Here is a 115,343-nt window from a genome sequence, read left to right as displayed (position 1 = left end):
CGATTCATACCCTGCACGACTTTGACGGACTCATCACTATAGACTTGACGCGATTTGGTATTGCCTTTAAGCGTTTGACCTGTGACTTCAATAGGTTCAATATCCGACGATCCACTCGCTTTGTCTTCACTAACTAAGGTAAAACCACCAGACAAAAGCAGCTCTCCTGTTTGTTGGTTGATCGTAGCACTACCTGCTTGAATTTGATAACGCTGTTCATCAGATGGCTCCCAGTTCATGGTAATACCCGACATCTCATCTTGATTGGTCACTGGATTATGCGTAAGTGAATCGGCATTTAACTCGTATTCGGTCTCACCCTCTTCATTGGTTTGTACCGCTTTTATATCAGTCGCTTCATAATCCACCTCAGAAGCTTCTATGTTTACTGGCGGTGTGATCTTACCTTGTTGTTGAAAGAACCAACCAGCAATACCAGCAATAATTAAGGCTAAGACAACTAGGACACGAGTATTCACGATAAATCATCCTGCGCTGGTACTTTATCAAGCGTATAGTGCGAAATAAAGTCTTGATACTGTCCATGACCTTTTAAGATCAGGTCACACACTTCACGTACTGCCCCCATCCCGCCAGTGCGCGTCGTTACCATATCACTGCGATTGATAACCTCAGCATGCGCATTAGGTACTGTCGCTGCAAAGCCGACGGTTTGCATGGCTTTAATATCAGGCAAATCATCACCCATATAAGCGCAGTCGGCAGCCGTAATATTGAGCGCTGGATCTAAGGTAGAGAGTAGCTCATTCAAAGCGATAAGCTTATCATCACGACCTTGCACCACATAATCGATGCCAGTTTCTGCTGCACGCTTATTGACCATAGGGCTACTACGGCCAGTAATAATAGCAGTTAAAATACCATAGCGTGCCAAAGACTTAATACCGACCCCATCTTGTACCGAAAACGCTTTAGTCTCAATACCATTAGCATCATAGATAATCTGACCGTTTGACAAGATACCATCAACGTCCAAGACCAACATTTTGACCTGTCCTGCTCTTTCGATTAAGTCTTGCATAATTTATCTCTTATAAAGTCTTATTGTTTAAATGTGAAACCTATTTAGTCTAAGCGCTTATTTCACACCTGCTTGTAGCAAATCATGCACAGTAATGATGGCTTCTAAATGCTCTTTTTCATCTATCACTAGTAGTTGACTGATTGCATTTTCATTCATGACACTTAAGGCATCAGATGCACGCATCGACTTACTTACTTGGCGTGGATTAGTGCTCATCACGTCTTGTATGGGTGTTGCAAGATCAATGCGTTTTTCCAAACCACGGCGCAAATCCCCATCTGTGAACACACCGACAACTTTTTGCTCATCGTCGATTACAACAGTCATGCCCAAACGGCCTGCAGACATCGTAAATAATGCATCTTGTAATGGCGCTTTTTGATTAACAAGCGGCAAATTATCTACATTACTATGCATCAAATCCTCTACTCGTGTTAATAGCTGTCGACCAAGCGCACCTGCTGGATGCGATAAGGCAAAATCTTCTGAAGTAAAATTACGCGCATGTACCAAAGCCACTGCTAAAGCATCTCCTAACGCTAAAGTTGCCGTCGTACTAGAAGTAGGTGCCAGATTAAGCGGGCAAGCTTCTTGTGACTTGCCAAGGGTCAATATAATATCGGCTGCGCGTGGCAACATACCGCGCTTGTCTCGGCTAATACTTATCAGCGGAATACCTAAACGCTTAACCACTGGCAATAGGGTCTTGATTTCATCCGACTCTCCAGAATTAGAGATAGCCAGTAACACATCACCCTTTACCAGCATTCCTAAGTCGCCATGACCTGCCTCACCAGGATGCATAAAAAATGCTGGCGTACCAGTAGAAGCAAACGTCGCTGCTATCTTGCGCCCGATCAGACCTGACTTACCCATACCAGTCACGACTACCCGACCTTTGCAGGCCAAAATGATCTTGCAAGCTTGCACAAACCTATCGTCTATCTGTTCAGTTAATAACGCCAACGCGGCTATCTCAGTTTGAATAGCGTCAATGGCAGTGGTCATAAATTGGTCGTCAGTAAGATTGTTTGTACAGTTACTCATGGTTTGACTCGGTAATTATCATTAATAATATATTTTACTATATTAGGAGCCATTTTAATAATATGACTTAGAACGGTACAATGTAATCTTGATTAAAAAAACATATCAACTATATTGTTTAAAGAATATTCAGACATCTTATCGGCTGCCCCGTTCAAATGCTTGATAGCCTTACACTTAATAGTCTTACAATAGTGAAGTTGTTGATAAAAAAAAGACCCACTCAATAGCAGATCTTTTTATTAAAATAGACTTCAACAATATACGCTCATAAATAGCATCAATTAGTTGTTGTTATCGTCATCAAAATCATTGTTGGGCTTTTCGTTGAATCCTGTGTTTTCTGCTGGTGTCTCAAATCCGCGGTCTTGACCAAAACCACCGCGCTCAAAACTACGGTCTTGACTTTGACCTAGACCACCACGTTCAAACCCGCGATCTTGTCCTTGACCAAAGCCGCCACGATTAAAACCACTACGATTAGAGGCAAAGCCACGTTCTTCAAAGCCGCCACCTGCGCCTGTATTGCTACCTCTTTCAAACCCACTGTTACTACTGCCACCTTGGTAGCCGTTAGTACCTTGAGTCTGCATACCACTACTTGATGATGCAGTAGTACTAGCGCCTCGTGGATTACGTGCTGGAACTACAGTTGAGATGGCATGCTTATAAACCATTTGACTAACTGTATTCTTTAATAAAACGACATATTGGTCAAATGATTCAATTTGGCCTTGTAATTTAATACCATTTACCAAAAAAATAGACACTGGAATACGATCTTTACGTAATGAGTTTAGGAACGGATCTTGTAATGTTTGTCCTTTTGACATAAAAACTCTCCCGAATATTATATAATTATATTATAAGTGCTTGTTTAATTATAATCGTTAGAAAAAGATACAGTAGTAAGTTTTACTAATAAAACGTATCTAAATGAGCACCGATTTTTCTTTGTTAATTATACTTTGTTTAACTATTATATTATTGTAAATAAATGATTATTTGCTCTTATAACGATAGTAACAATCATAGTTGGCAAAGCATACTGTAAATGTTAGATTAACAAATTATAACAGCTGTCTCAGCCAAATTTTGAAACTTATTGTGATTCGTTCTTATAATCTGCAAATATTTATAACTTGTTTTTACGATTATTAAAACCTGTTAGAACGTAATACCATAAGCTTCTTGTCTATCATTATTAATAGATGACAAATGATCGTTCAGAGCAGATATTCTCTAGCTTGCGTCATAGATTCGTAGGATGATATGACAATTTCGTTGTTATTATGCAAATCATTATTTACGTTCGATAATTGAGCCAACTTACGTAGCCAAGTATATTGGCGTTTAGCCAGTTGTCTTGTAGCATATAATGCCTTATTTTGCATTTGATAACAAGCAAGCGCCTCGGTTTGACTATCAAGGGTTGACGACTGTGATTGCAGCGCCCTTTGTGGTTTTATTTTATGTTTGCTTGGGTCTTCAAATCTACCAAAAACCTCTTCAAACTGCGTCTTATCAAGATGTGGCTGCTCAAATACTGGATGATTAATATGTGTCAGGTACTCTAAAACTTGCCGATAGCCAACGCAGCGCATAGATGGCAAATTAGGTGTCAACGGATATTGTTCAAGCAAACCAAGTACTTCATCTATCAGTCCTTCACGCCACATAATCTCTAAACGCTGTTCGATACGCGTATGCAGCCAAGGACGATCTGGCATTACTGTAAGTGCATGCCACTGCTGATGTGGATTGTTTGCTATTGCCTGCTTAGGTTTGCATTGCCAGTCGCTTATAGCAATGTCAGTTTGTAGATATACTTCTATGGCTCGCGTAATACGCTGGGTATCAGTTGCATGAAGGCGCTGATGACTAATAGGATCGACTTTACTAAGATAGTCAAACAACGCTTGTAAGCCTTCTGTCTGTCGCCACTGCTCTACACGAGCGCGAACGCTGTCCTCACTATCTGGTACTGGAGATAGCCCGTCGAGTAGCGCCATGTAATACATCATAGTGCCACCGACCAACAGCGGTATTTTGCCATTTTTGTGACAGCTATCAATCAAATGAGCGACATCATTGACGAATTCAGCGACGCTATAGCTTTGCATAGGGTCGATAATATCGACTAGATGATGCGGGTAACGTGTAAGCTCAATCGCCGTAGGTTTGGCCGTACCGATGTTCATATCACGATATATGAGCGCTGAGTCTACTGAAATTAGCTCATAACGACCAGTATCATACAACTCATAAGCCAATGCAGTCTTGCCACTGGCGGTCGGCGCCATTAAGCAAACCACGCTATTATCCGTCAATTTATGGGAGATGCTACTAGATGACAGTTGCATAGAATTGCCTTTATGGATGATTAAAATAGTCAGATTAAAGGCTAACTGTTTAGACGCCTGTTATCTATCTTTTATAATTAGAGTGGAGCTATGATTAAATTGAAGCGTGGTTTATCCAGTTAAAGATGACAACATGATCGAAACCAACTGATCGCGGTCAATATTTATGATTGCCTCATCCACCAGTATTTCTTCCATATCTGCTATAAAAACCACCAAATCTTGCGCAGACATCTGAGTGCTTATAGTTGCAAGCTGTTGGTTAATATATATTGGACTATCCGGCAACTGCCTTCTTTTAAAAGCCTCATTATCCAGTATATGTGACTCAAACAATACTCGCATCTTTGATTGCCAATCCTCTGCACTGATTAACAGACACTGGCTTTTATTATAAAATAATAGCCAAGGCAGCGACTTATTATTGATGGCTTCAATGTCTGAAAACTTACTTATCCCACTATCCACACGATGAATAATGTCTAAGCAAACTGGTAGAGATTTGGTTGCTATATTTGAGCCAGTTAAGTGCTTAACACTATCATCTAAAGACATATTTAAAGCATTGATACGCGACTCTGAATGCTCATCAATGTAAGACTTTTTTGTATGAGAGTCTGGTCTACAAATAGAAAACGGCTTACTTTTTGATGTCTGGTACGGTTGTTTAGGCGCTTGTACTTGCCTGCTTTGTTCTAAATCGTTGGTAGCAGAGGGGTTAAATGACAAATCATCAAGTGATTTAGTTATCGCAGTTTTCGTTTCTGGCGCTCGCTTCTCATAACTGTCAGCTGGCTCCATTGTTTGCGTTGTGATAACAGTTTTTAGCTTCAAACGAACCGCATGGCTTAAATGTGCCATGATATTATTAAGTGGACTGATTTTGATACGCTGTTTAGATGGATGGACATTGACATTGAGCCACTGAATTGGCAAATCAAAATAAAGCGCGTAACCGACACTAATAGCGCCCGCTTTGTGCGCAAGTTGACGTAACTGATTATTAACGATTGGCTCTTTTACCAAACGTCCATTTACATATAGTAGTTTTGGCAAGGTATCCTGCGAATCAGTACTAGGCCATAACCAACCACTAATACTTGCCTGCTGACCTGAGTAATTGTTATCAATAGGCCCCATAGGCTGCTGCACTAGACTGGATAAATCGACCACTACTTCTAGCGCATTAGGCGTTAATAACGCCCCTGTTGCTTGTTCAAGGCGTGATAATGGCAGACGATTAGGATTCTCATTACTGCTATTAATAGACTTTGCAGACAGCGACAGTCGCTTCTTATTATCATGAAATAATGTGAGCGCTACATCAGCACGTGCCAAAGCGACTTCACGCACAATCGTCTCAATATGACCAAACTCAGTTGCAATAGACTTCAGATTACCACGGCGTGCTGGTACATTAAAGTATATGTCTTTGACAGTGACCGTCGTCCCGCGTTTATGTACGATTGGTATCAGTTTTGGAATGTCTTCTAATACGCCTGCAACCTGTAGCTGTCGGCCAATACCGCTATCATCATGACTGCTGGTTAAAGTCATACGAGAAACAGCTGCTGTCGCAGCCAACGCCTCCCCGCGAAAGCCCAACGTCGTAATACCATGCAAATTAGCCACATCCGCAACTTTACTGGTCGCATGACGAGTAATGGCCATGACCATATCATCAGGATGAATGCCAACGCCATCATCCATCACCTCTATCATACCCATACCACCTTGAGTAATATGTACTTCAATATGGTAGGCACCAGCATCAATTGCATTTTCTAGTAATTCTTTGACCACTGCTGCTGGACGTGTTACGACCTCACCCGCTGCCAATTGGTTGATGAGCAATGGCGATAGTTTTTTGATACGTGTATTAGGATAATTATCTGGCATTAATGAATATCATATTTTATGGATCGCAAACATACTTTATCAAACTAAACTTTTAGTAATGACAAATCTAGCCCTTGCGCTTGCCCTACCTTTGATAATCGTATCTCAACTTGACGGGTCTCATCAACGCTTTGAGTAATGTCAATAAACAACGTAGGCGGTGGTAAATAATTATCAGCGCGACTTGGCCATTCGATGATTACTAGCGCATTTTTGTCCTCAAGATACTCATCAAAACCAATAAGAGACAACTCTTCAGGATCTTGTATACGGTATAAATCAGTATGGTAGACCGGCTTAGTCGTACCGTCACCCTGCTCAATACTATAAGGCTCAACTAAAGTATACGTCGGGCTTTTTACTGCGCCCTTATGTCCTAATGCTTGCAACCAATAGCGTGTCAATGTGGTCTTGCCTGCGCCCAAATCGCCCGCCAACCAGATACTACCTGAGGGTAGTAAATCCGCAAGCTGCTCAGCCAAACGCTCAGTATCGGCTTCTGAGTATAGGGTTAGTATTCGCAATTGTTTATCAGTAAAAGAGGTATCATTATGGTTAGACATCAGACTGTACCCGTTTGTTGTTCGTGAACCTGCATGGTGACCGACGGATTGACAAAACGCTCACCGCGAATCAATTTGGCATACAGCTCAGGATCGTGCCACTCAGCGCTTACTTGCTCACTAAACTCGAAATCCTCTAGCTTAAGCTTACCCATTTGCTCATTGTTTACATCATCAGCAAAGCATTGCGCATAGCCTGTGGCAGTCTCATGGGCTATAACTGAGTAAACTTTAACGTCCGCCTCACCATTTTGCATTTGGGTTTGTTTTAAAATCTCATCAGCCCAAAAAAAGATAACGCGCGAAAACTGCTCTGCAGATGGTGATACTGGCAAACTTATCCAGCGTGCGCTGAATTTTTTGCAAGCAGCGATATATTCAGGATCGTCTTTGCTCCAAAAACAAATGGCATGATCAAAACTATCAATAATGTCTTTGATGGAAGATTTTAGCAGTCCAAAATCATAGACCATCTGCCCATGATCCAAACGCTTGGCTTCAAGAATGAGCTCAATCTGATAACTGTGACCATGAATAGAGTGCTTGCAGCGCTCAGAGCTACAGTTACGCACAATATGAGCGTTTTCAAATTTGAATAGTTTACGTATACGCATAATAATTTTGACCAAAACAATAGGCACTGTTGTGCTAAATATTAACAATATAGAAGTTTGCCTGACTTAATCATTGGCTTATTGCTTATTATAGCAAATCAATATGTATCCGTAAGTAAGCACTTATTAACGTCTTTACTCATAAAACCCCTCACCTACTGACGCGGGGCGAACATAATAATCGCCATCCCTAATAATGCAATCGCAGAGCCTAGTATATCCCATGTAGTTGGACGAATACCGTTGACAGTCCACAACCATAAAATTGCCACTGAAACATACACCCCGCCGTAAGCGGCATAAACACGGCCTACCGCAGTTGGGTGCAACGTCAGCAACCACACAAAGGCTGCCAAACTAAATATCCCAGGGACAAGAAGCCAAACCGATCTGCCTTCTCGTAACCACAAATAAGGCAGATAACAGCCGGCAATCTCTGCAAGTGCGGTTAAAAAGAAAAGACCAACAGTCTTTAATTCAGACAAAACTATTACTCCTCGACTGTGATAAATCCCATTAAACAATGCACAGTAGGTTTAATCGACGATGAATAGCTTAGCGCCTGTCTGCGTTGACGAGCGGTGGGCAATCGTATCATCCGCCACTTGATAAGTCATTCCTGATGTTAAGGTAAAAGTACGACCATCCTTTAGTTCGGTATTTAGCTCTCCTTCAATACAGAATAAAATATGCCCTTTATAGCACCAATGATCAGCAAGGTAGCCCGCAGAATACTCAACCATATGCACATTGATATTGTTAAATTCACATGTTTTCCAGTATCCTGTACCAGTCTCGCCTTTAACTTCTACTGCTTCTATTTCTGTCCAGTCGGTAACCCCAAACGGTATGCTCTTCATTTCCATGACATCATCTCCCTGATTTGTTTGTCCATTCGTTAATAATGAAACATTCTACTTACCATATCTCATATCCAACGCCGTACCTTCTTTAGATACGCTTGATATGCTTTGCCAAATTTTTGCTGCATCACGCGCTCTTCTGGAATAATCTGAAAGCGCGTCATATACAGCACAAAAATAAGAATGACAAAAAAAACCAAAAGATGTGCCAAATACAGCGCCCAAGCTAATAGCACCAGCGTCAACCCTAAGTACATCGGATTGCGTGTATACTGATAAATGCCACCGGTAACAAGGTTTGTGGCATTATTTGGTTTGTGCGGATTGACCGTGGTTTGCGCCTTTTTAAACTCGTTTACACCCATAATGCCAATACCGATACCAGTGAGCGTCAACCCGCCTGCCAGCCACTTTGCGCCTGGTATAACGGTTTGCAGCGTTTTCGACATGCCGTACATTGCCGCCCCTGTTACAAGCACTTGTGCGACTGGAGGTATTTTTAGCTCTAAAAATTTCATCATCAGCCCTCAATAAACCGTTTGGACACCAACAGATCAAGCATCAATTAGCCAACCCTTTTGTACTGCTAGACTTAATTGCTGCGTCATCCATGTATGAATTTTAGGAAAATCAGTGGCTATAAAAGCATGTGCACCAGCCACTTGTGAGCGCTTGACATCAGACTCGCGCCACGTTTTGCCCTCGCTATTGATGTTATGTAAAAACGGCAGCAGTCTATCGACCACTTTTAATAGCTTGGTCTCAGGGCTTGTGCCTGTTTCTTGCTCCTCCCAAAGCGTGGACAATTCAGTCACCGCATTGCCCTCATGCGCCTCCAACCGCTTGACCCCCTCGCGCTCCGCGTTATGCGCGTTCCCTCTTTTGGTGTCATATAAAAAGGTGTCGCCGGCGTCAATTTCGCCCAAATCATGGATTAAAGCCAGCTTTAGCAGTTTTTCTTCTGACACATCAAGCTTAAAGCTTCTAGCAATCGTCCAGCATGCCATTGCTAAATGCCATGAATGCTCAGCGGAGTTTTCAACGCGCAATCCACCATCAAGATAGGTGCGCCGATTGATAAGCTTTAGCGCGTCAAGCTCTAATAGATAGTTGGTAATGTCGGTTAGGTTACTTGACAACAGTGTCTCCTTAAAACATAACTTTTTAGACAGTAAACAGGTATTAGAGATTAAATAATACCCATCAAAGTGTGCTTGGTTGTGATTACAATTATTTGTTCATACAATAGGCGCTTTTGTATCGTTAAACAATAGCTAATAAAGCTAAATAAGACCAAGTAGATAAACTATGAGACAAATATTGATGTTGTTATTCGTCGCATTAGGCGGAATGTCGCTTGCGATTGAAGCGGCGATATTAGGGCCATTAGGTAAGCAGATTGGGCGATTATCCGCATCGCTATCGATATTTATCATCGGCGTCATCGTGTTTAGTCTTGTCATGCTTATTCGCAAGCGTAGTCGTATTATGGCACTAACGCGTCAGCCATTATGGTTACTCACAGGCGGCGTTATCGGTTTTATTTATACTATTGTATTGACCATCACCACGCCATTGGTGGGCGTCGGTACAACGATGGTAGGTATCTTATGCGGGCAGATTACCGCAAGTCTTGCTATTGATCATTTTGGCATATTGGGTAGCGTGCGCCGTCAAATTGATGGCTATCGTATCGGTGCGCTGGTATTGATACTTATAGCACTGGTGCTAATCTATTAAGGGGCGATGATGTTACTCACCTTTGCTTTTCCATTGTTGCTCTTAGGCGGTATGGCGATCGCTGTGCAGTCAACTATCAATGGGTCACTAAGCCTACATACCGATGTGGTTACGACAGCGTGGCTGACTAATGTGGTGGCCTCTGTTATCTTACTGATGCTTATACTGCTATTTGAGCCACTAGATATACAGAAAATACTTAGCGTGCCTATCTGGCAATATACCGGCGCGCTGTTTGGTAATTTTTGTATGGTGGCGATCGTGATTGCCGTGCCGCGCATCGGTACGGCGGCGACGATTGTGGGCGTCATCGCAGGACAAATCATGATGGGGCTGATCATCGATCACTTTGGCTGGTTTGGTAATGGCCAGTTACCACTTGATATGAAGCGCTTGGCGGCGGTAGGACTCTTGGCAGGGGCGCTGTACTTGATTTATTTGAGTGATAAAAGGCGGGTTACAGTTTAGGTGATTAGATCGCTTATTGAATGTTGATGGTGCCTTTTTGCTCATAGATGGATGTATAGAAGAATAATAAAATACTGGCGCAAATGCAGAAGGCGTGTTTAAAAGCATACGTTGGAATTTTTAGTCTTTATATTAGGTGACTTACGACATTAAACCGTTAATTAAAATCAATAAAATGTTGGGTCTTGTGCCTCGACTCCAACCTACCCATGTAAAATAATAAGGTTATAAAGCGCATTTGGTGCACCAATATCTCGTAGTTTGGGTGGCGCTTGTAACACCCAACCTACGAGATAAGCGTTTAACCTCGGCTGTTATTCTGAAACAGGCGTCATCTCAGTATCGACAGGCATGCTCAAAAATGTCAGATATGCTTGATACTGCTCGAGCACATCATCGATGACTTGCTGGCGGGTGAGCCCCATGAGGTCATAACCACCAGAGCCGGTTTGGGTGCTCACCTCAAGCCGATAATAGATGTCGCTGTCAGAGGCCAGCTTGCCGCTAAAGGTGGGCGCTGGGGTCTCAACCATAAACACTTGATAATAAAAATCGTCGGTGGCAGCGGTCGATAAGCGCAGCAAGGGCCCGCTCATCGCATCAAGAGGCGCGGTTAGGCTGTGGTCGGCGTTGATGCGCTCAGCGACATAGCCTTGGCGACGAAACTCATCAGCGACATCATCTAGTGCCGGGCGGACGGTACGCTCAAGGAACCTGATGGCTTCACGTCTAGAAGGATAAGTAAGCATCTGCCCCAAGCGCTGCGTCCATGAGCGCTCCGGAACGTGACCGCCACTCGGCGCGATAGAGGGGCGACGCAGTACGGTGCCTTCGCGCTCGGCCTGCTCTATCTTAAGCGCTTTAAAAAACGAAAACATCACCAAATAGACGATAACGGTCACAGGTAGCGCAAATATGAGCGTTGCGTATTCCATGGTGATCACGCCGCCTGCGATCAGCATAGAAATGGTCAAAATAGCCGTCAATACCGCCCAAAAGATACGCAGCCACTTAGGGCCATCCTCGCTAGGATCAGGGATGGAGGCGGAGAAGTTGGACATCACCATCGCCCCTGAGTTGGCACTGGTGATATAAAACAGCAAGCCTGAGAGCGTCGCTAGTATCACTAAAAAGGTCGCCCCAGGGAACATTTCAAGCAAAGCATACCAGCCGCGCTCAGGACTCTCAATCGCCAGCTGAGCGAAGGCTGTATTGCCTTGTAATACCTCATAAAGTGCTGAATTACCAAAGAATGAAACGATGATGAAGTCACACAGCACAGGTACGGTGATGGCAGCAATCACAAACTCTCGTAGCGTGCGGCCACGTGATATTCGTGCCAAAAATACCCCAACAAAGGGCCCCCACGCCAGCCAAAACGCCCAAAAAAACAGCGTCCAACTGCCCATCCACTCGCTACTGCCCGGCACGTAAGCTAAGGTTTTGAACATGCGCGCAGGCAAAGTGACAAAGAACTGTCCTAAGTTTTCGACCAGTGCATTTAACAAAAACGCCGTCTGACCTGCGATTAAGATAAACGCCATCATCGCCACCGCGCTCCACAGGTTTAATTCTGATATCCAGCGGATACCGCGATCAACCCCTGAGGTGGTCGCCAAAATGGTTAAGACAACCGCGCCGATCACCAGCGCAATCTGCAAGCTCAAGCCCTCGTTTAGGCCAAAAATCTTCGAGAACCCGACGTTTAATAGCACCACCCCGATGCCCATCGTGGTTGCCACACCAAACACCGTACCCACCAGCGCCAAAATACTGATACCATGACCGATAGGGCCGTTGACACGCTTGCCGAATAAAGGATATAGCGCCGCCCTGATTGATAGTGGCATGCCCCAGCGATAGGCAAAGTAGCCCATCGCCATACCAAGCAGCGCATAAACGGACCAGCCAGCAATACCATAATGAAACATCGTCCAGACGACCGCGTTTTGCATCGAATCGGCAGTCGCGCCGCTACCGGACGGCGGGGTTAGATACTGCACCACAGGCCCAGTCACTGAGAAAAACAAGAGGTCAATACCAACGCCTGCAGCAAACAGCATCGCCGCCCACGTACCCAGCTTATACTGTGGCCGTGAGTCATCCGGCCCAAGCCGCACACTGCCCGCCTTAGACAACGCCACCCACAAAACAAAACCGATCACTATCACCATCGTAATCACGTAATACCACCCAAGATTGGTGGCGATCCAATCGACGACGGTCTTCATCGTGGTACTGGCAGCCATCGGCATGATAATGGCCCAAATGGAGAAAGCTGCAATCACAACTGATGAGATTATGAGCACGCTCCAATTCACATGCGCTTCGGTGTCTTGCGACAACGCTTGGGCGCCCTTTTTTAGATCGCTACGCGATATGGGCATGTCCTCATCCAAATGAGGCTTAGATCGACGCTCTGAGCCACCAAATTGCTTGCGCTCAAAGGGGGTTTGCGCTGTTTTGTCACCTGTATCGGATGGGCCGGACGTCGACGAATCCTGGGTAGGCTTATCGTCTGTAGGATGCGAACTCATAATAACGGTCTCATTAGGATGGTTTATATTGATGTGCCAAAGGCGCAAATTTTAGCACAGCCTCACGGTTTCGCTATGGGTTGGTGGTGGGCGATTTGTTAGCGTAGCGGGTTTTAGGGCGTCTGACAGCGGACGTGCTGGTATTGCCACTGCATGGGCCCCGCCTTTTTGGCCACTAAAATATCACGCGCTGACAAAAACAAAATCCCATCACTGTCCTTCATGCCCTTATCATCATTGATACAAGCATGATGGGTATAAAAATCAATATGGATCGCAAACGCTTGTATCATCTGATCGCTGTATTTTGAGATATTGCCAGCAGCGATGACACTCAGGCCGACGATGACCACAAAAGCGGCGCCCGCGTATAGTTTTTTGGCCAGTATCTTTGTAGCCAGTTTTTGCCGGTCGCTGTTTTGCGCCCCATCCTTTTGCCTCACATAAAAATACAGGCCAATGGCCAACAGATAAGTGGCAAGCAAAATCATAACGGCGTATCTAAAAAAGACAATGGCGGTCAATACCGTCGTGGTCAGCGCAAGGTTGCTCGGATCGACCAAAAAGATACGATTGATAGCCCCAATCGCCCACAAATACGAGCGCGCGCTGATGAGCGCAACGAGCAAATACAAAACGATTTGCCCCCAAACGCTGGACTTTAGATACAGATAGACGATGTTTTTAATCGACATCATAATCAGCATGATAAAGAGGACAGCTGATATGCTAAGGATTAGCCCATAAGACACGATGAGCGGCAAGTGCAGCAAAAAGCTGGCAATCAAAGCGCCAGCCAGCACGATTAATATGGCCGCAAACCTAGCAAACAGGCGCGTGGTGGCAATCAGCCAGGTACGGATTGCGTCTAAGCTTATGGGTGTGATAGGCGGCGCGTTATCGCTCATGGCTATCGTCCTTGACTGCTATGTTTGGTCGTCAAAGCAATCATAGTATATTTTGACAAGCTTAGGGCAACATCGCAGGGTCAATAATGGCATGCAAATCTGTGTTGGCTACATGTTGCCACGCGTCTTCTGTGGGATGCGGCAGGCGTGCGATGATGTTTGGTGACTGATCCGTGGTTGCGACAAAGCTATCTATAAAGCCTGATGCCGTCTGACCGCAAGGGATAATGGCCACGTTAGGGTTTTGCCTCAGTACCGACGTGAGACGCTGCGAAAAGTCTGTAAAAACGGCGGTATTTGCCAATGTTATTGAGACGTCTGGTTGATGATGCGGTGCAAAATACTGTTTGAGAGTGGCAAGATTATCGACTTGTGATTGCGCGTTATCGGGCAGACCACATGGATAAGCATCAGCGTTCATGGGAAAATGTGAGCAATTTAAAATACCCAGCGGCGCGTAGTTTAAGGCTTTGATGTTGCAGCCTACGGGCACATCTGGGTTAAAGGATGGTACGTAGCCTTTGCGGGTTAACAAGCGCGTCAGCTCAAGCGCCGACTCGCCTGCCGCTGGATGATTATGGATAATTTCATTGACATATGGCGACTCTAAAACCATCAAGACCTTTAATTTCTCAGCATTGATAATTAAATCACCAACTTCGTATTGAGTAAGGGACATTACCAATCCTCTTTATTATATTGGCAGAGCTATTAAAGTTATTAAAACTAAAAAAACACCATATCAAACGCTAACTTGATATGGTGTCAGTGCTCATAAATAATTCAATTTCAAATATCGAACTCTAATGCTCTATCACCATTGGCGTCTTGAATACGGGTTGGCAAACCAATCTTATTCAATAGATTGATAAAAGGCTTAGCATCGAGCTCTTCGACATTGACCATCTTGCCCGCGTCCCATTCGCCAGTGGCAACCAGCATGGCAGCCGCGACAGGTGGCACGCCTGCGGTATAAGAAATACCTTGGCTACCGACTTCATTGTAGGCATCCTTATGGTCTGAGACATTATAAATAAACACCTCAGTATCGACGCCATTTATCTGGCCTTTGACCTTGTCACCGATGCAAGTCTTGCCGGTATAGTTTGGGGCAAGCGAGCTTGGGTCTGGTAGTACCGCTTTGACCACTTTTAGCGGAATTACTTCTTGTCCTTCGGCGGTCGTTACTGGCTGCTCAGACAATAGACCTAGGTTTTGGAGCACAGTAAAGACATTGATATAGTGCTCGCCAAAGCCCATCCAAAAACGAATGTTTGGCACATCTAGGTTGGCTGATAAAGAATGAATCTCGTCATGACCACTTAAGTAGCTGTTTTGCTCACCGACCACAGGTAGATCATCGGTACGCTTAACTTCAAACATCTTGTTAGACTGCCACTTGCTATCCTGCCAAGAGTAAACTGTACCGGTAAACTCACGGAAATTAATCTCAGGGTCGAAATTGGTGGCAAAGTACTTGCCGTGGCTGCCCGCATTGATGTCGATAATGTCGATATCGGTGACCGAACCTGCATCCATCATGTCATAGCCAAGACGCGCATAAGCGTTGACCACACCCGGATCAAACCCTGCACCCAAGATCGCTGTGACGTTGTTGTCCGCACAGCGCTGTTTACGCTTCCACTCATAGTTGTCATACCATGGCGGCGTCTCACAAATCTTACGCGGATCTTCATGTATAGCTGTGTCAATATAAGCCACGCCCGTCTCAATACAAGCCTCTAATACGGTCATATTGATAAATGCTGAACCAACATTAATGACGATTTGTACGCCTGTGTCTTGTATTAGCTGCACAAGCGCTTGGCTGTCCATGGCATCGACTTGATGGGTATGCAAGACTGCCGCTTGCTTAAAGCTACCTTTGTCTTTGACGCTTTGAGCGATAGTATCGCACTTATCTTTGGTACGTGAAGCAATGTGAATCTCGCCCAGCACATCATTATGCATCGCACACTTATGCGCAGCCACTTGCGCGACACCACCTGCACCAATGATAAGCACATTTTTTTTACTAGATTTGGTTTGATTTGTGTTCAATGAACAATCCTCCTTTGTGTCCCTGTCGATACCATTGATATTGGCTATGCAAAACAGAAACGAGTGAATGATATGCGTGAATTAAAAAGGAAGACCGAGGAAAACCCACGCACCCGTCGAACAAACCGCCCTTTTTGTTTGTAGGCGCTTTGTTCGACGCGATTATAACAATTTTTATCCCACTATCGACAAAAATAATGTAGAAAAAACCAATGAATTTAAAGTTTAAACCCTTACCCTTAAGTCTTTGTTTTTGATAATTTAACTTTAACAACGAAGCCTTATATAGTCAATCCGATATAAAAACGATACAGTGAGATGAAAAGTTGTTTTTCGCAGCATCTGTCTGCGTAGGCACAGCAAGCAAGAAAAACAACTTTTCATTGAGCAGCTTGATAGCCATGTATCTGATTTATTTGGATTCAAATATACTAAGACAAGCTGGCTTTGTAATCTTGATAATCAAATTCGCGCTGCACATCAATACTGCCATCTAGACGTCGAATCACAATCGCTGGCATATTAACACCATTAAACCAGTTTTTCTTAACCATGGTATAGCCTGCCGCATTACCAAAGCTTATGGTATCGCCAATTTTTAACGGTTTTGCCAATTGATATTCACCAAAAATATCCCCTGCCAAGCAAGAGCGTCCGTAGATAATAGTATTGTCAGCAGCGTCTTGTTGTACTTGTTCGACAGGCATCACCTCCACTGACTCTGCATTGACAGAAGTGATTGGCGCAGACTCACGATAAATCAGCAAATCAAGCATATGCGCCTCGATAGAGGCATCGACGACGGCGAGATTTTTGTCATTGTGCATGGTGTCCAGCACTGTCGTGACCAGCGTGCCAGCGCCATGGATACTCGCCTCGCCCGGCTCAAGATAGACTTGTACGCCGTATTTTTCACTAAAGCCTTTTAATCTGTCGGCTAATTTTTCTAGCGGATAATCAGGCGCAATAAAATGAATACCGCCGCCCAAACTCACCCACTCAAGTTGCGCTAAAATATCACCAAATCTATCTTCGATATCAGCTAAGCTTTCGCTAAACGCCTCAAAGCTATCATTCTCGCAGTTGTTATGAATCATGACGCCTGTGATATCGCTCAGTACCGCCTTGATTTTATCCTTATCATGCTCGCCCAAGCGGCTAAAAGGACGAGCAGGATCTGCGATAATAAAAGACGAGTTGCTGGTCTTTGGGTTGAGACGTAGCCCGACAGGTATGTTTTTTGTATGCGCCTTATCTTTAAAGGCATGCAACTGCGGAATGGAGTTAAAAATAATCTTGTCCGCGTAGTTTAATACCTCATCGATTTCGTCCGCGCTGTAAGCCACGCTATAGGCATGAGTTTCTTTTTTGCCGTCTCTACTTTCTTCGCTGTTATTACCAAAAGTTTCATAGCCTAACCGTACTTCATTGAGCGAAGACGAGGTCGTACCATGCAAAAAGGGAGTCATCACATCGAACACGCCCCACGTGGCAAAGCACTTAAGCGCAAGCAATGCTTTTGCGCCTGATAACTCACATAGCCGTGCAATAATCTGCATATTGGTAATGATTGCCGCTTCATCGAGCAAATAATAAGGCGTTGACGGTGTTAACAAATGGCTGGTTTTTATGGGGTTGTTAGAATGCATAAGAGGTTACCTAATAGCGGCTGTCGGCATCATGACAGATATAAATATTTGCGTTATAGTAGACTAAATCCATCACAATTAGAATATCTTATGTCACTATCAACTGATTATTCCACCTCTACCAGCTCAGCTAATTTATCGCAACTTGATCTAGAACATATTAATTTAGAATATCTTGACGCTGATGCACGTGCGGTCTTAGATTTTTGGTTCGATAAAGATAACGAGCAGTATTGGTTCGAACAAAACAATAACTTTGATAAACAGATAAAAGAGAAATTTGACGATATTTGGCAAGCAGCCCAGCAAGGCGAATGCGTGACGTGGCGTATTGCAGACGCGCCAGCAGACAATAATAGCTCAATCACTGCTTTGGCAGGACGATTGGCAGAGATTATCGTGTTAGATCAGTTTTCGCGCAATCTGTGTCGCAAGCAGGCAGACGCTTTTGCACAAGATGGAATGGCTTTGGTGTTGGCACAAGAAGCTATTAAACAACCACATTTTGACACACTACCAACGTTATGGCGCAAATTTATCATCATGCCGTTTATGCATTCTGAATCGGCGATGATTCATGAACGCTATCTGCCACTGTTTGAGCAATTAGACGACTCTGAAACATTGGATTTTGAGCATCGTCATAAAGACATTATCGACCAGTTTGGTCGTTTTCCCCATCGTAACGGGGTATTAGACCGAGAGTCCACTGATGCTGAAGAAGAGTTTTTACAACAGCCGAACTCGTCGTTTTAAAGCTTTTCACTTTATAAAAGAAGGGCTGAATCAGTAATTCGATTCAGCCCTTCTTTTATGAGGTATATATAATACTTATATGAACCGCTTAGCTAGTAGTTAACCTCACCTGTAGTAAAGGTGATTTTCTTAGTCTCTTGGGTCTTATTGTCCACTAAGACATCAAAACTGACTTGATATTCACTATCACCATAAAGCCCGCAGTTCTTACCTTTCCTCCGCCCTTTTTCACAACTTTTTAGACTATCAGTAAGGGGTAAAATAAAAGCTTCATTTTTTGGCAACTCATAAGCGGTTCTCTTATGAGGGTCGTTACTATAGTCCAATAAATCAACTGGTACATCTATATTACGTTTGACGTCGCGAAACTTAATGTTGCTCACTTTAATGCTCTTCGCTGATGGCATATTGATATAGATAGGCTGGCCAATAGGGTCAGTACCTAGGTTACGGCCTGTCCCTGCGACTGGGCTTGGAAATTCATTGTAAAGCGCTGTATTGGTATCTACTACGTCAGTACAAGGATAAGTAAACAGCCCATTAACCGTACGATTTTCTGTTTTTTTATCGGCTGATGAGGCGTTGACAAGGACATAACCTTGGCTTTTGTCAGCAGCTTTGCCATAAGGTTTGTAAGCTATCATACCTGAGCCTGTTTGGCTAAGGTTAGGCGTTACCAGTAGACGCATATGATAAGGGGCCGCCAATAAAGATTTTGTCATTGAATGTGCTGCATAATCTGGTGAGGCAACTTTACCAGCTGAGCTGTAGTAGGTAACTCTCGAGATATTTTCCACGACGCCATAAGCCAAATTTGAATACCTCGCTTTAAGCAGACGATCTTTAAAGCTAGTACCTGTAAAGAACGGATTATTTTTTCCTGTCCAATTCCTTATGTCTGAAATATCTTCTTCACCATGAGCATTAAAAACCGTTGGTCTGCTATTTGAGAACACATGCTGGATATACTGCGCATGTTGCGTGGCTATTTTGGTTAGCTCATCGTTATCTGCCATTCCGCCAAGCGCACAAGCCTGTCTTTGTGAGCTTAGTAGATTTGATCCTACTTGCGCAGCCCCCTTATGGCTCTTGCTTTCAACGCCTCTCATATCAACTTCAGTCTTTAATACAGGCTTTGTATTTGTCGTATTAGTATCTGATGGCGTTGGAGTAGTAGGTTCTGATGTTTCAGGAGAGGTGGTAGGCTTTGAGGGTGTATAAGTGTCGTTAGGTACTGTTGGGCTTACAGTTTCAGACGAGTTAGAAGTGTCTGGACTACTACTCGAACCTGTATCAGCGCTCTTGTCACTGCCACTGTCACTACCGCCACCACCACCGCCACAAGCCGTTAAAAGAAGCGCTGAGGAGAGAGCCATGACAAGGCTTTTCTTTGAGGTAATAAAATTCATCGTTTATCCTATATCGTAAAATGAGCATATTGGGTGACCATAATCAGAATGAGCAATAAGTATGCCAATTGAAGATAAATAGAACCGTTTATGACCATAAAAAAACCGTCTGTAGTAGACGGTTTGATAAAACGTGAGTTTTATAAGTGCTTAAAGACACAACTTGAAGGATGGTTTTAAGGGACATTTTAGGAATAGTACAATGCTTTGCTTAGGCTATTTTCTTTTGCCTAGCTTAATTAAGACACACAGGAATCAATGAAGTAAATAGCCCTTTTATGGTTACTCTATCTTTCATTATTTAATGCTTTTCTTATCGGCGCAAAGCTACGACGATGCTCTGGCAATGGGCCATAAAGGTCCACAGCTTCCATATGAGCACGAGTAGGATAACCTTTATGTTTGGCAATACCGTATTGTGGATACAATGAATCTAGCTGATACATAGCTTGATCGCGGCTCACCTTTGCTAAGATACTGGCAGCTGCAATACTAGTGTGCCGTGCATCTCCCTTTACCCAAGCTTGGCAATCAATACTGGACTCAGATATACCAAGCGTTGCAAGTGTCAGATAATCCAGATCTGGACAGCGATTTCCATCGAATAATACTTGGGCTTGCAGCTTACAAGATGTACTACTCATAGTGTCTGCATAATGCGTTGCCACTGCTGTCAGTAAGGCTTCTGTACATAAGCGCATACCGAGCATAGTCGCTTGCAGTATATTGAGCTGATCAATGACCGCAGCTGGGATCTCAGCGATAACATAACCCAAAGCATGTTGCTGCACCAAAGGATAGAGCTTATCGCGCTTTTTTTCGCTTAACTTTTTGGAGTCCGTCAATATCGATAGAGGGGTATTTAGCAATGGCTGATTTTCTATCAGATCTGACCATATGCGCGGCAAAATTGCGCCAGCAACATTCACACTACCAAGCAAAGGCCCCCGCCCTGCTTCATCAATACCAATCTGTAGCGGCATCATTTCTGTTTCATGACCTGTAGTTGCAATCATCTGACATAAATCGTCAGTAAGCTTTACGTGACCATGCAAACGAACTGGAGCGACTAAGTCTATAAATTGTCCTTTGATATCTATAAGCACAATATCGCTTTTGATATGGATAATATGATTATCTAAACTGGTTTTGTGACTCATAAACAGCCTACTTCTTGTATATATTTTTATTGATTGCTATTAATAGCCATCTCTTTGCTGCTTTTGACTATCTTGAGCAAACCATTGCATAATGACACTATTGGCCGGTTCATGGTTGCTTTGCTGCTGTAAGGTTCGCTTGGTATCGATCAAAGCCTGTAGCTGCTCGGCATAGGCGCGAGGCTGCAATAGTTTTGTGACTGTCCGGCAAATGTTTTCTCCGTTTGCTTGCTCTTGTATCAGCTCAGGCACGATGGCTTTTGCTGCCAATATATTGGGCAATGCGACATAAGGCACTTTTACCAAACGTTTGGCAATTTGATAAGTCAGCTGGTTTAATTGGTAGATGACGACCATGGGACGCTCAAGGAGCATGGCTTCAAGTGTCGCTGTACCTGACGCTAGCATAACAATATCAGAGGCCGCCATGGCTTGTTGACTAAAGGTTGGCTGACTTTGGTCATAGACTACGACGATGGCTGCACGCAACTGCTCTGAGCGCTGATCAATCACATCTTGCACGATATATTGATGGTTTTGATCAACAGTCGGTATGATAAAACACAACTTAGGATCGACCAACAATAACTTTTGAATACCCTCTAACATCAGTGGCAAAATCGCTGTTATCTCGCCGCGTCTCGACCCTGGCATCACACAAATCAGCTGACTTACCTCATCAAAACGTTCAACGAAGAACTGCTGTAAACCATCATTTTGCCAAACCAACTCACTACGCAGATGATTGGTTGGTGTATCTACCAAGTCTTGGTTTAAGGTTCGCAGTAGCGGATGACCGACGCATACGGCAGGATGATTGTGGCGCTCATACACTGTCAGCTCAAATGGAAACAAGCACAGCACCAAGTCGGTCGCTGCTTTGATACCATGTATACGCGACTCACGCCATGCCCAAATTGATGGGCTGACATACTGCACGCAGAACACCCCTTTTGGTTTGAGCTTCTTTGCAACCCTTAGATTAAAATCAGGCGCATCAATACCGACAAACCAGTCTATATGCGCAGTTTGAAAGGCAGATAGCAACTCACGGCGGGCTTTAAGCAAGTCAGATAATTGCGACAAAACCTCTACCAATCCCATCACTGCTAGACGCGCTAATGGAAAAATACTATGTAGCCCTTGCGCTTGCATTTTTGCACCGCCAACCCCGACCCATACGATATCATCACGCAGATTATTCATTTGCTGCATAAAGTCTGCGCCCAGACTATCGCCAGATACTTCACCTGCTACAATACCAATCACAAACGGTTTATGGGGTGGATGCTGTTCATCCTTTACCATACCAAACGGGTCGGCAGACGCTTGGGTACCTTGAAAAGGTGAGGCAGAATCAATCATGACAAACTCTCAATATTAACAACGCAAAGACAAATGACGAACCATTTAAAATATATCGACGCTTAGGCTAAACATATAATAATCATACGCTTAAAATCCGATAGACATGATGTATGTTAATCGACCTACTAAGCACGTTTATATATAGAGTGCATAAAAACATAGCCTATAACTACGCTATATAGAGGAAAAATATGCCCTACATCCTATAATAATAGGCAAGTATAACAAAATTTTGGTTTTAACATTCCAGTTATCAGTCAATTAACTCGCCGACTGCCCTTGCCAACCCGCTATTTTGACCGCATAATGAATATCCCTATATATTAGCTATATGAAGTAGAATTATGACAACAACAGCTACCCACAACGCAGATATTGATGACGTGAATATTGAACAACTCATCCCCTTGATTACTCCCGCTGAGTTAAAAGCTGAGCTACCTCTTTCAAACGAAGCTTATGAAACTGTTTCAAAGGGTCGTCATACTATTCAAGACATCTTAGATGGCAAAGATAAGCGCTTATTTGTGGTTATCGGACCTTGCTCTATTCACGATATCAAAGCGGCACACGAATACGCTGATCGCCTAGCCGTATTGGCAAAAGAAGTCGAAGATACTATTTTTGTCGTGATGCGTGTCTATTTTGAAAAGCCGCGTACCACTGTCGGCTGGAAAGGCATGATTAACGATCCTGATATGAACGACAGTTTCGATATCGAAAAAGGCCTGCGTACTGCTCGCAAACTCTTGCTTGATTTAAATGAGAAGGGTTTGCCTTGTGCCACTGAAGCTTTGGATCCAAATACGCCACAGTACATGCAAGATCTGATCAGCTGGTCAGCGATTGGCGCACGTACGACAGAGAGTCAAACACATCGCGAGATGAGCTCAGGATTATCATGCCCAGTAGGCTTCAAAAACGGTACTGATGGCGGCATGACAGTCGCTGTGAATGCTATGCAAGCAGTAAAAGAAGGTCATAGCTTCCTAGGTCTGTCATCAGATGGACAGGTCTCTATCATTAAGTCTAAAGGCAACTCTTATGCACACGTCGTACTGCGTGGCGGTAATGGTAAGCCCAACTACGATGAGACGGCAGTTGCTCAAGCTGAAAATGAGCTGGCAAAAGGTAAAACCAACAGCAAGATTATGATTGATTCAAGTCATGCAAATTCAGGCAAAGACCCATATTTACAGCCTATGGTCATTCAAAATGTCGCAGAGCAAATTCAAAAAGGCAACAAGTCTATCATTGGCATGATGATTGAAAGTCATCTAAAAGGTGGCAACCAAAAACTGACAGCGGACTTAAGTCAACTTGAGTATGGCAAATCTATCACTGATGGGTGTCTTGATTGGGATAGTACCGTCACTGCTATACATAATCTACGCGATATGGTTAAAGACATTTTGCCCAATCGTTAATTGTTGACCATCGATTGCCTAAATGGTTATCAAAAAAGAAAAATCCCATCTATTCGTAGGTGGGTTTTTTATTGTCTAACTAAATTGAAATTATAGGCTTTTTCTTACTATGCGATAAATGAGCTTTAGATGGTGAGGGAATACAATCAATGCTACATAATGTCAAAAGGCTAAACTAATATTTTAGTTTAGCCTTTTATTTTGATTGTTAAAGCAAATTATTAGTCCGCCTTTGCACTCAATACGCTATCTAAGCTCTCAAGTACATGCTTAGAAGATACCTTTTTCTGCAAGCTGATAAGCTGCTCATGCGCCATTTGACGACGCGGCTCGACCAAAGTATACCAACGTGCGAGCACTTGCAATAAGCGCGAGGCCAAGACAGGATTAGACTCATCCAGTCTTTGAATAACATCAGTATAAATCCTGAGGCCCTCTGATGTCCAAAGTACGGTCGGCTGGGAAGCAAAAGCACTAATGACTGAGCGTACACGATTGGGCGTATTCCAATCGAAATCTGCATGAGTCAGCAGATCGTTAATCTTATCCGTATTCACATTGTCAGCAGCGGCTTGCACACTGAACCACAAATCAATCACTAAATCATCTGCTTGAAAGCGATTATAAAAATCTGCCAAATACTTATCAGCATTTGCGACCTGATGGTTGACCATCGCCTTTAAAGCACCAAAGCGTTCGGTCATACAGCTGGCATTATCGTACTGCTGCTGCGCCCATTCAGCTGCTCCTGTAACTTTGGCAGTCAATGCCATATCTAATACCACGTTACGCAATGCACGCATCCCGCGAGCCTCAGAGCTATCTTCATAAGACTGTAGCGGTAGTTGTTCATATAGCGTTGTCCACTGCGGCGATAGCGACTCTGCTACTTGGCGATACAAGCCTTCACGCTGCTCTTTAATCAATACTGGATCATAGTCTTTGTGGATAGCAGAGGCCAGCTCTTGCGCGGATGGAATATCAAGCAAGCGCGCAGCCAACATGGCATCATCGGTCGCCAACGTTGGCAATGTCTGTGCCAATGCTTGCAGATACACTTCCGGATTGCTTTTAGTGCCCTGACCTTGCAGTAAAATACGATTGACGAGCATTTGCGTCACTTGCCAGCGGTTGAAACCGTTGGTCTCATGCGTGAGCAAAAATGCCAAGTCCTCATCTTGATAATCATAATTGAGCTGTACTGGGGCACTAAAATCACGGAGCAATGACACCACAGGCTCGCTAGTAATATTATCGAAGCTAAAAGTTTGCTCAGCCTGATCTAATAGCAACATACGCTCGCCAACTATGTCACCAGACGCTTTATCGAATAGTGCTGTCGCGACTGGAATTGGTAAAGGCTTAGGCGCTTCAAATCCGTTCACATGGCGCGTTTGCTGACTTAAAGTAATGGTCAGCGTTTGCGTCTCACGATCATAGGCTTGATGACCAGATAGCATTGGTGTACCTGGTTGACGGTACCAATCAATAAAGTTCTCAATTTTATCGTCAGTGATACTTAAGGCTGATAAAAAGTCCTCAACTGTGACGGCCTGGCCATCGTAACGACGGAAATATTCGTCAGTGCCTTTACGAAAATTGTCTGACCCCAATGTATTAGCCAGCATGCGTACAATTTCAGCGCCTTTTTCATAGACAGTCGTGGTATAAAAGTTATTGATCTCAACAAAGCTCTCAGGACGTACGGGATGCGCCAATGGTCCTGCATCTTCCGTGAACTGATGCGCGCGCAATGTTGCTACGTCATCGATACGCTGTACTGCACTTGACTGCTGATCCGCCGAAAACGATTGATCACGGTAGACGGTAAAGCCTTCTTTTAGGCACAATTGAAACCAGTCGCGGCAGGTAATACGGTTGCCTGTCCAATTGTGAAAGTATTCGTGAGCGATAACGGCTTTGACATTGAAGCTACGCGCATCGGTCGTGGTCTCAGGGCTAGATAATACACAGGCAGTATTAAAGATGTTTAGGCCCTTATTCTCCATTGCACCCATATTAAACTGACTGACCGCGACTATCATATAACGATCCAAGTCATAGGCCCGGCCATAATTGACCTCATCCCATGCCATGGCGTCTTTTAATGCTTGCATACCGACATGGCATTTGTCAATATCGCTAGACTTAGCGTACACTTCCAGCAGGACTTCACGGCCTTCACTGGTCGTATAATGATCGGTAAGCACATCTAAATCGGCGGCAACACAGGCAAACAGATAACTTGGCTTATTGGTCGGATCATGCCAAATAGCATAGTGACGGTCTGGCGCCTCTACAACGTCCCCTTGCTCAACCAAATTACCATTGGCAAGCAGTGTTGGATAGCGTTTATTCGCTTCAACGCGCGTAGTAAATATTGCCAACACATCGGGACGATCTGGATAAAAAGTAATCTTGCGAAAGCCTTCTGGCTCACACTGAGTGACGAACATGGTATCACTGCCAGTGCCTGCCATATACAAACCTTCGAGTGCCGTATTGGTTTGCGGATGAATACGAACCTGCAACTCTAATGTTAAGTTATTAGGCGCATCGCTAATCGTAAGTTTGCCATCTGCTTGGCTATACTGCTCAGAGCTTAGCGGCTCACCGTCAACCATAATAGTAACAAGCTCAACGTCTTCACCGTACAGCACTAAATCACCTGCCGCTTGACGGTTCATGACCAGCCTACTATCGACCGTTGCATGATCGTCAAATATCTTTATATCTAAATCTACAGTATCCACATCAAAACTTGGCAATTGATAGTCTGTCAGGTGGATTTTTCTAGGGGCATGTGGTGGTACATCAGGCATATCAGGATTGATGATTTGCGCATCGGTTTCAGAGACAGACATAAAGATTCCTATTATTTAAGATGGTTACATTTTAGGTAATGGTTGTCAGTATAGTGAGCATGGCTATCGAATAAAACTATAGGATAAATTGCATCCTATATTTACAAAGTATTGTAATTGCATCAGTATTGTATAGCAGTTAATTATACTGCTAGATTGGCTTAATCTACGAAATTTCAAGCGTAAAACAGTTTTAAGATCAGTCGCCAAACTTTATGTTTATCCTTTATAATAAAACTCATCTATTTATCTGCTGGCACTACTTCATGACTGACCTCTCGGCAAACACACCTGAACTTGATATGACGGCTCTTACAATATTGCGCGAATATATCGAGGTGCTGTTACCCACCCTTGCAGATTCGAATGATAAAAAAACAGATGAAGACAGACAAAAGACGTCTCAATTGTTATGGATAGCTGAAGATCAAAAAATGATAGCTGAGTTGAGGACGCAGTTGAGTCTGAACGACGATGAGACCGACACTTTATTTCATTTAACTACATTGCCAGCACTAAATACACAGCAGCTATCACAGCGCTATCAGCTGGCCTGCTTTTGGCTACCCAATCTATCATCAGACATATTGAAAGCCTCTATTCCTTTGCTCATGCGCTACCGCGACCTCTACGCTGCTCACCTACTTATCGTCCTTGATAGTACTTTAGATCTACGAGCTTACGGATTTACGCCCCTTAACCTTTTAGGTGACACTCGCTTGCCTAACTCATCTTCAAACTTACCAGCATCGTTAATGCTATGGCAATTTAATTTGTATGATTATAAAAAGCTGCCAAATTGGTTGAATGCCGACTATTGGGCCAACCCTGATAACTGGGATAAGCATCGCTGGTAATAGCGTCGTAGTAGCATAAATTGTCAAATTACTGATTCTCACCAAAAATTGCCAAAAGCGTATTGTAATAGTTGACAAATTTTGACATGATTTACGGTAATGTTATTTACATAACGTAACATTGATTTTTCTATGGGCATTTATGCCTAAGCTTTATGGTAAGTATTAAAAAAAACAATTCTATCAAAATTTTAGGAGTTTATTATGTCAGTTTATTTTAGCTCAGTAACTAGCAGCCGTTTTGCAAAAATCGCTACCCTTGCTCTATTGTCAGGCACTGTTGCCCTAACAACTGGTTGTGCCACCAAGCGCGCTACTTCAGAAGTCGTTGTGGCTCCTTTAGGTATCCCAGGTGGTCAAGCTGGTTATACTGGCGCTGTGGTCGTAGACAATTCAAGTGCTATCGTAACTGGCGCAGAAAACTTACAAGCGGTGGTATATTTCGATTTTGATAGCAGCGAGATCACCCCACAAGCTGCCAGTGTACTAAACCAACATGCAAGTTTGCTTAGCTCAAATCCTGCCGCTGGTGTTGTGATTGCAGGTCATACTGATGAGCGTGGTAGCCGTGAGTACAATATGGCACTTGGCGAGCGCCGCGCGCAAGCAGCTCGTAACTACCTTGCAGCTCAAGGTATTAGCGTTAACAACATTCGCGTCATCAGCTATGGCGAAGAGCGTCCTGCTGCTACTGGTACTACCGAACAAGCCTACGCACAGAACCGCCGTGCTGAGCTTTCTTACTAATATCTAGTAGACACAATTATTATATTTTTACTAAAAAATGTTCTAATATCAAAAGCTCAACAAGAGTGACATTGTTGGGCTTTTATATTAACTTTGGCAAACGCTTTGTTTCTTAAATACCTGATCTATAAGTTATGCACATTCCGCATCTTTATGACACTCAATATACGCAGCTCAGTCCCACGACGTGGTGCGCAACCGCTTATGTGAGCGCCCCTATGAGTCTACGCTTGTGGAATGAGCTACCTTGGTTGTCAATAGCCAATACTTTACATGCCTCTTCTATCAACTTCTCCACTCTTGAATGGCAATACCGTCTACCTACTCATGGTTCATCCGTACAAAAAAACGCCCAAAGACAACGTCGACAGCAACGCATGGGCGTACGACGATTACTGCAAGAGCTTCTCACCACATTAGAAATCGATGATACGTTAAACGAAGCCCAGTTTCCCTATCGTCTTAATAGTAGTAGTTACTATGTGTGCTTTAGCCATTCAAGTACTGGCAGTGCCAATAATAGCAATGACAATCCAAATGCTAGCGTTGCAGTGGTCATTAGCCATCAACGTATGGTCGGTATTGACATAGAGACCAACCAAGTTGCTTGGCACGTAGCCCAGCGTTTTTATCATCCTAACGAAATCACCCTACTACAAGCGTTACCATTAGATCAGCGTGATACCGTGGTCAAATTACTTTGGCAAATAAAAGAGAGCTTTATCAAGATCAACCATCATACCCTTGCACAAGGGCTGGGGATGAACTACCAGTATCTCATCTCTGACATCGCCACTAACCTTGAACAAGATAAGTCGCTTGCCACTCTGACCGACAATCAGCCACTTCCTTATCAGATCGTTATTTTGTTTTCTTATCAAACGGTAATAATATTTTGAGATTCTAAATATTGATATGCTATCAAGATTTTCACATTATATTAATCCAAACATTTTATTACAGACAAAAAAACGACCCTTTTTAGGGTCGTTTTTTATACACTTACTTTTCTTCTCACAACAATACTGAGACTGTCATCAGATTAGAAGCGGTAAGTGGCACCAACTTTAACAATTGGGAACCATTCTAACCAATCTTTATCTTCTAGCTCGCGTTCAGCGATGTTAGCAACTTCACTACCTTTGATAGATTGAGTGTTGCCTTGTGCATCTGTGTAATTAACATCGGCATCTGGGTTAGTTGAACGAACAGTAGCGTCCGTTTTACCCATATATGCTGCACCGACTTCACCAAATACACCCCAGTTATTACCGATATTTGGACGGAAACCAATAGTACCATATGGAGCAAGCTTGTTACGATGCTCTAAACTACCTTCTAAGTTACCAGTTTGAGCAGCATTATACTGAATGCCATCAAGTTTGAAGAAATCACCTTCAGCATTAGCAGTTACATCAATATCGTTATCAGGGACGATAACACCAGCGCCCATTGTGAACCAGTTACCAGCAGGACGTAGTTGTACGCCTAGGTATGGGTTGCTAAAGTCAGCATCCACATCATAGTTGACATCATCAGCATCGAAATCACCGCCAAAAAGGTCAGCAACATCACCACCTGCCCAACCAGCTTGTAGTTCAGTCTTGTCGTTGATGCTCCATGCTACGTTAGCACCATAACCTAAAGTACCAACTTCAGCGCTTACAGCAGCTGGATTGATAGCTGTATTAAATAGAGTTTTAGTACCACCGAAGATAGCGCCAGTGGTGTTACGGATGATACCCGCGTCGTTGTTATAAGCGGCAGGAGCTGGTTCAGCTTCATAAGCAACTGGCTCAGCTTCGTACGCTACTGGCTCAGCTTCATAAGCAACAGCTACCGGCTCAGCTTCATATACAACAGCATCTGCAGTTGCAGCTTGAGTATCATCTACAACGATTACAGGCTCAGCGGCTAAAGCAGCAGATGACGCTAGAACAGCGGCAGAAATTGCAGTTAGTTTAATAAGTTTCATGTTTGTTCTCCTAAAGATATGAAATAACTAGCCCCAAAAAAACGATTATTTCTTTTGTATTTTAAACAACCGTTTTTGTTGAGCAGATTAAAACAATTTTGGCTTTAAAAGTCACCCCTGAATAGAGGCATTTTATTTGCCATTATGTAAAGATTGCATAGAAATTGTAATAATTGCTACACGAACCTGTAAAAAATCGCTTTACCGTTACAAGATACGCTCAAAGTAATTAAAAGTATGTATACATACCCTCTAAATACTAAAAGCTTGTGCAACAGTGCTGCAAAGTATGTAAACATAATGTCTTACTCGATCAATTAATACAATAATGGTTATATAGTTTATTACTTCTGTTTGTTGTGATTTGTCAGATGATGTATCTACAGTTGCTCTCAAAAAAAGTTTGTGATACCTGTGAGATTTATTGCGTGTTTTCTTTTATAATATTAATCATAGCGTTTGTCCTATGATATTTGCCATAAGTCGTTAGTGTGTCTAATCGTGCGATACATCATGTTATTTACCACTTATTATTAAGCTACCTATATGCCTAAAGTGTCTTCAATTACGCGTGTATTAGAGATTATAGAAAAGATATCCTATGCACCCAAACCTATCTCTCCGCTTGAGCTTTCTCAAGAGCTTGATATACCGAAACCGACGATTCATCGCTTGATTCAAAACTTGGTTGATGAAGGGTTTGTGGCTGTTGATATTGGCGGCGGTATCATTCCTGGTAAGCGGGTGCGCAACTTAAGCGTAGCATTATGGCAACAGCGTCAGTTCTTTAATGAGCGTGAAGTTATTTTGCAAAAACTGGTCGAGGATATTCAAGAAACTTGCGGTATTGGCATTCCTTATCATATGAACATGGTCTATACCAATCGTGTGACAACCACACTGCCCCTACAAATATACTTGCCCGTCGGCGCCAAGTCTCCTATGTGGTGTACGGCCACTGGCAAACTTTATTTAAGCCAGCTGTCGGCTTCAAGCCGTCGTAAAATGCTGAGCAATCTGACGTTAAATAAATTCACTAAGAACACCATCATAGATATCGATGCTTTAAACACTGAGCTTGATCGTATCGCTAAAATGGGAGTCGGCGTAGATAACGAAGAATTTATCTCAGAGATGGTGGCAGTCTCAGTACCCATCCTAGACAAAAAATCGCGGTATTTGGCCTCCTTGTATGTGCATGCGCCTACTGTGCGAGTGTCTCTCGATGAGCTACTCGAACATGTGCCACGATTACAGACAGCAGCGCAGGATATACAAGCCTTGGTTTATGAATTACAAAGTTAGCTTTTATGTCTTGCATAAAAAAGGTCTTCACTATAATGATAATGAAGACCTTTTTTGTGCGCTAATATATCGATAAGCGATATATTGTCTTAAAACGCCTAGATAGACTTAAGACAATACTGAATGATCATGATAGGCCATAATACTAGAAAAGTCTCTATCGCCATTATCGCGTGCATGCGCTTCGTAAAGCTCTGTGGCCTTAGCGCCCATCGGCGTCTCAACCTCAGTATCCTTTGCAGTTTGCATGGCAAGATCAAGATCTTTTTGCATAAGCTTGCTCATAAATCCTCCTTTATAGCCATTGCTAGAAGGAACATTTTCTAGCACTTTTGGATAAGGGTTATAGACTTCGAGCGTCCAGTTGCGCCCTGAGCTTTGCAGCATGATATCTGATAATACTTTGGGATCTAAGCCATTTTTGACCCCTAAATTGATCGCTTCTGCCGTCCCTGCCATGAGTATTCCTAAGAGCATATTGTTGCAAATTTTGGCAACTTGTCCAGCGCCATGCTCGCCTGCATGAAAAATATTTTTGCCCATGACGGCCAGTATCGGCTCAGCTTTGGCAAACGCTTCAACGCTGCCGCCAACGATAAAAGTCAAACTACCAGCGATGGCGCCGCCCGTACCGCCAGAGACCGGGGCATCCAAAAAGTCTACCCCAAGCTTACTTGCTGCCTCTGCCACCAATCTTGCGTCAGCTGCAGCGATGGTACTGCTATCGATGACCAACGTACCTTTGGGTAACTCTGCAAGCAAACCGTTGGTTCCATCTTCGCCTAGATAGACAGAATGCACGTGCTTACCAGCGGGTAGCATGCTGATGACAACTTGTGCATTGCTCGCAGCGCTCTTAGGGCTATCTGCGATGCTAGCACCTGCTTGCTCTAGACGCTGAGTGGCGTCTGCTGACAAATCATAGACTGATAGCGTATAACCAGCTTTTAACAAGTTTTCTGCCATTGGGGCGCCCATATTTCCAAGTCCAATAAAGGCAATATTTGGCTTATCAGTGTTATTGTCAGACATAGTGGCATTATTTGATTCTTTATTATTCAACTCTGTATCCTTTGTACCCATCTCATCGCTCCTTGATGATTGCTTATTGTTTACATATATATGTAGAAGACAGTGCTATACATAGTTTTGCGTTTTTTAATTTATACCTGATTCTTATAATGAGTCTAAAAGCTCTTAGCGCACAAGCTGGCTAGCCAAGGCCTTATCACCCAACCAATCGCCCAAAGGATGCTCACCTTTAGCATAAGGATTTACAAAATGCTGATGTATGTATTCTTGTCCTTTAGTGCTGAGACAGTCTGCTAATGAGCGTGACCAGTGAGGCGTGCGGTCTTTATCAATCAACAATGCGCGTACGCCCTCTTTAAAGTCAGGATTGGCCGCGCAATGTACTGCCACATTGGTCTCTAAATACAAAACTTGTTCTATCGATAAGTCCGTAACTTTATGATAAAGCGCATAAGTCAAAGCGACGGTCACAGGGCAGCCTTGACGATAAGTAGTCACTGCGCGCTGCGTCCAGCTGTCACTAGCAAAGTCTTCATCTAATTTTGCGAGCGCTTCATCGCTTTGTAGCATCGCATCGATATCTCCCAGTCCGCCACTGTTCATCAACTGCTGGATAGGTTGCCAGTACGTCGCCAGTTTACTAGCAGGTAATTTAGCACCTGATTGCGCAGCTAATGCACGGCTAGCAATACTATGAGCGCTGTGCTGATGACATTTATCAGTGTTATCAGCTGCTGCTTGCCAATCACTCTGTTTTAAACTTTGTATAATGGCGTCATAATCACTACTGGCAACGGCATACTCTGCAAGATTGGCTAATAGCGCGTCGTTGCCATTACACATCGCACCTGTCAATCCTAAGAACAACCCTGTCTTCGCTGGCATACGTTGCAAAAACCAACTACCAGAAGCATCAGGGAACAATCCAATGGTGACTTCTGGCATGGCAAATCGGGTGCGCTCAGTCACCATTCGATGACTACAACCAGCCATTAGCCCCATACCACCGCCCATGATAATACCGTCACCCCAGAGTATTAATGGTTTAGAATAAAAATGCATCTGCCGATATAAGCGATACTCATGGCTAAAAAACTCAGTTGCATAAGGATTGGGTAAAGGCGCGCTGGTAGACATACTGTCATACAGCTTACGAATATCACCGCCAGCACAAAATGCCTTATCGCCCGCTCCTTTTAATATAAGCGCCACTACCTGATCGTCACTTTCCCACTGCTCTAACTGCTGGGCTAGTAACTGACACATCTCAACGCTAAGCGCATTGAGAGCTTTGGGTGTGTTGAGTGTCATGATGCCAATCAGGTGACCACAGTCTGTCGACTCTGTCTCAAATAATACGGGCGCGTCTTGAGTACTTGTCTCTTCGGCTTTTTGATTATTAATATTATCCGTCGCTGTCATAAAATCGACCTATCAAGTTTAAAAACAAGAATATTAGAATAAAAATGAATTTATTGTGTTTATTTATTCTGCCAAGTGGGTTTGCGCTTTTCCAAAAAGGCTTGCACGCCTTCACGCTGATCATTGGTATCAAATAATTTAACAAAAGCTTCACGCTCATGAATCAGGTTTTGTGCAGGTGGGGTATTTCTTGCAGCTTGAATAAGCTGTTTAGAATAACTGACGGCAACGGGTGACTGCTTCGCAACTTTCTTTGCCAAGGCTTGTGCTACTTGCAACCCTTCGCCTTTAGCCGCGACCTCCTCAACCAAACCAATTCGCAGTGCAGTATCAGCATCAATACGCTCACCGCACAATATCATACGTTTCGCCCAACCTTCACCAACAAGTAAAGGCAGGTTTTGTGTACCACCCGCACATGGCAGAAGTCCCACGCCGGTCTCTGGTAAGGCCATCTGTGCATGTTCTTCTGCGATGCGAATATCACAGGCCAGCGCACACTCAAGTCCGCCACCCATCGCATAGCCATTGATGACAGCGATACTAACGCCGCGATAAGCCGATAAAGCCTCAAACGCTTCACCAAAGGCAATCGCCATGCTAATCGCACGACCTTTATCGCCGTCTGAGAAATTATTTAAGTCCGCACCAGCTGAAAAGAACTTTTCACCATCACCATGAATGATTAAGGCATACACATCGTCATTGGCATTGAGATCAGTGACCAGCTGCTTAAGAGCAGGCAAGCTGTCCATTGTCCACGTATGAGCAGGTGGGTTATTTAAGGTGACGGTAGCGGTGTGTCCGTCGATAGATAGGTTAAGATTGGTATAATCCGTCATAAATAGTCCCTTATTTTTATACAATTACTAAAAACCTAATACCAAGATTAGCGCAACTGGCTCAGCGCCTCATCCTGCATAAGCTGACGCGAGACAATCACCCGCATGATCTCATTGGTGCCTTCTAATATTTGATGGACACGCAAGTCCCGTACATGGCGCTCAAGCGGATACTCATTGAGATAACCATAACCCCCATGTAGCTGCAAAGCTTGATTGGCAACTTCAAAACAAAGATCAGTGGAGAGGCGTTTTGCCATCGCACAGTAGGTAGAGGCTTGTCCATCACCGTTGTCGACTTTATTGGCCGCCAGATACAGCATTTGCCGTGCGGTAATGGTTTGGGTGAGCATATCAGCAAGCTTAAACTGTACCGACTGTAAGCTGGCGATTGGGCTACCAAACTGACTACGCTCTTGTACGTAATTGGTCGCGGTCTCTAGCGCTGATTGCGCGGTACCAACGGCACAAATACCGATATTGATACGGCCGCCATCCAAACCCTTCATCGCAATACGAAAGCCCTGCCCTTCTGCACCGATTAGGTTTTCTGCTGGCACTTTGACATCTTTAAAACTGATAGCACGCGTTGGCTGCGCTTTCCAACCCATTTTATGCTCGTTTTTGCCGTACTCAATACCAGCACTGTCCGCGTCTACAACAAAAGCTGAAACCCCTTTTGGCCCAGCATCACCTGTACGTGCCATAACTACTAACACATCGGTCGAGCCTGCACCTGAGATAAAAGTTTTTTCGCCATTTAGCACATAATAGTCGCCTTGCTTATCGGCTTTGGTACGTAATGACGCGGCATCAGAACCAGCATTGGGTTCTGTTAAGCAGTAGCTGCCAAGCCACTCACCGCTGACCATCTTTGGCAAATACTTTTTACATAGTGCATCGCTGCCATACTCACCGATCATCCAACCTGCCATATTATGAATACTCATATAGGCAGCAACTGAAGTATCGCCCCAGGCCAGCTCTTCGAATACCATAGCAGAGTCTAAACGAGGTAGCCCTAAGCCATCATAATCTGGATTGGTATATAGTCCTAAAAAACCAAGCTCTCCTGACTTTTTAATCACATCAACTGGGAAATGCGAGGTACGGTCCCATTCAGCGGCATTCGGCTTGAGCTCTTTTTGCGCAAACTGCCGAGCGGTTTGGCGAAAGGCGATTTGATCATCCGTTAATGAAAAGTCCATAGGGTCATCCTTGTGCATGCATTGCAAATATGGTGAATTAGGTTTTATATCGTTGTCATTCATACAGTATAACAGCGACGTCGTGACAATCGTAAAACTGTGCTTAAACTATGCTTAAATAGTAAAAAACATACCAAACAAGATTAACACGACACCGCAAATACAAGGAATAAACGATTAAATTGAAATAGTAGTATTCACCCCGCGGCTCGCTTCATCGTCAAACCAGCGCGCCGTAACGGTTTTGGTTTGAGTATAGAACTGTACCGCTTGCTTACCATAAGGGCCAAGATCGCCAAGCTTACTGGCACGTGATCCTGAGAATGAGAACATCGGTAATGGCACAGGAATCGGCAAGTTAATACCAATTTGCCCGACCTGAATATCTTGCTGGAATTTATGCGCCGCTGCGCCTGATTGGGTAAAGATAGCCGTACCGTTACCATGCGGATTGGCATTAAGTATTTCAATCGCTTCATCAAGGCTGGCTGCACGCATGATACAAAGGACAGGACCAAAGATTTCTTCTTTGTAGATTTGCATATCACTTGTGACGTTATCAAAGATAGTAGGCCCTACAAAGTTGCCTTTCTCATAGCCCTCGACAGCAATACCGCGACCATCAAGTAATAAGCTCGCGCCTTCTTCTACCCCTGTATCAATCAAATGCTCGACGCGGGCTTTTGCAGCCGGAGAAATCAGTGGACCTAAGTCCTTATCATGCTTACCTGCTGATACCACAAGATTCTCAGCCTTGGCTTTAATATCGTCAATCCACTCACCAGCTGCACCGACCAATACCACAACAGACAGCGCCATACAGCGTTGACCAGCCGCACCAAATGCCGCGCCCGCTAGCTGATTGAGGGTTTGCTCTTTATTGGCGTCAGGTAGGATAACGCCATGGTTTTTGGCACCCATCATACATTGGGCACGTTTACCAGACTTGCTGGCGCGCTCGTAGACATGCTTACCAACGGCGGTCGAGCCGACAAATGAAACAGCTTTGATATCTGGATGATCACAAATGGCATCAACCGTCGCTTTGCCGCCGTGTACCACATTTAGTACCCCTTCAGGTACGCCAGCTTCGACAGCCAGCTCTACCAAACGCATGGTCACCATTGGGTCTTGCTCGGACGGCTTTAAGATAAAGGTATTGCCCGTAGCAATCGCCATTGGGAACATCCATAGCGGAATCATCGCTGGGAAGTTAAACGGGGTAATACCAGCGCAAACGCCTAGTGGCTGCCAAACACTATAAGTGTCAACGCCTGAGGCAACGTTTTCAACGAAATCACCAATCTGCAAATTAGCAATGCCTGCTGCATGCTCGACCACTTCTAAACCACGAAACACATCTCCGCGGGCATCAGCAATGGTTTTGCCTTGTTCAGCAGTTAAGGTTTCTGCCAGCTCATCCATATGCTCACGTATCAGCTGTTGATACTTTAGAAAAATACGCGCACGCGTGGTAATTGGCGTTTTGCGCCATGTTTGAAAAGCCGTCTGGGCGGCGGCGACTGCTTGATTGATTTCATCGTCAGTGGTTTGTGGGACTTTGGCAATGACTTCTTGTGTGGCTGGATCAGTAATATCAAGCCATTCATTGGTCGTTGATTTGAGAAATTGGCCATTGATGAGCTGCTGAACATGATGCATAAGATATCCTTATCTTGTTTTTAAGACTGCTGCTAGACGCGTCTGGAATTATTAAAAGTACTAAGCTTAAAAGTATTAGGCGCAATAGTTTACTATTGACGTCGTTTTATTTTAAAATGATTTATTTCGTATCGTTATTGACTATAACAATAAATCAATTTTAGGGTCAAGTGCTTTGTTGAAATTTTGGTAACGTTAACTCTCTTCGTTGATAGATTAGCTGAGTCAATAAAAAAAGCCCATGATGACTCATGAGCTTTTACGCGATTTTAAAATAGTGACTCACAACTAGCGAATACAAATTATCCTTTCATTTCAATCAATAGTCTTTCATAGACTGTTTAATGGCATCGATCGCGGTTGGATTGTCAAGCGTTGACATATCGCCAGTAGGCTTGTTCTCTGCCAGTGCGCGAATAGCGCGGCGTAGGATTTTGCCAGAGCGAGTCTTTGGTAAGGCTTGCGGGAAATAAATCGCGGCAGGTCTTGCGATACCACCAAGGGATTTTACCACTGCACCGATAACTTGCTGCTCAATGCGGAAACGGTTTTCGGTCGTTGCAACTTGCTCATGATCTTTTAGCACACAAAAGGCAATCGGCAACTCCCCTTTTAGCTCATCTTGTATGCCCACGACCGCACACTCGGCCATCTCTGGATGGGTGCTGATCGCCTCTTCAATTTCTTGGGTACCGATACGGTGACCGGCGACATTGATGACATCATCGGTGCGTCCTAAGATATAAAAATAGCCATCTTCGTCAGTTACCGCATAGTCTGAGGTTGAGTACTGCTTGCCATCGAATAGACCAAAGTAGCTACTCATAAAGCGCTCATCGTTGCGCCATACAGTGGTGAGACAACCTGGTGGCAATGGCGCGCTAATCGCTAGCAATCCTTTCTCACCTGCACCGCACGGCTCGCCTGTCTCTTCGTTGAGGACGCGGGCATCATAGCCATACATGGGATAGCCAGGTGAGCCTTGTTTGTGCGGTTTGTGATCAAACTTGGGCGTATTGCTCAAAATTGGCCAGCCAGACTCTGTTTGCCAATAATGATCTAAAATTGGCACACCTAAATGCTTGGTCAGCCAATTGGCCGTTGATTCGTCAAGGGGCTCACCTGCTAAAAAGAAAGACTTAACGCTTGAGACATCATAGCGGGTCATCCAAGTCTCATCTTGCTTTTTGAGCATACGCACACCCGTCGGTGCGGTAAATAAGATATTAACCTTATTGGCCTCTACAATTCGCCACCAGATACCGGGGTTTGGACGATGCGGTAAGCCTTCATACATCACGCTGGTCATGCCAGCCAGCAATGGCGCATAGATAGTATAAGAGTGCCCAACTGCCCAGCCAATGTCCGAGATCGCCCAAAAGGTCTCGCCCGCCTTCCCATCGTAGATATAGTCCATTGAGGTAGTCAGGGCAACTGCATGACCGCCCGTATCACGTTGCACGCCTTTTGGCGTACCAGTCGTCCCAGAGGTATAAAGCAGATAAGAGGGCGTATTTGACTCAAGCCAAACCGGCTCGACCACAGCACCGGATTCACAGCTGATGCGGCGCTCGGTTGCATAATCTACATCGATGTCTTGTGGTTTAAATGGCAACACCCCGCGGTTGACTACCAGCACATGCTCAGGTTTTATGCTTGCTTGCTCAACCCCCTGATTGACAAGGTTTTTATAATTGACTACTTTACCACCGCGTAGGCCCGCATCGACAGTGATGACCATTTTGGCCTCAGCATCATCCATACGAATGGCAAGGTTATGCGCCGCAAAGCCACCAAAGACGACCGAATGCACCGCACCGATACGAGCACAGGCAAGCATGGCATAGGCTGCCTCCAAAATCATGGGCATATAAATAACGACGCGGTCGCCCTTCTCGATACCATGACGCTGTAGCACGTCCGCAAAGTAATTGACTTCTTTATAAAGATCATTATAGGTTAAGCGACGCTTGGTATAGTCCGTATAAAACTCAACGTTGTTTCCCAAGTTCTTAAAGGCATCAACGACTGCTGGATAAGTCTCTATCAATTCTTGATTGATCTCGGATGAGAGCCAAATGAAAGCATCTTGCTCTGCTCGTTCGGGGATATGACGATCTACGCAGTTATAGCAAAGATTGGTCTCACCGCCGACATACCACTTAGCAAACGGTAGATTACTGTCATCAAGAATTTGCTCAGGCTCTTTATGCCAGTAGATACGCTTGGCTTGCTCTGCCCAAAACTGCTCTCGATCATTGATCGAGTCACTATAAATATCAGCAAAAGTAGAATCTTGCACAGAGATATCGGTATTATTAGAGGTTTGGTTAGAATCTAAATTGGTAGCTTGCTCGCTCATAATGGCTATCCTTAGCGTAAACGAAATGTGAGGCAACACGACTATATATGCTATATGAAATAGCTAATGAAGTTGGAAGAGTCGCTGTATATATTATAAGTGCAATATAGCAAATTTATATGACTGCTTAAGTATGGTTGCCCTGGCTTTCCCTGCCAGAAACAAAAAACCGATACCTATAAAAACAATACATAGTGTATCGGTTTGATAAGTATCGGTTTAAAATGTAGCAGAGCTAGTAATAAAGGTCAACTGTTTAGCGCATAAACTGCGATGTGATTACAGTTAATATCAATTAAACCTGTGTCTGATTGGCATACATCTCTCGCATCACTTTTTTATCATGCTTACCAACAGAGGTTTTAGGCAGCTCATCAACGAATTTAAACTCGCTTGGTACACCATATTTAGGGATAATACCTTTACTGACTGCTTGCTCTGCAACTGCAATAATATCATCAGCACTAGTGTCTTGCTTGTTGGGCTTTAAGACTACTAACGCCAATGGGCGTTCTCCCCACTGCTTATCACGGACACCGATGACTGACACGTCGGCCACTGCTGGATGCAATGATAAAATGGTCTCAATCTCCAATGATGAGATCCACTCTCCACCAGATTTGATGACATCTTTGAGACGATCAGTTATTTTAATATAACCATCAGGTTTGACGTAAGCGATGTCTTGGGTATGCATGTAGCCATTTTCCCACAGCTCCTTGCCTGCGTCATTGTTTTTGAGATAGCTTTGAGTCAACCAAGGTGCCCGTAATACCAGCTCACCCGTATTTTCTTTACCAACACCTACTGGCTTATTATCTGTGCTCCAGACTTGTGCATCGACCATCAATACTGGCTTACCCGTCATACAGCGACGATTAATATCTTCTTCCTCAGTCATTTCAGGTTCATTGAGGCTAAAGTCAGTTAAGCTAATCAATGGTGCGGTCTCTGACATTCCGTAACCTGTATATACCTCAATGTCTTGTGCCAATGCGGATTTGGCTAAACCTTCTGTTAACCTTGAACCACCAATGATCATTTTTAGCCCATTAAAGCTGACGTCCCGATCTTGCGCTTCTTTGAGTACCATCTGTAATATTGTTGGTACGCAGTGGGTAATACTGACCTCTTCATTAATGATTAGATCTAACAAAGTATCGGGCGCATAACGTCCTGGATAAACTTGCTTTAAACCAATCATCGTGGCCGTAAACGGAAAGCCCCAGGCATGGACATGGAACATCGGCGTCATCGGCATATAAACATCACCGTAGCTGACGCCTTGCTTATTGGGCAGCATACCAAGTGACGCAGCTTCCGCTAAGCTATGTAATACCAATTGGCGATGACTAAAGAACACACCTTTTGGATCACCCGTCGTCCCTGAAGTATAGAAGGTTGTGGCTATCGTGTTTTCATCGAAATCTGGAAAATCAAACTCACTATCAGCCGCTGCTAATAACGCTTCATACTCACCTGTTACGCGACTTTGATTACCACCAAAGACACCTTCATGCGACACGCCATTGTCATCTAGCCAAATAATATGCTCAATACTTGAGTTTTCAAACTGATAGTCTTTAACCAAAGGCGCAAATTCCGAATTGAGCATCAATACTTTAGGCTTGGCATGATTAATGGTATAAAGAATTTTTTCTGGGGACAGACGGATATTGACCGTCTGCAAAATATATTGCGACATAGGTACTGCAAAATAAGACTCAAGATAGCGATGACTATCCCAGTCCATGACCGCTACCACATCACCTCCATCGAGATTTAAATCTGCTAAGACATTGGCTAAACGGTTAATGCGGGTAAATAAATCCTTATAAGTTAAGCGCTTTTTGTCCGCATATATAATCTCTTGATCCAATGAGACGGTCTTGGCACGGTTTAGTAGTTGTTTAATAAGTAATGGAAATTCATAGGCTGATGGTGCGCTATCATAGATATTTGACATAGATGTGACTTCCTTGTTTGTCGTTATCGTGAACGTTTTATTACTATAAATAATTGAATGCGGTCGTGTTTATACTTTTTAGAAACAGACTACTATCTGGATAAAAGCTTATTTTATTTGAGGTATCTACTTTTTAAAAAGCTGCTTTTTAGCCGATTACTTATTGATAGTAAGAAAAAACCCATACTATGTAAAGCGTGCACACGTAAGCAGGACGATACTCAGCATTCGAGAATAGTAATTCCACTGCCTACCACAATATGTTAGCCAAGACTTGTTTTAAGCAGTGCGAGGCTCATGCAGTACGAGGTTTGGTTTTAACCATACCAAAGCTTGCTATGAGTAATGCAAGAATCTGCAAGGCTAACAACAGCCATACTGTCATTGACCATTCACCACGCGCATAAACAATACCGCATAGCCAGGCTCCTATCGTACCACCTGCATAATAGCTCATATAATATAAGCCAGAAGCCAAGCTGCGCCCTTTTTTGACATTGACTGCGATATAACTGATGGTCGCAGCTTGGGTGATAAAGACTCCGGACGACATAACAGCAAGTCCAATAACAATACCCCACAGCGGTGATACTAAGGTCAATAGCACCCCTATCATAGACACTATCACAGCAACTCGCACCGTTCGTGCTGCGCCAAATCGGCGTAATAAGGTAGTCGATAATGGGGTAATGACCACGCCTATTAGGTACACAGCAAAGATATTGGCAAGCTGTCCAGTACTTAGCTCATATGGAGTCTTGGCCAGATGCAAATTGATAAAGGTAAAGCAGCCTACCAAAGAGAACAACACACACGCGCCAAGTAAGCAAGCTGTCACTACGTAGCGATTGGTCAGATGCTCACCTAATGTCTGCATGGCTGAGCGAAAGTTTGGATTGGCCTCAAACTGGCGTGATGAAGGCAACATTTTACCTACCCATAATGCACCGACCAATGTCATCGCGGCCATCACATAATAGCCGTGACGCCAGCCTATAAGCTCATGCAAATGCCCAAGCAAGAACCGTCCCAGAAAACCGCCAAGCACTGAACCTGAGACATAAAATGACATCAGCTCGGTGACTGCTCGCCCTTCAAACTCCTCACCAATATAGGCAATCGTCACTACCGTAATACCAGGTACTGACAAGCCTTGCATAAACCGCCACAGACCCATCCAGCCAATATCTGGGCTTTGAGCTATAAGCGCTGTCGGTATCGCCAAAAACAACAAAGCTCCGACGATAAAAGACTTGCGCCCTACAGCATCAGATAACATGCCTAAAAATGGCGACATAATAGCAATCGCCATCACTGTCGCGCCAACAACCATACCTGCTTGTACTTCGGTGGCAGCGAAGTCCACCATCAGTACAGGTAAGACTGCTTGAATAGAATATACTTGCAAAAAAGCAAACATCCCAATCAAACCAACGGTTAGCTTCAACACCCAAGACGGCGGACTGGGCTGCGAAGTAGATGGTATGACTGATGAGAGCGCTGAGACAGTTTGATTGGCGCTGTCATGTGACGCGTTGTTCGTTGAGGCGTTATCTGGTATGTGATTCACAAAGTTGCTGACTATGTTATACGCGCATGATATCGGCGTGGGTGGTAGGAACAGGCTATAAATATACAAAAGCCTAAACTTATAGTCATTATGACAAGCGCATCATGGTATCACACTGGCAGTTAAGCTTAAGATGCAAAATGTTATATAATTTTGGTCCTTAAACAGGAGCAATCTTGCATTCTAAATATACCACTATTCACTATCTATCGCATTGCTGAACCATTTAATACACTACGAATGATTCTATCCACTCTTAAAACACAAAAAAAGCCGCTCAAGGCGACTTATATTGCTCAGCACTTTGACTTTAGTACCCTGGAACATCTGTAACTTTGACATTGCTTTTTTTATCTAAAAGCAAATTGACAGGCTTATTTAACGATGTCCGGACAGCTGGAGCTTTAGATTTAGCCGAAGATTTATCAGCTGTTGTGCGCACATTATTAACAACCGTGCCAGATGATAATTTAATAGCAAACGTTAGGTTTCGATCATCAATAACAACATCGTTAAAAGACGAATTTCTAAGTAATAGCTCGCGACCGCTAGCAATTGCCATGGCTCTGTTTTGATGATAGGTTCTTTCAAAGTGAATGTTACTAAACTCTTTCAATTTTCCATCAGCCTTGAGGCGTACATAAGCAGATCCGGTAGCTGTACCAGACTTAATAAAGTCACAGTCTTTAAAGTACACACCCAAATCATTTGAATTGCCTATATTGGTGTCTTGAAAGATAACTTGATTGTTACCGTAACGCGTGCCAGCATTTTCAAAGACCACGTCTGTGAATTTAATATCACGGTATTTATCGTTGATATTATTGGGTTCACAATCAAATAAATATATACCGCTTCTTAGTTTACCTTGTCCGGCAGAGAATTTATTATCCAAACGCATTTTACCGCGTATAAACTTAAAGCCTTGGCCTGAAATAATAGATACTGGATTACGAGCGGTAGAATCGCACAAAAAATCCTGAGCTTCAAAATCAATTTGTCCATTATATTTAAGATAGATACCATCATAACGTGCGCCACTGGTCTTAAAGTTTTTGAGCCGAGCGCCGCGCTCTTGAATACGAATACAGTGCAGTGCTTTGGTGTTTTTGTGCGTGCCATTTCTGTTAGAGGTAAGCTCATCTCGTAATGTTTGACCACGTATATCAAATCCATCTAGGACGAAGTTTACTCCGCCTGCCTGTACGTCAACGACAGTAGAAGGTGTTTTTGCCCGTAAAATGGTATTACCCTCACTAAATAGCTCGATATTCGGACTATCAATTACCAAACTACAAGGATAGTCGCCATTGGGAAATATAATCCGAGCACCGCCGATAGACTTAGCGTGGTCTATTGCCGCTTGCGGAGAGCGATAATCTTTGACATATATCTTTTTAAGGGTCGAGTCTGATGATGTAGGCATTTGTCTGTCTATATTCGTTTAGGTAGATGCTTTATACCAATTGCTGGTACATACTGTCAAGCGCTGCTAACCAAATGTTTCGATACATACTTTTTATCTTCTTTTAAAATTGTTTATTATTATGAGAACTTGTTTATGCGCTACTTTAGCTACTTAACTGGCTTTAATTTAAACTATCTATACATTCCACATCCCTTCTATAACAGACTTTAGCAGCCCTTAAGTTCATAATCTCTAAAAATAATGTAGGAACAGTTAAGCTAGCAGCTGTTTTGATAAACCATTACATCAATCTTTAAGCAATAAGAGGTAATAAAGATGGCAGACAAAATTTATAATCTAGGTGCAGGGTTTTGGAACATACGCGGATCTTTTCGTTTAGGCGGTGTACTTGATATAGGTACCCAATGCTCGCTCGTACAGTTAGAATCGGGCAAATTTGTCTTTTTGGACAGCTACGAGCTGACTGGTGATGTGCGAGATCAAGTCATGGCCTTGACCAACGATGGCCAGGATGTCGAAGCTGTGTTGAATCTTCATCCTTTTCATACCGTACATTGTGAGCAGATGGCAAAAGATTTTCCGCAAGCCGAATTTTATGGTAGCCGTCGCCACCACAAACAAGTACCCCAAATACCATGGGCAGACGATTTAGTAGAGAGTGATGCAGTAGCCGAACGTTATCCGGAGCTCAAATTTTCTTTATCTCAAGGTATCTACTATATCTCCCCTAACGAAAAAATCCATGCAGGCTCGTTATTGGCCTATCATCCTGCCAGCAGAAGCTTACATGTAGATGATACTTTTATGAGCCCACCGGCAAAGGTGCTTGAGGCTGTACTACCCGAGCTGCTCTTGCATCCTACAACCAAACAAGCGCTTAAAGATGAACCAGATGCTGGCAAGCAATACTGTGATTGGGCGACCAAGATTGCACATCAATGGCGCGATACTCACAATTTCTGTGCGGCCCACTCAAGCTTGATCACATTTGAGGTTGGTGGGTTTGAAAAGGCATTATTAAAAGCGATTGAAAAAGCACGCCCTAAGCTTGAAAAGGCTTAACTTTTTAAGCTTTAACAGACATACTCTATCATTTTGACCATAAAAAGGACTGTAATATGAATCATCATTATTTAGCGACTGCTATTTTGGCGGTAAGCACATTAGGAGTTACTGCTTGTACTGCCAATCATCAAGCCTCAAAAGAGCAGCATACTGATACCAGTGTGACCGTAGTGACACCGCAAGATAATGGTAGTGTCCATCATCCTAAGTGGTCGTATGAGGGCAGTACAGGTCCCGAGTATTGGGGCGATGTCGAAGGCGCTAGTGCTTGTAAAATTGGTCAACAGCAATCCCCTATCGATATCAAGGAAGTGACTGCCAGTAGCACAGCTGCGCCAAGCATTGACTACCGTCAATCGACCAATGTTCGTATCCATGACAATGGACATACGATCGTTTATACGCCAACGACCGAAGACAACGCTATTGTCTTAAATGATGAACGCTACGTGCTCAAGCAGTTTCATTATCATACCCCAAGCGAGCATCAATTCGGTGGTCAGAATTATCCAGGTGAGATCCATTTTGTACACGCTAACAGCGAAGGCAATCTTGCTGTAGTGGGTATCATGTTGCAGATTGGACAGACCAATGATGTGCTACGGGTATTATTAAATGGTACTGAGCTGACCACTCAAAACGATGAGGAATACACGGCTAATGGCATAGACTTGTCTGCTTTAGCACCTGTCATGCCTACCTTTTATCATTATAGTGGTTCGCTGACGACGCCGCCATGTTCAGAAGAAGTACAATGGTATGTTAGTCAAAAGCCTTTAACCCTTGCTAATGATCAGTTTGCGATTATGTCTGATCTATACGAAGGTAATAACCGTCCTATTCAGCCACAAGGCTCGCGTAAGGTAGAGCAGCTCGCTCATTAATTTTAATCAGTAATTGCAAATTAAATCATTTACTGCTTGGAAAATGATACATTCGAATATTTAAGATTTAGGCTCAAAATCAGTAACACTAGATCGCTGGTTTTGAGCTTTTTTATTGATTTTATGAAAATAAAAATTGCTTCAACTCATTTTTATTATCAATCACATCTGCCAAAGTGTATTTTTCAAGAACGGCAATAAACGCTGTTAGTGCCTCAAAAAACACGCCTTTAAGCTGACACGCTGGCGTGATCACACAACCGATGGGTTTACTGCCTTCTTCGCTGATAAAAGTAATCGGTAATCCTTCTGCACGAGGCTTTTGATTATCACTATCTCCGGTTGTAGCAAAGCACTCGACCAAATCAAAATCAGGCTCTATTTGTTTAATCAATACACCCAAATTGATATCCTTTGGCGCATAAGCCAGCCGAATACCACCATTTTTGCCACGCACACTTTCTATATAACCAAGCTGACCTAGCTGATGAATAATTTTGGTCAAATGACTTTTAGAAATATGATAGCTGTCTGCAATGTCACTAATATTTGCTAGCGTCTCAGGCTCTGGCCTCACTGCCAAATAAATTAACGAGCGCAGTGCATAATCACTATAATTGGTCAGTCGCATGTATTTGCGCTCCTATTTAATTAAAATTGCTTAAAAATTTATCCATTCAAACTTAATGACCAAATCTCATCACTCGACCTTTATTATCCAAATAAACCGTCGGGTCTAGGACGTGCAAGCATCGGCAGATAGCTGATGCAAAATAGCACAAAGCAGGCAATCCATGCGCCTTGAGCGATCATAATCCATAACAGATAATGACTCATATCAGCGAGCGGTAATAGCACACGGCTCATAAATACCAGCACCATCAAGATATACATGATATTTACAGTCTTAGGTGGCTGATGAATACTGCGTCCTGTATGTCCAAGCGATACTCGCGTCATCATTGCAACTGTCATCATGCCAACACCTGCAATCGCTAACCCATGCATAGCAATACTGTGAGCGTAACCCAACCATGGCTGCAGTGCATAGAGCAAAAAACTTAAGCACATACCTATAAATGCAATATATAACGACCATAACAAGGGCTTTTGCCAAATACCGCGGTGATACCAACCAACTAGGCGTACAATGTTGACCACTGCTACCCCAAACGCGGTAATACTAAGCAAGTACGGATTAGGATAAAACACATCAACGATAAAAAACGCCAAAAAGAACAATAGGCTGGCGATATCTTGCGTTTTACTATTGCGTAGACTGACGGTTTTTTTGACACCTGCCGCATTAGGCAGACTAAGACCACGTTCAATAAAGAATGGTACAACCCGCCTGCCAATCGTTAATACCAAACCGATAATCAAGTAAAAGCCCAAGTAAATACCAACTTTGGTCGTACTCATATCGGCATTGACAATGCCCCAATAACATAAGCCGTTGCCCAACGTTAATAAAGCCAGCTTTGCTAATATACCCATCTGCTTATATTGCTTAACTTGCAATACTGCTCGAAAGATAACAAAAGCCATCGAGCCGACGAACAATAAATCAAATACTGCTGCTACATATAACAACGATATACTGCCACTTGCAATCGTCATTCCAAGCCCAAAAGCAAGCCAGCTAAGCCGTGCCAAGAGCCAGCAAACAAAGATAGCCAGTAGCTTGTAGCCGTGTGGCATCATCACCCCTGTCCATGTCTTGACCGCAGTCAGCAAAAACCCTGCCACCACTGCCAAGGCATAACCATAAATCATCTCGTGACCATGCCAATATAGCGGATTCAAAACCTGTGCATCAATATCAGTATGACCGGTAAACACAAATGACCACAGCACCATCATCACTATGGCAAATATCGCTGCTGCACTAAAAAATATGCGAAAGCTTAAATTAAGAATAGGATGCGGAGAGCTCGGCGGCTTGCTAGGTAAATTGATGGATTGCATGACTGTCTTCTTAGGATTAATGAAACAACGAATAACACTTAACATTCATTTTAGATGAATGTTAAGTGTTATTCAATGGATGTTAGTATCCTATAAGACAACTTTTACAATTGCACAGCTGAAATTATGAGGGCTAAAACCACTATCACCGTGACATACTTTCTCACTTTAAAATAAACATGACTTATAATCTGTGCTTGTTGAAGATTATAATCAATAATCAATAGTCCAATAAAACCAACAACCAATAGCCTAATAAAACCAACAGTTGATAAGCTTAAAAAGCCCAACCATAGACCAAGCGCAATGATATTACTAAATATAGGAATCTTAATCGCCCATGTGTTGTCATCAGCTAAAGCAAGATGATTGCCCCAGTGTGCCCCTGCCATGAACGATGCAATTACTAGCCCATAGACAGAAAGAACATGCGCGGTGGTCCCTAATATTCGTATGGCATCAATGCCCATCGTAATAAAGATAGCGCAGGCGATGAATGGAATAGTACCGGCAAAGGTTAAATAAGGACTTGGTTTTTTCATAATTTTATATTCATTGTATTTGTATTTGTATTATCGAAATTGTCTCGTATTGACGTTGTCTTGTACTAAGAGATTTCATTTAAAACTTACCCGCTATTTTAACTTACCTTATTACTTTGTTGCCTTGCTGCCTTGCCATTTATTAATAAAATCGCCTTGTGGATCGTATTGTTGAGTTTGTTTGTCAAGATTAAATTGTCGACACCCTCTAGGATCTGCGCCTACCCCTGCTAGGTACTGCCAGTTGCCCCAGTTGCTAGCCACATCATAATCAATAAGGTACTGCTCAAAATGGGTCGCACCATAACGCCAGTCAACACCCAGTTCATGAATCAAGCAGCTGGCGACCAATTGCCTACCACGATTTGACATATAACCAGTCGCTTTTAGCTGCTTCATACAGGCATTCACGATAGGATAAGCGGTCTCTCCATTTTGCCATTGTTGCAAACGCTTTTTATGATATTGAGTCGATGGTTTATATGCGCCAATACCCTGAAATAAAAAGAGCTTTTGCTGATGTATGTTGGCGTACCAATAAAAATATTCACGCCACAATAACTCAAACCATATCCAATACGTTGACTCGTTAGCAATCGTGTCGCGTTCATAATGACGTAGTCGATTGAGTAGCGTCTTCACAGATAGCGAACCATTGGCCAGCCATGCCGAAAACTTCGTAGAATGTGTCCACGTATCGAGTGCATTACGAGTTATTTTATAGCTGCTGGGTGCGTCAGACTCAAAGTAGGCGTTTAAATGAGCCACTGCCTGCCCCTCTCCGCCGACAAAGTTGGAGTCTAACTGTATAGATTTATCAGCTATTTTGATGCTCAAAGCGTAATTGTTACTGTTTAATGCTTGAGGGAGTGGCGGTAGTTTGTTAGGTGTTTGAAAGGTGACAAGATCGTCTTCAGCCTCCAATAAATTGTTATCTGTTTCAACTTTTTTACGAAATTGTGTAAAACTTTTAGGCAAATCGTCTGTAGGCAACTGATTAAATAACGTGGCCGTTGATAATACATGCCAACGTACCTTTGGGTATTTGTCCTGCAAAACATCATATGCTTGGTTTTGTGCGTAGTCTGCTGTGGCACTGATACAAATATCAGTGACCTGTTGTGCTTCGATGAGCTGACACAGTTGTTTAAACGTATCCAACTCTTTAGGGTGATTGTCTGGTTTTAGATAAAGCAAGCGATTACCAAGGCGCGCTAATGACTGATTTAGATCGATCAGACTTTCTTGTAAGAACTGCTGACGAGCAAAACCCATTTCATCGAAACAATAAGCTGGTCCCCAGTTACTTTTCGTCAAACTGGCAGCCAAAAACGAGACGTAAACGAGGATTAGGGTTCCATCTTCGTGGCTACTGGCCAATTGTGCCGCTGTTATCAATGTCTCATTATCATGTACTCGTATGTCATTATGAAATAACATCAATACAGTTTTTTTATTCAAAGTTTGACTGGACATATCGTTAACTCTCAAAACGTGAGCGTACTCAGTTGATTACCAAAAGTAAAACTTAAAAATACCACAGTCCTTAACATTTAGCACCGTTATTGTACTTACGAGCATTGACTCTCGGTGGCCTGCCTGCTTAAATGAGTCACTTCTAGGAGAATACTATGACTGAAGAAAACGCACCGCAAGAGAAACGTAAAATCGTCAATAAGTTTTTGATGATCCTTACAAAAGAGCAGCCGCAAATGTATTATGCGACGACAACCGAGATCTCTCGTAGCATTCATACGATGATAAAAGAACACACCAACCGCTTATCAGTAGAAGAACAAGCGCTCGTTAGAAATATGACTGTTGAAGAAATCGGAGCGCTATTGGGTTTTCATTCTCATTAGCACTGCTATTAATAGAACAACTGATGCTTGGATACAAGACTCACGCAAAAAAGACCGCCATTAGAGCGGTCTTTTTTATGTATCTTCATTCAATCGGCTGCCATTAAAATGGATACTGACGCGGTTCGTTTTGCATTGATATCCAATGCGTTCTGGTAAACTCTTCAAGTATCCACTCTCCATTAAAACGGCCAATACCTGAGTTTTTCTCACCGCCAAATGGTACGTTGCTCTCATCGTTCACTGAGATATCATTGATGTGGGTCATGCCAGCTCTGATACCACGAGCGAAACGCAGGCCTTTTTGCATGTCTGAGGTAAACACCGCACTAGACAAACCATACATAGAAGCGTTGGCAATCGATAATGCATCGTCCTCATCTTTAGCACGAATAATGCCAACCAATGGTCCAAACACCTCATTGCATGACAAGTCCATCTCACGAGTCACTTCGGTAAAGACATGCGGCGGCACGACCTGACCTTTAATCTCACCGCTTAAAACCATGTTGGCACCTTCTTCTTGTGCTTTAGCGATTTTTTCTTGTAGTGATGTAACTTGTTTTTCATTAATAATTGGACCGACTGCCGTGTCCTGTTTACTTGGATCACCAACGTTTAAAGTCTTAACGTGCGCTAAGAAACGCTCTACGAAGTCGTCATAAATACTATCTTCAACGATAATACGATTGATAGCGATACAGATCTGACCTTGATGCAAAAACTTACCAAAAGCAGCGGCTTTAACTGCTTGTTCGATGTCAGCATCTTTTAATACCACAAACGGACTGTTCCCGCCCAGCTCAAGCGCGACTTGTTTGAGATAGTCACCACCATTGGCCAGCTCACCAATGTGCTTGCCGACTGAGGTCGAACCAGTAAAGGATACAAAGCTTGGAATATCATGCGTGACGATGGCATCACCAATCTCACTACCAGCACCAACGACGACGTTGAGTAATCCTTTTGGCAGACCGGCTTCTTCAAATATTTTGGCGAGCAATAAACCACCCGTAACAGGCGTGTCACTGGCAGGCTTAAGTACGACCGCGTTGCCAAGGGCTAGTGCAGGTGCGATAGAACGCTGAGTGAGATGTAACGGGAAGTTCCATGGGCTAATAACCGCGACGACTCCAATTGGCTCACGGTAGACAAAGTTTTCTTTGCCTGGCGTATTCGATGGACGAATTTCACCGTGGACACGATTGGGAAAAGTAGCAGCTTCAAGCGTAATCGCACGCGCACTACCGAACTCGACCATTGCTTTGATACGCGTACTGCCCGACTCTCTAATGAGCCAATCGACTATTTCATCTTGACGTTGATCTAAAATATTCACGACGTTATACATTAAACTGGCACGCTCAGCGGGTGTCTTTTGCGCCCATTCTTTTTGTGCCGCATTTGCTGCTTGATAAGCTTCATCAAGCTGCTTGCTGGTGGCCTGTTTAATCTCGACCAGCGTATCGTTATTATATGGATTGACATCAGTATTGACGCTGTCATCTTGCCCGCTTTGCCATTCCCCTGCAATGTATTGCAGATGAAAGTCGCTATACGCGTTATTATTACTATTAGTATTATTGGTTGTCATATCTACTATCCTTGATTAGTTGTAATCATTATTAATGTAGTGCTAGTTGAAATTATTGTTTATAAAAACATGTTGTGCAAATTAGATAAGAGCCTACTAGAAGGCCAAACTATCTATAACATATAAGCGATTAATACATAAGTGATAAACCTATTGGTTTAAACGCTAAGCTTGCTAGACGACTGGTCTAATGTTAACATAGAAGACAGTTAAAACAAGACTGCTTTAGCTTTAAACATTGTTGATAAAACGTAACTTCTATAAAATCATACTTATGTAATATAGCACTACATGACACTATGCAATGTTTTTAAGCGTTATGATCCGATGTCTTCTTTCAACATTCTTATACCAATATAATTATAAAATTAAAAAACATTGCTCCAAGGAGAACATAGCTCTTATGTCCATTACTAAAACGTCTACATCATCAGACATTGCTCCGTCAGATATCACCCCATTAGATACAAGGGCCCATCTACTAGCGATAGGCTATCAACTTATCGCTCAAAAAGGCTTCACTGCTGTCGGTATCAAGCAGATACTAGATACGGCAGGCGTCCCTAAAGGTTCTTTTTATCATTACTTTGCATCAAAAGAAGCGTTTGGTGAAGCCATTATTAATCATTACTTTACCAAGTATAAGAACCGCCTTGAGACTATTGGCGCGCAAGATATTAGTGCTCAGCAAAAAATTTATGATTATTTCCAAAGCTGGTATGACACGCAACAAAACGGCTGTGACCATGAAAAGTGCTTGGTTGTTAAGCTTAGTGCTGAGGTTGCCGATATGTCAGAGCCTATGCGTAAAGTGCTTTATGCTGGTTACCAGCAGACCATTAGCTGGCTTGCCGAACAGATTAAAGCTGGTTGGGCGGACAACTCTGTACCAAAACTGGATAATATAGCTGCAGAGAGTATGGCGAAGCGTTGGTACTTTGCTTGGCTTGGCGCCAGCTTGATCGCTAAAATCAGCCAAACCAATACCCCACTTGCCGAAGTATGGCAAATGACGACCACTGAGATGGGCCGCTAATAGAGGCTCTTTGCCTTTGTACGTACCTAGCTCTTTTCTATAGTTAACTTCGATTTTATAAAAGTATTGTTAAAACTTACTTTCTTTTAGATATGTTCCTTTGTTTGTCACCAGTCATCTAACCCCAACTAAGCCACTCTCAAAATAATCTAAGTAACGCTTCACAATAGATGAACTATCAGGCTTGGACCTTGAGTTCTACACAGATATTTTCGCTTTCTTATTTTCATATTCGATTTTATACAAATTATAGATATACGAGAGTTTTGTAAACAATACTAGACGACCGGTCTAATTAATGTACAATGCCCACATAACAAAAACGAATCAGACGATTGCTCAATTTTTTGCAAACCATCTATTCAGTTAATACTCAATAAATTTTAGGAATCTTATGAATAACTTTCAATATTACAACCCAGTACGCATCGTTTTTGGTGAAGGTCAAATCGAACAATTATCAGATTTAGTACCTAATGATGCAAAAGTACTGATTACTTATGGTGGCGGTTCAGCTGAACGCACAGGTACCCTAGATGAAGTCAGAAAAGCGTTAGCAACGAACGGAAATCGCGAAGTCTTTGAGTTTGGCGGTATTGAGCCAAACCCAGAGTTCAATACGTTGCTTAAAGCGGCTGATATGGTCAATGAACATAACATTGACTTCCTATTAGCCGTTGGTGGTGGTTCAGTCATTGATGGCAGTAAGTTTGTCGCATTAGTCTCCTCACTTACCGAGGATGACAATGCAGACCGCACTGTCTCACGTGAAAAAGCCTGGGATGCACTGCTCAGTGGTTGTGCAAATATAGACACTGCCATCGATTTGGGTGCTGTACTGACTATCCCAGCGACGGGTTCTGAGATGAACAATGGCGGCGTGGTCAATCATAGCGAGCGTCAAGCAAAGCTACCTTTTCGCAGTCCATTAGTCTTCCCTAAATTCTCAATCTTAGATCCGACTAAAACCCTCACTTTGCCTGAGCGTCAGGTTATGAATGGTGTTGCGGATGCCTTTGTCCACGTGATGGAGCAATATCTGACTTATCCAGTCAATGCAAAAGTGCAAGATGCCTTTGCTGAGAGCTTACTTAAAATTTTGATTGAAGAAGGCGCAGCGGTCAAAGCAGATCCAGAAAACTTAGAAACTCGTAAAAACATCATGTGGACAGCTACCATGGCGCTTAATGGCCTCATTGGTACTGGCGTACCACAGGACTGGACCACGCATATGGTTGGTCATGAGCTGACGTCATTACATAGCATTGATCATGCTCGTACCCTTACTATTTTATTGCCATCAGTACTGCGTGAGCTTAAAGAAAGCAAAAAAGACAAACTTCTTCAATATGCACGTAACGTTTGGGCCATTGATAGCAACAGTGATACAAAACAAGACGACGACAGCATCATCGAGACTGCTATCGTTAAGACTGAGAACTTCTTCCGTAGCCTTGGCCTACCAGTTAGCTTGGCAGATGAAAAGCTTGATGAGTCAGCGATTGACCCTATTATCAAGCAGCTTGAAGCGCATAACATGGTAAAACTGGGCGAACATGGTAACAATGATTTAGAAGTATCACGTCGTATCTTAGAGCGTTCGTTAACCAGTGCCGCTTAAAAACTTTAAACCAATAAATAAAAAGGATTATTAAAATGAGCTTTGATAAACAGCAAAACCAAGAAACAAACCGTCAAATTAAATTGGCCAGTCGCCCTCACGGCGAACCAAAATCTGAAAACTTTGACATGACAACCAGCGATATCCCAACGCCAAACGACAATGAGATGCTGCTACGTACCGTTTACCTATCATTGGACCCATACATGCGTGGACGTATGAGTGATGCCAAAAGCTATGCTGACCCATTAGAGGTTGGTGATGTCATTATGGGTGCAACCGTTGCTCAAGTCGTTGAATCTAACCTTGATAAATTTGCCGTCGGTGATTTGGTGGTTGCAAACGCAGGCTGGCAGGATTACAGCGTCAGTGATGGCGAGGGTGTGCTGAAACTAGACAAAGATATGCCAAACCCCTCTTATGGTTTAGGCGTACTCGGTATGCCAGGCTTTACTGGTTACATGGGTTTGACGGATATTGGTAAACCACAAAAAGGGGAGACGCTGGTCGTTGCTGCTGCAACTGGCCCCGTTGGTGCAACGGTTGGTCAAGTGGGTAATCAATATGGTACCCGTACCGTTGGTATTGCTGGTGGTAAAGACAAGTGTGATTTTGCCGTTAATGAGCTTGGCTTTGATGTCTGTATTGACCATAAAGCGGACGACTTTGCCGAGCAGTTAAAAGCCGCTTGCCCAGATGGTATCGATATCTATTATGAAAACGTCGGTGGTAAAGTATTTGACGCGGTCATGCCGTTATTAAATGCTCATGCCCGTATCCCAGTCTGTGGCCTAGTCTCACAATACAACGCGACTGAACTGCCTGATGGTAAAGATCGTTTGGGCGTATTAATGGGCAATGTGTTGAGCCGTCGTCTTACTATTAAAGGCTTTATCATCTTTGAAGAGTATGGCGATCACTTCCCAGAGTTTCTCAAAACGATGAGCAAATGGGTAGAGTCAGGCGAAGTGAAGACCAAAGAATACATCGCTGAAGGCTTAGACGATGCGCCAAATGCCTTTGTTCGTATGTTAAATGGCGACAACTTTGGTAAAACAGTGGTCAAAGTAGCGGATGTAAAATAGCTTTTGTTAATTGACTGATGTTCAATAGACGGTTAAATAACAGACAGTTAAATAACGACTTAACAACACAATTTGTTAAGACAACTACTGAAAATGACGTCTGAACCATGAATACTGTTACATGGATATGGCTAGCAGTCATCGTTAATACATCTACTGATTAAGTATGATTGTTTAGACACGACTGCTAACCATCAACCAATTAAAAATAAATTTAATAAAAAAGGACAACTATGAATATTTTAATGGTACTAACCTCACACGACGAATTGGGCGATACCGGTAAAAAAACGGGTTTTTGGCTGGAAGAATTTGCCGCCCCTTATTATGCTTTTCTTGATGCTGGCGCTAATGTAACCCTCGCCTCTCCTGCTGGCGGTCAGCCACCACTTGACCCTAGTAGTGATACTGAAGACGCGCAAACCAAAGACACCAAGCGTTTTAAAGAAGACAGCGATGCGCAAAAGCATCTTGCCAATACCAAAAAACTGGCTGATATGAAGGCAGAAGATTTTGACTCCGTATTTTATCCTGGTGGTCATGGTCCACTGTGGGATTTGGCAGTCGATAAAAACTCTATCAATTTGATTGAAACCTTTGTCAAGCAAGATAAGCCTGTTGCTTTTGTTTGTCACTCTCCCGCCGCACTCAAAAACGTCAAGGTCGACGGCGAGTACTTAGTAAAAGGCAAAACCGTTACTGGCTTTACCAACTCAGAAGAAGATGCCGTTGGCCTTACCGATGTAGTGCCATTCTTAGTAGAAGATGCGCTAAAAGCCAATGGCGGTAACTATGAAAAAGCCGCTGATTGGGAGTCATTTGTGGTCGAAGATGGTTTATTGATAACTGGTCAAAACCCAGCTTCATCAGAAGAAGCAGCTAAAAGATTAATGACCAAGCTCAAAGGTTAGCGCTTAAAAGCTAACGCTAAGAGATTGGTAGCATTGACTTTGCATACAATAAACCACATGAAGAGACTAACATCATGATTCGCTTACATCATCTTAATCAATCACGCTCGTTACGTACGCTTTGGCTCTTAGAAGAGCTTGGCGAACCCTATGAGATTGTCAGCTATCAACGTAATGCCAATACCAATTTGGCACCAGATAGCCTCAAAGCAGTACACCCATTGGGTAAGTCGCCCGTTATTGAAATAGATGGGGTGATGTACGCAGAATCGGGGGCGATCACACAACTATTAATTGAGCGATTTGCACCTGATAGTTTGCGCCCTGCCATAGACAGCAGTGACTATGGGCATTATCTACAGTGGATAGATTTTGCTGAAAGCTCGCTCATGGTGCCTTTATTGCTGGAATTGTTTGTTAACAAGGCTGGCGTCAATGACAATGATTTTTTGAATGGCTACATCGGTGCAGAAAAACACAAGCTGCTTAGCTATTTAAACGATGAAGTAAAAGATAAATCCTTTATCGTTGGCAACAAGTTAAGCGGTGCAGACTTTATGCTATCGTTTGATTTGATTATGCTTGCTAAGCGCAAACAGTTAGAGGACTACCCTCATATTAAGCAATATGCCTTACAGCTTGCTAATATTGATAGCTATCAAAGCGCCATGCGTCTTGAAGCCGAGCATGACCAATCAAGCTCATTATAGAATCATTTAAGTAATACTTGAAACTGACCGTTATTCTGATGACTCTATATAGATTATTACTTAATCATCTCGACAGCACCTTAAATACCATATGCCGAATATGATAAAATAGCTCAAGTGTGTCTTGAGCTATTTTTTTGTCCTATGATTGATCATCGTCAGTCAATACTTGCAAGGCTGTAGTTTATAAACGGCTTACAAGCTATGATAAGACTTTATTCATCCATGCCTATTACCTCTATCCTTGAGTACTGAATATGAGTGCTGAATACCAATTTAAGCCCCATGAACAGCCGTTTATGTTGGGCTCTCCTGCTACCCCTGATCATCCTACACGTCGCAAGGTACTCTACTTACTCATCGGTATCTTTATCGGTCTAACCGCCAGTTTTCAAAACGGCTTATTGGTCGCTAACCTTACTCAAATTCAAGGTGACATGGGCTTAACCCCTGTTGAAGGCGGCTGGATATCTGTCGCTTATAACATGACCAATGCTTGCATTACTGTCTTGCTTTATAAAATACGTCAGCAGTTTGGTATGTCGTTGTTTAGCAAAATTACCTTATTCTTTTTATTATCAGCGACTAGTATGCAGTGGTTGGTTAGTAGCAACCTATTATCTGGTGCGACTAGCATTAGTATTGAGCCTTACTATTTAGAACTTATCGCGCGTGGCTTTAGTGGGGTGGTAGCTAGTGCGATGACAGTATTGTCTATTTTTTATTGTCTACAAGGCATGCCTACTGCGCGGCGTATTAGTGGACTGATTTTAGGGTTTGGTCTGGTGCAGTTCGGTATTCCGCTATCACGTATTATCTCACCTTATTTAGCGATTGATGGTCAACTTGAAAATTTGTTTTTGTTTGAGTTTGGCCTTGCACTGATATGTTTTGGGCTTATTAATATTCTTGAGCTACCACCTGGTAATACTGAAAAGGTATTTGAAAAGCTTGATATCCTGAGCTTTGCCTTTTTTGCCACAGGTCTTGCCGCATTATCTGTGTTCTTGGTGCAAGGACGGATTTTATGGTGGACGACACCTTGGTTAAGTTATCCACTAATCATTTCAGTAGCCACGATAGCTATTGCTTTATGGATTGAAACTCACCGCAAGAGTCCTATGCTACAAGTGCGCTGGATGCGTAGCCGTACTATCATCGCCTTTATGATAACAGGCGCTGTGATGCGTATTTTGCTATCAGAACAAAACGTTGGTGCAGCAGGACTACTGGCCAATTTGGGTTATGGCAATGATCAGCTGGTTGTTTTTTATGCAGTGATATTGGTTGCTAGCGTACTAGCATTAGTGCTGAGTATTTTTAAAACCAATGCAATGGATTTACGTCGCCCAGTTATTTTCTCTGTTGCCCTAATTGCTATTGGTGCTTGGCTAGATACAGGCGTATCCCTAAACTCTGCGCCACATATGTTTTATCTCAGTCAGTTTATGATCGCTTTTGCTGCGGTATATTTTATGGGGCCTATGGTCTTTGAGGGTATGTTTCGTGCAATTGCCAACGGTCCAGCTTACATTATTAGCTTTTCAGTCATCTTTGGAATTTCCCAAACCGTAGGAGGCTTAGCAGGCGCAGCAGGCATTCAAGCCTTTACGACCATTCGCACTCAAATGCACTATGCCGATATGGTCAGCTCAATGAATGCAGTCAATACTGCTACGCTGCCACAAATGCTGCAAGGCATTCAGCGTCAAGCAACGGTCGCCGCTTATGATGATTTGTTCTTTTTGATGGCAGTGAGCGCCACTATCGCGACCCTATACTTATTGATGGTTTATTTTTATTATCGTTATCATAAGCGCAATCCGCTTGGCAAGGAGCTGGCCGCATTGGCAGAGATGATGGGCAAGAAATAGCGATTAGTGTGAATTTTATTGGGTATTCTACCTCTACTCTTATCTTATGATTATTTTTTAAAGTTACTTACTATGTTTAATAAATTCCTTGGGAGTGCATCATGAATGACAAAAAACCTTATGGCTCTAATGATGCACGCACGCCTAACAAAGCGTCTGAACAACAAATCGCTACGCCTGTGGACTCGTCAGCCGAGACTCGCAACATACCTGAGCCTGCAACTACCAAGCTTGAGACATCTGAGCACCAAACAACCGCTGTCTTAAATAAACCTGAAGATTCCAATGATAAGATAAATACAGATGGCGTAACCGTTGAAACGGGAAATGACACACCGATGCCGCCCACTGAACCTATTCCTGCACCTACAGGCTGGTCACCAAAAAAGAAATCACTATTTAATTTGGTTTTGCTTGTTGGGTTGATTGTTATTGGTATAGCGTTGATCCTATATGCGTGGAAACTGCCACCTTTCACACCAACGCTGCAGCAGACCGACAACGCCTTTGTTAAGGGCCAAACCACTATTATTAGCCCACAAGTCTCAGGCTATGTGACAGAAGTTGCCGTACAAGATTTTGAAAATGTGCAAGCAGGCGATCTGCTCGTCAAGATCGACGATCGTGCCTTTCAGCAGCAGCTGGAACAAGCGCAGGCGAACATCGAAATAGCAGACACCGATCGCTCAAGCAATGTGCAAGATACGCAGTCAAGTCAGGCGCAAGTCGAAGCACGAGAAGCTGACTTATATAGTGCCAAAGTCAGTGTTAATAGCGCACGTGAAGATGTCAAACGCTATGAAGGACTTGATGCAATTGGCGCTGTGTCAAAGGCAGAGGTTGCCCATACCAAAGCTCAGCTGGCTCAAGCACAGGCGAGCGTACAGCAAGCTGAGGCCAATTTACAAGTAGCGCTTGAAGCCAGTAAAAAAACCAGTGGCAGTCGCTCCTCACTTGATGCCAACATTAAAAACGCGGCAGCTGGTGTCAAGCAAGCACAAATCAATCTAGAAAATACGATTATTACCGCGCCTGAATCGGGGCAATTGAGCCAAGTTAGCGTTAAGACTGGACAATACGTTAGTGCTGGTACACAGCTGATGTATATTGTTCCAAAAGGCGTCTGGGTTATTGCCAACTTTAAAGAAACTCAAGTTGCAAATATGACTGTCGGTGAGCCTGCTACTGTTCATGTCGATGCTTTAGGCGGTACCGAATTTTACGGTCATGTCAGTAACATCTCACCGGCAACAGGAAGCGAATTTAGCGTAGGTGCCTCTAACCCTGCTACTGGTAACTACATTAAGATTGCGCAGCGCATTCCGGTACGTATTGACTTAGATCAAGACCAAGCAGCGCTGGTACAGTTACGTCCTGGCATGTCAGTATCAGCAAGTGTTGATACCAAAGAATAGCACTATGCAGTGTGCGATGTAACATAAAAGGCCATGCTATAGCTTGTGTTAACACAGACTATAGCATGGCCTTTTATGGCTACATTCTTATTATTAACGATATATCAGATTATGGCAGTAAGCGCTTGGTAGACCAGCTAGCGTCGTTTTTATTCACATTATTGCTATTACTGTCACGAGTATAGACAATACGGTCATGCATGCGACTGGCACGTCCCTGCCAAAACTCTATCTCATGAATAGTAATCTCATAACCACCCCAAAATTCTGGCGTTGGTACTTGACTGTTTTCTGGATAGTCGTTTTGCAGCGCCTCAAACGTTTGTTCCATCACTTCACGATTGGCCACTTCACCGCTTTGTGGTTGACTGACCCATGCGCCTACTTGGCTATCATGCGGACGCTTTTGAAAGTAAGCGGCAGATTTATCAGCATCTATTTTAGCAATGCTACCACTAATACGAATTTGACGCTCAAGCTCATGCCAAAAGAACAGTACCTCAGCATTGGGGTTCTCGCTGATATCTTGACCTTTGGCGCTTTCGTAATTGGTATAAAACACAATACCAGTATCGGTAATCTCGCGCATAAGGACGATACGAACGCTCGGTTTTTGGTCTGTACCGCAAGTTGCTAGGCTCATAGCGTATGGCTCTTGTACTTGCTGCGCTATCGCCTCATCCATCCAAGTTTTTAGCAGCTCAAACGGCGATGCTGGTATTGATTGCTGATCAAGACTGCCTTTTTCGTATGACAAACGCTGGTCAGTAAAGTCCATGCTCACTATATCCCCTTATCTTAAGATTATTGTATTAAACGGTTAACCCAGTACTGCTTTGATTTTATCTGCTAAGTCATTGGCCATAACATCACATTCAATCTCATCATCTGACTCAACCATCACTCGAATCATAGGCTCTGTACCTGATTGACGGATAAGCAGACGTCCTCGACCTTCTAAAGTAGCTTGTGCTTTATCAAAAGCTTGCACCAACTCTTCTTGCTCGTAAGGATCTTGCATTTGATTCAAGCGAACATTGACAAGCTTTTGCGGTAAGATTTCAAACCCTTCTGTTAGCTCACTTAATGCTTTGCCCTCTGATTGCATAACGGCAAGTACTTGCAGGCTTGCAATAATAGCGTCACCGGTACGGCTTTTATCCAAACATAATATATGCCCTGATGGCTCACCGCCTAATAACCAATCATTGGCGGCAAGCTCTTGCATAACATAGCGATCACCGACTTTCGCACGAGTGAACTCAATTCCTGCATTTTGTAGTGCAAGCTCTAGGCCCATATTACTCATCAAGGTTCCAACAACCCCCTTGACACGTGACTGTCCTTGAGTAGCAAGCACATATAGGATGCCATCACCATCAACCAGCTTACCCGTTTCGTCTACCATGACGATACGGTCTCCATCTCCATCTAGTGCAATGCCAACGTCTGCATCATATTCTAAAACCGCTTTTTGCAGACCTTCAGGATGTGTTGAGCCGCAGTCGGCATTGATATTGATACCATCAGGTTTATTATTAATAGGTATTACAGTAGCGCCAAGCTCACGCATGACTCTTGGAGCGACACTATAGCCTGCACCATTGGCGCAATCTACGACAACCGTCAAATGACTCAGATCATATTGATAAGGAAAAGTTCCTTTACAAAATTCGATGTAGCGACCTGTAGCATCATTGATGCGAGTGTGCTTACCCAACTGCGATGGGTCTATGATAGGCATCAGTAAGTCGTCGTTAGTGGGATTCATCATCGCTTGCAATTTATCGTTGATAGCATCTTGCATCTCATCAGTTAGCTTTTTGCCATCGCCTGAAAACAGCTTGATACCGTTATCATAGTAAGGATTATGCGAGGCTGAAATAACAACACCAGCATCAGCATGAAAGCTACGAGTAATATGCGCAATAGCTGGCGTGGGTAGCGGACCTAGCATATGTACATCGACGCCTGCTGCGTTAAAGCCTGCTTGCAGTGCTCCCTCAATCACATAACCTGAAAGACGGGTGTCTTTACCGATGACCACACTAGGTTTACGATTAGGATTATCATTATTCTCTATAAGCACCCGTCCTGTTACATAGCCCAATTTTAAAATAAAATCTGGTGTAATAGGTAGTTGTCCAAATTTTCCACGTATACCATCGGTGCCAAAATAGCTCATTATGATTATATCCTTGTGCTAGCTGTTAGCGATAACAGACTCCAAACGCCTTTAGGCATGGTAGTCTGTCCACTAAATTTATTTTATAAAAAAAGCCAACAATACACGAGCATTGTTGACTGTTGTATTCTAAGACATTATATATCAAAGAATGAATATTTAAAGCGCTAATTTGGTTAACACGTCAGTTTAGTCCACACGATAGTTTGGTGCTTCTTTGGTAATCTGCACATCATGGACGTGCGACTCTTTCATACCCGCTGAAGTGACTTTGATAAATTGCGGTTTGGTACGCATATCTTCTATGGTTGCTGAGCCTGTATAACCCATTGATGAGCGCAGACCACCAACCAATTGATTGACAATACCAGCGACTGGACCTTTATAAGGAACACGGCCCTCGATACCTTCTGGCACGAGCTTCTCTACGCCATCTTTGGCATCTTGGAAATAACGATCTGACGAACCATTTGATCCTGACATCGCGCCAAGACTACCCATGCCGCGGTACGCTTTATAATAACGGCCTTGAAATAGCTCCACTTCGCCTGGTGCTTCTTCAGTACCAGCCATGAGCGAACCTACCATAATACATGATGCACCCGCAGCGATAGCCTTTGCCATATCGCCTGAATAGCGAATACCACCATCAGCGATCAATGGAATACTGTCTTGTAATGCACTAGCGACATTATCGATAGCTGAGATTTGTGGCACACCAATACCAGCGATAATACGCGTCGTACAGATAGATCCAGGACCGATACCAACTTTGACCGCATCAGCACCTGCATCACGTAATGCTTTGGCCGCATCACCCGTTGCAATATTACCACCGATAACCTGCACATTCGGATAGTTTTTCTTGATCCAAGAGACCTTATCCACCACTCCTTTTGAGTGACCATGAGCTGTATCTACCACGATAACATCTACGTCAGCGTCGATTAATGCCTCAACGCGTGCTTGCGTATCTGCACCTGTACCAACAGCCGCACCAACACGCAGACGACCATGCTCATCTTTACAAGCATTGGGATTGTTTTCGGCTTTGGCAAAGTCATTGACCGTGATTAGACCACGCAAGCGAAATTCACCATCGATAACGATGACTTTTTCGATACGATGCTCATGAAGCAGTTTTTTGATATTTTCGTTACTTTCGCCTTCATGAACGGTGACCAATTGCTCTTTTGGCGTCATAATATGGCTAACAGGCAATGATAAATTGGTCTCAAAACGCCAATCACGATGAGTCACGATACCAACGACTTTATCTGTGCCCTTCTCTACCACAGGCACACCAGATATGTTGTTATCTTGGGTCAACTTTAATAAGTCACCGATGGTCATCTCAGGATGTACCGTAATAGGGTCAACCACCGTACCTGCTTCAAACTTTTTGACACGGCGTACTTGCGTGGCTTGTTTGACGATATCCATGCTTTTATGCAAGATACCCATCCCGCCTAGCTGAGCCATGGTGATTGCCATCTCAGACTCAGTTACCGTATCCATCGCAGCAGATACCAGAGGTAGATTAAGGGTGATGTTTTTGGTCAAACGTGTAGACAAGTTGGCAGTTTTTGGCAGGACTTCAGAATAGGCTGGTAACAATAAAACGTCATCAAAGGTTAAGGCTTCATCGACAATTCGCAACATACAGACCTCTAGTGGTGGTTATTTTGATGGGCGGGATACTTATATTAAGACAATCAATCAAGAGTACCAATACAGCTTTATGATATCTAATCTTTAAAGACTTTATCTCAAAATGCTTTGGTTTATAAGGCATTAAATAGTAAACAATGTGCCAGTTAAATAAAACACTAGAAAATCGCCATTGATTTACCATCTGTTAGTTAACGCAAATATAGCGTCGTCTTACTCTTACTGTCTTAATTATCCCTTAAAAATAACGCCATATTATAACAAATAAGCGCGTAAATCGCATGCTTATTTACGTGCTCATTTTTTTGCTAAAAGCAAGTATCAACCAATCATTCGTTATTCGTCCCTATCTTTGAATATTAAACGCTCAGCCGGTAGATACTCCTTTTGTTCTTGATACAGATAATTGAGCATCTGTTCACGGACTTCACACTCCAAATAAAAAGCATTAAGAGGACTATCAGACGCCAAACTTCCGCGTAATTTAATCGTGTTTTCACTTAGCGACACCGTCAACATTTGAGGTTCTGTCTCACCATCCCAAAACTCGCTTTTCTTAACCAGTTCACCAAACTTGTCTCGAATAGCTTCAATATCCGCCCCATAATCAATATATAAATAGACCACACAAGTCTGATGCGCTTCAGTATGTGACCAGTTTTCTACCACCTCAGTAATAAGATGGCGCATTGGCACGATTAAGCGGCGCTCATCCCATGTCTTTAACACCGCGTAGGTATAACGCAAGTCCTCAATAGTGGTCCAATCGCCCTCCATTATGACAGTATCGCCAATACGTATAGGCTGAGTTACCGCCACCTGTACACCAGCAATAATATTACCTAATATGGGCTGTGCTGCTATACCAATGATCACACCAGCGATACCAGCTGAAGTCAATAAGGTCGTACCAAGACCTTCCATATTGGTAAATTCACTAAGACCGATCCAAATACTGCCAAGAATCATGGCAAAAATAAAAACACGGCGAAATATCGACACATAAGTACGACGACGTCGCTCTTTATCAAAGTGTTCTTCAGCCAGATTCTCAATCTGCATGTCTTGATAGCGATTGGCAAAAAAGTTAATAACACGTATACCAAGCCACATCGTGCTAAAGACCAACCCAATCCAAATAACTGGACGAGTCGATGACGCTACCGCATCTAGATATGGAAAGCCACCTGATACTAAAGTAAAAACTAACAAGAAGCTGATGCTAAAAGTTAATGGTACGGTCAGCTTGCTTACCAAATCCGCCACACCGTTGGTACTACCTACATATACGTTATACTTTTGATCATCATTAATATAGTGGTTAATGATTTTTTCAGTGCCTTTACTCAGTAACCACCCCATCGCCATAGTAAATAAGAAAAATGAAAATAGTGCCAAAAACTCCCACAACGCAATACTAAAAAACTGTAGCTTCATCCATACTGGCAAATGACGTTCAAACTCTGCAGGATGATACTGCTCATAAAGATTGTCAATATTGCCAACGGTCTGCGCTGAAAACACCCAGATTGGCGCTTCGTCGTTGACTCGGACACGTTCTATATAAATAGGTACTCGGCGTTCGCGGTAATCAATGTAACCCAGTTGAATAGAGCGTCTAGGAATGCCCATGACGCTACTGGCATTGCCAAGTGGCGGTTCGATTAAACCATCAGGACGGTCTGGCAGGTCATCAAATACATAAAGCTCTTTTTCAGTTAATAAAAAATCAAGTCGCTTGGCCAATTCAAGGGCGTGGCCACGCTGAATCTCACTATCAATCAGGTTCATATTGAGTGCATAAGCAGCCAAGTCGAACTGCTGCTTCATCACCGCTGATTGGAAAAACTCCAAAGTAGCCAGTGGCGTTGACAGGTTTGGTGGTGCAGATAAGGGCGGCAAACCAGTATTGAGCTTATCTAAAATATAATAGCCTTCGTTATACTCCCCTTTTAGTCCTGCATCGCCTTGTAAGTTTCCAGATTGTTGTACAGCATTGCGTTCTGTAGGATCAAATAGCTCTTCTGCGACCCCAGAGGCACTCACACCTTCTTTTTTGATTATGTCAATCTTTTGGGCAGCGTAATCAAGCAAATTTTCTGCTTTGGCAGCTACATGAGCTTTTGGATTATCTTTGATATTGGTGTTTGATTCATTGACACTTTGCTCACTAGTGCTGAGTTCATCATTACTGGTTGCAGCATAAGTAGGAATACAAAGCGTACTCAGCACAATGATTAAAAAACTTAATAGTATCTGCATTGCTTTATAGTGCCTTTTATAATGCATCGCGTGACTATCTTGTATAGAATGGCTGACTTGCTTATTGTCTTTACCAGTAACACTTCTTAAAGTATTCATATTTTTATGCATTTTTGAATGACAAGGCGTTTTCATATAAAAAATCTTGGCTGTAGTATGATGATAAGCTAATGTAGTCAGCAAAAAAAAGCCAGCGTAAAGCTGACTTAATTTGTTAGTATACGTATTTATTGTCCGCACAATTATGTTAGCCTTTTTAAAAATTATATCAGCTGTTTTTAAAAGTAATACGCTCGGCAGGTAGATAGGGTTTTTGCTCATCATAAAGATAGTCCAGCAGCTGTTCGCGAATCTCGCATTGCAGCATCCAGCCATCATCAGGATTGTCAGCCGCTAAAGTGCCATACAGCTCTATGGTGTCTCTATCTACGGACAATACGTACAGCATGGGTTCAGTCTCGCCATCCCAGTACTCGCTGGCTTGCACCACTTCAGCGTACTTATCACGAACGTCGTTGACATTGATACCATAGTCAACCAGTACAGTTACTGTAAACGTTTGATGCGGATCAGGATGTGACCAATTCTCAACAGTCTCTGTCACAAAGTAGCGCATCGGTACAAACAAGCGGCGCTCATCCCAGGTCTTGATGGTAGCGTAGGTGTAACCCAAGTCCTCAACAGTACTCCAGTTGCCATCATACATAATGGTATCGCCGATACGTATGGGCTGAGTCATAGCTATCTGTAAGCCTGCAACGATATTACCCAGCGTTGGCTGCGCTGCAATACCAAGCACTACGCTTAAAATTCCAGCGGAGGTCAGTAAGGTTTTACCAAGACCCTCAAGATTGACAAATTCGCTCATGCCAATCCAAACACTACCAATGACCATAACAAAGATAAAAACGCGTCGAAATACCGACAAATACGTTGTACGCTTACGGTACTCGTCATACTCTTCATCACCCAAGCTGTCGATTTGAATGTCCTCATAACGGTTGGCAAAGAAGTTAATCACCCGAATACCAAGCCAGATAGCGCTCAGTACTAAAGCTATCCATACAATAGGACGCGTCGCCGTTGCAATAGCGTCTATAAAAGGAAAGCCACCTGAAACTAAGGTGAATACTAAAGACAAACTAATAGTAAAGGTCAGCGGCACGGTAAATTTATTGACCAAGTCTGTGATGCTTTTTTTGCGACCGACATAAGAGCCATTTTCATCACTGGTATAACGGTCTATCAAACGGCCAGTAAGCCTACTAACCACCCAGCCCAGTCCTAGCGTCACGATAAAGAAAATAAATAAAGCCAAAAACTCCCAAACGGCGATGCCAAGAACTCGCAGCTTAAGCATTGAGGGTAAATAGCGTTCGAACTTTTCAGGTTTGTACTGGTCATAAAGCTTGTCGATATGACTGACGGTTTGGGCAGAAAACACCCAAACAGGAGCGTTATCTTCGACTTTTACTCGTTCGACAAATATAGGTATTCGATGCTCACGATAATCAATATGACCAAGTTGAATGGCTCGGCGCGAAACACCATGTAAGGGATTACTGCTACCAATAGAGGATTCAATCAAACCATCAGGACGATCTGGCAATTTATTAAAAACATAAAGATCCTTTCTATGTAGCAAAAAATCAAGACGTTTAGACAACTCCATACCACGGTTTGGTTGCACGCTTGGATCAAGCAAATTTAAATTAAGCGCATAAGCGGCCAAGTCAAAACGTTTTGTGACTACAGCTGTTTGAAAAAACTCCAACGTTGCAAACGGTGTGGATAGGTTTGGCGGTGGTGACAACGGTGATAGACCGTTATTTAGCCGCGTTAAAACAAAGTAGTTTGCGTCTTGCCCACCTGTAAGTCCGGTATATCCTTGCAGCTTATCCGTTTGCTGCATCGCTGCTCGCTCATCATTATATAAAGCCTCATTGATAGTATCGGACAGCTCAAAACCACCTTGTTTGAGGGTTTCAACTTTTTGTTCAGCATATTCTATAAAACCATTTGGACTGTTTATTGACTGCTCTGCTCTAGTAGCAGGTGCATTGTCTTTATTAGTAAGTATCTCAGTATCACTTGATGCAGCTTTAGCTGGCATATAAATGCTGCCAGCTATGATAATGAGCAAACCAATCATGAGATAAGCTTTAGAAGATTTCATTTCAAAATCGTTTTTGGTAAAGCGAGTCATAAAATTAGTGCCTATACATCTGTAAGTCATATAAAAAGATATCTTAAAAATAAAATCAAACTAAAACAGCGCGCAAAAAAAAGCCAGCGTAGAGCTGACTTAATTTGTTAGTATACGTATCTATTATCACCAGCAATCGGCTTAAGCACGGCGCCATGTTGTACCAGTACGGCTGTCTTCAAGCTCAATACCTGCCTCTTTTAGTTGCTCGCGTACTTCATCAGCACGCGCAAAGTTTTTGTCGGTTTTGGCCTTTGCACGCTCGATAATCAAATTATCAATAGCGGCATCTGTTAGCCCATCATCTGTTTGCTCACCAATCACAGCTTGCAAAAACTGCTGCACTGGCTGCTGTAAAATATTGAGCACTTGTGCCAACACTTTTAGCTGCTGCGCCAAGCGCCATGCGGTGTCTAAATCTTCCGCTTTAATCGCTTTATTGACATCACGTGCCAGCCCAAACAAAACACTAATCGCTGTCGAGCTATTAAAATCATCATTCATGGCTTTGATAAAATCTTGTCCAGCTGCGCTACTATAAGCATCATTGATCAATTCATCAGTGACTGTTATCGATTGCCCTTTTTGCTGTTCAGCCAGTTTCAAGGCATTATATAATCTGCTTAGGCTATTATGTGCTTCATCTAAAGCACTATCAGAGAAGTTTACTTGGCTACGATAATGGCTTGATAACAAGAAAAAACGTACCGTCTCAGGCAAATATCTGGCGGTTACATCGCGAATGGTAAAAAAGTTACCTAATGACTTAGACATTTTTTCGCCATCGACATTGATAAAACCGATGTGCATCCAGTTGCGCGCGTATTCGCAACCTGTCGCTGCTTCAGACTGCGCTATCTCATTTTCGTGATGCGGAAACTGCAAATCATGTCCACCGCCATGGATATCAAAGGTATTACCAAGGCATTTAGTCGACATCGCCGAGCACTCAATATGCCAACCTGGGCGCCCTTGGCCCCAAGGGGACGCCCACTGCGGCTCATCAGGCTTTGCCGATTTCCAAAGGACAAAGTCAAACGGGTTACGCTTGTCGTTTTCGACATCGACCCGCGAGCCGGCTTGCATATCATCAAGGTTACGCTTAGACAATTTGCCATAGTCAGAGAAGCTGTCTACTGCATAATAGACATCACCATTGTCGCCTGCATACGCATAGTCACCCGTAACCAGCGTCTCAATCATTTGTTGCATCTCATCAATGTGATCAGTGGCACGTGGCTCAGCATCTGGCATCTTGCAGCCGAGTGCGGCCGCATCTTCATGCATCGCTTCGATAAAACGCTGCGTCAACGCACTAATATCTTCGCCGTTCTCGTTAGCTCGAGCAATTATTTTGTCGTCGATATCGGTAATATTGCGCACATAATTAACATCATAGCCTAGTCGTGCCAGCCAGCGCACTACCATATCAAACCCAACCATAACGCGAGCATGACCAATGTGACAATAATCATAGACAGTCATACCGCATACATACATGCCTACCTGTCCTGCTTTAAGTGGTTCAAGTTGACGTTTGCCGCCAGTGAGTGAATCATAAATGATAAGCTGAGACATCGCATCGGCAAGTGGTGTGGTCATAATGTAAAAGCCTTTTGATAAAAATAAAGAAAATAAAACGTAACCTATTATCTTAGCGAAAACGGCAGGAAAATACTACAATAGCCAGATAACTAAAACTTGCATACATTCAAAAACTATTAAGGATAAGAGATGGGCAATCGTTTGAGTAAAATATATACACGTACCGGTGATGATGGTAGTACTGGTATGGCAGATGGTAGCCGCGTAAGTAAAGCGGACAATCTATTTAGCGTTATGGGTGATATCGACGAGCTCAATTCACACATCGGTTTGGTACGAGCGCATCTGACACAAGCTATAGCTGATAGTAAAAACCCAAGCGCGCAACAGTTACCTGAACGCTTGCAACAAAAAGCGTCAGATGTCACTCAAGCGCTAGTGGTGCTTCAGCATCTATTATTCAACATCGGTGGCGAGCTTGCTATGCCAGAATATGAAGGTGTTACTCCCGCTCATGTAGACTGGTTAGAGCAACAAATCGATGCGATGAATACTAGCTTGCCGCCGCTAAAGGACTTTATCCTGCCTACAGGTTCATTATTGGTCAGTCAATTGCATGTAGCGCGTAGTGTGTGTCGCCGTGCTGAGCGCCAAGCTGTGCTATTACAGGAAGAGCATCCGCAAGCCATTCGCAGTACTGCGGTAAGCTTTATCAATCGTTTGTCTGATTGGTTGTTTGTCGCTGCACGTTTTTGCACGGACCCAAAGCAGATCTCTGAGGTACTGTGGGACAGTCAAGTCTTAGAGAACGTTGCCATCAACGATAATCAAAACAACAGTTAACCTGACAGTCAATGAGCGCGTGCTATATGCAAAAAGCCTGCAACTTATGCTAGTTGCAGGCGCTATTTAGATTTAGAGCACAGAACCTAGCAATTAATAGGTTGCGCTTTCATCTTCTACAATAATCATATCGATGCTGTCATCCTTTGGGACGACTTTTGGTGCTTCAGGCGTCACTGGTGGCTTGGCATCGACACTAGGTAGTGCAGCTGTTTCTTCGGCATTATTGTCATTATTACTTTTATTGATAGTAGGCGGCGTAGCAGGCTCAGCTGGGCGTGCAGGCTCGACTGGCGTGACAGGCTTTGGTTGACGCTTTATCTGATTCTCACTATTCTTGCGAGCTGCTTCACGGCGACGTGCTGCTTCTTGCTTTTGACGCTCCGCTCGTTGTTCTTCTACAACTGACTGTGTCACAGAGCTTGCCATCACATCAGACACAATAGCGATAAGAGCTGGCTGACCTGCAATACGGGCTTGTATTTGCCCACTTTGCGCACCAGCAACATAAGTGAATGCATCATCGACTAACATGTTATTGTTGATACGGATGTTGTTTTGAGCGAGTCGCGTTTGCAGACTTGGCTGATTGTTCGCCGCACTCATCTGACTGGCTTGGTACAAATCTTCGCTTGGCAGTGTCATACTAACGCTTGCCTGACAAGTTGTCATACCATTTGCATTGGCTTCTTGTAAGATGGCAGCATTTTGCACATCAATCATTACCCCATCTACTTTATCAATTAAAATACTGTTGTCTATGCTGACTTCTGCTATGTTCGCATAGTTGGCAGCCGTTGACTGTGCTTGCTGATTAAGTGTGTTTCTTAAAGCAGATTTCAAACGATCTTGTACCATTGGATTATCACAGCTAATAGCAGGAACAACCGTACCATCATTGGCTGCTGGTTGCTCAGTAGTAACCTCAGCTGTCTCAGTAGTATCATCTTTATCCGAACGTTCACAACCAGCAATCGCTAAACCACATATCACACTAATACCAGCAATTTGCTGCCATTTTGACCACTTTTTATTTGCTACGCTCATATTTGTTTTGCTCCCGATTTACTCATTTGCACCGTCAACGGTAGACAGTATAGCTATCTAGGTTGCCATAACGCTGTAACAGCTTTATACGACCAATATTAAAATCAGCTCATTATACGAGGTTTGTCGCAGATGGTCAGTAATGTAGACCATTGATATACAAATAAGACCCATCAAAGACTATAAAAGCCCTTTTTAGTTGCAAAAACGCAACAAACACTTATTAAGCTGTCTATGTATAAAACAGTTTGGTTGCTTGTTTAAGTTGATCGTTGTTATTGCTTTGTTTTAGCTGTACAAAACCAAAATCTACTATACTTCTCTACTCTTTTACGCAAAAATTTATGAGGCATCATATTATTGATCAACAGATAATTGCTCGACGAATAATTGATGATAGGTAGTTATGATAAAACTTGATAATACTTTGCTCCTAGGTCATCGAGGTGCGCGTAGTGAAGCATTGGAAAACACGCTATTTGGTTTTGAACATGCTTATAAGCTACAGGCACAAGGCTTGTCAGGCGTAGAGTTTGACGTACAACTTACTGCCGATGGTCATCTGGTAATATTTCATGACGAGACGCTACAACGACTTTGTGGCTTACAGTCACGAGTGGATCAGCTAAGCTTGATTGAAATTCAGCGCCAACTACAATTGGGTCATAAAATAATGACCTTGGACATGTTGGCGCAGTCTATGACCTACTCTTCTACTATTTTTTCTCAACCACAGGTCCCTAAAGACCTAGTCACTCAAGTAACTGAAACAACTAAAATAGCTAAGACTCAAAACCACAAAATCACGCTACCTGCTTTGACTCAGTTCACTCATATTGAGCTGGAGATTAAGACTCATAACCGAACAAATTACTCTAAACTGATACAAGCGTTAATACGCTATCTGGTAGGTACGCCCCTTGCCAGCCTGCCTATCGTTCTTACTACTTTTGATGTGCAACTTTTGGCCCAATTGCAATGCAATAAACTGCTTGCAAATATTCCGCGTGGCTTACTGGTACGAACACCGCACTCGATAGTCTCAGCACCTAATACCGCCTTACAGCTGGGCTGTACCCAGCTTGGCATACATTATCCCTTAATCACCAAATCTATTATTCAAAACGCGCATCGTTACGGTTTACCAGTCAGTGCGTGGACGGTAAACGATATAGAAATTGCAAAAAAACTTGTCGAATGGCAGGTAGACGTCATTATTACTGACATTCCAAGTCAATTGTTATAAATTTTTTGACAATTGTCGTAAGCTAACAGCCTATATTACTATTTGCGTCATATATTTAGCTCGATTTGCTAAGGTTTTTAACGCTTATGATAAGACGGCTTTAGCTATTTATTAATCAATGGTGTCTTAACATAGCTTTAGTAGAACTTACACTTTCACACAATACCTGATAGCTAACAGGGTATTTACAATAAAATATCGAATAACTCATACAAGTTATTGTTATTTATTAATATTTTTCTAGTGTATAAACGTTCACTTTCTGCTTCTTTTAGGGTAATATAGAGCCTGAAACTAATACCGCTAGGAAAATTATATGATTGCAAAAAAAGCAATGGGCTTACCGCTTAAAGGCTTACGTTTCGCTATCAAATCTGGTGACAGCATTTTGGATAACGCAACCACTCAGGTTGGACGTTTTAAAACGTGGTTTGATAATAACAAAGCGAAAGCTGCGCTTGATGAGCAGCCTACCGCAAAACGTAACTATACAAAAACTGCTAAGCAAAATGACGTCACTACCAGTAACCAGACTCTTGATTTACAAGAGCTTGAGTTCAAAAAAGCCCCCATCAATTGGATACCGGCGACCATACTAGTAGCGACTCCTATTGCTGCGGCTGTCATTACTCCATGGTATTTGTTTACCCATCAAGTAAGCGCGCCTGTTTGGGGTGTCTTTGGTGCTTTTATGGTATGGACGGGCATCAGTATTACTGCAGGTTATCACCGCTTGCTGTCGCATCGTGCTTATAAAGCGCATCCAGTGGTAAAAAACTTTTTACTACTAGGTTCAACGCTAGCAGTACAAGGCTCTGCATTTGACTGGGTCTCAGGTCACCGTACTCATCATCGTCATGTTGATGATCGTATAGAAGACCCTTATTCAGCCAAACGTGGTTTTTGGTTCAGTCATATCGGCTGGATGCTACGTAATTATCCAAGTGGTAAGTTTGACTATAAAAACATTCCAGACTTAACTAAAGACAAAGTCCTTCAAATTCAGCATAAGTATTATGGCCTTTGGGTACTAGCAGCCAACGTTGGATTGGTCGCAGCTGTTGGTTGGTTAGTGGGTGATGTTTGGGGTACGCTTGTACTTGCAGGTCTGTTACGTCTAGTATTGACGCATCACTTCACGTTCTTTATCAACTCGTTATGTCATATGTTTGGTAGCCGTCCTTATACTGACACCAATACTGCACGCGATAATTTCTTTTTAGCTTTATTTACATGGGGTGAGGGTTATCATAATTACCATCATTTCTTCCAATATGATTATCGTAATGGTGTGAAATGGTGGCAGTATGATCCAACCAAATGGTTGATCGCTGGTCTCTCTAAAGTTGGCTTGACAACTGAGTTACGTACAGTCGATGACACTACAATCAAACATGCTGAAGTACAAATGCAGTTTAAACAAGCTCAGCAGCAAATCGATACAGTAAGTGCAAGCGGCCTTGATATTCCTCATGTCATGCAAAGCTTCCAAGATCGCATCAAGTTTGAGTATGATGCGTTCACGCAAACAGTAGAAGAATGGCAGGCGTTAAAAGCCAAAGCAGTTGAGATGAAAAAAACGGAATTTGCAGATCGCTTGCATGAAGTGGACGATAAGCTCAAGCTTGAGTATGCCAAGATTGAACAAAAAATCCATGCGCATAATGATAATTTGAAGATTGCTTTTCGCTCAATTGGCTATAAAGATAAAGCTGCTTAAAATGAGCTGATTTATTACTCGTTAGTGTTCTATTAAATGTTATCTAATCCCCCTTTCTATAGAAGATAGGGGGATTTTTTATGGCGTTTAAAAACATACGCGCAGTTTGACAGCATATCAGTCATTTCATTAGACACAGTAGATTACAAGATATGGACAGAGTCTACAGGTGTAATATTAAGGCTATGTTATAGTAGATTTATCGTTATTTTCTATTATATATCTCTAGTCAGTTTCCACAGGAAAATACCACATGCATTATCAGAACACCTATGTCAATCTAGACCCACGCTTATATCATAAGCAGCCCCCAACGGCGCTTGAAAGTCCGCGTGCAGGGCATTTTAATACCCAAGTAGCAGAGCAGCTTGGTTGGGCAGATGATGACGACTTAATGGCACGCTGGGTAGATATCGTTGGAGGTCAGTATGTTCCTTCTCAGTTCGAGCCTTTGGCGATGGCTTATGCAGGTCATCAATTTGGACAATGGGCAGGTCAATTAGGTGATGGACGCGGCTTGCTCGTGGCGCAAGTATTGGACCACAATAATCAATTGCAAGACTTACATCTTAAAGGCTCAGGTCTAACGCCTTACTCACGAATGGGCGACGGGCGCGCGGTATTGCGCAGTACTATTCGTGAATACTTGTGTGGTCATGCTCTGACGCAACTTGATATCCCCTCCTCTAATGCGCTTGGCTTTGTGGTTTCCGACACGCCAGTACGCCGTGAACGTATGGAGGCGGGAGCGGCGTTGATGCGTGTTGCCGATAGTCACATTCGTTTAGGACACATAGAGTGGATTGCAAGCTTTGCTCCTGATTTGCTTGGTGAATTTACTGACTATATGATTGATACTTACTATCCAAAATCTCGTGATAGCGAGGCGCCAGTATTAGCATTTTTACAAGCAGTCGTTGAGCGTACGGCACGGATGATAGCCGACTGGCAGTTGATCGGGTTTGCTCATGGAGTGATGAATACCGATAATCTATCCATCACTGGTAGCACTCTAGATTTTGGGCCATTTGGTTTTATGGAACGTTTTAATCCTGCTTGGATCAACAACCACTCAGACCATACCGGACGCTACACCTATCAAAACCAGCCTGCTATCGGTCATTGGAATCTTAATGTTTGGTTGCCGCACTTTATGCGCTTAGAGGGCGTGACGCGTGACGCGTTATCAGATTGCTTAGCCCCTTATGAACCAACCTTTATGCAACATTATCAACAAGGACTGTGTCGGAAGTTAGGATTGCCGCATCAAAAAGAAAGCTTAAGCTTAGCTTTTGAGTGGTTAACCTTGTTAGAAGACAACTTGCTTGATTATACCAATAGCTTTCGTGCCCTCTTAGGTTTAATATCTCCAGAGAACTACCCTTATGAGAAGCAGTTATTAGCCACCTTGACTCATGAATTGCAAGGTGAGGCATTACAAGTATGGCAAGATTGGTCAGCGCGTTATTTAGCGCATGTGCAAGCGCTATCTATTGAACAAGTCGTCACCGACATGCAAACGACTAATCCTGTCTATGTACTCCGTAATAGTATGGCTCAGCGCGCTATCACTGCTGCTAAACAAGGGCAGTTTGAAGAGGTGTCACGCTTATATGAATTGCTTGCTAGCCCATATACGGTACAAGATATCGCAACAGCGCTTGATAGTACCCCTCCAGCTCCTAATGCACCGCAAATGCCGATCAGTTGCTCTTCATAAATACTATAGAATCTCTTTTTGATTGCTATTATTAAACCCTAAACCCTAAACCCTAAACCCTAAACCCTAAACCCTAAACAGAGAATAATAAATGTTTTTATTATTCTCTGTTTAGGGTTTAATCATTATGTCACTTCTAAAAAATCTTGAGACGAAACAACTAACCTAGTAACTGGCAGTAAAATTTAGACTAAATTTAAAACAATAGTCACAATATTGAATATATATTGTAAATTTTACTTTATTTGTTACTATCAACTGGCTAAATGTTCATTATCAATTTATTATATAAGTTATGCACTTCGTTATGATTGACTCGGCAGCTAATTATCAATAATGCTAGACTAAAATAGCTAAGTTTATTAGCTTTTCGCTTTACGTTATCATCTGATCATAGCTTAACGCTTTTTTGACTGTGCATCGCCTTTTAATAGTCGCTTAGTAGCTCCTTAATCTGTTATTTGCTGGAGCTTATACTCGACGATTTTTTGGGGTCAAGCGTTACTTTATTTTGTTTATCATACTTTGTTTTATTTCAATTTATTCCAACAATGGCCATTATTATGAATGACGATACCAATTTGAATATGGATAATCCTAATACAGATAAAGAACAGTTCGAACAGGCTGCTCTACATTATCATGAGTTTCCAAGACCAGGTAAAATCTCGGTAACACCTATTAAACAACTGGCTAACCAGCGTGATTTAGCTTTAGCCTATTCGCCAGGTGTCGCAGTACCTTGTCTTGAGATTCAAAAAGACCCAACGACAGCCGCTAAATATACAGCACGTAGTAATTTGGTTGGTGTTATTACTAACGGTACTGCCGTATTGGGTTTGGGTGATATCGGTCCGCTGGCGTCAAAACCAGTGATGGAAGGTAAAGGGGTATTATTCAAAAAATTCGCTGGTATCGATGTTTTTGATATTGAGATTCAACAAAATGATCCTGACAAATTTATTGAAGCGGTTGCATCGCTTGAGCCAACGTTTGGTGGTATTAACTTAGAAGACATCAAAGCACCTGAATGTTTTAAAATCGAGCGCGAGCTGCGTAAACGTATGAACATTCCAGTTTTTCATGACGATCAACATGGTACCTCTATTATCGTTGCTGCCGCCATGCTAAACGCCCTCATTCTGACTGGCAAAAAGATTGAAGAGATCAAAATCGTCTGTTCAGGTGCTGGTGCTGCCGCCATTTCTTGCCTAGACATCATCTGTGCTCTTGGTGTTGATCAGAACAATATTTTCGTTTCTGATTCACGCGGTATTATCACCACCAGTCGTGAGAATCTAGATGAGTCAAAACAACGTTATGCTCGTGACACTGATGCTAGTACCATTGATGATGTGATGGACGATGTGGACATGTTTATCGGCCTATCAATGCCTGGCATTTTAAGCCCTGATATGGTACGCCGTATGGCAAAAAACCCTATCATCTTTGCTCTCGCCAATCCAACGCCTGAAATCATGCCAGAATTGGCACATTCAGTACGTCCAGACGTCATTATGGCAACCGGGCGCTCAGATTATCCAAACCAAGTTAACAACGCATTATGCTTTCCTTATATCTTCCGTGGGGCATTAGATGTAGGTGCAACGACTGTTAACGAAGAGATGAAAATTGCTTGCGTACGTGCGATTGCAGCGATGGCGCACGTTGAAGCGACGCCGACCACGAACGTCAGAAATATCGACAAAATGAGAAGCTTTGGCCCTGATTATCTGATTCCAGGACCGCTAGAGCCAAACTTAATCATTGAGATTGCCTCTGCAGTTGCAAAAGCGGCGATGGATTCAGGTGTTGCAACCTTACCGATTGATAACTTAGATACTTATCGTCAGCGCTTATCAGAGTTTGTGTATAACTCAGCGTTTGTGATGAAACCTATCTTCTCTCGTGCGAAGTCAGATCCAAAGCGTATCGTTTACTGTGAAGGTGAAGATAACAATGTCCTTCTTGCCGTACAAGTCGTCGTTGATGAAAAGCTGGCAAAACCTATCTTGGTCGGACGTCCATCAGTCATTGAAAACAATATTGAGAAGCTTGGCTTACGTCTAAAAGACGGTGAAAACATTACCATTATCAACCAAGATGATGATCCTCGTTATAAAGATTACTGGCAAGGTTATTACGAAAAAAACAAACGCCGCGGGGTCAGTATTGAGCTTGCTCGTCGTGATGTCCGTCGTAAGACCAGCCTTATTGGTGCGCTTCTGGTCGAAAATGGTGACGCTGAGGGCATGATTTGTGGTACGTTTAGCCATTATCAATTACATCTTGATTATGTCCAAAAAGTCATCGGTAAAAAAGACGGTGTAAGTGACTTTTATGCAATGAATGCGGTACTCATGCAAGATCGCAATATCTTTATTGCTGATACCTATATTCATGAAGACCCTACTGCTGAACAATTGGCTGAAATGACCGTATTGGCTGCGGATCAATTGCACCGCTTCGGCATCACGCCGCGCGTCGCTTTGGTATCACATTCAAACTTTGGCACCTCTGATCGCGTTAGTGCTGTTAAAATGCGCAAAGTCTATGAGCTACTAAACGAGATGAATGTGGATTTCGATTTTGATGGTGAGATGCAAGGTGATGCTGCGCTTAATGAGCATATCCGTTTAGAAGATATGCCATCAAGTCACCTAAAAGGTGCGGCCAATTTGCTTATTTTGCCAACGCTTGATGCTGCAAACATTGCCTTTAATTTGCTTAAAACAGCAACAAACAGCGCCTCTATTGGCCCAATCTTACTGGGAGCCAATAAGCCTGTTCATATCTTGACGCCATCAGCGACAGCTCGACGCGTGGTCAATATGACGGCGCTTGCTGTCACTGAAGCGCAAGACTTAGAAAACGAGAAGTAATTGCCGCATTATATTTATCGATGAGCTGCTACTGTTCATGATTAATAGTAGTAGTTTGCTATACTAAGACCAGTCTATATCATTATCATAAATGGTATCGACTGGTTTTTTTTGCTTCAATAAAATGATAATAATATTTATCTGACTAAAATTTGTTTGACGAATAAAAGAGGTTTCCATGCAAGTTTATCTCGTTGGTGGTGCAGTTCGTGATCAGCTGTTAGATCGCCCTATTACCGATAAAGACTTTGTGGTGGTAGGTGCAACCGTCGATGAGATGCTAGCAGCAGGCTTCGTTCAAGTCGGTGCAGACTTTCCCGTATTTTTGCACCCGACTACTCAAGAAGAATATGCACTAGCACGTACTGAGCGCAAACTTGGTCGTGGTTATCAAGGCTTTAGCGTACATGCTAGCCCTGATGTAACGTTGCAAGATGACTTACAGCGCCGTGACTTAACCATCAATGCGATGGCGATTGAAGTAACTGGCCTCACTGATGACACGCCTCTTACGGGTGAAGTCATAGATTATCATGGTGGACTCGATGATATTCAGAGCAAGACCTTACGTCATATATCGCAGGCCTTTAGCGAAGATCCGCTACGGGTACTGCGAGTCGCACGCTTTTATGGACGTTATTATGACTTAGGTTTTCACATCGCTGAAGAAACCATCACGCTCATGCGCCAACTGGTCGATTCAGGTGAGCTTACCCATTTGAGTGCTGAGCGTATTTGGCAAGAATCAAGCCGCGCAACGATGCAAGGCTCTCCTCAGGTTTATTGGGAACAGCTGTATGCGATCGGCGCCTTAACTGAGTACTTTGCGCCATTGCATCACGCTTGGGGTGATACTCGTGTACGGGAAACGGTACAGACAGCGCTATACTTTGCTGGTCAAATGCACTTAAATTTGTCTCAGCGTTGGGCGCTATTGATGGCTAGTCTTGATCAATCGATATCCGTCTCGCAACCTAATCCTGACATACTATCAAGCGCTTCACATACAAGTATTGTGGCTGAGGAGAAAAAAACCGCTCTAAAAGCCATCACCTCTATAAGCAATAGCGCCAAAGTACCTAAAGTACCCACTCAGTTTGCAAGCTTATTCGTTACTCAAGCTGGGAAATTAAGCGCAGTTAATGAACTAAATGCTACTCAAAAGATTGATCTTATCCAAGCCTGTAGCGCTCATAAAGAGCCTAATAAGTTGTCGCAGCTATTGGTCACCAGTCATGTATTACAGCTAGCAAAACAACATCGTCAAATGATGCTTGCATTAAATAGCTTTCATGCTATTGGTATAGAAAGTATAGATCCAGATATCAAAGGCGCTGCCATCGGTAAAGCATTAAATGAGGCGCGTGCTGCGCATCTGTTCTCTATGGAGCAATCTATAGCCAGTACTAACTAACAGTGTCATATATTTTATCTGTAGGCAAAGCTAACAACCTTTTTTATCAAATAAAATACGATTAAAAGATGGAACTGTATTTTTATGGCAATCGAATCCACAGTGAAGAGCGACACAAACCCATCTATTGACGTAAACAATGACCTCTCATACAGTGATAGTCCCGTCATACTCGTCACTGGTAGCGCCAAGCGTATTGGCGCAGCTATCATTCGAGCAGCGCATCATCAAGGCTACCGTGTCATTATCCATTGTCATCATAGCGAGCAACAAGCAATAGCGCTAGCAAACCAGCTTAACGAAATCTGTGATAATAGTGCAGCAGTTGTCGTTGCGGATTTAGCAGTTGTCAACGATAGCTATTTACTGACCCAGTTCGTTCAATCCGTTATAGATAGATTTGGACAGCTTGATGTGTTAGTACATAACGCATCACGATTTTACCCTACTCCGCTCAATAGTATAGATAATGACCAATGGGATGAGCTGTTTTTGAGCAATGCTAAAGCGCCGTTATTACTGAGTCAGGCGTTTCTACCTTACTTACAAACGCAGTATGGATGCATCATTAGCCTACTTGATATTCACGCTCATAATAAACCGTTTAAACACTATACCGTCTATAATATGGCAAAAGCGGCTCAGCGTATGATGGTGCAGTCGCTAGCGCTAGAGATGGCACCACTAGTACGAATCAATGGTGTCGCGCCTGGGGTCAATATCTTACCAGATGCCAATAGCGATCAAGCACTTGATGATACGCAGCAACAAAATATCATTGACTCTGTGCCGATGCAGCGAATCGGTACACCGGATGATATTGCGCAAAGCGTATTATATTTAGCAAAGGCAAACTATGTCACAGGAGAGATTATTAATGTCGATGGCGGTCGTGGTTTGACCTTAGCTGGAAGCAATTTTTAGTCAGCAAGCAAAAAGAGCTGAATAATATCGTTTAGTTGTTATCTTTTACTTGAAAATTTAAAAAAATCAGGTATCATTGTGCGTCTAACGTTAGGGCCCATAGCTCAGTTGGTTAGAGCAGAGGACTCATAATCCTTTGGTCGTAGGTTCAAGTCCTACTGGGCCCACCATATATTAGAAAAACAAAACCCCTTCAAATCTATTAGACTTGAAGGGGTTTTTTATTGAATGTTCAATCAGACCATCTTAGCTTAAAATTCGTATTTGGCCATTATTTCAACTTGCTGACCTTTTCTTACTTCTAAAGTGGTCCTATCGCTTCTATCTCTCCACTCAATACCAATATCTAAATCTGGAAAGTACTCATAGACAAGGTTGATGCTTTTTACGTTCACAGAGGTATCTACTGCATCATCCACATTAATCTCACCATAACGCATGTTGCTCATCAGCTTTTCTGTGAATTTATGTCTATACCCTACCGTGAAGCCAGTTTGTGATACAAGCTTACCGTCTTCGGCATCACAATCTATATCGTCAGTCGATCCAAGGACTTTTCCAACACATACGGTGGAATAGGCGCCCATCCCTTTACCATTATATACGCTTGCATGTAGCGAATCATTACCCAGCTTTAGTTTACCAGCCAAAGAAACACCGACACCTATATCAGAGTCTTCTCCATTCTTGGCCTCACGAGCCGTAACCGCCAAGTTATAGCTAAGATCAGATATATTATCTTTGTAGCTAACAACCATATCCGGCAAATCAGCTTCGTCATCAACAGGTTCTTGCGCCGTAAAACGAAACCCTTTATGAGTATAATGCACCGTCAAATCTGGACGAATATAAGCGCCACCACCCGATATAGTGCCCAAACCCGTGCCTCGAAAGTCAAGCTGCTCAGTCAAAAGTGGGTAGACCGCTAAGAACTGACCATTCCATGTCTTACCTACTGTCAAATCATCGACTTGGGCATAAGCATGGCGAAGTCGCAAATCTGAACCGCCATTTGCAGCATTGCCATAAAAATCGCCTTCAATAAACCCTGTTAACTTTTTATCTTCTATGTTCTTTGTGGTTTTAAGATTAATCCGAGATTGCCGTCCACTTCCTTTAAACTCAGACTCCCCTTCATCTGGAGAATAAAATATACCTTCTGCTTTAACATAACCACCGATACTTAAAGTAGTATCGCCATTGGTGACAAGCTCTATTGCTTGTGTCTGTACACATGCTCCCAAGACAGCCAAACCAAAAGACAACTTTTTGATATAAAGCATTATCTACACATTCCTTGTGTTGTTTTAAAATTTATTTAAGTTAATTTAAATCCCTTTAAATCTTTGCTGCCGTATTTTTTAATCCTATAAATACCAGCACCATCTCCTTACATAAAACATTTGCCTCCCAATTTAGTTAAACTCCCCAATTTAGTTAAAACTTTCAAAAGCAGTGATCGCAGCTCTTTTGGTCTCGTTGATGTTTTTCTTTTGTCCAGTGGCTTTATCAAGATATACCAGTACTGACTCACCGCTCGCGACGATAGTATTCATAGCCGTACTATAATAGGTATATTCATGAATCACGCTGGCATTGCCAATTTTCTTGATTCGGACGCCTATCCATAAGGTGTCGGGATAAGTCACTGGTTTGAAATATTGACAAGATGACGCTGCCATGACGGAAAAGGTTTTTTCGTTAAATAGATTTAATTGAGTGTTATAGTGAATGCGTGCATTTTGGGCATAAGTGTAATAGACCACATTATTGACATGACCAAAGGAGTCCATATCGCCCCACTCTACTTGCTGAGAATAAATAACCGCAAAACCATACATGGGATGGTGTTCATCTTTATTCAGCGTCTCTTGTATTTCTGGTAATATCGCTACAGCCTTCATAGTTCTCTCTTCTAGTTATGCTCATGAACGTAGGTGTTAGTAACAAACGTTAAAATTATCAGTAAGCTCAAATGATTTTTTTGCAATTATCGATATGGGTTAAATCAATTTTTCTGTGTACATCATGCGCATCTTTTTCTTATCGAGCTTACCCACACTGGTTTTTGGCATTTCTATTAAGAACTTTACTTCACTTGGCACGCCATACTTTGGTAAATAGCCTTTTTCAACCGCTTGATGACCTATCGCTAAAATATCCTCTGCTTTGGTATCAGCATGCTCAGGTTTTAAAACTACTAACGCTAAAGGACGCTCGCCCCATACTTCATCCGCTACTCCGATTATGGCCACTTCAGCAACGCTCGGATGAAAGGATAAAATATTTTCGACTTCAAGCGAGGATATCCACTCGCCGCCAGACTTAACGACGTCTTTGAGTCTATCGGTAATTTTTAGCGTACCATCAGGGCTAATACAAGCAATGTCTTGAGTATGCATCCAACCACCACGCCACAACTCATTGCCAGCATCGGCATTCTTAAAATAGCTTTGGGTCAACCAAGGCGCCCGCACAACCAGCTCGCCTGTCGACTCACCATCCATGGGTAGGGCTTTACCATTCTCATCCCAAATCTCCATCGATACCAGCATAATTGGTGAGCCAGAAAGACAACGATAATTGATCTGTTCGGTCGTTGTCATCGTATTTGTCTGATCACCGAATGCCATTCTGGCGAGTACAGGACAGGACTCTGACATCCCAAACCCCGAGATAAACTCGATACCGCTTTCAAGAGCAGCTTCAGCTAGACCTTCGTTTAATTTGGAGCCCCCTACTGACAACTTAAGACCGTTAAACTTGCGTCCTCGGGTGGCCATCTCTTTAATTAACATCTGTAAAATGGTTGGGACACCATGTGAGAGGGTCACCTTATGGTTTTCAATCAAGTCGACCAATACTTCAGGAAGGTATCGCCCAGGATACACTTGTTTGAGCCCTATCATGGTTGCCCCATACGGCCAGCACCAGGCATGCACATGGAATAATGGCGTCATCGGCATATAGACATCATTGTAGCGAGCACCTTGACCTTCGGCACTGAGTGCGGATGCTAGGGTACTCGATAGCGTCTGTAATACGATTTGCCTGTGGGTAAAGAAAACGCCTTTTGGGTCTCCCGTCGTGCCACTGGTATAAAAAGTGGTGGCGATGGTATTTTCATCGAAATCTGGAAAATCAAACGCATCACTGACCGCAGCTAACATGGCTTCATATTCACCTTCGACATAATCTGGTATATCGGCTTGCTTAGCTTCAATATTGTCTTCGCTATACTCAGCTTCATCAAAACCAGCATCATCGAGCCAGATAATTTTCTCAATAGAAGGAGCTTCATGACGATAGTTTTTGGCCATGGGCTCAAATTCAGCATTTAGTAACAAAGCTTTTGGTTTGGCATGGTTAATGGTATAGAGCACTTTATCTTCAGCCAAGCGTACATTAACCGTTTGCAAAATCATGCCAGACATGGGCACGGCAAAATACGCTTCAAGGTAACGATGACTATCCCAATCCATGACCGCAACCACATCACCTGCTTGCAATCCCAAGTTTTTGAGCACATTTGCCAAACGGTTGATACGCTTAAAAAATTCAGCATAGGTATAAGTCACCTTATCGGCATAACTGATGGTTTGCTGAGTAGAAGCAATCTTTGCACGGTTTAGTAGCTGTTTGATAATCAAAGGAAAACCATAGGCTTCTTCGGCTTGTTGGTAATCCTCATGTTGATTGAGTATAGAAGTCATTATTGTCGTCCTTGATAATAAAAGAGTATGGCAAGAGCATTAATAGAGTTAGACTCGTTCAATCACCATGGCAAGCCCTTGCCCAATACCAATACATAAACTGACCACTGCGTATTGTCCGCCAGTGCGCTGTAACTCGCGCGCGGTAGTTAGCGCCAGCCTTGCACCTGAGGCACCTAGCGGATGTCCGACGGCAATCGCCCCGCCATTGGGGTTAACACGCTGGTCATCAAAGTCAATCTCTAAACCTTTTAGACAGCCCAGTACCTGCGAGGCAAATGCTTCATTAATCTCAATGATCGACATATCATCAAGGGTCAAATCAGCACGTTTCAATGCCAGTTTAATGGCCTCAACAGGGCCTACGCCCATAATACTGGGCTCAACACCCATGGCGCCGGATGAAAGAATTTTGGCGATAGGCTTAAAGCCTAACTTTTCTTCTGCTTGCTTTGAGCCAATAATCAGCGCAGCCGCCCCATCGTTAATGCCCGATGCGTTCCCTGCCGTAACGACGCCATTCTCATTCAAAGGTTTCAGTTTTTGTAGCGCCTCGACCGTGGAGCTAGGACGAGGATGCTCATCTTCTGTTACTACTTTGTCCGGTAGTTTTCTGCCTTGCGTGACGGTAATCGGAGTAATCTCTTCATCGAAGAATCCAGCTTGTTTAGCCGCTTCATATTTGGCTTGCGAGGCGGCGGCGAATTTATCCGCTTCTTCGCGGCTAATACCATATTCGTGGGCAACGTTATCGCCCGTTTGCGGCATGCTATCGCCGCCAAATTCTTTAATAAGCAGAGGATTGGGAAAACGAGTACCAATGGTGGTATCAAATACCTTAAAATCACGGCTAAAAGGCTTTTCGGTCTTGGCAAAGACAAAGGGCGCGCGGGTCATGGATTCCACCCCGCCTGCCAAAATGATATCACCTTCATTACAGGTTATACTGTGAGCGGCATCAACGACGGTGGATAGTCCGGAAGCACATAGGCGATTGACGGTCTGAGCTGGCGTTTTTACATCAAGTCCTGCAAGCAGAGCAGCGTTACGAGCGATATTGCGTGAATCCTCACCCGCTTGATTAGCACTACCAAGCAACACTTCATCAAAAATATCATCAGGCAATTGATGCTTTTTAACTAAATCTCTAATCACTGTAGCAATTAAATCATCAGGACGTACGGTGGCTAAAGCACCAACGTGACGACCAAAAGGGCTTCTTAATCCGTCATAAATATAGGCGTCTAACATAACGTTTCCTTGTTGAGTTTTGGTTGTATTCTAAGAATTTGTATTATTGAAATATAGCGTTTATTAAATGGGACTAGCTCTTAGCATCGGCAATCTAGCATTGGCAATTGCTTTGTTGAGTGAATAATGAGATACCTAGCTTGGCGCGCCGCTGTAACCATGGGCTTGGACGATAACGTGGATCACCCGTTAATCCATAGATACGCTCTAAGATGAGTAAAATACGCTTGGCACCAAGCTCATCGCCCCAAGAAATAGGGCCATAGGGGTAGCCCAATCCAAGCTTGACGGCATTGTCGATATCTTCTGGTGTGGCAATACCTTGCATCGCCATATCACAACCTAAGTTAATGACCATCGCCACGACTCGCTGCGCCACAAAGCCCGTGCTTTCGGTGATTAGCGAAACACCATCTGAGCCTTCATTCAAGCTACTATTCGAATTTTTACTAAATTGAGCATAAGCTTGCGCCACAAAGTTATCCTCTGTAACGATACTTGGCATCAACGTACGATGACGGGATAAGTTAGTCAGCATATCAATGGCGACCGCTTGTTTTGGATTCACTTGATAGCGAATAGCCGCGTTGGTGGTATCTTCGCCGTAGATGGCCAGCAATGCTAAGCTGTCAGGGTTTGGCTTATCATTGTCATCGATATTGATACCATTTGCGTTTAAATGAGCAACCAGTTGTTTTTTATCTTCTACTAAATCTGCTCCAATCCAAACCGTTACGTTTGATACATCAGACCCTACTTTGGACACTGATGTCTCAAGCGATAGTTGTTGCGGCGTGTCCGCTGTTGTTTTTTGACCGTTTTCATACTGATAAAAACCCTCGCCAACTTTACGACCCAGCTTTTTGCCTTCTAGCATTTGACGGGTCAAGGGATGCGGACGATAACGCGGCTCAAAGTAATACTGGTTATAAATCGACTCCATAACTGGATGCGACACATCGATACCAGTGAGATCCAGCAGCTCAAATGGCCCCATGCGAAAGCCGGCACCATCACGTAAAATACGATCGATGTCCTCAAAGCTAGCGATTCCTTCGCCTAATATTTTTAAAGCCTCTGTGCCATAAGCTCTGCCTCCATGATTGACAATAAAACCTGGGGTATCTTTGGCTACTACCCCTAGATGTCCCATGCGTTTGGCGAGCGCAGTAAGCGTCTCGACTACCGAAGTCTTGGTAGAGAGTCCCGGGATCACTTCAACGATTTTCATGAGTGGCACAGGGTTAAAGAAATGAAATCCTACTACGCGCTCTGGGTGCTGACAGTCGGAGGCAATCGCGGTTACCGCTAGCGATGAGGTGTTGGTTGCCAAAATGGTCTCGATAGGGACAATGCTTTCTAATTGTTTAAAAAGCTGTTTTTTTATGTCTAAACTCTCAATAATCGCTTCAATAATGACATCTACCTTAGCAATTTTTGCTATATCTTCAATAACGGTCAGATTGGACAAAGTAGACTGCAGCTCTTCATCGCTAAATTTACCTTTGGCCGCTAGTTTTTCGAGGGTCGCTTGCAGGGATTGACGTCCTTTTTCGGCAGCGTCCGCTTTTGTATCAAACAAAAGCACTTGAATGCCAGCTTGGGCCGCGATTTGCGCAATGCCCATGCCCATAACGCCAGTGCCTATAACGGCCAATGATTTAACAGTCATAATAATCCTTTATATGGTCTTGTTACTTTATGAGCTCTTGTCGCTTTATATGGTCTTGTTAGACAATCTCGTTTTCAAAGTATATTTGCTATTTTTCAGCCAGCTACTGACCTTTATAATTGGCGTCACGCTTTTCCAAAAAAGCTTTCGCCCCTTCTTTTTGATCTTCGGTATCAAACAAAATCTGAAAGGCTTTACGCTCCAAAGCCAACGCGGCATCTAGCGGCATATCCACGCCGAGATTGGCAACTTCTTTAATTTGTTCTAAAGCAATCGGTGAATAACTCGCCAGCTGCTCGGCAATCTCAACAGCACGCTTGATAGTCGCCTCATCCTCAACCACCTCAGAGACCAGTCCCATTTGATCCGCTGCATCAGCGCTTATCATGTCGCCTGTTAATATCAGCTTCATGGCTTTGTGTTTGCCAAGCACACGAAACAGTCGCTGCGTACCTCCTGCGCCTGGCATTAAGCCAATTTTGATTTCTGGTTGACCAAACTTAGCAGACTTACCTGCAACAATAATGTCAGCGTGCATAGCGAGCTCACAGCCGCCACCAAGCGCATAGCCATTGACCGCTGCAATAATTGGCTTACGACAATTAGTAATAGCATCCCAATACTGCTCGCTACGACGTAAATAGATATCGACCGTTTTTGCGGTTAAGAAGTCATTGATATCAGCACCCGCTGCAAACACTTTATCGCCACCAGTCAATACGATAGCCTTGGTTTGTGGGTCATCGTTTAATTGGATAAAAATCTTTGCCATTTTTTCGCGTAGTTCAGCATTTAAAGCATTGCGAACTTTGGGACGATTAAGTGTTATCAGACTTACGCCATTTTTTAACGTTTCACAAATAATGATTTGCTCTTCCATGATGCTGTCCTTTAGATATTATCGTTAAGTAAGATACCGCAATCTTTAAAATACATTACTAATTATAAAAAATAATACCGCATAGCGATATTTAAGACCAATATATACTGTTTATTTTCTTTTGTGAAGAGTAAATCTCAGTCAATTTTAGAAATATATGGACTACTTAGACTTCAATTTTTTAATTAATACCGCACAGCGGTTATTTAAACCAAAAGTATTGTATTTTAATAAACTATCAATTATGCTGTTTGTTCAATGTCATTACGAAGTCGTTATCACTCTAAGTATTAATCAAACAAGGAAGAACCACATGATCAGAGATAGGGAAACTCTTAACCAAATTACCGAAACTATCCGTCAATTTGTTAGCAACCAATTAATACCAATGGAACATTGGGTCGCAGAAAACGATCGTCTTCCAGACGATATCATTAATCAAATGAGAGAGTTGGGGCTGTTCGGACTTACTATTCCTGAAGCTTACGGCGGGCTTGGCGTTACCATGGAAGAAGAGGTCACACTGGCATTTGAATTAGGACGCACGTCTCCTGCATTTCGCTCACTAATAGGAACAAATAATGGTATTGGCTCATCTGGTCTAGTCATTGATGGTACCGAAGAGCAAAAACAAAAATACCTACCAAGACTTGCTAGCGGTGAAATTATCGGCTCATTTTGTTTGACCGAGCCTGATTCTGGTTCAGATGCTGCTTCATTAAAGACCACTGCCATTAAAGATGGTGACACCTATGTTATCAACGGTACTAAACGTTATATTACCAATGCCCCTGAAGCTGGCATATTTACTGTAATGGCACGTACTGATCCACAGAATAAAAGGTCTGGTGGCATTTCAGCCTTCATCGTTGAGAGTGACACCCCTGGTATTACGTTGGGTAAAATTGATAAAAAAATGGGCCAAAAAGGTGCGCATACCTGTGATGTTATCTTTGATAATTGCGTAGTACCTGCTGATGCATTGATTGGTGGCGTTGAAGGTGTAGGTTTTAAAACGGCTATGAAAGTACTTGATAAAGGACGCCTACATATTGCTGCAGCGAGTACAGGCGCCGCAAGCCGAATGTTAGATGATGCCTTACACTATGCTGTTGAGCGTAAACAGTTTGGTCAACCAATTGCTAATTTTCAGCTGATTCAAGCAATGCTCGCTGATTCAAAAGCAGAAATCTATGCGGCTAAATCTATGGTACTAGATGCCTCACGTCTGCGCGATGAAGGTAAAGATGTCGTTACCGAATCATCATGCGCCAAGATGTTTGCCACCGAGATGTGCGGCCGTGTGGCGGATAGAGCCGTGCAAATTCATGGCGGTGCGGGCTATATTGCCGATTATGGTATTGAGCGTTTTTATCGTGATGTGCGCTTATATCGTTTGTATGAAGGCACTACTCAAATCCAGCAAATTATCATTGCCCGCAACATGATCAAAGAAGCTAACGAGTAAGTAATACTTATTCGATGATTAATAAGTATGTACGTTATTAGAGTATGAGGTGTTTGCTAGGATGCTAATACCACCAAATCCTACCCTTGACTGTAGTCTTCTATTATCACAACAATAAGGATATATATTGTGAAAAGTGCTGCTATAACTTCAAAACCAGGCTTAGATTCTGTACAAAAACAACCTTGGAAATTGGCATTCGTTTTTTGTTTTTTAGTTTTATTATGTGATGGCGCTGATATTGGTATCCTCGCCTTTACGCTCTCGAGTCTAAAGCTAGAGTTTGCATTGACCAATGTACAAGCAGGTGCTTTGGGCAGTTGGTCACTATTTGGCATGGCAATCGGTGGATTCTTTGGTGGCTGGGCTTGTGATCGTTTTGGGCGTGTGCGCGTCATTGTAGTTGCGACTGCACTCTTCTCCGTATTATCAGGTTTTAGCGGATTTGTACAAAGCTATGAGCAGTTTATAGCATTACGGTTCACCGCTTGTTTGGGTCTTGGTAGTTTATATATTGCGACTAATACTTTGATGTCGGAGATGGTGCCTACCAAACATCGAACAACCGTACTTGCAATGTTGATGACAGGTTTTACGTTAGGGTCTTTAGTGATTACTAGCGTTTCTGCTTGGATTATTCCAAGCTATGGTTGGCGTACCTTATATCTTTTAACGTTTTTGCCTATTATTCTTGCAGTAGCGATGTACTTTCTTATACCTGAACCAAACTCTTGGAAAGAGGCGCGTGCACTTAAGCTCAGTGGCGCGAAAAACTCGCTCCAAAAACCAGAAAATCCTTATAAAGCGATATTCGAAAACCCAAGACATCGGATAATGTTTATTCTATGGTCCATGAGCTCAGGGCTATTACTATTTGGTTATTTTGGCGTGAGCAACTGGCTGCCTTCTTATCTAGAAACTGAGTTAGGTATCAAATTTAAAGAGATGGCGTTATATATGGCAGGTACCTACTTGACCATGATGTTTGCTAAATTAGTAGCAGGTATAGTAGCTGATAAAATCGGTCGCAAAATAGTATTTGCTTTTGGCACCATGGGCACCGCTCTATTTATTCCAGTATTGGTTTATCTGCATACTCCAGACAATATTGGCTGGTTGATGATAGCTTTTGGTTTCCTATATGGTATCCCTTATGCTATCAATGCAACTTATTTGACCGAAAGTTTTCCTACCGCTATTCGAGGTACTGCTATTGGCGGTGCTTTTAATATCGGTCGCCTTGGCTCAGTTATTGCACCTGTCGCTATTGGCTATATGGCCATGCAAAATTCTATCGGTGCAGGCCTATTGCTTATGGCAGGGGCTTACTTCTTATGTGGCCTTATTCCGACTTTATTTATTAAAGAAAAGCAATACGATCCACAGAAGGCGTAATTTTACTCAATATATATACCGCATAGCGAAATAGCTTATAATGGCTATGTTAAAAGTTTTAATGTCCCTTTGATACCACATCTTTAAGACAATACTATCAAAGGGTCAAACAACTATTGACATACTGACGTTTTTTGTTTTTTTATAAAACACTTTAAATAGTGTATTCTTTATAATATTCACATTAATTTAATTGAGAATAAAAAATCGTATATGACTCCCAAAACCCTTGCAGATGAAAAACCTGATAATCTAGCACACGTCGAATTGTTAGAACCAATCAGTGAAATGAGAGATAAAAACGATAGGCAGTTTGTCACCGCTTTGGCACGTGGTCTTGAGTTAATGCGTTGCTTTACTCCGCAGCGCCCTTATTTGGGTAATCAAGACTTGAGTCAGATGACAGGAATACCCAAAGGTACGATTACACGCCTTACTTATACCTTAGTCAAATTAGGATATCTAAAGCAGTCAACCAACAGTAGTAAATATCAGCTTTCGGCGGGTGTGTTAGGGTTTGGTTATACAATGATGGCGAACATCTCTATCAACAATTTAGTCACACCGTACATGGAAGAGTTGGCAGATTATGCCAATAGTGCGGTTGCCATGGCAACCCGCGATCGACTGACGATGGTGTATCTAAATGTCGTGCAAGGGTCTGGTACGACTACCATGCGACGTAATGTCGGCTCATACCTACCCATTCATTTAAGTTCCATGGGACGAGCTTGCTTAGCCAGTATGCCACCTGCTGAGCAAGAATTCATTCTTGATGCCATTCGTAGTAAGTATAAAGACGACTGGTTAAAAATTAGGCGAGGACTGGACAAAGCATTTAAAGATTATGAAGATTATGGGTATTGTTTTTCGATTAGTGAATGGCAAAAAGACGTCAATGCTGTTGCTACTGCCATGATGCACCCTACTGAGGGATTACTAACTTTTAATTGTGGCGCGCCAAGTTTTGTGCTTAGCCGTACTAAGTTAGAAGAAGATATTGCTCCTCGTCTACTGCATATGAAGAATAATATTGAAGGTAATATTTATATAAACTAAAGCTTGTTAACAATTGGCTCAAATACTGCTGAAGATCAACTATACTACTCTCGTTAATCGACTAAGGTTAATTATTTCTAAACCTCTCTAAATATTTGAATTTAAAGATTCTCTATTGTCTAAATTTTAGTAAATCAACGTGATAAATAAAGCCGAATGCTATTTTCAATAACATTCGGCTGTTTTGCGCGCTTTTTTTAAGTGCCTTTTAGCTAGCAGCTGCTTTTTAAATTCTAAAAAGAAGTACGACGATAGTTTCTGTATTTAGGTAGCCAAAAATTGGCTTTTAAACGACGCTCCAAAGTTTCTAATGTTACTGGTAAGGCAAGTTTGTCTTCAACCGCTTGTAAGGCTACTGCATAAGCTATTTTTTCACTGATCTCTCTAATAAGTTTTATTGGCGGCAATATTGCCCCTGGTGCCTTGTCATATTCCATTGAAATATCCGCTAAGGCCTGACTTGCAGCCATTAACATATTGTCACTGATACCTGTCGCTCGTGCTGCTAGGACACCGAGACCAATACCTGGGAATATATAGCTGTTGTTACACTGAGAAACTTCGAAAGATTGCCCCTCAAACGTTGTATGAGGAAAAGGGCTACCTGTGGCAATAATGGCGCGACCGTGACTCCAGCTAGTCACTTCTTGCGGTGTGGCTTCGACACGAGACGTTGGATTTGAAAGTGGTAATACAATTGGGTGCTCAGTATTAGCACACAGCTTTTCGATCACCTCTTTGGTAAACAAACCTTTTTGCCCACTAACACCAAACAGTACGGTTATTTTTGCTTGCTCAATCACTTGTGCTAAACCCAGTTGCTCACTCTTATCCCAGTGCTGAATATTGGCTTCTTTTTGTACTAACGGTGCTTGGAATTCTTGCAGCTCTGTCATGCTATCAGTTAAGAGGCCATAACGATCCACCATAAACACTTGGCTACGGGCTTGCTCTTCAGTTAACCCTTCGCGCTGCATTTGACGAACAATGTGCTCTGCAATACCGCAACCTGCTGACCCTGCCCCCAAAAATGCTATGTTTTGTTGGCTAAGTTTCTCGCCTTTATTTAAGCATGCTGCAATCAATGTACCGACTGAAACCGCAGCAGTGCCTTGAATATCATCGTTAAAACAACATAATTGATCGCGATATTTATTCAATAATGGTGTCGCATTTTCCTGTGCAAAATCTTCAAATTGTAGTAACACTTCAGGCCAACGACGTTTCACCGCTTGAATAAATAAGTCTACAAATTCATTATATTCATCGCCAGAAATTCTAGGATTTCTCCAGCCCATGTACATAGGGTCATCAAGCAGCTTTTGATTGTTGGTGCCAACGTCTAATAAAATCGGTAGGCAGTAAGCTGGGCTAATACCGCCGCAAGCGGTATATAGTGATAGTTTACCGATTGGGATTCCCATTCCACCAATACCCTGATCGCCTAAGCCCAATATACGCTCACCATCGGTGACAACGATCACTTTTACTTTTTGTTTGGTTGCATTTTGCAGCATATCATCGATTTTATGACGCTCAGGATAAGAGACAAATAAACCACGTTTACGGCGATAAATCTGAGAGAATTTTTCGCAAGCTTGGCCAACCGTTGGGGTATATATAAGCGGCATAACTTCCTCAATATGCTGCTCAATCAGATGATGAAACAAGGTCTCATTGGTATCTTGTATGTTGCGTAAGTAAATATGCTTGTCCATATCATTAGTAAAGGAGCTGAGCTGATGATATGCGCGTAGTGATTGCTCTTCAATCGTCTCAATGGTATGGGGCAATAAACCAGTTAAATTAAAACTATCACGCTCTTCTGTTGAAAAAGCACTACCTTTGTTTAGTAGAGGGGTTTCTAATAATACTGGTCCAGCAAAAGGAATATATAACGGACGTTTGTTTGTCATAATAAAATCTTCTTAGTAAGGGTATGATAGTAAAAAGTTAACTGTTTTTATCGTTCCATAAAATAATAAACATCGTTTAAATCTAGTTCTTGGTCTAACTTTTTTAAAATTATTTAACTTAACACCACTAAACTTAACATCATTAAGAGTTGCTAGTCTTAAAAGTTTCTAGCCTTAACCAGTCAAATGTCTTTTATAAGCGTTTAACATCGAGGGTAAATTGATTGTTTTGTGATGTCTGTTTATCTAAACAAGTAGTTGATATCAAATTAATCAACATAAGTCATGCTAAAGAAAATATACAGATATGCTTAGTAAACTAACCATTTAACAAGAAGTTTATCATGACCAAGAAAATGTAGAGTTATAATATAGAATTTAAAGCAAAGGCTGTCAAAAAATTAGCAGATGATAACATTAAATTTAAGACAACTGCTCGACAATTGGGATAATGATAGTATAGATTAGCATTGGTTAAATTCAGAATTGGTTAATTATAGCCATATGACAGAGCTATTATAAGTTATTTTTGTTCAAACACAGTAAGACAGACAACAGTAATATCAACTATTTAGTTAACACAACCACAGTCATAGTTAAGACAACTTTATTACAAAGGGTATTTAAAACTACTTGTTACGACTTGTCATTAGTGCTATATTTTAATCAGTTAATGAGTACCTACACTTTTTGACCAAAACCTCTTAGTATCTTCTTCGTAAAAATCGTTACCGCAAGAACACCATAAAAAGAACGCAGTAAGTAGTAAAGTGACCGATCACCTGCAACTCCTTTCTTTGACATGGTTAATTTTTTAAATTCGAAATACGTATAAACCAAACTGTATGAGTCAGGAAGACTCTTGCATTGAATTCGCACGAAATCCTGCTTATACAATCATTGCACCCCTTTATATGCACTTACAAGGATGTAAATCATGTCACTACAAAACCCAATTTTTATTCCTGGCCCTACCAACATACCAGAAAGATTGCGTCATGCGATGAACGTTCCAACGCAAGACCACCGTGCCCCTGATTTCTCAGACACCTTTTTACCAGTTCTTGCTGATGCCAAAAAAGTATTTGGCACTGAAGACGGTGAAGTCCTTTTATTCACTTCAAGCGGTACAGGCGGCTGGGAAGCGGCTATCAGCAACACTCTATCTCCTGGTGACAAAGTACTAATCGCTCGCTATGGTATGTTCTCTCATCGCTGGATCGATATGTGCCAGCGTCACGGTCTTGATGTACAAGTTGTCGAATGCGCTTGGGGGACGGGCGCTCCTGCTGATAAGTTTCAAGAGATTTTAGCCGCAGATACCAATCACGAAATCAAAGCTTTGATGGTCACGCACAACGAAACGGCAACTGGCGTATTAAGCGATATTGGTGCGGTTCGTAGTGCAATGGATAGCGCAAATCATCCTGCGTTGCTATTTGTTGACGGAGTCAGCTCAATCGCCTGTGTGCCCTTTAAGATGGATGAATGGGGCGTAGATATTGCGGTCGCAGGTTCACAAAAAGGCTTTATGCTAGCCACAGGCATGGCAATTTTAGCCGTCAGTCAGAAAGCCCTAGCAGCCATGGAGCAAGCTAAACTACCACGGACCTATTTTGACTTTCGTGACATGCTAAAAGCCAATGCTAATGGCGGCTTTCCTTATACCCCACCCCTAAATCTCATTTATGGCATGAGAGCCAGTCTTGATATGCTGTTTGAAGAAGGCCTTGAGAATGTCTACGCGCGCCATCATCGCTTGGCCGAAGGCGTACGCCAAGCGGTTAATGCTTGGGGCTTTAAGTTATGTGCAGTATCGCCTGACTTATACTCTGAGACTGTAAGCGCGATATATGTTCCTGAAGGCTTCAATAGTAATGAGCTGACCGATCACGCCTTTAATAAATATGGCATATCTTTCGGTGTTGGCTTAGGTGAGATGGCTGGTCGCGCCTTTAGAATAGGACATTTGGGTTCACTTACTGAAGTCATGGTTCTAGCGGGACTCGCAGCTATTGAGATGGCAATGGTTGACTTAAATTATCCTATCACGCTAGGTCAAGGCGTCACTGCGGCACAAGAGTATTACCGCAACAACTAGATAAAAGTTATCAAATAACAAACAATTAAAAAATGAAGGAATATTTTTTATGATCACAAATGACGACGGCTTAGTGATTCCAACGCTTGATGACATGTTAGAGGCGCATGAGCGTATTAAGCCTTATATTCATCGCACACCAGTTTTGACCTCGCGGTTTTTGAACGAGATGGCAGGCTGTGAGATGTTCTTTAAGTGTGAGAACTTTCAAAAAGCCGGTGCTTTTAAAGTACGCGGCGCATCCAATGCAGTGTTTGGTCTGTCTGATGAAGCAGCCAAAAATGGGGTTTGTACACACAGCTCAGGCAACCATGCGCTGTCTTTATCTTATGCCGCCGGCCAGCGCGGTGTTCCTTGTCACGTAGTCATGCCACACAGCGCACCAGAAGCCAAAAAAGCAGCAGTACGCGGCTATGGTGGTATCATTACTGAATGTGAGCCATCGACCACTTCTCGCGAAGAAGTATTTGCCAAGGTTCAAGCAGAAACCGGTGGCGATTTTGTCCACCCATACAACGACCCACGCGTTATCGCCGGACAAGCGACCTGCTCACGTGAGTTTTTAGAGCAAATGGAAGAGCGTGGCGTAAAGCCTGATATGGTTGTCGCCCCAATTGGCGGCGGCGGTATGATCTCAGGGACCTGCTTGACGTTATCGAACCTAGCCCCTGATGTCAAAATCTACGCTGCTGAACCTGTAAATGCTGATGATGCTGCGCGCTCATTGCAAGCGGGTCATATTATCGCTGATGATGCACCGAATACTATCGCCGACGGCCTAAAAGTACCGCTTAAAGAGTTAACATGGCACTTTGTCAGCAATTACGTGACTGACATTTTGACCGCAACGGAAGAAGAAATCGTTGAGGCGATGAAGCTTACGTGGACACATATGAAAATTGTCATCGAGCCAAGCTGCGCGGTACCACTTGCAGTCATCTTGAAAAACAAAGACGTTTTTGCAGGAAAAAAGGTTGGCATCATCATTACAGGTGGTAACGTTGATCTTAACAAGTTGCCTTGGAATTAATTTTGGCAACTCATTATTAATAATTGATGACGAATCAAGCGTTAACTAAGCGCTAGTCATGCGCAAGTTTGAACGCATTTAAATGTCCTTAAGTATAATTAAGTAAATACAATCAATGGAAACAAATGGAGCTTGAATATGATTACTGAAGAATTGGAAGTTGGTTTTAACGTCCCGGCTGAAGTTGGTATGGACGAAGCAGATATCCAGACGCCTTGCTTGATATTAGATCTTGACGCGCTTGAGCGTAACGTCAAAAAAATGGGCGATTATGCTAAAGATCATAATATGCGCCACCGTAGCCATGGCAAGATGCATAAGTCAGTTGACGTGCAAAAACTACAGCAAGAGCTTGGCGGCGCAGTGGGTATTTGTAGCCAAAAGGTCTCTGAAGCGGAAGTGTTTGTACGTGGCGGCATCAAAGACGTCTTAGTATCAAACCAAGTACGTGATCCAGCAAAAATTGACCGCTTAGCCAAATTACCAAAATTAGGTGCGAAAATCACCGTTTGTCTTGATGACGTCGATAATGTCGCTGAATTATCAGAAGCCGCCGTCAGAAACGGCACTGAGCTTAACTGCTATATCGAAATCGATTGCGGCGCAGGCCGTTGCGGTGTTACTACTACAGAAGCGGTCGTAGAGATTGCTAAAGCCATTGATGCCGCTGAAAACTTGAAGTTTACAGGTATTCAAGCTTATCAAGGCGCCATGCAGCATATGGACAGCTATAGCGATCGTAAAGCTAAAACTCAAGCTGCTATCGATCAAGTTCAACACGCTGTTGATGCATTAGAAGAGATTGGTTTAAAACCAGAATTTATCTCTGGTGGTGGTACGGGTAGTTACTACTTCGAGAGTAATTCAGGTCTTTATAACGAATTACAGTGCGGCTCTTACGCCTTTATGGATGCTGACTACGGCCGTATCTTGGACGAAGACGGCAATCGTATCGATGCAGGCGAGTGGGAAAATGCGTTGTTCTTATTAACGTCTGTTATGAGCCACGCCAAACCTGACAAAGCTATCGTTGATGCCGGTCTAAAGGCCCAGTCAGTAGATAGTGGCCTACCCTTTATCTACGGCCGTGATGACGTTGAATACGTAAAATGCTCGGATGAGCATGGCGTGGTTAGCGATCCTGATGGCGTACTTAAAATCAATGAAAAGCTAAAGCTGGTTCCAGGACATTGTGATCCAACTTGTAACATTCATGATTTTTATATCGGTGTTCGTAACGGTAAAGTTGAAAAAGTATGGCCTGTCTCTGCACGTGGCCGCGCATACTAATCCTTAAATTAGACTACTATCGTTTTTTTAAAGGGGCTGTTGTAGCCGTAGCCTACAATAGCCCCTTTTTATTTAATAAATGCTAGTTGAAAACGAATACTTCAAAATTAAGATTCAAGAAAGATCAATTAGAGATCATAAAAAGGAATTTATCATGAGTGAAGAAAATAACAGCAATAACGACGGTTTATTGATCGTCTCAGAAGACGCTTGTAAATCAGTCATTGATCGCGCCTCAGCTTTCACAGCCGTGGAAAATGTATTTGCCTCCATGTCACGCGGCGATGCTTATAACTTCCCTGTGATTCGTGAAGCGATTGGCTATGCTGATGCTTTATATGGTTTTAAATCAGGATTTGATCGCGCTGGTAAATCACTAGGTTTGAAGTCAGGTGGCTACTGGCCAGGTAACGAAGCCAAAGGCTTGACCAACCATCAATCGACGATCTTTTTGTTTAATCCTGATAATGGTAAATTGCGCGCGCTCGTCGGTGGTAACTATCTGACCGCTGTACGTACTGCCGCCGCCTCTGCCGTATCGATTGCTCATTTAGCTCGTAAAGACAGCAAAGTTATCGGTATGATTGGTGCCGGTCATCAGTCTACTTTTCAGCTGCGCGCCGCACTTGAGCAACGTGATTTTGACAAAGTTGTCGCTTGGAACAACAACAAAGATCGCCTTAAAAACCTACAAGCTGTCGCTGAAGAAGCAGGCGTAGCATTTGAATCGGTTGAGCGTGAAGAGCTGTGTAAGCAAGCGGACGTCATTATTACTATTACTTCAGCATTTGAGCCGCTACTAATGAAAGAGTGGATCAAGCCTGGCACTCACATCGCTTGCATGGGTACTGATACAGTCGGTAAGCAAGAAGTTGATGCTGAGCTGTTAGCCTCTGCTACAGTATTCACTGATGAAATCGCCCAATCAATCAGCCTTGGTGAAGCACAGCATGCCATCAAATCTGGCGCTATCAAAGAGAGCGATATTACCACTCTTGGTGCTGCGATTAACGGCGATCATCCCGGTCGTAGCTCAGATGACGAGATTACCTTGTTTGATGGGACTGGTGTTGGCCTGCAAGATTTAGCGGTTGCTTCTGCAGCAGCACGCTTGGCGCTTGAAAAAGGCGAAGCTCAGCAAATTTCGCTATAATTATTTATATTAACGAGTGTATTTTAAAACCGCCAAATAAATTTATTTGGCAGTTTTAACGATGTCGTTGGTTTACCATCGAAACTGACCCCTTTATTAATCGTATTAAAATAAAAGTCATCATTCATTTAGGCTTGTCTCATTTTATAATTTGTATTATCTATATATGTTTTACTTCTTAAAATACGTTTTAATGCGCCGTGCCTAACACAATACGCGTCTGATCTGCCTTCATAAAAAGCTATGTGAATCATACCGCTTGATTAATAGGATAAGATGGGTTTTCCACCTTATCGCTGTCGAAGTTGATCTTTACTAAATTTGAAGGTTTTATTTGACTGTATAAAAACTTATTATACTGGCCGCTCACCCATGACTATCGCCCGATACATCTCGCGCCGATAACCATCGTAGTCATTAAAAGCTTGATGCAAGCAAATCCTATTATCCCACATAATAACGGTATTATTTTCCCATTTTAAACGACAAGTAAAGGATTCTTGAGTGGCAAAGCTGGATAAAAAATCAAGTAAAGGTCGCGACTCATCTTCTGTCATGCCTTCTATACCGCAGGCATAAATCTTATCAACATACAGTGATTTTTCACCTGAAACCGGATGGGTTCTGACCATTGGATGATAAAAACCTTCTAGCATCTGCTGGGTATTTAAATCCAGTTCAATATTGCCAATAGCCCCTACTTTTCCTGATTCTTGAGATTGCTTTTCTGATTGCATATTGGCAAGGACGTTTTTACCACTCATCCATACTTTTAGCGGCGCTATCATTTCCTGCATCGCTGGACTCAAAGAGTTATAAGCCAACACAGCATTGGCAAACATCGTATCGCCACCGTATGGTGGTATATCGACACCATAATTAATGGCAATAGAAGGCGGGCACTCTAAAAAAGCTGAATCGACATGCCAGCCACTACCAAATACGCTTTTGGTAGTTACGCTTGCTTCTTTAATAAGCGGTTGAACATTTGGATGACCAGGAACACCAGTCGTATAAGCATCTGTCCCAAACTCACCAAGCTGAAGGATTAAGTTTTCGTGATCAGTAAAAGATATTTCCTGATCTCTAAAAAAAATCATTTTATGTCGATAAAGAGCATCTTCGATTTCAGCCATGACATCGTCGCTGACATCGCTTAAATCTACACCTCTAATTTCTGCGCCCATAGCAGAAGCTAAAGGATGGGAAGTAATATGCTGATAATCTTTTGCACTATTATCGAAAAGTCCTGTGGGGTGAACACTATTAACCATTTTTAATCCCTTAAAAATTGTTGAAAATGAGTTTTACTACATTAGCTGAAAACTGAGAACTGAGAACTGAGAACTGAGAACTGAGAACTGAGAACTGAGAACTGAGAACTGAGAAAACAATATTTCAATATGATTACTAATTTTTCGCTAATAAAAATTAAACCTTACAAGCAACGCTCGCGTCTTGAGCCTTTTTATAAACGCCTTGGGCGTCTAATCCCAGCGCTTCCACATTATTGAGATATTTTTCAATTTCTGTCTTGAGTATACCGCTCCAAGCAGGATCGTTTAATGGATCAGGAATCTCTATCATGGTATCGCCGCGAGCTTTGGACTCAGCTTTAACCCTGATATCTTCACTATCAAATAAGCCGCCTGCAACCTTTGCCATATCCATACCTGAATTGTCATCGATAACTTTTTTGAGATCATCAGGTAGGCTTTGATACTTGTCTTTATTCATGGTTACCAATAAAGCGGAGCTATACAAAGGTATGGTCGTATGCGTGTTGGTCAATTCTGCTAACTTAAAAGCGCCTGCCGCATCCCAAGGCGTGCTCACTCCATCTATCACACCGCGTTGCAAGGAAGTATATTGATCAGATGCCGGCATACCAACAGGTGTGCCCCCTGCCGCTTCGATAATATTGGCCGCTATCTCTAACGGTCGGCGAATACGCATGCCTTTGAGATCTTCTGGCTGACGTATAGGCTTATCAATCGTATGAAAAACGCCAGGTCCTGACGCCATCATAAATAGCAGATGGGTATCCTCATACTCATCTGCTATCACATCATCGTTATACAAGGTTTGTAGCATACAGCTTAATTGAGCACCTGAGCTTGAAAGGCCAGGTAGCTGGGTAACCTCAGTCAATGGAAAACGGCCACTGATATAGCCCTGAACTTGCGCCCCTATATCCACAGTGCCTTTAGCAGTCGAATCATAAGTGATATCAGGTTTACTTAGAGTGGCTGAGGGGTAAATCTCAACTTTTAGCCTACCCTCTGAGTCTGCTTCAATCTTTTTGGCCCACGGCTCAAACACCTCTGTATGTAAAGCTGCTGTAGATGGCCAAAAGTGTGAGAACCTTAGCGTCGTAACTTCCTGCGTCGCAACATCTGCCGCGCCTGAATCGGTATTGACACCTTGCTCAGATTGATTAGAGCAGCCTGACATGCCTAATGCCATTAGCAAAGATAAAGGTATGGCGCCCCTTTTAATTTTAAAAAACATCTTTATCACATCCTTGTAGATAAATTAAAATCGTGCAAACTTCTTATGTAGGGTCAGTCTATTATGATTGTATAAACTAGGCTTTACATGCTGCACTGGCTTCTTTGGCTTTTTGATAGACTGTTTGGGCATCCAAGCCAAGGGCTTCAGTGTCTTTTAGATATTTTTGTGTACCAGCTTCCAATGGTGCGCTCCATGCAGGATCACTTAATGGATCAGGGATGTCTATCATGGTATCGCCTTTGGCTGCGGCCTCAGCCATAAATTTGGCATCTTCACCATCAAACACTTCACCAGCGATAGCAGCCATCTCCATACCGGAGTTGTCATCGATAACTTTTTTGAGATCGTCAGGTAGGCTTTCGTACTTGTCTTTATTCATCGTCACCATAATAGCGGAACTATAAAAAGGCATGTTGGTATGAGTGTTTACAAGCTCGATAAGTTTGAATGAGCCAGTTGCATCCCACGGCAAACTTAAACCGTCCAGTACGCCGCGTTGCAACGAAGTATAAAGATCAGGAGCTGGTAGACCGACAGGCGTGCCCCCTGCTGCTTCAATAATGTCGCCCGCAATGGCAGAAGGACGGCGGATACGTAAGCCTTTTAGATCCTCTGGTTTGCGAATTTCTTTATCAATTGTATGAATACCTCCAGGGCCAGTACCCATCATAAATAACAAATGCGTGTCTTCATATTCGCTCGAAATCACCCCATCATCATACAATGTCTGGAGCATACAGTTCATTTGAGTGGCTGAATTTGAAAGACCAGGAAGCTCTGTGATTTGAGTTAATGGGAAGCGCCCATTGGTATAACCTTGAAGTTGAGAGCCAATATCGATGGTGCCTTTTGCAGCAGCATCGTAAGCGGCATCGGCTTTACTAAGAGTGGCAGAAGGAAAGATTTCAACTTTTAAGCGACCGTTTGACTCTTCTTCAACCTTTTTTGCCCAAGGTGCAAAAACGTCTTTATGCGTCGCTGAAGTCGCTGGCCAAAAGTGAGCAAAACGTAATGTAGTCGTCTCTTGTGAGCTTGTCGCACTAGTATCATTAGCAGTCTCATTTGATTGTGAACAGCCTGCAAAGCCTATTAAAGCCGTCAATGCCATACTAATAGAAAGCATTTTTTTCATCACAAATTCCTTTTTTGATGAGTAAAGATAAATATATTAAAATCTTTATCAATTGTTCTATATAAGAATCCTTGTTCGTATAGTGAATTAACGTAACCCTTTTCTAAGCTTCTGTCAATCAGGTTATTTATTTATGCTGGTTGATTTTGCAACTATCGATTCGATTGCTTGTATTATTAGCTGACACTGTCTATCTGCCGCACCGCAGTAAGTCAAAGGAGATAGCAGTGTCGCAAGCTCGTTTGAGTTATAATCGCTAATCTGTACAGATGAGTATGTTATTGTTTCAAAAAACGTTTTTACAAAGCCTTTATGTTCTTTATGTGCTTGCTCACTCGCTTGATTTATTAAAGGATAGATTTGCTCTGGATGCTCTAAAAAATGATACCTCAAAGGCTCAATAAGATACGCATCACTATTTAAATCAAGATTGGCCGCCATGCGCTTAGGATACACTTGCAGCCCTTGTAATAAAGTCTTTAGATAATTTGCAGCACCCGCAAGCAAAGCGATCCCTTCCATTAAAGGCATCCAGCTTGCATGCCACTGACCCAATGCGCGCTCAAAAGGCTGAGCAGTTGTATTACTAATCACACTTAGATGTCCATGCATCCTTAACGTAGCGGTCTTAATTAATGCACACAACACAGGATTGCGCTTATGCGGCATCGATGATGAGCCGCCCATCCCTTTGATAACAGGCTCCGCCAACTCGCCTAGCTCAGACTGGCACATCAATGCTATATCTTCAACGATATTTTCCATAGCACAAGCACAAGCATCCAATCCAGAAGCGAGCGCATGAATAGGTTGTCTATTTGTATGCCAAGGCAGCAGCGGCAACGATAGACCGAGCAATGTCGCTACTTGCTGAGGCAGCTCATAACGTTCATTCTCTTCATTACTAACCCCGACAGGGCCGCCCCATTGTAGATAAAACCCTGCCTGCTCTAATTGGGTTAAATTTGGCAAAACAGCGATAAGCGATGCTGCCCACTGCGAGGCTTTTACTCCAAAAGTAATCGGTAATGCTTGTTGTAACAGGGTTCTACCCGCCATCGGTGTCGCGCGGTGACTCTCAATTAATATAGCGCAAGCTTGCAGTATATCGGTTAAATCATTATTGATACGTTTTAAAGCAGGCTTAAGCATCATCATCATCGCTGTATCAATGACATCTTGGCTGGTGACGGTCTGATGAAAGTACGGTTTTATGTCTTGAGGTAACAAGGTTTTGGCCTGAGCGACAAAAGGAATAGCTGCATTGCCACCAAGGTAGGTTTGCGCGCCAATCTCATCAATATCGAACATATCTATCGTTAGCGCTTCTTTGGTTTGCTGTAAGATGCCTGCTGGAATGAGGCTATGACCTTCTCGGGCCTCTATAATGGCCAGCTCAAAATCTATCATAACCTGCACAAACAGCCGATCTGAAAAGTGCTCTACAGTATTATTATGCATAAATGGCTGATTGATTAATTGAGTAATTTTCATTTAGAATCTCTAATTTTGGTAATCATTGAATAGCATGAATAAAGAACAAGATGAGAAAATACCTGTTGATAGTCCAGATTTTGTTGCATCGCTTGCGGCAGGGATGAGTGTATTACTGACTTTTGATGAAAACCACTCTAGTATGACGTTGAGCGAAGTAGCTGAGCGCGCTAAGATAGATCGAGCAAAGGCTAGGCGTTATCTATTAACCTTGCACGCTCTGGGTTACGTCCATAAAAGCAAGCGTCAATTTCGTCTAACGCCTAAAACGTTAAGCCTTGGTGCCAGTTACTTGAATAGTGTCCACCATCACGATATCATCCAGTTCTATTTGGAACGCGTCACTGAACAAACTGGGGAGTCGTGTTCGTTTGCAGCGTTAGACGGTAATGAAGTGGTATATATCGCCCGCTCTGCAGCTGAACATCGCCTAATGTCTATTACCCTAGCGATTGGCACAAAACTACCGGCAGCTTATACTTCTATGGGTCGCGCGATACTTGCCAACCTTCCTGATGAACCGCTTAAAAATTATGTTAATAACGTTGAGCTATGTGCTTATACGCCCTACAGCATTACCGATCGTAATCAGCTTAATCAAGCGTTGAAAGACGCTAAAGATCGAAAATACGTCGTGGTCAATCAAGAGCTAGATACAGGCCTGCTATCCTTAGCACTTCCAGTTTATAAAGCAAATAACGAGCTTATTGGCGCTATTAATATTAGCACCAATGCCTTACGCATCTCTCATGACGTTTTGATCGAACAGTTTTTACCAATACTACGTGATTGCGCGGCAAAAATCCAAACCTACTATATTTAAATCATAAGTTTAAATGTAGTAGGTTGCTATAGTTGGCCAAAACTGATAAAAGACATTAAATATTATTGATAATCAATGACTTACATAGTAAATCACATGTTTACGTCTGCTCAATTAAAGTATGAGCAGTCATGACGCCTATACTCCATAATGCATAAAAAGCTCACAAGTGACTGTGAGCTTTTTTATATTCTACTTTTTAATTCATTAATGCTACTAATTGTAATCTCTTTGTAGTAATATAAATCTTGACTAAATGGTCAACTCTATCAAATTGTCTTTCCTTCGCAGTAATAGTGCGTTTTGACAGGATGTTAAAACTGACACTTGTATGATCCTATAACTGTGCTTTTGAGGGAAATTAACGACTGTAATTAAAGGAGTAATACTGTGCGTTTTAATTCAACTACCTCTGCTATCAAGCCACTTACCATTGCCGCCGCCGCTATTATCGCTATGGGCGCGATGTCTACGAGTGCCAACGCCAAACGCTTTTTTTCTGATACCAGCATCTCTGTGCTTTATGGTGACAATTATAAAACCGGGCCTGCAGGTGTAAAACAGGAAATAACCACCGTCACCCTTGAGCATGCCTCAGCCTTTGACTGGGGCGGTCTGTTCTTTTTCGTTGATCGCTTGCAAGGCAATGAAGATGTCAGCGGCAGTCGTTCAAAAGATATTTATGGTGAAGTTGCGCCTAAGTTTAAAATATCCGACTACAGTAATAGCTTCATCAAACAGGTGAACTTGGCTGGTCAATATGAGTTTGGAACCAGTGAAAGTGGGTTTGAGCAAGATAACTTTTTGGTGGGTATTGGCGCTGATTTAAACATACCAATCGATGGTATGAAGTATGCTTCAGCATCAATCTATCATGCTTTCAATGATGATACGTTCAGTGATGCCGATGATCAGCAAATTACCTTAACCTATGGTTGGGAAAAGAACAACTTCGTCGTTGATGGCTATATCGATTACTCTTTTAATAACGATGACAAAGCGGATCAATTACATATTAATCCACAAATTAAGTATAACCTACAAGATGCATTGGGTATCGATAACCGTATTGAAGTGGGTATGGAATACAGCTACTGGAAAAACAAATTTGGTTTTGATGGCGTAGATCAAAGCGTCCCTAGTGCACTGGTTAAGTTCCATTTCTAAACCTTACAAGTAACCATTACAACGCTTAATATAAAATTAAAAAGCCCCGCTTAAACTTTTGAGCGGGGCTTTTTAATGCTTATGCTATAAATAACTATATAAGCAACTACTTAATCTGCCTTTGGCTTCAGCGCTGCACTAATATCTGCCAACAAAGGCGGAATATCGTGCTTGTCCGTTATCACCTCTAAAAACACCATTTTATCTGTCGTTGCTGCGGCTGTCTTTAGAGCAGCTTTCAATTGGCTCATTGTCTCTGCTTTCAGTACAAGACTGTTTTGTTCATCTGCACCAAAAGCTTGCGGCATTAGGTGCCAGTTACACTTAGGAATATCATTATAATGCTGGTTTTCACCATGAATGGCACGCTCAACGGTATAGCCGTCATTATTGATAAGCATGATGACAGGGTTGATACGCTCTTGAATCATCGTTGCTATTTCTTGTATGGTCAATAATGCTGAGCCATCGCCAATGAGTAATACGCTACGTTTATCAGGCGATGCAATAGCTGCCCCTAAGCTTGCCGGTAAGGTATAACCAATCGAGCCCCACATTGGCTGACCATAACAAGTCACGCCCTCTGGTAGACGTACATCACTGATACCAAAGTAAGCAGTTCCTTGGTCGGCAAACACTAGATTGTTATGATCCAAGTGGTCTGCGATGACATGCCATAGGTCGTCTTGACGAATGGCTTCTTCATCAGTGCCATGTTGCTCATGCGGCCTAATTTCTCTACAAAAAGGTTTTGGTACGATATTGATTCCTGATGTCATGACTTCATGTAATGCTTGTAGCGCATCTTCTAATGCAATAGGAGCGAAGTTCTGTCCACTAATAGTCGCACGTTCATAATGCAAATCTACGACTGTTTTTTTGTCAATATTTTGGCTAAATCCTGCAGTCGTTGTATCGGTATACTGTACCCCAATTTTAATAAGGCATTCGCAGTTTTCTACCGCATCTTTTACTACTGGACGTGATGCTACGCCTGCATATGTGCCAGCCCAGCGATCGCTTTGCTCATCCAATAGAGTCTTACCCCATGATAGCGTCGTATAAGGAATCTCGGTATCAGCAATCAAAGCTTTGAGCTGGTCTTGTAGTCCTAAACGATGCACCATCAAGTCCGCCATCAAAGTGGTGGTCTTGTTCGGCAAAAACGCCTTCAATGCTTTTTTGAAATCAGCCAAGGCAGCTTCACTGGTTATTTTCTCTGCACTATCGACAAGCTTAGTAGATGGCGGGTAAATAGGCTGACGTGCCACATCTGGTGATAGTAGCAAGTAGCCTGGACGGTGTTTTTTGAGGGTCACACGAATGACTCTATCAATCTCTGAAGCTGCGTTTTCGGCGGTAAGGTGTGCGCGTGCTACTGTTACTGGTTCTACCATCTTGATAAAGTGGTTAAACACCCCATCACCAAGCGTATGGTGAATGCGTTGCTTAGAATCTTGCAAAGCCGTACTGGGCGCACCGACGACATGCAATACTGGCGCATACTCTGCAAAAGAGCCTGCGGTGGCATTGATCGCTGATAGCTCGCCCACACCAAAGGTCGTCACCATAGCTGCAAACCCACGCTCACGTGCGTAACCATCAGCAGCGTAACCTGCATTTAACTCATTGCTATTACCTACCCAACGCAATTTGTCAGAATCAATAACATTGTCTAAAAATGTTAGGTTAAAATCACCTGGTACGCCAAATATCTCAGTCGCACCTGCTTCAGCGATGCGATCGAACAAATAGTCAGCGATGGTATACTGTTGGCTCATAGCTCTTATCCTTAAGAATTATATTCATAAATACTAGTAATAATATAAACGGTTGAAAATAATTATAAAATCGTATCTCAAAATTATCTGTGTGACAAAAATCTTTTGGAATACCTATTATGAAAAACTGTTATATCATACATCAATGGTACGATGACATGCCTATTTTATTAAATTTTACTTTTTTTCATGGTGGTTGTTGACAGCCTAGAAAAACCGCGTATAATACGCCTTCATCATCTGATGATAGTTAATCAAACGATGAATCAGCGGGATTAGCTCAGTGGTAGAGCATAACCTTGCCAAGGTTGGGGTCGAGAGTTCGAATCTCTTATCCCGCTCCAAATATCTAAAAAGCCTCACTACTCTTTATACGAGCAGTGAGGCTTTTTTTTGCCCATTTTTCGGGGCTTGTAGAGTATTTCTTCGAATATTTATTTTCTTATAGTTAAGTTTATCTACTCAATTAAAAAGCTCATTTTCGGTGCGGTGCCCATTTGGTGCCCAAACCGTGCCCTGCCCTAAAACTGCGTATACGTATTTAACCACAACCCAGCTATTTTTGGTTCAAAAACCATCATGACACCTAACCTAGTGAATTTGGCACTATGCTGATTTTTGAACCCAACCTCAATTCAGCAAAAAACATGTTTTTTAGAGGCTTAAATCTTCTGAAATCCATTTCAGATTTGTAACATTCAAAATTAATTGTCGCTTAAACGGTGATGACTACAACCTAATATTTAAAAGTAATTAGATCGAGTAAAATATGTATCGGCGCTAAGCTTGATTATTTTCAAGACACTTCGAACAACCATTCTAGTAAGCATTCTAACTTTCTTCTGAACCACCTTCCTCACAAATTTCATCTTTTTCATAGAGGATAATATCTCCAGGTGTGCAATCTAAAAGCTTACAAAGCTCATTTAATGAATCAAAGTCTATTCTAGTGACTTCATTATTGTACATCCGGTACAAAGTAGACCTTCCTAGTTTAGACAACCTATCAGCATCCGCCACACGAATGCCTTTTTGTGCAAATAAAACAGGTAAATTAAGCTTAATCATACATAAAATCCCTAAAGTGATAAAAAAGTACTTGCAAGTGATAATATTTATAGATAATATGTACTCATTAGTGATAACTAACAACTCACTAATAGTAAATTTATTTCACATGGAGAACTATTATGTCACAGACCTATCTAACTACTCAAGAACTAGCGGATCGTATTAAGTACGACGCACGCACTATTCGCAATCAAATGAAAGACACCGTTTTGATTGAAAACATTCACTACATACGCCCGTTTGGTGGTCGTAAGATTTTATATGTATGGGAACGTATCGAAGAGGATATGTGCAAGCCTGTTATGAGCGCTATCAATGGAATGTCTTTACAGTAAGTTTTACATAAACAAGGAGCTCAATCATGGCCTCAATAAGAGCGAGACGTGGCAAGCTATTCGTAGATTTTCGATATATGAATATGCGTTGCCGTGAGACAACCAATCTCACAGACACTCCAGCCAATCGAAAGAAGCTGGCTAAGATCATCGAAAAAATGGAAGCTGAAATCACCCTAGGTATCTTTGACTACGCTACTTACTTCCCGAAGAGTGAACGAGCGCAGGAAATGAATGCACTGGCTGATAGAGCGGAAGCTTGTATCAGTCGCAATCCTACCTTTAGGCAGTTTTCAGAGATTTGGTATGAGGAGAAGAAGATTGAATGGCGGCCGAGCTATCGGCAAAAGACGCAGATTATTTTGAACAAGTACTTATTGCCTGAGTTTGGTGGCAAAGCAGTGCATGCGATAAAAAAACCAGACTTGCTGACCTTCCGTAGCTCCCTCGCCAAAGTTCGTTACGGTAAAGATGGTCAGTCAAGTCTGTCAGTAGCACGGATCAACCAGATCATGATACTTCTCCGTATGATACTAGAAGAAGCGTCAGATCGCCATGAGTTTGAGATGCCTTATAAGAATATTAAGAATCTCAAACAAGCTCGTCCGGATGTTAATCCGTTTACATTAAGTGAGGTATGGCTGATTTTAAAGCATGTCCGTGCTGATTATAAGCCCTACTATACTACTCGTTTCTTTACAGGTATGCGTACCAGTGAGATTGATGGGCTGAAATGGGACTGCATTAACTTTGATCGGCGTGAGATCAGTATTTGCGGTGCATTAGTGAATGGTGAGATGGGTCCAACAAAGACGTTAGGCTCCCAGCGTGAGATCGCTATGTCGCAGTTAGTATATAACGCACTGCAAGATCAAAAGTCTATCACCTACGGTAAGTCGGAGTTTGTATTTTGCAATTCACAAGGCAACCCTTTGGAGTATCGCGATGTGAACCGGCGGATATGGAAACCCACCCTTGCCCTACTCGGTCTCAAACATAGGCGTGCTTATCAGACTCGGCATACGGCAGCAACACTTTGGCTTGCTGCAGGTGAAAACCCTGAGTGGATAGCTCGGCAGATGGGTCACAGTAGTACGGAGATGCTGTTTAGAGTGTATAGCCGATATGTGCCTGATATTACCCGACAGGATGGCTCAGCGATGGATAACTTGCTCTTAGCGAGTAAGGAGAAGTTAACAGGTGCATCGAATAGCTCTGGAGCTGAAGCACTAATCACGAATGCACAAACTGACAAGGAGACGTCACAATGAAAATCATCAATTATGAGGAGCTGTTTGGTGAGTTTAAACCTGATGGTGCAATCAGTGCAGATGCAAACCTTATTGCTAATGCATTGATGCGTGAGTTGTACGTTTCATCGGGACATAACTTAGCACGATTCTTAGGAGTGAAGCGGTGCTTTAATAATGATATGGCGATGCGTGTGTGGGTGCAGAAGCGCTTGGATTCGAGTCTTGGTTATATGGTTGAGGATATGCGTTGTCAGCTTCAGAGCGAGCTTTATGAGCTATTACCGCACTCTGATTATGGCAGCTACTGAGGAAAATATTATGAGTGTAAAACTTCAGCCTAATATGACGCAGAGCCCATATGATATCAAAATATGTGAGAATTACTGGGCGTACGATAATAAAAGCGGCTTTATTAAACATGTGAAGACGCTTTGTGAGAAGTATGAGGTAAGTCCTCAATTATTCTTTGAGACAGTTGCTCAATGTTATGCCTACTTGGACGATGTTGTATGTGAATACTGTGGCTATGCTTGCCCAATTGAAGTACCTGCTGATATTCCTTACATGCATGCCAAAAATAGTTGGTTATGCACAATATGTGAGCATGCTTTATGGCGGACAGATAAAGAAAATAAATGAGTGTTAATCATAAGAAAAGCCAGACAACTTAAGTTGTCTGGCTTTTCTACATAAAATACCTTCTCTCAAAGATATTCTAAATTTGATGAACCTACATAACCCTCAACATTTTTACTCATTTTTTTAAAATTAAGTTGAGTAGAGTCGCTACTTTAATTAGCTACCTTTTAGTAATTATTTTACTTCTTTTATTTAGTGTATTTATAAGACCTATGTTTAAGTGCACTCAAACACCAGCCTTTTCTGCTGCATAAGTTGCTTGGCTTTGACTGTAACCATCACTTTGAGAAAATGTTTCGATAAGATTTTTGCGTGAGTAGCCAGAGTATTCAAGCCAATCTTTTGCTGACCTCAGTGCCTGCTCGTTCCAATCAATATTCAAACCATCTACTGCTGCAGTCGCATCATCAATAGTATAGCCATCACTTTGAGAGAGCGTTTCAATAAGATTTTTACGTGAATAAGCAGAGTACTCTATCCAGTCTTTTGCTGACCTAACAGCATTCTTTTGAGGGTTTGTCAGATCGGCTAAATTCTTAGGTATAAACTCCACTGTTTCTGTTTGGCTCTGCTTAGGTTTGTCGCTCTTCGATTGACTCAAGTTTAGGCTATCTACTGCTATGGTCGCATCACTGCTCGTATAACCGTCATACTCTAGTTGCTCGATCAGACCGTTACGCGAGAAACCCGAATCTTGAAGATAAGACTTCGCTGTTTTCTTAGCCTGCTTAATCCAGTTCATATCTAAACTATCTACTGCTGTGGTCGCGTCACTGCCTGTATAACCGTCATACTCTAGTTGCTCGATCAGACCGTTACGCGAGAAACCCGAATCTTGAAGATAAGACTTCGCTGT

General features: G+C 42.8%; 95 protein-coding genes and 2 tRNA genes (1 of these 97 running past the window's edge). 40 read left to right on the top strand and 57 right to left on the bottom strand.

Annotated elements, in window-relative coordinates:
• From lptC to Q0890_RS09705, 12 genes are all read right to left on the bottom strand, one after another.
• Positions 1–479: the 5' portion of an LPS export ABC transporter periplasmic protein LptC gene (lptC, locus tag Q0890_RS09760; protein ID WP_299220157.1), read on the bottom strand. It extends 109 nt beyond the left edge of the window; 479 of the gene's 588 nt are visible here — the first part of the coding sequence; it begins with the start codon at positions 477–479; its stop codon lies beyond the left edge, outside the window.
• Positions 476–1,042 carry an HAD family hydrolase gene (locus Q0890_RS09755; RefSeq protein ID WP_299220154.1) on the bottom strand — a complete coding sequence of 189 codons (567 nt, stop codon included), beginning with the start codon at positions 1,040–1,042 and terminating at the stop codon, positions 476–478. Before Q0890_RS09755 ends, lptC begins: the two co-directional genes overlap by 4 nt.
• A 57-nt stretch (positions 1,043–1,099) precedes the next feature.
• Positions 1,100–2,092, bottom strand: a complete 993-nt coding sequence (locus tag Q0890_RS09750; RefSeq protein WP_299220151.1) for an SIS domain-containing protein — start codon at positions 2,090–2,092, stop codon at positions 1,100–1,102.
• Between the two features lie 284 nt (positions 2,093–2,376).
• Entirely contained in the window at positions 2,377–2,925 is a 549-nt protein-coding gene (hfq, locus tag Q0890_RS09745) for an RNA chaperone Hfq (RefSeq protein ID WP_299220148.1), read from the bottom strand.
• Positions 2,926–3,318: 393 nt separating this feature from the next.
• Entirely contained in the window at positions 3,319–4,455 is a 1,137-nt protein-coding gene (gene miaA, locus Q0890_RS09740) for a tRNA (adenosine(37)-N6)-dimethylallyltransferase MiaA (protein WP_299220146.1), read from the bottom strand.
• Positions 4,456–4,566: 111 nt separating this feature from the next.
• Positions 4,567–6,354 (bottom strand): DNA mismatch repair endonuclease MutL, encoded by a 1,788-nt coding sequence (mutL, locus tag Q0890_RS09735; RefSeq protein WP_299220144.1) that lies wholly within the window; start codon positions 6,352–6,354, stop codon positions 4,567–4,569.
• 44 nt (positions 6,355–6,398) lie between these two features.
• On the bottom strand, positions 6,399–6,917 hold the full coding sequence (gene tsaE / locus Q0890_RS09730) for a tRNA (adenosine(37)-N6)-threonylcarbamoyltransferase complex ATPase subunit type 1 TsaE (RefSeq protein WP_299220141.1): 519 nt from the start codon (positions 6,915–6,917) through the stop codon (positions 6,399–6,401).
• Positions 6,917–7,531, bottom strand: a complete 615-nt coding sequence (locus tag Q0890_RS09725; protein WP_299220138.1) for a 6-carboxytetrahydropterin synthase — start codon at positions 7,529–7,531, stop codon at positions 6,917–6,919. The genes tsaE and Q0890_RS09725 overlap by 1 nt, the downstream gene beginning before the upstream one ends.
• Before the next feature lie 155 nt (positions 7,532–7,686).
• Positions 7,687–8,016, bottom strand: a complete 330-nt coding sequence (locus Q0890_RS09720; RefSeq protein ID WP_299220133.1) for a YnfA family protein — start codon at positions 8,014–8,016, stop codon at positions 7,687–7,689.
• A gap of 51 nt (positions 8,017–8,067) precedes the next feature.
• Positions 8,068–8,397, bottom strand: a complete 330-nt coding sequence (locus Q0890_RS09715) for a DHCW motif cupin fold protein (RefSeq protein ID WP_299220130.1) — start codon at positions 8,395–8,397, stop codon at positions 8,068–8,070.
• Positions 8,398–8,459: 62 nt separating this feature from the next.
• Entirely contained in the window at positions 8,460–8,915 is a 456-nt protein-coding gene (locus Q0890_RS09710; protein ID WP_299220127.1) for an isoprenylcysteine carboxylmethyltransferase family protein, read from the bottom strand.
• Positions 8,916–8,948: 33 nt separating this feature from the next.
• On the bottom strand, positions 8,949–9,533 hold the full coding sequence (locus tag Q0890_RS09705) for an HD family hydrolase (RefSeq protein ID WP_299220125.1): 585 nt from the start codon (positions 9,531–9,533) through the stop codon (positions 8,949–8,951).
• Between the two features lie 169 nt (positions 9,534–9,702).
• Between Q0890_RS09705 and Q0890_RS09700 the strand changes: the two genes are divergently transcribed.
• A complete protein-coding gene (locus Q0890_RS09700; protein WP_299220122.1) occupies positions 9,703–10,134 on the top strand; it encodes a DMT family transporter in 432 nt (143 codons plus the stop codon).
• 6 nt (positions 10,135–10,140) lie between these two features.
• Entirely contained in the window at positions 10,141–10,602 is a 462-nt protein-coding gene (locus Q0890_RS09695) for a DMT family transporter (RefSeq protein ID WP_299220119.1), read from the top strand.
• A 314-nt stretch (positions 10,603–10,916) separates the two neighbouring features.
• Here Q0890_RS09695 and betT read toward each other — a convergent pair whose 3' ends face one another.
• The 5 genes from betT to nspC form a co-directional block, all read right to left on the bottom strand.
• Complete coding sequence (gene betT, locus Q0890_RS09690) at positions 10,917–13,139, bottom strand: choline BCCT transporter BetT (protein WP_299220116.1); 2,223 nt, start codon at positions 13,137–13,139, stop codon at positions 10,917–10,919.
• A 113-nt stretch (positions 13,140–13,252) separates the two neighbouring features.
• The gene (locus tag Q0890_RS09685; RefSeq protein WP_299220114.1) at positions 13,253–14,047 is read right to left on the bottom strand and encodes a hypothetical protein; all 795 of its coding nucleotides are present in this window, start codon (positions 14,045–14,047) and stop codon (positions 13,253–13,255) included.
• A gap of 61 nt (positions 14,048–14,108) precedes the next feature.
• On the bottom strand, positions 14,109–14,726 hold the full coding sequence (locus tag Q0890_RS09680) for a hypothetical protein (protein WP_299220112.1): 618 nt from the start codon (positions 14,724–14,726) through the stop codon (positions 14,109–14,111).
• 110 nt (positions 14,727–14,836) lie between these two features.
• Positions 14,837–16,108 (bottom strand): saccharopine dehydrogenase family protein, encoded by a 1,272-nt coding sequence (locus tag Q0890_RS09675; RefSeq protein WP_299220109.1) that lies wholly within the window; start codon positions 16,106–16,108, stop codon positions 14,837–14,839.
• A 431-nt stretch (positions 16,109–16,539) separates the two neighbouring features.
• Entirely contained in the window at positions 16,540–17,757 is a 1,218-nt protein-coding gene (nspC, locus tag Q0890_RS09670; protein ID WP_299220107.1) for a carboxynorspermidine decarboxylase, read from the bottom strand.
• A gap of 90 nt (positions 17,758–17,847) precedes the next feature.
• On the opposite strand from nspC, the gene Q0890_RS09665 reads away from it, so the two are divergent.
• Entirely contained in the window at positions 17,848–18,513 is a 666-nt protein-coding gene (locus Q0890_RS09665; protein WP_299220104.1) for a DUF924 family protein, read from the top strand.
• A gap of 92 nt (positions 18,514–18,605) precedes the next feature.
• On the opposite strand, the gene Q0890_RS09660 is transcribed toward Q0890_RS09665, so the two are convergent.
• The 3 genes from Q0890_RS09660 to lpxB all read right to left on the bottom strand — a co-directional run bounded on the left by Q0890_RS09660 (position 18,606) and on the right by lpxB (position 22,390).
• Positions 18,606–19,922: a CAP domain-containing protein gene (locus tag Q0890_RS09660; RefSeq protein WP_299220102.1), complete on the bottom strand. Its 1,317-nt coding sequence runs from the start codon at positions 19,920–19,922 to the stop codon at positions 18,606–18,608.
• 287 nt (positions 19,923–20,209) lie between these two features.
• On the bottom strand, positions 20,210–21,082 hold the full coding sequence (locus tag Q0890_RS09655; RefSeq protein ID WP_299220100.1) for a ribonuclease HII: 873 nt from the start codon (positions 21,080–21,082) through the stop codon (positions 20,210–20,212).
• 39 nt (positions 21,083–21,121) lie between these two features.
• Positions 21,122–22,390: a lipid-A-disaccharide synthase gene (gene lpxB, locus Q0890_RS09650; protein WP_299220846.1), complete on the bottom strand. Its 1,269-nt coding sequence runs from the start codon at positions 22,388–22,390 to the stop codon at positions 21,122–21,124.
• Positions 22,391–22,794: 404 nt separating this feature from the next.
• Between lpxB and Q0890_RS09645 the strand changes: the two genes are divergently transcribed.
• Complete coding sequence (locus Q0890_RS09645) at positions 22,795–23,877, top strand: 3-deoxy-7-phosphoheptulonate synthase (RefSeq protein WP_299220098.1); 1,083 nt, start codon at positions 22,795–22,797, stop codon at positions 23,875–23,877.
• Positions 23,878–24,098: 221 nt separating this feature from the next.
• Here Q0890_RS09645 and pepN read toward each other — a convergent pair whose 3' ends face one another.
• A complete protein-coding gene (gene pepN, locus Q0890_RS09640) occupies positions 24,099–26,699 on the bottom strand; it encodes an aminopeptidase N (RefSeq protein WP_299220843.1) in 2,601 nt (866 codons plus the stop codon).
• Between the two features lie 308 nt (positions 26,700–27,007).
• Here pepN and Q0890_RS09635 point away from each other — a divergent pair, with 308 nt between their 5' ends.
• The 3 genes from Q0890_RS09635 to Q0890_RS09625 all read left to right on the top strand — a co-directional run bounded on the left by Q0890_RS09635 (position 27,008) and on the right by Q0890_RS09625 (position 29,244).
• A complete protein-coding gene (locus Q0890_RS09635; protein WP_299220095.1) occupies positions 27,008–27,598 on the top strand; it encodes a DUF6231 family protein in 591 nt (196 codons plus the stop codon).
• 204 nt (positions 27,599–27,802) lie between these two features.
• On the top strand, positions 27,803–28,345 hold the full coding sequence (gene pal / locus Q0890_RS09630) for a peptidoglycan-associated lipoprotein Pal (protein ID WP_299220091.1): 543 nt from the start codon (positions 27,803–27,805) through the stop codon (positions 28,343–28,345).
• Between the two features lie 134 nt (positions 28,346–28,479).
• Positions 28,480–29,244 carry a 4'-phosphopantetheinyl transferase superfamily protein gene (locus Q0890_RS09625; RefSeq protein WP_299220088.1) on the top strand — a complete coding sequence of 255 codons (765 nt, stop codon included), beginning with the start codon at positions 28,480–28,482 and terminating at the stop codon, positions 29,242–29,244.
• A gap of 143 nt (positions 29,245–29,387) precedes the next feature.
• On the opposite strand, the gene Q0890_RS09620 is transcribed toward Q0890_RS09625, so the two are convergent.
• Positions 29,388–30,320 (bottom strand): hypothetical protein, encoded by a 933-nt coding sequence (locus tag Q0890_RS09620; RefSeq protein ID WP_299220085.1) that lies wholly within the window; start codon positions 30,318–30,320, stop codon positions 29,388–29,390.
• 546 nt (positions 30,321–30,866) lie between these two features.
• Between Q0890_RS09620 and Q0890_RS09615 the strand changes: the two genes are divergently transcribed.
• The gene (locus Q0890_RS09615) at positions 30,867–31,625 is read left to right on the top strand and encodes an IclR family transcriptional regulator (RefSeq protein ID WP_299220082.1); all 759 of its coding nucleotides are present in this window, start codon (positions 30,867–30,869) and stop codon (positions 31,623–31,625) included.
• 108 nt (positions 31,626–31,733) lie between these two features.
• Here the strand turns inward: Q0890_RS09615 and mmsB are convergent, their stop codons facing one another.
• The 9 genes from mmsB to Q0890_RS09570 all read right to left on the bottom strand — a co-directional run bounded on the left by mmsB (position 31,734) and on the right by Q0890_RS09570 (position 45,115).
• On the bottom strand, positions 31,734–32,708 hold the full coding sequence (gene mmsB, locus Q0890_RS09610; protein ID WP_299220079.1) for a 3-hydroxyisobutyrate dehydrogenase: 975 nt from the start codon (positions 32,706–32,708) through the stop codon (positions 31,734–31,736).
• A gap of 114 nt (positions 32,709–32,822) precedes the next feature.
• On the bottom strand, positions 32,823–34,079 hold the full coding sequence (locus tag Q0890_RS09605; RefSeq protein ID WP_299220076.1) for an enoyl-CoA hydratase/isomerase family protein: 1,257 nt from the start codon (positions 34,077–34,079) through the stop codon (positions 32,823–32,825).
• Positions 34,080–34,138: 59 nt separating this feature from the next.
• Positions 34,139–34,921 carry an enoyl-CoA hydratase gene (locus Q0890_RS09600; RefSeq protein ID WP_299220074.1) on the bottom strand — a complete coding sequence of 261 codons (783 nt, stop codon included), beginning with the start codon at positions 34,919–34,921 and terminating at the stop codon, positions 34,139–34,141.
• Positions 34,922–34,968: 47 nt separating this feature from the next.
• The gene (locus Q0890_RS09595; RefSeq protein WP_299220071.1) at positions 34,969–36,129 is read right to left on the bottom strand and encodes an acyl-CoA dehydrogenase family protein; all 1,161 of its coding nucleotides are present in this window, start codon (positions 36,127–36,129) and stop codon (positions 34,969–34,971) included.
• Between the two features lie 177 nt (positions 36,130–36,306).
• Complete coding sequence (locus Q0890_RS09590) at positions 36,307–37,791, bottom strand: CoA-acylating methylmalonate-semialdehyde dehydrogenase (RefSeq protein ID WP_299220066.1); 1,485 nt, start codon at positions 37,789–37,791, stop codon at positions 36,307–36,309.
• 319 nt (positions 37,792–38,110) lie between these two features.
• On the bottom strand, positions 38,111–40,153 hold the full coding sequence (locus Q0890_RS09585) for a propionate--CoA ligase (protein WP_299220064.1): 2,043 nt from the start codon (positions 40,151–40,153) through the stop codon (positions 38,111–38,113).
• 295 nt (positions 40,154–40,448) lie between these two features.
• Positions 40,449–42,119, bottom strand: a complete 1,671-nt coding sequence (locus Q0890_RS09580) for a fatty acid--CoA ligase (RefSeq protein WP_299220061.1) — start codon at positions 42,117–42,119, stop codon at positions 40,449–40,451.
• A 295-nt stretch (positions 42,120–42,414) separates the two neighbouring features.
• Positions 42,415–43,569 carry an MFS transporter gene (locus tag Q0890_RS09575; protein WP_345832195.1) on the bottom strand — a complete coding sequence of 385 codons (1,155 nt, stop codon included), beginning with the start codon at positions 43,567–43,569 and terminating at the stop codon, positions 42,415–42,417.
• 430 nt (positions 43,570–43,999) lie between these two features.
• Positions 44,000–45,115 carry a hypothetical protein gene (locus tag Q0890_RS09570; protein ID WP_299220059.1) on the bottom strand — a complete coding sequence of 372 codons (1,116 nt, stop codon included), beginning with the start codon at positions 45,113–45,115 and terminating at the stop codon, positions 44,000–44,002.
• Between the two features lie 318 nt (positions 45,116–45,433).
• Here Q0890_RS09570 and Q0890_RS09565 point away from each other — a divergent pair, with 318 nt between their 5' ends.
• Together Q0890_RS09565 and Q0890_RS09560 are read left to right on the top strand one after the other, a co-directional pair.
• Positions 45,434–46,180, top strand: a complete 747-nt coding sequence (locus tag Q0890_RS09565) for a hypothetical protein (RefSeq protein ID WP_299220056.1) — start codon at positions 45,434–45,436, stop codon at positions 46,178–46,180.
• Positions 46,181–46,236: 56 nt separating this feature from the next.
• On the top strand, positions 46,237–47,067 hold the full coding sequence (locus Q0890_RS09560) for a carbonic anhydrase (protein WP_299220053.1): 831 nt from the start codon (positions 46,237–46,239) through the stop codon (positions 47,065–47,067).
• 121 nt (positions 47,068–47,188) lie between these two features.
• Here Q0890_RS09560 and Q0890_RS09555 read toward each other — a convergent pair whose 3' ends face one another.
• The 4 genes from Q0890_RS09555 to Q0890_RS09540 all read right to left on the bottom strand — a co-directional run bounded on the left by Q0890_RS09555 (position 47,189) and on the right by Q0890_RS09540 (position 51,053).
• Positions 47,189–47,698 carry an Rrf2 family transcriptional regulator gene (locus tag Q0890_RS09555; RefSeq protein ID WP_299220050.1) on the bottom strand — a complete coding sequence of 170 codons (510 nt, stop codon included), beginning with the start codon at positions 47,696–47,698 and terminating at the stop codon, positions 47,189–47,191.
• An 83-nt stretch (positions 47,699–47,781) separates the two neighbouring features.
• Positions 47,782–49,035 carry an NnrS family protein gene (locus Q0890_RS09550; protein WP_299220047.1) on the bottom strand — a complete coding sequence of 418 codons (1,254 nt, stop codon included), beginning with the start codon at positions 49,033–49,035 and terminating at the stop codon, positions 47,782–47,784.
• Positions 49,036–49,139: 104 nt separating this feature from the next.
• Entirely contained in the window at positions 49,140–49,577 is a 438-nt protein-coding gene (locus Q0890_RS09545) for a DUF3429 domain-containing protein (protein ID WP_299220044.1), read from the bottom strand.
• A 111-nt stretch (positions 49,578–49,688) separates the two neighbouring features.
• On the bottom strand, positions 49,689–51,053 hold the full coding sequence (locus tag Q0890_RS09540) for a DASH family cryptochrome (protein ID WP_299220041.1): 1,365 nt from the start codon (positions 51,051–51,053) through the stop codon (positions 49,689–49,691).
• A gap of 155 nt (positions 51,054–51,208) precedes the next feature.
• On the opposite strand from Q0890_RS09540, the gene Q0890_RS09535 reads away from it, so the two are divergent.
• Positions 51,209–51,439: a hypothetical protein gene (locus Q0890_RS09535; protein WP_299220038.1), complete on the top strand. Its 231-nt coding sequence runs from the start codon at positions 51,209–51,211 to the stop codon at positions 51,437–51,439.
• 103 nt (positions 51,440–51,542) lie between these two features.
• On the opposite strand, the gene Q0890_RS09530 is transcribed toward Q0890_RS09535, so the two are convergent.
• The gene (locus Q0890_RS09530) at positions 51,543–53,033 is read right to left on the bottom strand and encodes an aldehyde dehydrogenase family protein (protein WP_299220036.1); all 1,491 of its coding nucleotides are present in this window, start codon (positions 53,031–53,033) and stop codon (positions 51,543–51,545) included.
• A 403-nt stretch (positions 53,034–53,436) separates the two neighbouring features.
• On the opposite strand from Q0890_RS09530, the gene Q0890_RS09525 reads away from it, so the two are divergent.
• From Q0890_RS09525 to Q0890_RS09495, 7 genes are all read left to right on the top strand, one after another.
• Complete coding sequence (locus Q0890_RS09525) at positions 53,437–54,069, top strand: TetR/AcrR family transcriptional regulator (protein ID WP_299220034.1); 633 nt, start codon at positions 53,437–53,439, stop codon at positions 54,067–54,069.
• Positions 54,070–54,463: 394 nt separating this feature from the next.
• A complete protein-coding gene (locus tag Q0890_RS09520; RefSeq protein ID WP_299220030.1) occupies positions 54,464–55,690 on the top strand; it encodes an iron-containing alcohol dehydrogenase in 1,227 nt (408 codons plus the stop codon).
• A gap of 35 nt (positions 55,691–55,725) precedes the next feature.
• The gene (locus tag Q0890_RS09515; RefSeq protein WP_299220028.1) at positions 55,726–56,775 is read left to right on the top strand and encodes an NADP-dependent oxidoreductase; all 1,050 of its coding nucleotides are present in this window, start codon (positions 55,726–55,728) and stop codon (positions 56,773–56,775) included.
• 233 nt (positions 56,776–57,008) lie between these two features.
• Positions 57,009–57,686 carry a type 1 glutamine amidotransferase domain-containing protein gene (locus tag Q0890_RS09510; protein WP_299220025.1) on the top strand — a complete coding sequence of 226 codons (678 nt, stop codon included), beginning with the start codon at positions 57,009–57,011 and terminating at the stop codon, positions 57,684–57,686.
• A 74-nt stretch (positions 57,687–57,760) separates the two neighbouring features.
• The gene (locus Q0890_RS09505; protein ID WP_299220021.1) at positions 57,761–58,396 is read left to right on the top strand and encodes a glutathione S-transferase family protein; all 636 of its coding nucleotides are present in this window, start codon (positions 57,761–57,763) and stop codon (positions 58,394–58,396) included.
• Between the two features lie 257 nt (positions 58,397–58,653).
• On the top strand, positions 58,654–60,270 hold the full coding sequence (locus Q0890_RS09500) for an MFS transporter (protein ID WP_299220018.1): 1,617 nt from the start codon (positions 58,654–58,656) through the stop codon (positions 60,268–60,270).
• Positions 60,271–60,371: 101 nt separating this feature from the next.
• Positions 60,372–61,685 carry an HlyD family secretion protein gene (locus tag Q0890_RS09495; RefSeq protein WP_299220015.1) on the top strand — a complete coding sequence of 438 codons (1,314 nt, stop codon included), beginning with the start codon at positions 60,372–60,374 and terminating at the stop codon, positions 61,683–61,685.
• A 109-nt stretch (positions 61,686–61,794) separates the two neighbouring features.
• Here Q0890_RS09495 and pdxH read toward each other — a convergent pair whose 3' ends face one another.
• The 6 genes from pdxH to cysS form a co-directional block, all read right to left on the bottom strand.
• Positions 61,795–62,463 carry a pyridoxamine 5'-phosphate oxidase gene (gene pdxH / locus Q0890_RS09490; protein WP_299220013.1) on the bottom strand — a complete coding sequence of 223 codons (669 nt, stop codon included), beginning with the start codon at positions 62,461–62,463 and terminating at the stop codon, positions 61,795–61,797.
• Between the two features lie 42 nt (positions 62,464–62,505).
• Complete coding sequence (gene glmM, locus Q0890_RS09485; protein WP_058368541.1) at positions 62,506–63,870, bottom strand: phosphoglucosamine mutase; 1,365 nt, start codon at positions 63,868–63,870, stop codon at positions 62,506–62,508.
• Positions 63,871–64,059: 189 nt separating this feature from the next.
• The gene (gene guaB / locus Q0890_RS09480; RefSeq protein ID WP_299220010.1) at positions 64,060–65,532 is read right to left on the bottom strand and encodes an IMP dehydrogenase; all 1,473 of its coding nucleotides are present in this window, start codon (positions 65,530–65,532) and stop codon (positions 64,060–64,062) included.
• Between the two features lie 345 nt (positions 65,533–65,877).
• On the bottom strand, positions 65,878–67,902 hold the full coding sequence (locus Q0890_RS09475) for a mechanosensitive ion channel family protein (protein WP_299220007.1): 2,025 nt from the start codon (positions 67,900–67,902) through the stop codon (positions 65,878–65,880).
• A gap of 169 nt (positions 67,903–68,071) precedes the next feature.
• Positions 68,072–70,009 carry a mechanosensitive ion channel family protein gene (locus tag Q0890_RS09470; RefSeq protein WP_299220003.1) on the bottom strand — a complete coding sequence of 646 codons (1,938 nt, stop codon included), beginning with the start codon at positions 70,007–70,009 and terminating at the stop codon, positions 68,072–68,074.
• Positions 70,010–70,150: 141 nt separating this feature from the next.
• Positions 70,151–71,611: a cysteine--tRNA ligase gene (gene cysS, locus Q0890_RS09465; RefSeq protein WP_299219999.1), complete on the bottom strand. Its 1,461-nt coding sequence runs from the start codon at positions 71,609–71,611 to the stop codon at positions 70,151–70,153.
• A gap of 132 nt (positions 71,612–71,743) precedes the next feature.
• Here cysS and Q0890_RS09460 point away from each other — a divergent pair, with 132 nt between their 5' ends.
• Positions 71,744–72,397 carry a cob(I)yrinic acid a,c-diamide adenosyltransferase gene (locus tag Q0890_RS09460; protein ID WP_299219996.1) on the top strand — a complete coding sequence of 218 codons (654 nt, stop codon included), beginning with the start codon at positions 71,744–71,746 and terminating at the stop codon, positions 72,395–72,397.
• Positions 72,398–72,490: 93 nt separating this feature from the next.
• Here the strand turns inward: Q0890_RS09460 and Q0890_RS09455 are convergent, their stop codons facing one another.
• Positions 72,491–73,444 carry a hypothetical protein gene (locus Q0890_RS09455; protein ID WP_299219993.1) on the bottom strand — a complete coding sequence of 318 codons (954 nt, stop codon included), beginning with the start codon at positions 73,442–73,444 and terminating at the stop codon, positions 72,491–72,493.
• Positions 73,445–73,850: 406 nt separating this feature from the next.
• Between Q0890_RS09455 and Q0890_RS09450 the strand changes: the two genes are divergently transcribed.
• From Q0890_RS09450 to Q0890_RS09420, 7 genes are all read left to right on the top strand, one after another.
• Positions 73,851–74,690, top strand: a complete 840-nt coding sequence (locus Q0890_RS09450) for a glycerophosphodiester phosphodiesterase (RefSeq protein WP_299219991.1) — start codon at positions 73,851–73,853, stop codon at positions 74,688–74,690.
• A gap of 316 nt (positions 74,691–75,006) precedes the next feature.
• On the top strand, positions 75,007–76,410 hold the full coding sequence (locus tag Q0890_RS09445) for a fatty acid desaturase (protein WP_299219988.1): 1,404 nt from the start codon (positions 75,007–75,009) through the stop codon (positions 76,408–76,410).
• A 253-nt stretch (positions 76,411–76,663) separates the two neighbouring features.
• On the top strand, positions 76,664–78,130 hold the full coding sequence (locus Q0890_RS09440; RefSeq protein ID WP_299219986.1) for a protein adenylyltransferase SelO family protein: 1,467 nt from the start codon (positions 76,664–76,666) through the stop codon (positions 78,128–78,130).
• Positions 78,131–78,693: 563 nt separating this feature from the next.
• Complete coding sequence (locus Q0890_RS09435; RefSeq protein ID WP_299219983.1) at positions 78,694–81,012, top strand: NADP-dependent malic enzyme; 2,319 nt, start codon at positions 78,694–78,696, stop codon at positions 81,010–81,012.
• A 178-nt stretch (positions 81,013–81,190) separates the two neighbouring features.
• Positions 81,191–82,426: a tRNA nucleotidyltransferase gene (locus tag Q0890_RS09430; RefSeq protein WP_299219980.1), complete on the top strand. Its 1,236-nt coding sequence runs from the start codon at positions 81,191–81,193 to the stop codon at positions 82,424–82,426.
• A gap of 84 nt (positions 82,427–82,510) precedes the next feature.
• Positions 82,511–83,350: a pteridine reductase gene (locus Q0890_RS09425; RefSeq protein WP_299219977.1), complete on the top strand. Its 840-nt coding sequence runs from the start codon at positions 82,511–82,513 to the stop codon at positions 83,348–83,350.
• Between the two features lie 93 nt (positions 83,351–83,443).
• Positions 83,444–83,520 (top strand) — tRNA-Ile (locus tag Q0890_RS09420).
• A gap of 81 nt (positions 83,521–83,601) precedes the next feature.
• On the opposite strand, the gene Q0890_RS09415 is transcribed toward Q0890_RS09420, so the two are convergent.
• From Q0890_RS09415 to Q0890_RS09390, 6 genes are all read right to left on the bottom strand, one after another.
• Positions 83,602–84,633 carry a hypothetical protein gene (locus Q0890_RS09415; protein ID WP_299219974.1) on the bottom strand — a complete coding sequence of 344 codons (1,032 nt, stop codon included), beginning with the start codon at positions 84,631–84,633 and terminating at the stop codon, positions 83,602–83,604.
• Between the two features lie 150 nt (positions 84,634–84,783).
• On the bottom strand, positions 84,784–85,254 hold the full coding sequence (locus Q0890_RS09410) for a thioesterase family protein (protein WP_299219972.1): 471 nt from the start codon (positions 85,252–85,254) through the stop codon (positions 84,784–84,786).
• A 99-nt stretch (positions 85,255–85,353) separates the two neighbouring features.
• Positions 85,354–87,063 carry a fatty acid--CoA ligase gene (locus Q0890_RS09405; protein WP_299219969.1) on the bottom strand — a complete coding sequence of 570 codons (1,710 nt, stop codon included), beginning with the start codon at positions 87,061–87,063 and terminating at the stop codon, positions 85,354–85,356.
• A gap of 48 nt (positions 87,064–87,111) precedes the next feature.
• Positions 87,112–88,314 carry a 3-oxoadipyl-CoA thiolase gene (locus Q0890_RS09400; protein WP_299219966.1) on the bottom strand — a complete coding sequence of 401 codons (1,203 nt, stop codon included), beginning with the start codon at positions 88,312–88,314 and terminating at the stop codon, positions 87,112–87,114.
• 94 nt (positions 88,315–88,408) lie between these two features.
• Positions 88,409–89,986 (bottom strand): 3-hydroxyacyl-CoA dehydrogenase, encoded by a 1,578-nt coding sequence (locus Q0890_RS09395; RefSeq protein ID WP_299219963.1) that lies wholly within the window; start codon positions 89,984–89,986, stop codon positions 88,409–88,411.
• A gap of 103 nt (positions 89,987–90,089) precedes the next feature.
• Positions 90,090–90,866 (bottom strand): enoyl-CoA hydratase, encoded by a 777-nt coding sequence (locus Q0890_RS09390; RefSeq protein WP_299219960.1) that lies wholly within the window; start codon positions 90,864–90,866, stop codon positions 90,090–90,092.
• Between the two features lie 313 nt (positions 90,867–91,179).
• On the opposite strand from Q0890_RS09390, the gene Q0890_RS09385 reads away from it, so the two are divergent.
• From Q0890_RS09385 to Q0890_RS09375, 3 genes are all read left to right on the top strand, one after another.
• A complete protein-coding gene (locus Q0890_RS09385; protein ID WP_299219957.1) occupies positions 91,180–92,334 on the top strand; it encodes an acyl-CoA dehydrogenase family protein in 1,155 nt (384 codons plus the stop codon).
• Between the two features lie 129 nt (positions 92,335–92,463).
• Complete coding sequence (locus tag Q0890_RS09380; protein WP_299219954.1) at positions 92,464–93,729, top strand: MFS transporter; 1,266 nt, start codon at positions 92,464–92,466, stop codon at positions 93,727–93,729.
• 213 nt (positions 93,730–93,942) lie between these two features.
• Entirely contained in the window at positions 93,943–94,788 is an 846-nt protein-coding gene (locus tag Q0890_RS09375; RefSeq protein WP_299219951.1) for an IclR family transcriptional regulator, read from the top strand.
• A 233-nt stretch (positions 94,789–95,021) separates the two neighbouring features.
• Here Q0890_RS09375 and Q0890_RS09370 read toward each other — a convergent pair whose 3' ends face one another.
• Complete coding sequence (locus tag Q0890_RS09370; protein ID WP_299219947.1) at positions 95,022–96,704, bottom strand: NAD-dependent malic enzyme; 1,683 nt, start codon at positions 96,702–96,704, stop codon at positions 95,022–95,024.
• Between the two features lie 937 nt (positions 96,705–97,641).
• Here Q0890_RS09370 and bhcA point away from each other — a divergent pair.
• The 4 genes from bhcA (at position 97,642) to bhcD (ending at position 102,278) form a co-directional block, all read left to right on the top strand.
• Entirely contained in the window at positions 97,642–98,805 is a 1,164-nt protein-coding gene (bhcA, locus tag Q0890_RS09365; RefSeq protein ID WP_299219944.1) for an L-aspartate--glyoxylate aminotransferase BhcA, read from the top strand.
• A gap of 49 nt (positions 98,806–98,854) precedes the next feature.
• The gene (bhcB, locus tag Q0890_RS09360) at positions 98,855–99,835 is read left to right on the top strand and encodes a beta-hydroxyaspartate dehydratase BhcB (protein WP_299219942.1); all 981 of its coding nucleotides are present in this window, start codon (positions 98,855–98,857) and stop codon (positions 99,833–99,835) included.
• A 138-nt stretch (positions 99,836–99,973) separates the two neighbouring features.
• A complete protein-coding gene (gene bhcC, locus Q0890_RS09355; RefSeq protein WP_299219939.1) occupies positions 99,974–101,125 on the top strand; it encodes a 3-hydroxy-D-aspartate aldolase BhcC in 1,152 nt (383 codons plus the stop codon).
• 154 nt (positions 101,126–101,279) lie between these two features.
• The gene (bhcD, locus tag Q0890_RS09350) at positions 101,280–102,278 is read left to right on the top strand and encodes an iminosuccinate reductase BhcD (protein ID WP_299219937.1); all 999 of its coding nucleotides are present in this window, start codon (positions 101,280–101,282) and stop codon (positions 102,276–102,278) included.
• A 353-nt stretch (positions 102,279–102,631) separates the two neighbouring features.
• On the opposite strand, the gene Q0890_RS09345 is transcribed toward bhcD, so the two are convergent.
• From Q0890_RS09345 to Q0890_RS09330, 4 genes are all read right to left on the bottom strand, one after another.
• Entirely contained in the window at positions 102,632–103,552 is a 921-nt protein-coding gene (locus Q0890_RS09345) for a TauD/TfdA family dioxygenase (protein WP_299219934.1), read from the bottom strand.
• Positions 103,553–103,709: 157 nt separating this feature from the next.
• Entirely contained in the window at positions 103,710–104,789 is a 1,080-nt protein-coding gene (locus tag Q0890_RS09340; RefSeq protein ID WP_299219932.1) for a TRAP transporter substrate-binding protein, read from the bottom strand.
• Positions 104,790–104,865: 76 nt separating this feature from the next.
• Positions 104,866–105,924 (bottom strand): TRAP transporter substrate-binding protein, encoded by a 1,059-nt coding sequence (dctP, locus tag Q0890_RS09335; protein ID WP_299219929.1) that lies wholly within the window; start codon positions 105,922–105,924, stop codon positions 104,866–104,868.
• 123 nt (positions 105,925–106,047) lie between these two features.
• Positions 106,048–107,418 (bottom strand): lyase family protein, encoded by a 1,371-nt coding sequence (locus Q0890_RS09330; protein WP_299219926.1) that lies wholly within the window; start codon positions 107,416–107,418, stop codon positions 106,048–106,050.
• Positions 107,419–107,452: 34 nt separating this feature from the next.
• Between Q0890_RS09330 and Q0890_RS09325 the strand changes: the two genes are divergently transcribed.
• Both Q0890_RS09325 and Q0890_RS09320 read left to right on the top strand, forming a co-directional pair.
• A complete protein-coding gene (locus Q0890_RS09325; protein WP_299219924.1) occupies positions 107,453–108,241 on the top strand; it encodes an IclR family transcriptional regulator C-terminal domain-containing protein in 789 nt (262 codons plus the stop codon).
• Positions 108,242–108,631: 390 nt separating this feature from the next.
• Positions 108,632–109,408 carry a DUF5020 domain-containing protein gene (locus tag Q0890_RS09320; protein ID WP_299219921.1) on the top strand — a complete coding sequence of 259 codons (777 nt, stop codon included), beginning with the start codon at positions 108,632–108,634 and terminating at the stop codon, positions 109,406–109,408.
• 110 nt (positions 109,409–109,518) lie between these two features.
• On the opposite strand, the gene Q0890_RS09315 is transcribed toward Q0890_RS09320, so the two are convergent.
• Complete coding sequence (locus Q0890_RS09315; RefSeq protein ID WP_299219918.1) at positions 109,519–111,189, bottom strand: thiamine pyrophosphate-binding protein; 1,671 nt, start codon at positions 111,187–111,189, stop codon at positions 109,519–109,521.
• 269 nt (positions 111,190–111,458) lie between these two features.
• Between Q0890_RS09315 and Q0890_RS09310 the strand changes: the two genes are divergently transcribed.
• A tRNA-Gly gene (locus Q0890_RS09310) sits at positions 111,459–111,533 on the top strand.
• Between the two features lie 487 nt (positions 111,534–112,020).
• Here Q0890_RS09310 and Q0890_RS09305 read toward each other — a convergent pair.
• Positions 112,021–112,257, bottom strand: coding sequence for a helix-turn-helix transcriptional regulator (locus Q0890_RS09305; protein ID WP_299219915.1), 237 nt, complete (start codon positions 112,255–112,257; stop codon positions 112,021–112,023).
• Positions 112,258–112,379: 122 nt separating this feature from the next.
• On the opposite strand from Q0890_RS09305, the gene Q0890_RS09300 reads away from it, so the two are divergent.
• The 4 genes from Q0890_RS09300 to Q0890_RS09285 are packed head-to-tail and all read left to right on the top strand — an operon-like array spanning position 112,380 to position 114,487.
• Entirely contained in the window at positions 112,380–112,595 is a 216-nt protein-coding gene (locus Q0890_RS09300; RefSeq protein ID WP_299219895.1) for a hypothetical protein, read from the top strand.
• Between the two features lie 26 nt (positions 112,596–112,621).
• A complete protein-coding gene (locus Q0890_RS09295) occupies positions 112,622–113,866 on the top strand; it encodes a site-specific integrase (protein ID WP_299219892.1) in 1,245 nt (414 codons plus the stop codon).
• The gene (locus tag Q0890_RS09290; protein WP_299219890.1) at positions 113,863–114,156 is read left to right on the top strand and encodes a hypothetical protein; all 294 of its coding nucleotides are present in this window, start codon (positions 113,863–113,865) and stop codon (positions 114,154–114,156) included. Before Q0890_RS09295 ends, Q0890_RS09290 begins: the two co-directional genes overlap by 4 nt.
• A 10-nt stretch (positions 114,157–114,166) precedes the next feature.
• Positions 114,167–114,487 (top strand): hypothetical protein, encoded by a 321-nt coding sequence (locus Q0890_RS09285; RefSeq protein ID WP_299219887.1) that lies wholly within the window; start codon positions 114,167–114,169, stop codon positions 114,485–114,487.
• A 226-nt stretch (positions 114,488–114,713) separates the two neighbouring features.
• On the opposite strand, the gene Q0890_RS09280 is transcribed toward Q0890_RS09285, so the two are convergent.
• Positions 114,714–115,343 (bottom strand): Ltp family lipoprotein (locus tag Q0890_RS09280; RefSeq protein ID WP_299219885.1); only part of this gene is annotated, 630 nt, incomplete at its 5' end.

The sequence above is a fragment of the uncultured Psychrobacter sp. genome, from assembly GCF_947488565.1.
GTDB classification, from domain to species: domain Bacteria; phylum Pseudomonadota; class Gammaproteobacteria; order Pseudomonadales; family Moraxellaceae; genus Psychrobacter; species Psychrobacter saeujeotis.
This window is presented reverse-complemented; position numbering and strand designations above follow the sequence as displayed.

What these genes read in the sequence shown, in the direction of transcription:
- Q0890_RS09755 (WP_299220154.1), bottom strand. Translation starts at nt 1,042, where the DNA reads ATGCAAGACTTAATCGAAAGAGCAGGACAGGTCAAAATGTTGGTCTTG.
- Q0890_RS09750 (WP_299220151.1), bottom strand. Translation starts at nt 2,092, where the DNA reads ATGAGTAACTGTACAAACAATCTTACTGACGACCAATTTATGACCACT.
- hfq (WP_299220148.1), bottom strand. Translation starts at nt 2,925, where the DNA reads ATGTCAAAAGGACAAACATTACAAGATCCGTTCCTAAACTCATTACGT.
- miaA (WP_299220146.1), bottom strand. Translation starts at nt 4,455, where the DNA reads ATGCAACTGTCATCTAGTAGCATCTCCCATAAATTGACGGATAATAGC.
- mutL (WP_299220144.1), bottom strand. Translation starts at nt 6,354, where the DNA reads ATGCCAGATAATTATCCTAATACACGTATCAAAAAACTATCGCCATTG.
- tsaE (WP_299220141.1), bottom strand. Translation starts at nt 6,917, where the DNA reads ATGTCTAACCATAATGATACCTCTTTTACTGATAAACAATTGCGAATA.
- Q0890_RS09725 (WP_299220138.1), bottom strand. Translation starts at nt 7,531, where the DNA reads ATGCGTATACGTAAACTATTCAAATTTGAAAACGCTCATATTGTGCGT.
- Q0890_RS09715 (WP_299220130.1), bottom strand. Translation starts at nt 8,397, where the DNA reads ATGGAAATGAAGAGCATACCGTTTGGGGTTACCGACTGGACAGAAATA.
- Q0890_RS09710 (WP_299220127.1), bottom strand. Translation starts at nt 8,915, where the DNA reads ATGATGAAATTTTTAGAGCTAAAAATACCTCCAGTCGCACAAGTGCTT.
- Q0890_RS09700 (WP_299220122.1), top strand. Translation starts at nt 9,703, where the DNA reads ATGAGACAAATATTGATGTTGTTATTCGTCGCATTAGGCGGAATGTCG.
- Q0890_RS09695 (WP_299220119.1), top strand. Translation starts at nt 10,141, where the DNA reads ATGATGTTACTCACCTTTGCTTTTCCATTGTTGCTCTTAGGCGGTATG.
- betT (WP_299220116.1), bottom strand. Translation starts at nt 13,139, where the DNA reads ATGAGTTCGCATCCTACAGACGATAAGCCTACCCAGGATTCGTCGACG.
- Q0890_RS09685 (WP_299220114.1), bottom strand. Translation starts at nt 14,047, where the DNA reads ATGAGCGATAACGCGCCGCCTATCACACCCATAAGCTTAGACGCAATC.
- Q0890_RS09680 (WP_299220112.1), bottom strand. Translation starts at nt 14,726, where the DNA reads ATGTCCCTTACTCAATACGAAGTTGGTGATTTAATTATCAATGCTGAG.
- nspC (WP_299220107.1), bottom strand. Translation starts at nt 17,757, where the DNA reads ATGCATTCTAACAACCCCATAAAAACCAGCCATTTGTTAACACCGTCA.
- Q0890_RS09665 (WP_299220104.1), top strand. Translation starts at nt 17,848, where the DNA reads ATGTCACTATCAACTGATTATTCCACCTCTACCAGCTCAGCTAATTTA.
- Q0890_RS09660 (WP_299220102.1), bottom strand. Translation starts at nt 19,922, where the DNA reads ATGAATTTTATTACCTCAAAGAAAAGCCTTGTCATGGCTCTCTCCTCA.
- Q0890_RS09655 (WP_299220100.1), bottom strand. Translation starts at nt 21,082, where the DNA reads ATGAGTCACAAAACCAGTTTAGATAATCATATTATCCATATCAAAAGC.
- lpxB (WP_299220846.1), bottom strand. Translation starts at nt 22,390, where the DNA reads ATGGTAAAGGATGAACAGCATCCACCCCATAAACCGTTTGTGATTGGT.
- Q0890_RS09645 (WP_299220098.1), top strand. Translation starts at nt 22,795, where the DNA reads ATGACAACAACAGCTACCCACAACGCAGATATTGATGACGTGAATATT.
- pepN (WP_299220843.1), bottom strand. Translation starts at nt 26,699, where the DNA reads ATGCCTGATGTACCACCACATGCCCCTAGAAAAATCCACCTGACAGAC.
- Q0890_RS09635 (WP_299220095.1), top strand. Translation starts at nt 27,008, where the DNA reads ATGACTGACCTCTCGGCAAACACACCTGAACTTGATATGACGGCTCTT.
- pal (WP_299220091.1), top strand. Translation starts at nt 27,803, where the DNA reads ATGTCAGTTTATTTTAGCTCAGTAACTAGCAGCCGTTTTGCAAAAATC.
- Q0890_RS09625 (WP_299220088.1), top strand. Translation starts at nt 28,480, where the DNA reads ATGCACATTCCGCATCTTTATGACACTCAATATACGCAGCTCAGTCCC.
- Q0890_RS09620 (WP_299220085.1), bottom strand. Translation starts at nt 30,320, where the DNA reads ATGAAACTTATTAAACTAACTGCAATTTCTGCCGCTGTTCTAGCGTCA.
- Q0890_RS09615 (WP_299220082.1), top strand. Translation starts at nt 30,867, where the DNA reads ATGCCTAAAGTGTCTTCAATTACGCGTGTATTAGAGATTATAGAAAAG.
- mmsB (WP_299220079.1), bottom strand. Translation starts at nt 32,708, where the DNA reads ATGGGTACAAAGGATACAGAGTTGAATAATAAAGAATCAAATAATGCC.
- Q0890_RS09605 (WP_299220076.1), bottom strand. Translation starts at nt 34,079, where the DNA reads ATGACAGCGACGGATAATATTAATAATCAAAAAGCCGAAGAGACAAGT.
- Q0890_RS09600 (WP_299220074.1), bottom strand. Translation starts at nt 34,921, where the DNA reads ATGACGGATTATACCAATCTTAACCTATCTATCGACGGACACACCGCT.
- Q0890_RS09595 (WP_299220071.1), bottom strand. Translation starts at nt 36,129, where the DNA reads ATGGACTTTTCATTAACGGATGATCAAATCGCCTTTCGCCAAACCGCT.
- Q0890_RS09590 (WP_299220066.1), bottom strand. Translation starts at nt 37,791, where the DNA reads ATGCATCATGTTCAGCAGCTCATCAATGGCCAATTTCTCAAATCAACG.
- Q0890_RS09585 (WP_299220064.1), bottom strand. Translation starts at nt 40,153, where the DNA reads ATGAGCGAGCAAGCTACCAATTTAGATTCTAACCAAACCTCTAATAAT.
- Q0890_RS09580 (WP_299220061.1), bottom strand. Translation starts at nt 42,119, where the DNA reads ATGTCAAATATCTATGATAGCGCACCATCAGCCTATGAATTTCCATTA.
- Q0890_RS09570 (WP_299220059.1), bottom strand. Translation starts at nt 45,115, where the DNA reads ATGCCTACATCATCAGACTCGACCCTTAAAAAGATATATGTCAAAGAT.
- Q0890_RS09565 (WP_299220056.1), top strand. Translation starts at nt 45,434, where the DNA reads ATGGCAGACAAAATTTATAATCTAGGTGCAGGGTTTTGGAACATACGC.
- Q0890_RS09560 (WP_299220053.1), top strand. Translation starts at nt 46,237, where the DNA reads ATGAATCATCATTATTTAGCGACTGCTATTTTGGCGGTAAGCACATTA.
- Q0890_RS09555 (WP_299220050.1), bottom strand. Translation starts at nt 47,698, where the DNA reads ATGCGACTGACCAATTATAGTGATTATGCACTGCGCTCGTTAATTTAT.
- Q0890_RS09550 (WP_299220047.1), bottom strand. Translation starts at nt 49,035, where the DNA reads ATGCAATCCATCAATTTACCTAGCAAGCCGCCGAGCTCTCCGCATCCT.
- Q0890_RS09545 (WP_299220044.1), bottom strand. Translation starts at nt 49,577, where the DNA reads ATGAAAAAACCAAGTCCTTATTTAACCTTTGCCGGTACTATTCCATTC.
- Q0890_RS09540 (WP_299220041.1), bottom strand. Translation starts at nt 51,053, where the DNA reads ATGTCCAGTCAAACTTTGAATAAAAAAACTGTATTGATGTTATTTCAT.
- Q0890_RS09535 (WP_299220038.1), top strand. Translation starts at nt 51,209, where the DNA reads ATGACTGAAGAAAACGCACCGCAAGAGAAACGTAAAATCGTCAATAAG.
- Q0890_RS09530 (WP_299220036.1), bottom strand. Translation starts at nt 53,033, where the DNA reads ATGACAACCAATAATACTAATAGTAATAATAACGCGTATAGCGACTTT.
- Q0890_RS09525 (WP_299220034.1), top strand. Translation starts at nt 53,437, where the DNA reads ATGTCCATTACTAAAACGTCTACATCATCAGACATTGCTCCGTCAGAT.
- Q0890_RS09520 (WP_299220030.1), top strand. Translation starts at nt 54,464, where the DNA reads ATGAATAACTTTCAATATTACAACCCAGTACGCATCGTTTTTGGTGAA.
- Q0890_RS09515 (WP_299220028.1), top strand. Translation starts at nt 55,726, where the DNA reads ATGAGCTTTGATAAACAGCAAAACCAAGAAACAAACCGTCAAATTAAA.
- Q0890_RS09510 (WP_299220025.1), top strand. Translation starts at nt 57,009, where the DNA reads ATGAATATTTTAATGGTACTAACCTCACACGACGAATTGGGCGATACC.
- Q0890_RS09505 (WP_299220021.1), top strand. Translation starts at nt 57,761, where the DNA reads ATGATTCGCTTACATCATCTTAATCAATCACGCTCGTTACGTACGCTT.
- Q0890_RS09500 (WP_299220018.1), top strand. Translation starts at nt 58,654, where the DNA reads ATGAGTGCTGAATACCAATTTAAGCCCCATGAACAGCCGTTTATGTTG.
- Q0890_RS09495 (WP_299220015.1), top strand. Translation starts at nt 60,372, where the DNA reads ATGAATGACAAAAAACCTTATGGCTCTAATGATGCACGCACGCCTAAC.
- pdxH (WP_299220013.1), bottom strand. Translation starts at nt 62,463, where the DNA reads ATGGACTTTACTGACCAGCGTTTGTCATACGAAAAAGGCAGTCTTGAT.
- glmM (WP_058368541.1), bottom strand. Translation starts at nt 63,870, where the DNA reads ATGAGCTATTTTGGCACCGATGGTATACGTGGAAAATTTGGACAACTA.
- guaB (WP_299220010.1), bottom strand. Translation starts at nt 65,532, where the DNA reads ATGTTGCGAATTGTCGATGAAGCCTTAACCTTTGATGACGTTTTATTG.
- Q0890_RS09475 (WP_299220007.1), bottom strand. Translation starts at nt 67,902, where the DNA reads ATGAATACTTTAAGAAGTGTTACTGGTAAAGACAATAAGCAAGTCAGC.
- Q0890_RS09470 (WP_299220003.1), bottom strand. Translation starts at nt 70,009, where the DNA reads ATGACTCGCTTTACCAAAAACGATTTTGAAATGAAATCTTCTAAAGCT.
- cysS (WP_299219999.1), bottom strand. Translation starts at nt 71,611, where the DNA reads ATGACCACACCACTTGCCGATGCGATGTCTCAGCTTATCATTTATGAT.
- Q0890_RS09460 (WP_299219996.1), top strand. Translation starts at nt 71,744, where the DNA reads ATGGGCAATCGTTTGAGTAAAATATATACACGTACCGGTGATGATGGT.
- Q0890_RS09455 (WP_299219993.1), bottom strand. Translation starts at nt 73,444, where the DNA reads ATGAGCGTAGCAAATAAAAAGTGGTCAAAATGGCAGCAAATTGCTGGT.
- Q0890_RS09450 (WP_299219991.1), top strand. Translation starts at nt 73,851, where the DNA reads ATGATAAAACTTGATAATACTTTGCTCCTAGGTCATCGAGGTGCGCGT.
- Q0890_RS09445 (WP_299219988.1), top strand. Translation starts at nt 75,007, where the DNA reads ATGATTGCAAAAAAAGCAATGGGCTTACCGCTTAAAGGCTTACGTTTC.
- Q0890_RS09440 (WP_299219986.1), top strand. Translation starts at nt 76,664, where the DNA reads ATGCATTATCAGAACACCTATGTCAATCTAGACCCACGCTTATATCAT.
- Q0890_RS09435 (WP_299219983.1), top strand. Translation starts at nt 78,694, where the DNA reads ATGAATGACGATACCAATTTGAATATGGATAATCCTAATACAGATAAA.
- Q0890_RS09430 (WP_299219980.1), top strand. Translation starts at nt 81,191, where the DNA reads ATGCAAGTTTATCTCGTTGGTGGTGCAGTTCGTGATCAGCTGTTAGAT.
- Q0890_RS09425 (WP_299219977.1), top strand. Translation starts at nt 82,511, where the DNA reads ATGGCAATCGAATCCACAGTGAAGAGCGACACAAACCCATCTATTGAC.
- Q0890_RS09415 (WP_299219974.1), bottom strand. Translation starts at nt 84,633, where the DNA reads ATGCTTTATATCAAAAAGTTGTCTTTTGGTTTGGCTGTCTTGGGAGCA.
- Q0890_RS09410 (WP_299219972.1), bottom strand. Translation starts at nt 85,254, where the DNA reads ATGAAGGCTGTAGCGATATTACCAGAAATACAAGAGACGCTGAATAAA.
- Q0890_RS09405 (WP_299219969.1), bottom strand. Translation starts at nt 87,063, where the DNA reads ATGACTTCTATACTCAATCAACATGAGGATTACCAACAAGCCGAAGAA.
- Q0890_RS09400 (WP_299219966.1), bottom strand. Translation starts at nt 88,314, where the DNA reads ATGTTAGACGCCTATATTTATGACGGATTAAGAAGCCCTTTTGGTCGT.
- Q0890_RS09395 (WP_299219963.1), bottom strand. Translation starts at nt 89,986, where the DNA reads ATGACTGTTAAATCATTGGCCGTTATAGGCACTGGCGTTATGGGCATG.
- Q0890_RS09390 (WP_299219960.1), bottom strand. Translation starts at nt 90,866, where the DNA reads ATGGAAGAGCAAATCATTATTTGTGAAACGTTAAAAAATGGCGTAAGT.
- Q0890_RS09385 (WP_299219957.1), top strand. Translation starts at nt 91,180, where the DNA reads ATGATCAGAGATAGGGAAACTCTTAACCAAATTACCGAAACTATCCGT.
- Q0890_RS09375 (WP_299219951.1), top strand. Translation starts at nt 93,943, where the DNA reads ATGACTCCCAAAACCCTTGCAGATGAAAAACCTGATAATCTAGCACAC.
- Q0890_RS09370 (WP_299219947.1), bottom strand. Translation starts at nt 96,704, where the DNA reads ATGACAAACAAACGTCCGTTATATATTCCTTTTGCTGGACCAGTATTA.
- bhcA (WP_299219944.1), top strand. Translation starts at nt 97,642, where the DNA reads ATGTCACTACAAAACCCAATTTTTATTCCTGGCCCTACCAACATACCA.
- bhcB (WP_299219942.1), top strand. Translation starts at nt 98,855, where the DNA reads ATGATCACAAATGACGACGGCTTAGTGATTCCAACGCTTGATGACATG.
- bhcC (WP_299219939.1), top strand. Translation starts at nt 99,974, where the DNA reads ATGATTACTGAAGAATTGGAAGTTGGTTTTAACGTCCCGGCTGAAGTT.
- bhcD (WP_299219937.1), top strand. Translation starts at nt 101,280, where the DNA reads ATGAGTGAAGAAAATAACAGCAATAACGACGGTTTATTGATCGTCTCA.
- Q0890_RS09345 (WP_299219934.1), bottom strand. Translation starts at nt 103,552, where the DNA reads ATGGTTAATAGTGTTCACCCCACAGGACTTTTCGATAATAGTGCAAAA.
- Q0890_RS09340 (WP_299219932.1), bottom strand. Translation starts at nt 104,789, where the DNA reads ATGTTTTTTAAAATTAAAAGGGGCGCCATACCTTTATCTTTGCTAATG.
- dctP (WP_299219929.1), bottom strand. Translation starts at nt 105,924, where the DNA reads ATGAAAAAAATGCTTTCTATTAGTATGGCATTGACGGCTTTAATAGGC.
- Q0890_RS09330 (WP_299219926.1), bottom strand. Translation starts at nt 107,418, where the DNA reads ATGAAAATTACTCAATTAATCAATCAGCCATTTATGCATAATAATACT.
- Q0890_RS09325 (WP_299219924.1), top strand. Translation starts at nt 107,453, where the DNA reads ATGAATAAAGAACAAGATGAGAAAATACCTGTTGATAGTCCAGATTTT.
- Q0890_RS09315 (WP_299219918.1), bottom strand. Translation starts at nt 111,189, where the DNA reads ATGAGCCAACAGTATACCATCGCTGACTATTTGTTCGATCGCATCGCT.
- Q0890_RS09305 (WP_299219915.1), bottom strand. Translation starts at nt 112,257, where the DNA reads ATGATTAAGCTTAATTTACCTGTTTTATTTGCACAAAAAGGCATTCGT.
- Q0890_RS09300 (WP_299219895.1), top strand. Translation starts at nt 112,380, where the DNA reads ATGTCACAGACCTATCTAACTACTCAAGAACTAGCGGATCGTATTAAG.
- Q0890_RS09295 (WP_299219892.1), top strand. Translation starts at nt 112,622, where the DNA reads ATGGCCTCAATAAGAGCGAGACGTGGCAAGCTATTCGTAGATTTTCGA.
- Q0890_RS09290 (WP_299219890.1), top strand. Translation starts at nt 113,863, where the DNA reads ATGAAAATCATCAATTATGAGGAGCTGTTTGGTGAGTTTAAACCTGAT.
- Q0890_RS09285 (WP_299219887.1), top strand. Translation starts at nt 114,167, where the DNA reads ATGAGTGTAAAACTTCAGCCTAATATGACGCAGAGCCCATATGATATC.